Genomic DNA, 105,950 nt, shown 5'->3' on the forward strand with positions numbered 1-105,950 from the left:
GCTCTCTACGGCCGGATCTCGTAGACGAGGTTGAACGGGGTCTCCGCGGCTCTTCGGAACCGGGTGAAGCCCGCCTCGCGACTTAGCTCGCGGATCCTCGCCTCGCCCGCCTGCGCGCCCAGCGCGTAGCCGCCCGGCTGGGACAGCGCGTTGGGCACGCAGAGGAACGTGGACCCGCTGTAGTACAGCCGCCCCACGGGGGTGAAGTTGTCCTTCACCGAATCGGCGGCGTACGGCTCGACCAGCAGCCACGCGCCCTCCGGAGCCAGCGCTTCCCGCACCCGCCGGGCGGCCCCCAGCGGGTCGCCCATGTCGTGCAGGCAGTCGAACATCGTCACCAGGTCATAGTTGGTGCCGGTGAAGGTGTGCGCGGTAGCCACCTCGAAGTCGACCCGGTCGGCCACCCCGGCCTCGGCGGCATGCTCGCGGGCCAGCTCGATGGACTCGGCATGGTAGTCCGAGCCGACGACCGTGGTACGCGGGTACGACTGCGCGAGGAGGATCGAGGACGACCCGAGGCCGCAGCCGACGTCCGCGACCACGGTCCCCGCCTTCAGCTTCTCCTCAATGCCGTTCAGCGCCGGGATCCAGCTCGACACCAGCGCGGCCACGTAGGCCGGACGGTAGAACGCGTCGCACCCGACGAAGACGTCCTCCACGTGCTCGTGCCAGCCGAAGCCGGCGCCCGTTTGGAACGCCTCGGTGATGCGCGGCTCGGCGCGCAGCATGCCCAGCGCGATGAGGTACGCCGCCGGTATGTTCGGGCCGGCCGGATCGGCCAGGCAGTACGCCTGCTCCTCCGAGAGCGAGAACCGGCCCGTCGCCGCGTCGTAGCCGACGTACCCCCCGGCGGCCTGCCCACGCAGCCATTCGGTGAGGTAACGCGGGTGGCACCCGGTGCGCTCGGCGAACTCTTCGGGAGTCGCGGGCCCCTCGGCGAGGGCGCGATACAGGCCGAGCCGGTGACCGATCACGACGGAGCCCGCCGCTTCGGTCGCCCCCAGGTCGCTGACGGCCCTGCCCAGGAACTCCGTCACCTTGTTCTGGTCCATCTGTGGTCTCCTCCCCGCAAGAGGACCCGACAGGGGTGAGTCTGCCCTGGCCACAGGCGTGTTACCCCGTGCAGGGTGGGCGGTGTGTCAGGTGGTGATGGTGGCGACGGGATCGAGGCCGTAGGTGCGGGCGTAGCCGTTCTCGGTGCCGACGAGGAGGTCGACGACCTCGAAGTAGCGGTCCCAGAATGCGGTTTCGCGCAGTGCGTCGATCAGGAGCTGGTAGGCGTGGTGGTCTTCCGCTTCCCACACCCAGACGTCGGTGACGCGCGCGGAGTAGAACTCCGTGTCGTAGAAGCGTGACCGGACGCCGCTGGTCCTGGCCTCGATCGCGGGCAGGACCTGGGTGGTGAAGGTGTCCGCACGTTCCTGGACGGTCAGGGCGAGCCACTCGGGTGTGGTCTTGACGAGCATGAACGCCGTGACCGGCGGTCCGGTTTCCTCAGCGGGCATCAGGACGCCTCCAAAGGTGTAGGTGGTCTGTGTTCCGGCGACGGGTGGTGGGCCCTCAGGAGAGGACGGCGGGCTTGAGGGTCTGGGCGCACCACTGCTCGAAGCCGGTGGGGGAGGCGGTGTCCGGGGTGCGGGCGACGCCGGCGTCGAGGCCCTCGTCCTTGGCTCGCTTCATGGCGACGACGCCCTGGACGAATGCCTCGTTGAGGCCGTAGCCGACGAGGGTGGTGTACAGCTCGTCGAGCGGCTGGCGTTCGTAGCGGACGGGGCGGCCGAGCTGTGCGGTCATGATGCGGGCCAGGTCGTTGGGGGACAGGTCCTCCGGCCCGAGGACCGGGACGCTGTCGGTGCCGGTCCACGAGCGGTCCAGCAGCAGGCCGGCGGCGGCGGCCGCGATGTCGGCGACAGCGACGAGGGGGGCCTTGCGGTCGGCGTCGACGGTGTCGGTGAAGACGCCCTTGTCGCGGATCGAGCCGGACTCCTCCAGGAGGTTCTCGAAGAAGGACGGGCTGGCCAGGGCCCGGTAGGCAACACCGGTACCGGCGATGAGGTCGTCCATGGCGAGAGAGGCGGTGACCAGACCGGCGCGGTCGGCGACCGGGGTACCGCGCCCGAGCGCCGAGACCCCGACGACGTGGCCGACACCGTGGACAGCGAGCGCCTTCACGGCGGGGCGGGTGAAGCCGCTGTAGGCGTCGTGCGGCGCCAGGGAGGCGTCTGGGGGGACGAGCCAGAAGACGGCGTCCGCATCTTCGAAGGCCCGGTCGAGGACCTCGGTGTCCGCGTGCGAGCCGGTGATCACCTCGACACGTCCGCGCGCCGCGTCCGGAAGCCGGGCGGGGTCGCGCACGATCACGCGCAGTTCCTCCCCCGCGGCGGACTCCAGGAGCTTAGAAAGCAGGTGACGGCCGATGTTCCCGGTGGGAGCGGTAATAACGATCATGAAAACCTCGCAGGTGCCGGATCGGTACGACTCCCATCCTGCGGAGGACGGCTGTGTTGCCACAATGGGAACTTCAGCATGGAATCATTGACTGAAATGGAATGATGCTGGTGAACAGCCCAGAGCCGGTCATCGACGCCAATCTCGCCATCGCACTGGACGCCCTACTGGCCGAGCACAGCGTCACCCGCGCCGCCGCCCGCCTGCACACCTCGCCCGCCGCCATGAGCCGCACCCTCGCCCGCCTCCGTCGCATCCTCCAGGACCCCCTCCTGGTCCGGGCCGGACAGACCATGGTTCCCACTCCACGCGCCCAGTCCCTGCGCGACGAAGCCGCCGCAGTGGTACGCAGCCTCGGAGCACTGCTCAGCCCCGGCACAGGCGTCGACCCCGCCAGCCTGCGCAGCACCTTCACCCTCCAAGCCGCCGACCTGGTCGCCGCGGCACTGGCCCCCGGACTGCTGCGACTGGCCCAGCAGGAAGCGCCGGGGGTCTCGTTCCGGCTCCGGGCCGAAGAACTGGAGGCCGGAACCACCCTCCGCGACGGCCGGATCGACCTGGAGATCGGATCCATCGACCACGTAGACCCCGAAACCCAGGTCGAAGAACTGGTCAGCCTCCGCATGATGGCGGCCGTCCGGCCAGGCCACCCCCTCACCGAAAGACCCCTGACCCCGGCCCGGCTCGCCGCCGCCCAGCACGTCGCGGTCAGCCGCCGCGGCCGGTTCACCGGCCCCCTCGACACCGCCCTGGCCGAGCAGAACCTCCACCGGCGGGTCAGCGTCGTCCTCCCCAGCCACCTGGCCGCAATGACCCTCGCCACCCGCAGCGACATCGTCTGCCTCGTACCTGCCGCACTCTCCGGCGCCGCCCCCTCACCCCTCACCGACGACGCCACCGCCCTCGGACTGTGCCTCCTCGACATCCCCCTGGCACTGCCACCACTGACCATCGGCATGGCCTGGCACCCCCGGCACACAGCCGACGGAGCCCACCACTGGCTCCGCAACGCCATCCGCCGAACCCTCCGCACACCCGGAAGCCAAACCACATGATCTGACCCAGGCACCGGGACAGCCGCGACCAGGAGGCAACAAGATTCGAGCGAGGCGCTGACACCAACAGGTCCTGCACAGCAGAAGACCACCCGATCGAACCACCGAACACCATGGCCGGTGCGACACAATTCGGGCTGACCCAAGGAAGCCTTGCCGATACCAGTCAGACGCGAGGCGGACTTCGCCGGGCCGAGGACATGAGTCGGTTGGCGAGCTCCGCGACAAGGTCGCGGAGCTCGTCCGGTTGCTCGATGACGAACGGCCGGTCCAGCGAAGCGAGCACGCCCGGCAGCCAGTCAAGCCGTTCGGCGCGGATCTCGACACGGGACCACTGCCTGGTGTCCGAATCTGCGGCGCTCGCGGACGGTGACTCGTCAACGACCGCGACGCTGGCCGGGAGCCGGGTGCGGATCTGCTCGGCTGTCCCCTGGATCCGCAGAATCACCTCGTGTCGGTACGAAGCGGTGGCGAGCCCTGTCAGGACGCGCTTCGCCGGATCGAGTCCAACAGGCGGCTCAAACGATCCGGGCAGAGTTCTCGTACCGGTAATGCGATCCAGCCGGAACGTCCGGTCCTCGCCGACCGCGGGATCCGCACCCGTCACGTACCAGTTGCCCGAATGGGCGACGAGCCCGTAGGGGTGCAGCGTGCGTTCGCTGCGCCGGCCGTCGGCGGCGGTGTACCGGATCGAGATCGGCCGGTGATGGCGCACCGCGTCGGCGATCGAGAGCAGAACCCCGGTCTCCGGGGCGGTCGACTCGCCGGGCGGAGCCGTGAAGGCGAGGGAGTCGAGCACGGCGTCGAGTCTGCGGCCGAGCCGCTCTGGCAGCACCCGCCGGATCTTGGCCGCTGCCGTCTCGCTCGCCGTGCCGGTGGCCGTCATCAAGCCGGCCCGCCGACCCGCGACCAGGCCGAGCAGCACGGCGAGCGCTTCGTCATCGCTCAGCATGAGCGGCGGCATACGGTAACCGCGGGCGAGCCGGTAGCCGCCGTAGCGGCCACGCACGGACTCGACGGGCACGTCGAGGTCGATGAGGTGGTCGATGTAGCGCCGCACCGTACGCTCATCGACGTCGAGCCTGTCGGCGAGTTCGGCCAGGGTTCGAAGGCCTCCCGCTTGCAGGAGCTCCAGCAGGGCGAGCACGCGGGCAGTGGGTCGGGACATGTTCCTAAGCGTCCTGCAGATACTGGGCGGTTTCTGTCCAGTATTGCTCGTAGCGTGTGGTCAGAAGCACTGACCTACCTGGAGAGAACCGCCATGAACCTCGTCTCGATCCGCATCATCACCGGCGATGTCGCCCGCCTCGTCGGCTTTTACGAGCGCGCCACCGGAGTCCAGGCGAGCTGGTCCAACGATGACTTCGCCGAACTCAACACCGCCTCGGCCACCCTCGCGATCGGCAGCACCCGTACCGTGCCGCTGTTCGCGCCTGGCTGCGCCGATCCGGCCCAGAACCGCAGCGTCATCATCGAGTTCCTCGTCGACGACGTGGACAGCGTGTACGAGAAGCTGACCGGCTTCGTGGCGGACTTCGTCAACGAGCCCACGACGATGCCTTGGGGAAACCGTTCGCTCCTGTTGCGCGACCCCGACGGCAACCTCGTCAACTTCTTCACCCCCGTCACCCCGGCCGCCATCGAGAAATTCGCTCGCTGACGATCTGGGGCTCGATGCCGACAGGAGTCAGCGGGGCCATCCCCGAGCAGCGAGGTCGGCACCACTTTCGCTCGCGGCCGCTCAATCGTGACTCACCGAGACGAGCAGTCTCCAGCGCAAGACTCGTCCCGCCAGTAGGTATCTGCAGCCGAGATAGCGCTGTCCTGGTCCAGCGGTCCATCACGCGCCACGGACGGCGCCAGTGTCACATTCAGCCCAGCTACTCCGTCTATCGGCCATATCTACTCGATTTGATGGAGTAAATAATGGCATCGACACATGTTCTTGAGCCTGTGCGCAAGGCCACGCCGTCTCGTCGGCGGTGGGTGCGCTGGACGCTGGGCGTTATGGCGATTGCGCTGGCCGCGGTTCTCCTGATCGCTTACGTCTGGCAGCCGTCCGCTGATGGCGGCTATCGCTCGCGGTACCTGTCCCGTATCCACTCCATGTACGTCGAGACGCCGGTGGCGCGCTTCCGCTACACCAAGACGGGCAGCGGATCGCCGGTCGTCCTGATCGCGGGCGGGGCCCAGTGGCAGTACTCCTATCGTGACACGATCCCCGTCCTGGCCAGGGAGCACACGGTCTACGCCGTAGACATGCCCAGTCAGGGTTACACGACCGTCAAGGATGACTTCGCCTACGACCTGCCGGCCATGTCCGATGCGCTGGGCTCGTTCCTCGACGCCGTGGGCCTGCGCACCACCTCCCTGGTCGGCCACTCCTGGGGCGGCGCCTGGACGTTGTACTTCGCCGAACGCCATCCCTCTCGCGTCGACAGGCTGGTTCTCCTGGACGCGCCCGGGCTGGCCAAGGAACCCGCCTCGCAGACGGCGTTGTTCGCCCTTCCCGTCGTCGGTGAGCTGGCCGTCAAGCTGATGGGCCGCTCCGACTTCGAGAAGAGCCTGCGCACCGCTTTCGCCGACCAGGACCGGGTCAGCGGTGAGGTGGTGGATGAGACCTGGCACTGGATGTCCAGGCCCGAAAAGCGGGAGGCCTTCGTGAAGCTGGTCCGCCGCCAGGACTACACCGCTACCGATGCCGCGCTGGGCACGGTCCGGGCCGAGACGCTGGTCGTCTGGGGCGAAGCCGATGAGTGGCTGCCTGCCTCCTATGCCACCGAGTACGGCAAGCGCCTCCAGAACGCCACCGTCAAGATCATCCCAGGCGCCGGCCACAACGTCCACGAGGACAACCCCGAGATGGTCAACCCGCTACTGCGAACCTTCCTCACCGGTACCACCAGCTAAGCCTGTGGGCCGCGGTCACAACCCTCGTGCGTGCGATCTGCGGGCTGTGTTCATGCAGTCTTCTGCTTGAGCGTCTGCTCATGCGTAACGCGGTGCTGCCGGGTCGGCATCCCCAGTGTCGGGTTGGCGACGCTCCATGCGGCGCTCTTGCAGACCAGTTCCTTGTAGGCGGCGGCCAATCGGCCGCGCAGGACCGACTGCTTGGCGTGGTCGTCGGCTGTGACGAACTGGATCAGGCCCTCCTTGCGGCCCAGTGAGATGCACTGGTTGGCGTAGCCGATCGTCTTGTCCGGGACCTTCCGGCCGGTCAGGCGCGCCGCGATGACGTCGGCGGCCAGCCAGGCGGTGGGGATTCCCGAGGCGCACGACATCCGTAGCGGCTTGTCTCCGGCGCCCATCGCCATGGCCGCGTCGCCGACGGCGTACACATCGGGGTGTGAAACCGAGCGCATGGTCCGGTCGACCACGATCTGGCCGGTGCCGGAAACCTCCAGGAAGGTTGCCTTGGCGATCGGGTGGACCGCGAAGCCGGCGGTCCATACGGTGACCGCGGCGGGGATGATCCTGCCGTCGGCGGTGGTGACGTGGTCGGCTTCGACCCCGGTGATGGCGGTGTGTTCGTACGCGGTGATGCCGAGCTTGCCGAAGACCGTCCGTAGATGTTCGCGGCCCTTGGGGGAGAGCCAGTCGCCGAGGCTGCCGCTGGCGGCGAGGGCGACGTCGAGGTCCGGGCGGGCTTCGGCGATCTCGGTTGAGGCTTCCACGCCGGTGAGCCCGCCGCCGACCACCACCACGGTCTGTCCGGCATCGAGGCTCGCCAGGCGCTCGTGTAGCCCGAGTGCTCCGGAACGGCCGGCGATCTGGTGAGCGTGCTCGGCGGTTCCGGGTACGGCTTGGCTGTTCCAGCCGCTGCCGAGGGCGTACACGAGGGTGTCGTACTCCAGCTCTTCCGCACCGTTCGCGCCGGTGATGGCGACGGTCTTGCGGTCGACGTCGACGCCGGTGACCTTCGCGAGCCTCAGTTCGACGCCGGTGCCGGCGTAGATCTCGCTGAGTGGCCGGGGCCTGAGGTCCTGGCCGGTCGCCAGTTGGTGGTTGCGGACGCGTTCGACGAAGTCAGGCTCGGCGTTGACGAGGGTGATGGCGACGTCCTCGCGGCGCAGCCGCTTGGCGAGGCGGCCGGCGGCGCTGGCACCGGTGTATCCGGCTCCGAGAACGATGACGCGGTGCTTCATTTCGGGCTCCTGTCCGGTTCGGATTCGTCACTTGAACCGGATGGCCCGCCGTTTCCTGACAGGCGCGCGATGTGAGACACGTCACATGACGAGCAGGGGCTCCCCATGGCTTGCCGCCGCCCATTGCTCGGTCGCGCGTTCGAGCTTGTCGGGGTTTGCCTGGGTACGGCAGGCGGTGATGCCCTCGGCGGTGACCTCCAGGCACAGGATGGCGACGACCCGGCCCGCCACGACGGCCACAACGGCGGGCTCGCCATTGGCGGTCCAGGCGTATATCTCGGGCGAGCCGCCGACGACGGCGCGCTTGGCCTCGGCGGGCTTGAACAGGCCCCACATGAACTTCGCGACCGCGACGGCTCCCTCGAACGCCTTGGTGCGTGCCGGAACCTTCCCTCCGCCGTCGCCGATGGAGATGGCGTCCTTGGTGAGCAGGCGTACGAGCTCATCGGTCTGGCCACTGGTGGCGGCAGCGAGGAACTCCTCGACGATCCGCCGGGCGGCGGCTTCGTCGATCTCGGCGCGGGCCTTGCCGTACGCGACGTGCTTCTTGGCGCGGTGAAAGATCTGCTGGCTGGCTGCCTCGGTGATGGCAAGGATCTCGGCGATCTCCCGGTGCGGATAGTCGAACGCCTCCCGCAGCACGTACACGGCCCGTTCGTTGGGGGACAGGCGCTCCATGAGGGTGAGGACCGCGTACGAGACCGATTCGCGCTGCTCGGCGGTGTCGGCCGGGCCGAGCATCGGGTCGCCGGCGAGCAGCGGCTCGGGAAGCCATCGGCCCACGTAGGTCTCGCGGCGCGCCCGCGCGGAGGTGAGCTGGTTGAGGCACAGGTTGGTGAGCACCTTCGTCAGCCAAGCCTCGGGGACCTCGACGCGGTCGACGTCGGTGGCCTGCCAGCGCAGGAACGTCTCCTGCACGACGTCCTCCGCCTCGTCCGCGGAGCCGAGGAGACGGTAGGCGATGGCCCCCAGACGGGGCCTCGACAGCTCGAACCGGTCGACGTCATCCACCGTCAAAGGCATGACCCGATCCTAACGGTGTGGTGGTCACCCAGCCCGTCCACACCAGATGAGCCGCCGCTCTAGCCGCTCAACGAACGCTGAGGGGCGGGCGGTGCGCCCAGGTCGCCCAGCGCCAGAGCCACTCGATGGGGCCCTGGCGGTAGCGGCGCAGCCAGAGGGTGGACAGAAGCCACTGGGCGGTGAGGATGGCTCCCGCGGCCAGGAACGCCGTCTGCGAGGACTGGCCGATCGGCAGGCCGAGGAGTCGGCTGGCCGCCAGGACGAGGAGTGTGGCGGTCAGATAGTTGGTCAGTGCCATCCGGCCCAGTGGCGCGAAGAGAGCCTGCAGCACCGGTCGCAGCGGCGTTCGGAGCAGGACCAGCAGGGCACATACGTACACGCCGATGAACAGCAGCTCGGCCAGGCCGGAGGTGAAGGACGGCTGCGTCGTGTCCGCCTCGGTGTGCATGGCGGCCTGTACCCATAGGACACAGGCCACCGCCGCCGCGAAGCCCAAGCCCAGCAGGAGCGGACCTCGGATGGACCGGTCGATCTTTTCGACGACCCCGTAGCGGACCAGTGCCGAGCCCAGCAGGAACAGTCCGGCGATCAGCAGGGGCCCGCCCCCGTTGATCAGTGACACCGGGATGAGTGCGGCGGCGAGGCCGGCCACGGCCCATCGCGGCAGCCAGGTCGAGGGCAGCAGCACCAGCATGCCGACGATGGCGTACTTGGTCAGGATTTCGCCCGGCCACAGCAGCATGTGCACGAGGCCGATGGCGAGCATCGCCACGAGGCGGCGCAGCAGGACCAGCCGTGGGCGGGGGACTCGGTTCGCGGCGGAGCCCAGCAGCAGGGAGAACCCGATACCGAACAGCAGGGAGAAGGTCGGGAGCCCGAGCCAGGGGTCCCAGTCACCCATGGGCTTCGTCGCGACCGCGGTGCCGTGGTTGGCGATCAACTGGATGTTGGCGAGCAGGATCTCGCACAGCGTGAGCCCGCGCAGCACGTCGAGCGCGATGATCCGGGATCGACCGGAGGAGGGCGCAGCCGGACCCGTGGGATGAGATTGCGGGGGGAGATCTTCGCGTTGCATGGGGCCTCATCCTGCAAGGCCGCCCCGAGGAGGGCACGGGTCGAAAGCAGGATTCACGACGGGCAAGGGGGTACTTTCGGCCGGTTCATCTACACCTTCCACGAGGCAGGAAACGGGGAAGAAACAGGCTGCTGGCTTCAATGCCTCCCATGACTCGACACCGATCAGCGTCGACATGGTTCGACGACGAGAGCATGGATCGGCGTAAGTTCCTGCGGCGGGCCGGTCTGGCCGTCGGCGCCGGCGTGATGCTCCAGCAACTGGGGGCGCCCCGGACGAGCGCGCCGCTCTCCGTGGCCTTGAGTTCCGCGACATCGGGTATCGACCCCGACCAGCTTTTCAAGAGCGGCGAGTTCAAGCAGGCCGATCGGGGCTATGCGTACCTTCTGCGTAAGGATCCCGGCAACGCGCACGCCGTGGCGCAGCGCGGACGCATCGCGCTGCTGTCCAACCAGTTCGAAGACGCCGAGAGGTTCCTGACCAAGGCCATCGATCTGGCCCCTGGCGACAACTTCTCGAAGCGGCAACTGGCGGAATGCTTCGTCCGGCAGGACAAGGTCGCCCGCGCGGTTCCGCTGCTGCGGGGCACCGGCGATCCGAGTGACGCGGCATTCGCCACCCAGTACGCCGCCGTGTCCGGCACGCCGTATGAGCTGCGGGGCGCGCAGCAGACGCGCGTTCCCTTCGTGTGCGTCGATCCGCTGCCCTGCGTCAAAGGCGCGGTGAATGGGGGTGAGCAGAAGAACTTCCTCATCGACACGGGGGCGACGCTGGCCTTCTCCACGGAGATGGCGGAGCAGGCCGGTCTGCGCGCGGTGTCCACCAGCACGAGTCATCCCGCCGGGCAGACCCTCACGACATATCACGGCGTCATGGAGTCGTTTCGGCTGGGTGACATCGTGCTGCGCAATGTTCCGGTCGTCTGGTACGACCTGAGAATGCCGAACCTGCCGGACGGCTCTCGGCCCTCGGGCGTCATCGGGACCACGCTGCTTTATCACTTCCTGGCCACGATGGATTATGCGAAGCAGGCGCTCGTCCTGCGGCGGAAGACGGGAGCACAACTGCGGGAGTTTCAGCTGGAGGCCAGGCGTGCCGAGGCCGATCGGCTGCCGTTGTGGCTGGCGGGTGACCATGTCCCCTGCACGCTGGGCAGCCTCAACGATTACGGGCCACGGGTGGCCTCCCTCGACACGGGAGGCATGGGCATGGGCGTCATGACGACCGAGGAGAATGCGGAACGAGCCGGTATCGAGATCGACTACGAACACCCGACGCCAGGCGGCGGGATGACGAGCTACCCGATCACTCCGGCCAGGATAAGACTCGGCCGCAAGGTCGGCCGGAACATTCCCGGTGTCGTCGGCGGCTGGCCGTGGCTTGAGCTTTTCGGGTTCGAGACGATCGCCAACTTCACCCATGAGTTCTTCAAGCCCTACGCCATCACCTTCGACTACGCCGACATGAACTTCTATATCGCGAGCAGGTAGCGCGCGCCCTTCACGGAGTCCTCGGGTGGTGATCCCCCCGAGGGCTCCGTTCGCGTTTCCGGGCGTTGAAACGCTTCTCGGTGCTCGGTCCAAGTAGAGACGTGGGGGCGAACGACATACCTAAAAGCCACCCAACAAGGAGAGATATGCGCATCCGTCTACTGCTGGCCGTGCCCGTACTGGCCCTGGCCCTCACCGCGTGCGGTGCGAAGGCCGGTGAGGGGGACGTCGCCAGCGCGAGCGGCAGCACAGCCAGTCCCGCGGTGTCGAACTCGTCCTCGGCGTCGGCGTCCACCGACAGGCAGGCGGCGGGGCTCAAGTTCGCCCAGTGCATGCGCGAGCACGGTGTGGACATGCCCGACCCCGAGCCCAACGGCCCGGTCGCCATTCAGCAACGCCCGGGGGACGAGCAGAAAGTGCAGAAGGCCCAGGAAGCGTGCAAGCAGTTCATGCAGGCCGCGGTAGGCGAGAAGGGGAAAGGGCTCGATCCGCAGAAGCAGGATCTGCTGGTCAAGTTCGCCCAGTGCATGCGCCAGCACGGGATCGACATGCCGGACCCGAGCGCCGACGGGCGCATTGAGATCAATATCCCGGAGGGAACCCCGGAGCGGAAGGTCAAGGAAGCCCAGGAGGCGTGCAAGCAGTTCGCCGGCGACATCCCGCTCGCGAAATGAGGAAGGGCCTCGCGTTCGCCGCCGCCGCCGCTCTGCCCGCGGCGGTGGCGGCCTGGGCGGTGTTGGCCCTGATGGAGGGCGACGGCGGCACCGGTACGGCCTCGTCGGGAAGGCCGCCGGTCCCGGCCACCGCGGCGATCGTCAGGCAGGACCTGGTGAACACGAAGACCGTGGACGGCGCGCTCACCTACTCCGGCGAGCGCCTTCTGACCGGCGGTGCCGCCGGCACGGTCACGTGGGTGGCCGCGGAGGGCGCGGTGATTCGTCGTGGCCACCCGCTGCTCAAGGTCGACCGGAAGCCGCTCGTGCTGATGTACGGCAAGCTGCCGCTCTACCGGCGGCTGGAGCAGGGCGTCAGCGACGGCCCGGACGTCGAGCAACTGGAGCGCAATCTGAAGGCGCTCGGCTACGGCGACTACCTGACCGTGGACCAGCGCTTCACCTACGCGACCTACCTGGCGGTCAGGCAGTGGCAGGACGACCTGGGTCTACGGCGGACGGGGCAGGTGGACGCGGCGCAGGTCGTGTTCGTGCCCGCCCCGGTCCGGGTGACCGAGGCGAAGGTCGAGGTCGGCGGGCATACCGGCCCGGGTCAGGGGGTGCTCACGGTCAGCGGCATCCGGCGGCTGGTCCACGTGGATCTCGACACCGACTACCAGGAACTGGCCAGGAAGGGTGCCAAGGTCGGCGTCAAGCTGCCGGGCGGCGAGCGGATCACCGGGAAGATCACCTCGGTGGGTACGGTCGCCAAGTCCGCCCAGTCCGGGCAGGGGCAGGACAGCGGCGAGACGACCGTCGATGTCGACATCACGCTGAGCAGGACGCCACATACCAAGCTCGACCAGGCCCCGGTCGACGTCGAGCTGGAGAGCGAACGTCGCAAGGGCGTGCTCGCCGCGCCGGTCGAGGCATTGCTGGCGCTGCGCGAGGGCGGGTTCGGCGTTGAGGTCGTCGAGGGTTCCGCCACCAGGATCGTGCCGGTGCGGGTCGGCGCGTTCGGCAGCGGCAAGGTGGAGATCAGCGGCCCGGGCATCGCGGAGGGCACGAAGGTCGGGGTGCCCGCCCCATGAGCGTTCGGGAAATGAGCCTTGGGGAAATGAGCTTTCGGGAAATGAGCCTTGGGGAAATGAGCATCGTTGAGCTGCGGGGCGTGACCAAGGTCTACGGCGGACAGGTCGAGGCGCTTCGTGGTGTGGACCTGACGGTCGAGTACGGGGAACTGCTGGCCATCGTCGGTCCTTCCGGCTCCGGCAAGTCGACCATGCTCCAGTTGATCGGGACCCTGGACCGGCCGACGTCGGGGACGGTGCGCATCGCCGGCTACGACGTGGCCGAGCTGTCGGACCGGGAGTTGTCGGCGTTGCGCGCCCGTCAGCTGGGGTTCGTGTTCCAGCAGTTCCACCTGGCTGTCGGCGTGAGCGCGCTGGACAACGTGGCCGACGGCCTGCTCTACACCGGCACCGCGCTGCGCCAGCGCCGTGAGCGGGCCGAGGCCGCCCTGACCCGGGTCGGACTGGACCACCGGCTGGACCACACGCCGAACCAGCTGTCAGGCGGCGAGCAGCAGCGGGTCGCGGTCGCCAGGGCAGTGGTGGGTGATCCGCCGCTGTTACTGGCCGACGAGCCGACCGGCAACCTCGACTCGCACTCGGGGGCCGAGGTGCTGCGGGTGCTGAGCGACCTGCACGCCGCCGGGACCACGATCGCGATCATCACCCATGACACCGAGATCGCCGAGTGGTGCCCGCGGCAGGTCCGGGTCCGCGACGGCCAGATCATCGCCGACGACAGCCGGTGCCCTCCGGAAAGCGGCGCCCTCCGCCGCTCTCCCGAGGAGGCCGTGAAGGGAGCCCGCCCGTGACGCGCGAGGGTGTCGAGGGGAGTCCGCCTGCGACGCGCGAACCCGTCGAAGGGGGCCCGCCCGTGACGCGCGCGAGACTGTCCCCTTCCCGACTCAGCACCGTTGACGTGCTGCGGGTCGGGGCGGCTGGGTTGCGGGCCCGCCCCGCCCGGGTGGTCCTGTCCGCGCTCGGCATCGCCATCGGCATCGCCACCATGATCGCGGTGATCGGTATCTCGTCCTCGTCGCGGGAGCAGCTGCTGCGCCGGCTCGACCGGCTCGGCACCAACCTGCTCACCGCCGCGCCCGGCCGTACCCTGTTCGGCGACAAGGCCGAGCTGCCCGTTTCCGCGCTCAGCGCGGTCGAGCGCATCGGTCCCGTCAGCACGGCCTCGGCCACCGGGACGGTCGATGCCACCGTACGGCGCACGGACCACATCCCCGAGGCGGTGACCGGCGGCATCTCCGTCCAGGCGGCGAGCGCCGAGCTGCTGACCACGCTGGAGGGCGACGTCGCCAAAGGAACATGGCTGAACGCCGCCACCGAACGCGCACCCGCCGTCGTGCTCGGCTCGGCGGCCGCCAAGCGGCTTGGCCTCGGCCGGATCGGCGTGCGGGTGTGGATGGGCGACCAATGGTTCACCGTCATCGGCATTCTGGGGCCGATGCCGCTCGCCCCGGAGATCGAACGCTCGGTGCTCCTCGGGTTCCCCGCGGCTGAGACGTACCTGGGTTTCGACGGGCACCCCACGACGATCTACGAGCGTTCGGGCGAGGAGGCGGTGGCGGCCGTCAGGGCGGTGCTGCCGCGTACCGTCAACCCGGAGAACCCGGAGCAGGTCGAGGTCAGCAGACCGTCGGACGCGCTGGCGGCGCGGGCCGCCGCCGCGGACGCGTTCACCAGCCTGCTGCTCGGGCTCGGCGCGGTGGCACTGCTCGTCGGCGGGGTCGGCGTGGCGAACACGATGGTGATCTCGGTGCTGGAACGGCGCAAGGAGATCGGCCTGCGGCGCTCCCTGGGGGCCACCCGGGGGCAGGTGCGCATCCAGTTCCTGGCGGAATCCCTGCTGCTCTCCGCCCTCGGCGGCGTCGCCGGGTCGGTGCTGGGCGCCCTGGCCACGGCCGGGTACGCGGTGTCGCGGGGCTGGCCACCCGTCGTGCCGCCGTGGGCGATCGGCGGGGCGGTCGGCGCCACGCTCATCATCGGCACGATCGCCGGCCTCTATCCCGCCATGCGCGCCGCCCGCCTGTCCCCGACGATCGCCCTGGCCACCACCTGAGTACGTCCGTTCGGCAGGCGCCCTCGCGCCGGCTCGCAGGTACGCCCAACGCGACGGCCGCGGCAGGACCGCCCGAACCGGCGGTCAACTGGGGCTCCTGCCCTGCTTACTCCGACGAGGTGATCCGGTCGCGTGGGTATCCGCGACACCGAGCGATCTGACCTGCAGCCCTACGTGATGAGCGCGCGGGCGGACATGTCACATTTCCGCGCTTTGCCGTGTCTATACGGGGAGAGGTTCACGAGAACGGGGAGCGACATGTCCACAGTGCCTGACGCGGAGGTCGGCGTGAGGGTAGATCACGGATGAAGGAGCTCAAGACCATCCCGAAGGCCGTCTCAAGCCCCTCGAACTTCCTCGACGAGCGGCTCGGCGCGGCCAACTTCCTCAAGCGCAACATGCGCAAGATCTTCCCCGACCACTGGACGTTCCTGCTGGGGGAGATCGCGCTGTATGCGTTCGTTCTCCTGCTGCTGACCGGGACGTTCCTGACGTTCTGGTTCAAGCCCAGCATGGCGGAGATCGCCTACGACGGGTCGTACGCCCCGCTCAAAGGCGTCATGATGTCCCAGGCCTACGCGTCGTCGCTGGAGCTCAGCTTCGACGTCCGGGGTGGCCTCTTGCTCAGGCAGATGCATCACTGGGCGGCGCTGCTCTTCGTGGCGAGCACTCTTGTGCACGCGCTGCGGGTGTTCTTCAACGGCGCATACCGCAAGCCGCGCGAGCTCAACCATGTGATCGGCGTACTGCTGCTGACGCTGGCGCTCCTTGAGGGGCTGACCGGATACTCGCTGCCCGACGACCTGCTGTCCGGCGCCGGTCTGCGGATCACCGAGGGTGTGCTGGTCTCGCTGCCACTGGTCGGTACGTACGCGACGTTCTTCCTGTTCGGAGGGGAGTACCCGGGCGGGGATGTCATCTCCCGGTTCTATTCGCTGCACATCCTGCTCATCCCGGGCATCATCCTGGCGCTGGTCTCCGCTCACCTCGTGCTCATGTGGATGCAGAAGCACACCCAGATGGCCGGCAAGACTCAGACGAACCGAAACGTGGTGGGGGCGCCGTTCTATCCGGCGTTCATGGCCAAGGCGGGCGCGTACGTCCTGTTTACGTTCGCGGTGATCGCGGGGCTGGCGACGTTCGCCCAGATCAACCCGATCTGGCTGTTCGGGCCCTACACGCCCGCCGACGTGTCGGCGGGTTCGCAGCCCGACTTCTACATGGGCTTCCTCGAAGGCGCGCTGCGCATCATGGGGCCGTGGGAGATCAACCTGTTCGGCACGGACCATGCGGGCACACTGCCGCTCAACGTCATCATCCCGGCGCTGGCGCCGCTGGGCGTCGTCCTGACGGGTCTGGCGTTGTATCCGTTCCTGGAGCAGTGGGTGACGGGGGACAAGCGCGAGCACAACTTCGCCGAACGCCCGCGCGACAACCCGCACCGCACGGCGATCGGCATGACGGCCGTCGTGTTCTATGGCGTGCTCTGGCTCCTCGGTGCCAACGACGAGATCTCCGCCAATTTCCACATCAGCCTCAATGTAACGACGTACGCGGGCCGGGTGCTGATCTTCGTGGCGCCCGCGCTGGCGTATGTGATCACCTACCGGATGTGTCTGGGGCTCCAGCGCTACGACGCGGGCACCATTTCCCATGGCGTTGAATCGGGTGTGATCAAGCGGTTGCCCGGCGGTGGGTTCGTCGAGGCCCACGTGCCGGCGGCGGACGACATCGAGGCACACGTGCGGGGCAAGGAGCCGGTGCCGATGTTGGCGGTCGCCGAGCCCGACAGCGCGGGCATCCCGCCGAAGGGCATGCGCGGCCCTCTGGGCAGACTACGGGGCCGGATGTCGAAGGCGTACGGGGGCGAGAAGGTCCCCCTCGATGACGGTCACGGGCGTGGAGAGGTAGAGCTCGCGGGCGATGACCGTACGCTGACTCATTAGCTGAACTCCGCCGAGCAGGACAGAGGGCGGCGACAGCGTGACGGGCCCGCGATCACGACAGCGGGGTGGTCTCGGCGAAACGGATCTCGCTGAACAGCTTGAGCGTCACCGGCCGCAGTCGTGCCTCGCGAGGCCAGCGCATGCTCAAAGACGGAAACACCGTCTCCAGGACGATCTTCAGGTAGGGGCGGCCGGAACGGCCGACGGGAAGCTTGGCGCACAGAGCGGACACGCTCGTGAAGGTCTCCCGTCGGCCGAGCCGCAGCCGGGTCCGCCCGCTGAACTGGTTCGGGATCCCGGCGGCTTCGAGGCTCACCGACTCCCACAGCAGTTCGGCCGTCTCCTCCTCCCGCAGCCACGTCGGCCGGGTCGGCAGCGGCAGTCGCAGGGTGAATCCCGCCAGTAGCCCGGCCGGAGTCAGCCGAAAGGAACCCCGGAACCACGGCAGCTCGTCGAGGAGCCGAGGGCCGTTCAGGGTGCTCATCGACAGGCTCGCCGCGCTGGCTTCCATGGCGATCCGCCAGCTGGTGGGGTCGGTGTAAGGGACTTCCGGGATGGACACCAACGGGATTCATCTCCCCTGCGCGGACGCCTGGACTCACAGGCGGGTCGGGCGGCTACCTATAAGACACTCCAACCGCGGAAAATGTGACACTCACGGTCTCTCACGGTTGACGGTGCCCGCAGGCGTTAGATTGGGGGAATGTCCTTGACCCTCGATTTCGTCAGCACGATCAGGGCGGAGCGGTCCGGATTGGTCGACCGCCTGTCCGATGTCGAAGGCCTGACAACCTGGGTACGCGCGCACGCGGCCGACCTCGACGCCGATCCCGGCTTCACCGCCACGGAGGCACTGCGCGAGGAGACCGTACGCCTGCGCCAGGCCGTACGCGCGCTGTTCGCCAAGGCCGTGGCCCCGGAGCCGCCGAGCCGGGCGGACGCGGCGGCCCTGCCCGGCTTCGCGGAGTCGTTGGCCCTGGTCAACGCCGCCGCTCTGGCCGCCCCGCGAGCCCCGCAACTGTCCTGGAGCGGGGAGCCGGCCCTCGTCGTCGTGCCAGCCGTGCCGGCCGAGCCGTCGGCACGGGTCCGGGCCGCGCTCGCGACGGCGGCCGTCGAGTTCCTGGCGGGGCCTGAACGGGGGCAGTTGCGTACCTGCCAGGCCCCACGCTGCGTGCTCTATTTCGTGAAGGAACACCCACGTCAGGAGTGGTGCTCGACCGCCTGCGGCAACCGCGCCAGAGCGGCCAGGCACTATCGGGAGCACAAGAAGTAGTCCGCATCTAACGCTTGTGACGCCGGTTTGCCATTATATAGTTCTTTCTAACGGCCAATCGGTCGTTCATGCGTTAGATGATGAGGGAGTGTGGAATGTCGTCGTTCCAGACCGGGCACATCGGGCTCAACGTCACCGACCTCACCAAGTCCTTGGACTTCTACCAGCGCGTCTTCGGCTTCACCACGGCGGGCGAGCAACAGCACGAGGGGCGCCGCTACGCGTTCCTGGTCCAGGACGGCACGCTCATGCTGACCCTCTGGCAGCAGAGCGAGGGTCGCTTCGCCACCACGCGGCCGGGGCTCCACCACCTGTCGTTCCGGGTCGCCGACCTCGCGGCGGTGCGGAAGGCTGAGGCGGTCATCAGGGAGATCGGAGCCACCCTGCACCACGACGGCGTCGTGCCGCACGGCGAAGGCGCGTCCTCGGGAGGCGTGTTCTTCGAGGACCCCGATGGCATCCGCCTGGAGATCTTCGCCCCGGACGGCGCCGGCGACCGCCCCGCGCCCACCTCTGGCGCGCCGACCTGCGGGTTCTTCTAATGGGGCCGCATCCGGGCGAGGTCGTCGTCCAGCGGCGGGCGGGAGCGCGGGGCGGGGAGCTCGGCAGCTCGCGCACCCGCCCGGAGATCCCGGAGGTGGCGGCCGAGTTCCTGCGGCAGCAGCGCCTGCTGGTCGCCGGCGCGGCCGACAACCTGGGCCGGCTCTGGGCGAGCGTGCTGACCGGCCCCGCCGGTTTCGCCTCCGCCGAGGACGACCGCACGATCGTCGTACGCGCCCTGCCCGGCGCGCCCGACCCCCTGCACGGGCTGTTCACCGGGGAACGTGACCTCGGCCTGCTCGCCATCGAGCCCCACACGCGGCGCAGGATGCGCGTGAACGGCACGGCCGTACAGGCGGGCGAGGCGCTGGTGGTGTGGACGGAGCAGGTCTACTCGAACTGCCCCAAATACATCCAGACCCGCGAGCCCACGACCGCTCCGGGCGGCACCCCGGCCGGCCTCGGCGCCGGGACCACGCTGACAGCGCGTCATCAGGCGTGGATCGGCGCGGCGGACACGTTCTTCATCGCGACGGGCGCCGAGCAGCTCGGCGCGGACGTCTCGCACCGGGGCGGCAATCCAGGGTTCGTGAAGGTCACGGGGCCTGGGTCGCTGGTGTTCCCGGACTATGTCGGCAACTCGATGTACATGACGCTGGGGAACCTGGAGGTCAACCCGGCGGCCGGGCTGCTGTTCGTGGACTGGGAGCGCGGGGAGACGCTGCACCTGACCGGCCGGGCCCGGGTGGACTGGGATCCGGGGGACGTGCCGGGGGCGCAGCGGCTGGTGCGGTTCGAGGTGGAGAAGTGGGTACACCTCGCGGGTTCGGTCTCGGCGGGCTGGACCGCCCCGGGCTACCACCGCTTCAACCCGCCGGTCTAGAGCCGCTTCTCCCGTTTCGCCAGCTCTCCGGGGAGTAGTTCCAGCGCCCTCTGCCACGCCGGTGAGGAGTCGATGACGTGCGAGAACATCAAGCCGACCGTCTCAGTCCTGCTCTGCTCCTCGCCCCGTCGCGCCTCCCAGTCGGCGATGGCGGCGGCGAGCTCGTGCAGTCGCGGGTCGCTGCGATCCCAGTCGAACGCCTCGTCGCAGGCGAGATAGACGCGCTGGAAGTCGAGGTCGTCGAAGACGGCGTTCTTACCCGCCACCCACGCGGACACGTCCTGGGGGCTGAGAGCCACCGCGAGGATCCAGACATCACGCTCGATCCGCACCATTCGTTCGCTGACGCCGAGAGCGCGGAGCCGGTCGAGAATGTCGACGATCTCGGCAGGCAGGAACAGTCGTTCGCCCGCGGCGAGTTCGGCGATGCGGTGGCGGTGGCGGGTGAGGTCGCGGATCTTGTCCTCCAGCGCCTGGTCGATCCGGGCGATGGCCTTGGCGAACTCGTCGGGCTGGGCGTTGAGCAGCTCGTCGATGCGGGCCAGCGGCACGCCGGCCGCCGCCAGGGTCTTGATCCGGATCAGATCGACCACGGCCTGCGCGTCGTAGCGCCGGTAGCCGGAGGCGTCGCGCGCGGGCTCGGCGAGCAGGCCGTGCTGGTGGTAGTGGCGGACCGCCCGCACCGTCACGCCGACATGAGCGGCGAGCTGACCGATGGTGAGCATCGACGCCGTCCTTTCTGTCGGTTACTTGGCCGCCCGGTCGAGCAGGTCCCGGATCGCCTGGACGACGGCGTCCGGGCGGTCGGTGTGGACGGTGCTGTGCCTGGCATCATCGAGCGTACGATGCTCACCGCGCGGGACCGAGCCGGCCAGGGCATCGTAGAGACGGCGTTTGCCGTCGTTCAGGTCGCGCCGGGATTTCTTCGACATGAACAGCTTCAGGCCAGGATCTTCCCCGAGCGCGGTGAGCGCGATCAGCGGCACGTCGGGCAGGGGTCCGCCGTCCCGGAGCTCGTCGCGCAGCTGCGGCAGGTTGCTCCGCTCCTGTACGCCGATCCGCCACCACTCGGGGCTGACGTGGCGTTCGACGAGCAGGTCACGGAGCTCCGCGGGCCAGCCCGCGAGGATGCGCCGGTAGAAGCCGCGGGCGAGCCGGCTGATGAACCACAGCTGGAGCCGGCCGGGCTCCGGCTGACGGGTCCGCTCGAGGTGCAGGTGCTCGGGCATGTGAACGTCCCAGTCCTCGTAGAAGGACTCCACCAGGAGCAGGCCGGCCACCTCGCCGGGGAACAGCTGCGCGAAACGGCGGGCGTGGGCCGCGCCGAGGGAGTGCGCGACCAGCACATAGGGGGCGGGTACGCCGGCGGCCCGCAGCAGGTCCCGGAGCTCGGTGGCGGTCTCGGAGGCGGTACGCGGCAGCGGCATCCGGTCGCTCCAGCCCGTGCCGCCGCGGTCGTACAGGACTGACATGGTGAACTCGGCGACGCGGTCGTGGATGTTCAGGTAGTCCAGGCCGACGGCGCTGGCTCCCGGCAGGAACACCACGCTGGGGCCGCCGCTGCCCGAGCGGTGAAGGAAGAGGCGCCGTCCTGCGACGTCGTAGAGCTGTCCTACGGGGGGTGTCATGTGTCTTCTCCTCTGTATGGCGTACATAGGAGATGGTCCGACCCTGACGCAGGGTCAAGGTCAAGGCGTGCTTCCGGGATAATTTCCTCATGAGCAAGGCCGCGAAGCCCACCCTGAGCCAGGAGTACATCGCGGGTGTCGCGTTGTCGGTGATCGACTCCATGGGGCTCGGCAAGTTCTCCATGCGCAAGCTCGGTGCCGAGATCGGCGTCGACCCGATGGCGGTCTATTACTACTTCGACGATCAGGAGGCCCTGTTCGACGCCGTCGCCGAGCTGCTGTTCGACGAGTTCGGCGTCGACTCGCTGCCCTGGCGGGGCACGTGGCGCGCGCTGCTCGAACAGTCCTACCGGCGCATGCGGGACACGCTGGCCGCGCACCCGCATGCCGTGCCGGTGTTCGCGTCCCGGCCGATCAGGTCGGCCAAGGCCATCGCCACGGGCAACCGGACGCTCGCGTCCCTGCGGGAGGCCGGGTTCGCGCCCGAGGTCGCGCTGCAGATGACGCGCTCCCTGCGCGACTACACCATCGGCCACGCGATGGGCCTGGCCGCCGTCCAGCTGGGCGCGCGGCGGCGTAGCCGGAAGCCCGAGCCCGGGGCGCCCGGCTACAACCTGCTCGCTGAAAGCGCCGATGCCGTGGGCATCGACCAGCACTTCGACCTCGGCCTCACCGCGATGCTGGACGGCTTCGAACGGCTCAGTCCATGAGGACGATCTGGCGCAGCACCTCGCCGCCCTTGAGCGCGGCCACGGCGTCATTCAGGTCGGCCAGGCGGATCCGGGCGCTGATCATCGACTCCAGGTCGAGCTGGCCGGCCTTGTAGAGCTTGGCGAAGTAGGGGAAGTAGTGCCGCACGTCCGCTTCGCCGTACAGGCTGGAGAGCAGGTTCTTGCCCTCGAACAGCAGGCTGAACGCGGAGATCGACACCATGTCGTCCGCCGCGCCCGCGCCGACCACGATGACCTCGCCGCCCGCGCGGGTGACCTGCCACGCGCTCTGGATGGTGGCGGCCTTGCCGACCACCTCGAAGCCGTAGTCGAAGCCGCTGCCGGCGGTCAGCTCGTTCAGCGCCTCGGGGACCTGCTCGGGGGTGACGGCGTGGGTGGCGCCGACCTTCTTGGCCAGCTCGTGCTTGGACGCGAGGGGGTCGATCGCCAGGATCGTCCGGGCGCCGGAGATGCGCGCGCCCTGGATGACGGACAGGCCCACGCCGCCGCAGCCGATGACGGCGACGGTCGAGCCGGGCCGTACCTTGGCGGTGTTGATGGCGGCGCCCACACCGGTGGTGATGCCGCAGCCGATCAGCGCGGCCGCCTCCCACGAGATGTCCGCGTCGACCTTGATCGCGCCCTGCCAGGGGATGACGATCTCTTCGGCCCAGGTGCCGCACCCGGCCATCCCGAACGCCGTCTGGTCGCCGCCGAAGCGGAAGTTGCCCTTGGTGAACGCCTCGATCACGTACTTCATGCAGAGGTACGGCTGGCCGCCCAGGCACAGGTCGCAGTCCTGGCAGGACGGACGCCAGTTGATGATCACGTGATCGCCCGGCTGGACCGAGCTGACATGCTCGCCCACCTCGACCACCTCGCCCGCGCCCTCGTGACCCGGGACGAGCGGTACGGGCTGCGGCAGCACGCCGGACATGGCCGACAGGTCCGAATGGCAGACGCCCGTAGCCTTGATCCGCACCCGTACGTCGGTCGGTCCGACGGGGGTGAGGGTGACATCGTCGCGGATGTCGAGCTTGTCGTCGCCTACGGCGTGCAGAAGGGCGGCGCGCATGGGGGGGTTCCTCCTCCAGCTATTCCTCAAGGGAAAGAGCGGCTTTGGGGCAGGACCGGACCGCGTGACGGACGCGGTCCAGGAGTTCGGGCGGCGGTTCCGGGAGCAGGATGTGCAACTGGTCGTCATCATCCACGTCGAACACCTCGGGTGCGAGCCCCATGCACACGGCATTGGCTTCGCAGACCATTTCATCGACCTTGATCTTCATGTGAGCCTCCTGTGGTCCCATGAGACCACTTTGGTGCGCTCGACGACGTATGCAACCCGCTTTCGTCCGGTTTGTTCGACATAAGGCAGCAGGAGCTCGTCCGCCACGCCCGGGGTCATCCTGCGCGCGACCAGCAAGCCGATGGCCAGGACCTGCTCGGGCTCGTCAACCAGCTTGGCCTCGCCGTACAGCAGGACACCGCGCAGCTCGTTGTAGTCCTCGCCCGTCTCGACCAGGCAGCTCACCCGCGGGTCGCGCTCCAGGTTGCGGACCTTCTGCGCCTTGGCGTAGCTCCAGAAGGCGATCCGCCCCTCGTCGAGCCCGTAGAACATGGTCACCAGATGCGGCGTGCCGTCCGGGTTGATGGTCGCGAGCTGGAGCTTGCGGGCCCCTTCCAGGAAGGCCGTGACCTCGTCTCCGGACATCGCGATGCGAGCGCGCTGATTCACGTTGCCAAGTAGAACAGGTTGCAGAATGCCGGGCAAGGGGGCGCTGGAATGTTGTTCGGTTCTACTAGGGTGCATCCCTATGACGATGCCGCCTGAACTGCGATACGCAGCCAAGCATGCCAAGGGATTCATGCCGGAAGGGGAGGGCCTGGCCCTGTTCGAGGCGGCTTGCCAGTACGGCAAACTCGGGCCGATCTGCGAGATCGGCACCTACTGCGGCAAATCGGCCGTCTACCTCGGGGCGGCGGCCAGGCTTGCCGGGTCCGTGGTCGTCACCGTGGACCACCACCGCGGCTCGGAGGAGATCCAGCCGGGCTGGGCCCACCACGACCCGACGCTGGTCGATCCGCGGTTCGGCAAGATGGACTCGCTGCCGACGTTCCGCCAGACGATCGCCGCCGCCGGGCTGGAGGACGAGGTGATCGCCATAGTGGGCCGCTCGGAGCAGGTGGCCCGGCTCTGGAACACGCCTTTGGGCATGCTGTTCATCGACGGCGGCCATTCCGACGATCCGGTGACGCGCGACTACGAGGGCTGGGCGCCGCACGTCATGCCGGGCGGTGCGCTGGTCTTCCACGACATCTATCCGGACCCGGCCGGGGGCGGCCAGGCTCCCTACCGGATCTACCTGCGGGCGCTCGCCTCGGGCGCGTTCGCCGAGACCTCGGCCGAGGGCTCGCTACGCGTCCTAGAGCGGGTCGCTCCGGGGATCTAGCGCCGCCTCCCGCGTGCCCACGCTCTGCGGGTGTGGGCCCGCCAGGACTGGAAGTCCTCGTGGGTGTGCGGGTCGTGGCCGAGCTCGATGAGCGCCCCTTCGGCCCACGCGCCGGCCTCGTCGGGCTCCGCGCCCGCCAGGATCGGTGCGGCCTGCGCCACGTGGCCCGGCAGTGTCCCCGCCTGGAGCCCGGCCGACACGGCGAACGCGCACCCCTGGGCCAGATGGGCACGGAACCCGTCGGCTGCCGCGTGATCGGTCAGCCACCACAGCTCGTCGGCGTTGGCGCCACCGGTGTGCGTGGCCGCGAACCCGACACCACTCCACAGATCGCCCCGCCGGCCCGCTGGGAAGGAGGCGATCCTGGCGGCCACGTCGTCCGGCGAGGCGCACTCGTGATACCAGAGCAGGCGGCCCAGGCCCTGATCGAAGATCGCGCAGTGAGCCCTGGTGAGCAGATCGGGCATGGTCCGCTCGCCGACCATCCGGTCGGCCCGCGCCAGGCTCCACTGGAACCCGAACCCGTCCACGGCCAGCCAGCGGAACAGCGGGTGCGTCTGCCGGACGCCCCACATGGGCCGCAGGCGCAGCAGCGCGTAGCCGCGCCCGGCGCCCACGTGCACGGCGTGCGGGTGAAGTTGGGCGGGGCCGGCCAGTAGCTCGTGAAGGCGCCGGCCCCGGGTCATGGTGAGCAGATCGAGCACGGTGCAGGCGGCACCGGCCCCCTCATAGGCGAAGCTCCGCTGCTCAGGCGACATTTCATCGATCTTGCAGACTTCACGCGAAACAGCGGCGTTGAACCCGAAAAGGTATGACCGCTCGGCTCCTTCGACGACCACCCGGCAATGTCCCTGCCGTAGCCGGAACCTCCGCCGGGCCAGATCGGCTTCGGACCGCTCCCTCAGCAGCAGCTTCCGTAGTCCGTGAACCGGCGAAAGCGTCGGCTCAGTCCTGTCCTGCTCCAAGAACGCTGTTGTGCCCGTGTCGCCCACGCTTCCCCCGAAGACGCCTCGTACGGCCACTCACGAAGCTAGTAACCGCAATGGGGCGTTCAGCGGTGCCGCTCCGCATTTCCCGGCAAAGAACCCGCAAAAGCCCTTGCGCGTACAAGATCACGCACGGGCGGGGGTGCAGCCACACAGATGCGGGTCGGCGGGGGAGACGGAGACGGCGCTGATGTCACGGAAGATCCCCGCTCCCGGGGAGAAAGCGAACAACGCGTCCCCCGCGAGCACCGCCGCCGCGGCCGTATATCCGCTCCGTTCGTGTGGAAAGTGGCGGTTGTTGGCGAACTGCCACCCCGTCCAGTACGAGCCGTCCTCATGGCGCAGGTGCTGCATGTCGGCGAACAGCCGGGCGGCACGCTCGCGGTCGCCCAGCGCGTCGAGGGCCAGCGCCAGCTCGCACGTCTCCGCGCCCGTCACCCACGGCTGGTCCGAGACGCAGCGGATGCCCAGCCCCGGCACCACGAACGTGCTCCACTCCCGCTCCAGCAGCTCCTCCGCCGCCGGCCCCCGGACGGCGCCGCCGAGCACCGGGTAGTACCAGTCCATGGAGTAGCGGCTCTTGTCGGTGAACGCCTCCGGGTGCGCGGCCAGCACGTGGGCCAGGCGGTCGGCGGCCAGCTCCCAGTGCGGCTGCGGGTCACCGAGGTGGTCGGCGAGCAGGACGCCGCAGCGCAGGCCCTGGTGGATCGACGAGCAGCCGGTGAGCAGCGCGTAGGAGGAGGCCCGGCCCTGGGCGTCACGCTCCCAGACGATCTCGCCGCGCTCGGTCTGCAGCCCCACGACGTAGTCGAGCGCCCTCTTGACCATCGGCCACCTGAGCTCGGTGAACCGCTGGTCGCCCGTCACCAGGTGGTGGTGCCAAAGGCCGGCCGCGACGTAGGCGGCGTGGTTCGACTCGCCGCCCGGCTCGGTGGCGACGCCGTCGACCAGCTTCATCGCCCACGAGCCGTCGTCGCGCTGGTGCCGGGCCAGCCAGTCGTAGCCCCGCGTGACGGGGTCGCGCAGGCCGGCCACGGTCATCGCCATCAGGCACTCGACGTGGTTCCACACGTCCACGTGGCCTTCCGGCCAGGGCACGCCGCCGTCGTCCTGCTGGATCGCTGAGATGCTCAAGGCCGTCTGAACGGCCTCCTCGCGTGAGATCACGCGGCGGGCTTCCTGACGTAGAGCACCACGCTCTTGCCGATGAGCGGGTTGAGCAGGGATTCGGCCAGCCGGGTGAGCGGCGGGCGCTTCATGATGTCCCAGACCAGCAGTTCGTGGTACGCCTTGGCGAGGGGGTGGTCGTCGTTGTTGACGCCGACCGCGCACTTGATCCACCAGTACGGCGCGTGCAGCCCGTGGGCGTGGTGGTGGGGGCCGATGCGGAAGCCGGTGGACTTCAGCTTCGCCGACAGCTCAGCCAACGTATAAATCCGGACATGTCCGCCGGGGGCCGTGTGATAGTCCTCGTCCAGCGCCCAGCAGATCCGCTCGGGCAGGAAGCTCGGCACGGTGATCGCGGCCGTGCCGCCGGGCTTGAGCACCCGGAAGATCTCTCGCATCGCGGCCATGTCGTCGGGGATGTGCTCCAGCACCTCGGCCGCGATGACCCGGTCGAAGGAGCCGTCCTCGAACGGCATGTCCAGCGCCGTCCCCTGAACGGTCTCGCCACTGGCCTCCGGCGGCACCTCGCCCGCCTTGTCCATCGCCACGAACATGGCCGCCACGCTGTCCAGCTCGGACTGGTCCATGTCGAAGGCGACCACGTCCGCGCCCCGGCGCAGCACCTCGAACGCATGCCGGCCACCACCACAACCCAGGTCGAGCACGCGCACGCCGGGCCCGACCGGCAGCCGGGCGAAGTCCACCGTCAGCACTTATCGATCTCCTTGAAATCTCGAAGCTTCGGTCAGCGGGTACGGCGGGCCGCGATGGCCTCGCGGTACGCCTCGACGGTTTTCATGGCGACGACGCGCCAGGTGTAACGCTCCATGACCCGCTCGTATCCGGCCTTGCCCACCCGCTCGCGCTCCTCCGGAGAGTCGTGCAGGCGGCGCAGCACCGCGGCCAGCTCCTCGGCGTCGCCGGGCGCGACCTGGATCGCGGCGTCCCCCACCACCTCGGGCAGCGCGCCCGTACGGCTGGCGACCAGCGGGGTCGCGCAGGCCATGTGCTCCACGGCCGGCAGCGAGAACCCCTCGTACAACGACGGCACCACGGAGACCTCAGAGGTGGCGATGAGCTCGCCCAGCTCGTCGTCGGAGATGCCGTGCACGAAGCGGACCCGATCCTGCAGCGACAGCTCCTGCACGAGCTGCTCGGTGGGCCCGCCGGCGGTCGGCTTGCTGACCACGGTGAGGCTGACGTCGCGCTCGGTGGCCAGCTTGGCCACGGCCCGCAGCAGCGTGGCGACGCCCTTCATGGGGGAGTCGGCACTGGCCACCGCCACGATCGAGCCCTTTTTCTTCGGCTTGTCGGGGCGAGGGTGGAAATAGCGGGTGTCGACGCCGAGCGGGATCAGGCGCATGTTCGCCTGCGGGACGTTGAAGTCGCGGTGGATGTCGGCCAGCGACGATTCGCTGACGGTCAGGATCGGGCTCAGCCGGGGCGCCACCTTGGCCTGCATCTTCACGAACGCGTACCAGCGGCGCATGGTCAGCTTCTTGGCGCCGGTGGCGGCCTCCAGCTCGATGCGCCGGTCCACGCTGATCGGGTGGTGGATGGTGCCGACCACCGGGAACAGCTTCTGGATGCCGAGCAGGCCGTAGCCGAGCGTCTGGTTGTCCTGGACGACGTCGAAGTCGCCGACCCGCTTCTTCAGCTCGCGATGCGCCCGCAGCGTGAACGTCAGCGGCTCGGGGAACCCGGCGGTCCACATGGTGCCGACTTCCAGCCAGTCGATCCAGTCGCGGTACTCGTGCAGCTTCGGGGTCCTGAACGGGTCCTCGTCGCGGTAGAGGTCGAGGCTCGGCACCTTCTGGAGGATCACGCCCTCGTCCAGCTCCGGGTAGGGCTGGCCGGAGAACACCTCGACGTGATGCCCAAGGGCGACCAGCTCGCGGCTCAGGTGGCGGAGGTAGACACCCTGGCCGCCACAGGTCGGCTTGCTGCGGTAGGACAGCAGTGCGATCCGCAGCGTGTCGCTCACGGACACCCCTTTCTCGCCCGGTAAGCACCCAGAGATGGGCGTGTACCGTGAAGATGACCTTAGTCCGAGAAGGCTACCATTCGGTAGGTCATCTGGAATTGTTCACAACTGCCGCCAAAGGCCGTGCGAACTGCGATGTTGGCGCGACCGAGCGTGGTTCGGTGGAACGTGTTCTAGGAGTCTTGGGCGCTGCATCGAGGCGCTTAGCTGTACATTCCCGTCCAAACGGACGCGGTCGTGATAGTGGGAGGACCCCTTGGCCAGGCGCGCTCTGATCACCGGCATCACCGGCCAGGACGGTTCCTATTTGGCGGAGTACCTGCTCGGTCAGGGGTACGAGGTGTGGGGGCTGGCGCGTGGCCAGGCCAACCCGCGCGTGTCGCGGCTGCGCAAGCTGCTGGCCGACGTTCAGGTGGTCCGCGGTGACCTGCTCGACCAGGGGTCGCTGATCTCGGCGGTGGAACGGGTTCGGCCCGACGAGGTCTACAACCTGGGTGCCATCTCGTTCGTGCCCATGTCGTGGGAGCAGGCGGAGCTCACGGCCGAGGTGACGGGGATGGGCGTGCTGCGCATGCTGGAGGCCATCCGGGTGTGCTCGGGCGTGTCGCGTGGCGGCGCCGCCTCCGGCTCCGGCCAGATCCGCTTTTATCAGGCTTCGTCGTCGGAGATGTTCGGCCAGGTCAGCGAGACGCCCCAGACGGAGCGCACCGCCTTCCACCCGCGCTCGCCGTACGGCGTGGCCAAGGCGTACGGACACTTCCTCACGCAGAACTACCGTGAGTCCTACGGCATGTACGCGGTCTCCGGCATCCTGTTCAACCACGAGTCGCCCCGGCGTGGCGCCGAGTTCGTCACCCGCAAGGTCTCGCTCGGCGTGGCGCGGATCAAGCTCGGCCTCGACAACGAGCTCCGGCTCGGCAATCTGGAGGCCCGGCGGGACTGGGGTTTCGCGGGCGACTACGTACGGGCCATGCACCTCATGCTCCAGGCCGGCACGCCCGAGGACTACGTGATCGGCACCGGGCGCATGAAGTCGGTCCGCGAGCTGGTCGAGGCCGCCTTCAGCGCGGCCTCCCTGGACTGGGAGCAGTACGTCGTCACCGACCAGGCCCTGCATCGGCCGGCGGAGGTCGACCTGCTGTGCGCCGATCCGAAGAAGGCCCGGGTGCAGCTCGGCTGGGAGCCGACGATGCCGTTCGACGAACTGGTGGCGACGATGGTCGAGGCCGACCTCCGCCTGCTGTCGAACGGCGGCGACCCCGACCAGGACAGCTCCTGGCCCTGATCGACCCCGATGCGCGGTGCTCCTTCGAGCATGCCCTATTGACAAAATACTATTTTATGTAAAGGATGGTTTTTGCGATGAGAGATGTCCTGTACCTGGAACAGATCGAGCAGGCCGAGGCGCTGCTCAAGCCGCAGCGCGTCGAGGTGCTGCGGCAACTGGCCGAGCCGCGCACCTGCACAGAGGTCGCGGCCCGGCTCGGTCAGACGCCACAGCGCGTCTACTACCACGTCAAACGGCTGGTGGACGCGGGCCTGGTCGACCTGGTGTCGGAGCGGAAGGTGCGCGGTGTCCACGAGGGCATCTACCAGGCGGGCGCGCGTTCGTACTGGCTGTCACCCCGCCTGGTCGGCCGGATCGGTCTGCGCAGGACGCAGGACGAGCTGAGCCTGGGTTACCTGCTGGACCTGATGGAAGAGGTGCAGGCGGACATCGCGGGACTCGACAGGACCGCGACGGAGCTGCCGTCGATCGGGCTGTCGGGGGAGATCCACGTGCGCCCCGAGGACCGTCAGGAGTTCCTGAACGAGCTGCAGGGGATGCTGCAAGACCTGTTCACGAGGTACGGCGGAGCGGAAGGTGACGCCTTCAAGCTCGCCGTCGCCTGCTACCCCAAGGGAGACGAACATGAGTGAGCCCATGACTGTCCGCGCCCGTGTCCAGGCACCGGTGAAGGAGGTGCACCACGCGCTGACCGACGCCGCGACGATGCGACTCTGGCTGGCCGAGCACGCCGAGGTGGACCTGCCGGACCGCTACGCGTTCTGGGGCCGGTACACCCCCGAGGGCGACGCGCCGCACCAGCGGCTCCTGCACGTCGACGACCACACGGTGCGGTTCTCCTGGCTACTGGACGGCGCGGACACCACGGTCGAGTTCGGCTTGGAGGAGGAGAGCCCCGAGACGACCATCGTGTCCGTCTCGCAGACCCACTTCGACTTCCAGGAGGCGCTCGCCGAGACGACGATCCGCGGGGTGATCCAGACGTACTGGTGCCTCATGCTGGCGAACCTGGCCGAGCACTTCGAGGGCCGCCCGCTCACCCCGAAGCCCGACTTCACCTCCTCCGACCTGCGGGCGGAAGTGCTGATCGCCGCTTCCGCGGAGAAGGTCTTCGACTCGCTGATCGACTCGGAGTCGGTGACCCGCTGGTTCGGGTTCCCGATCGAGATCGAGCCGCACGTCGGCGGCCGCTTCGCCATGGGCGGGCTGGCGGACAACCCCAACCCTGCGAAGATCGTCGAGCTGGAGCCGGGGCGCCGGCTGTCCGTTGACTGGGGCGGCGTCGGGGTGAGCACCTGGGAGCTGGCGGAGTCCGGCGGCAAGACGCGGTTGACGATGGTGCAGAGCGGATTCGACCGCCCGCCGTACGCGGCCTGGCTCGGAACCGTGTCCGGTGTCTCCGAACTGCGCCGCTTCCACGAGGTGGCCAACTGGAGCCCCATCTGGGTGTCCTAGTCGTTCTCCTCCGCCAGGTGGGTCAGCACGGTCTCCGCGACGGCCCCCATGACGTCGATCTGCTCCGGAGTCAGCAGGCTGATGAAGTGGCGGCGCACCGACTCCACATGATCGGGGGCCGCCGCCTCGATGGCCCGCAGCCCCTCCTCGGTCAGCACGATCACGGCGCCGCGGCCGTCCGTCTCGCACTCCTCGCGGGTCACCAGGCCGCGTTGTTCCATCCGTGAGATGTGCCGCGACAGCCGGCTCTTCGACCACAGCATCCGCTCGGCCAGCTTGGTGAGCCGCCACCGGTGCCCCTCGGTCGACGACAGGTTCGACAGCACGTCGTAGTCGGGGGCTGACAGCCCCGAATCCCGCAGCAGATCACGGCTCACCTGGGCGTCCAGGAGCAGCCGCATCCGGCGGTAGCCGAGCCAGGCCCGGAACTCGGCGTCATCCAACCAGCGCGGGTCACCCATGGCGCTCAGATTAGTTGACGTGTAACCAACTTTGGTTCTAGGTTCCATGTAAACCAAATCTGGGAGGCGGGCGCGCATGTTCGGTGTGGGTATCTCGGCTTCGGCGGCTCCGGGCGCCGATCCGGTCGGGGACGCGCGGTTGGCCGAGGAGCTGGGGTTCGACTTCGTGTCGACGTCCGACCACCCGTGCGGCACGTCGCCGACGTACGAGATCTGGACGCTGCTCACCTGGATCGCCGCCGCCACCTCGCGGATCCGCGTCGCCACGCGGGTCCTCGGGGTGCCGTACCGGCCGCCCGCGATGGTGGCCAAGATGGCGGAGTCACTGCACCGGCTCTCCGGGGGGCGGTTGATCCTGGGGCTCGGCGGTGGTTATTCGGACGAGGAGTTCCGGGCCTTCGGGCTGGGGGTGCCGACGCCGCGGGAGAAGGTCGACGGCATGGTGGAAGCGATTCACATCATCCGAGGGCTGTGGTCGTCACCGTCGTTCAGCTATCAGGGCGACCGCTATCACACGCTCGACGCCGCGCTGGAGCCCAAGCCGGCCAGTCCGATCCCCATCTGGCTGGGCACCTACGGCAACCGGGCGCTGGCGGCCACGGGGGAGCTGGCGGACGGGTGGATCCCGTCGCTGGGGTTCGCGCCGCCTGAGGTGGCGATGGAGATGCGTGCGCGGATGCTGGCGGCTGCGGGTCGAGTGGGGCGGGAGGTGGAGTGCGTGTACAACGTGCCGGTTTTGGTGGGCGGGACCTCGGACGAGCCTTCGACGGTGGCGGGCTCGTCCGAGGAGGTGGTGGAGGGGTTGAGGGGGTTGGTCGGGCTGGGGTTCACCTCGTTGAACCTCATGCCTGTGGGGGCGGACTTCCGCGGGCAGCTGGAACGGCTGGCCACTGACGTCCTTCCGGCGTTGCGGGCGTCCGCGTCGTAGCCGCTGTGGCTGTCCACAGAACGCGGTTCGGCGCCCAACGCCGCCCCGTCTTTCCCTGATCCTGGACGGCGTGAACGAACCCCTCCCGGAGCCATCCCCTTCGTCCCGTTCCTCTCTGGCGGAGCGGGCCCGGCGCGTCACACAGTCGGTCCCCCAGGCGGTCGCGTGCCGTCGGACGGCCGCCCACGTCTGGGGCCTGCACGTGCTGAGCCTCGACGCCACCCAAGACGGCTGGCCGGTCGAGCTCATTGCCCCCGGCCACCTGGCGATCCCCGGCTGTGTCACCCACGTGACCACCCTGCCCGCCGACGACATCACGGAGCACAAGGGCGTCCGGCTCACCACCCAGGAGCGCACGGCCCTCGACTGCGTCCGCTGGCTTCCCCGCATGGAGGCCGTGGCCGCCCTGGACCAGTTCCTCCGTCGCGGCGTGGACCTGGAGGCCCTCTGGCACCTCTCCACTTCATGGCACCAACGTGACACGCTCAGCCTCGCCGACCGGGGCGCCGGGTCGCCCCGGGAGAGCTGGCTACGCGTCATCCTCGTGGACGGCGGCCTCCCCAGGCCCAGCACCCAGATCCGCGTCTCGCTGGCCGACGACCGTTTCGCCTACCTCGACCTCGGCTGGCCGGACTTCCAGGTGGCGGCCGAATACGACGGTCAGCAGCACCACACGTCGTCCGCGGACCAACTCCACGACGAGCGACGCCGCGCGGAGCTACGCGGTCTCGGCTGGCGGATCATCGCCGTCCGCCGAGACGTCTTCCCCGGCCAGACCGCCGACCTCCTCCATCAGGTGGCGGACACCCTCATCCAGCAGGGCTGGCAACCAGGCGCCCGCCAGACGGTCCGCATCCTCGCCCGCATCAGAGCCGCTCGCCGCCGCCGGCAACGCTGAAGGCGGGAACCGTACCCGGTTCCCGCCCTTCTTCGGCTTTCAGCGTGCGGTGGTGAACAGGAACGCGCTGTCCTGCACGGCCTCCACGCGGTGACTGCGTTCGGGCATGACCAGCAGATCGCCCGGCAGCCCGTCCCACGAGTCAGGCCCGGCGACAAGCCGCACCTGCCCGTGCAGCACCTGCACCGTGACCTCGCCAGGATGCTCGTGCTCGTGGATGTGCTCGCCCTGCCGCAACGCCATCACGGTCTGCCGCAACGAACGATCGTGTCCACCGTGGATGGTGGTGGCACTGCGGCCACTGTTCGCCTCACGGGCAAGCGTGAGGTGATCGCGGACGAGCGCGGTCAGCGGGACCTTGGTCATGACCGCGGTGCGCGGCGGTCTCGCCGAGCTTCCAGTTCCTCCGGGCTGACCGGGATCAGCATCGGCTGCCCCGGTGCGCAGAACATCGTCACCACGAACTGTGACTCCTCGTCGGCGAGGTGGTTGCCGTCCTGGTAGTGGATCACGTCCCCACCGGGCTCCCAGAACGTCTCCCCGGGCCGGACAACCCGCACGGGATCGCCCTCGAGCTCGAAGTTGACGGCCCCCTTGATCACGTACCCGTACGCGGGCCCGGAGTGGCGGTGAGGCGGCGCACCGGGGCTGTTCGGGGGCAGCGTGACCAGGATCGTCATCGCCTCCGCTCCCTCCGGCGCGGGCGGTGCCCCCGGTACGGTGCCGACCACGTCGAGCTTCGGCGGCGGGCCGCTCTTGTCGGGGTTGTCGAGGTGGTGAGTGTGATCGGTTTTCATGAGGCTTCCCCTCGCGGGTCAGTGGCCGGCTCGATCCGGCCGTTCACCAGCTCAGACAAGACAGCGCCCCAATGTGTGACAACGCCCTAAAAGCGACATCAGCGATGTCGCGCGACCTCCTCCACCCCGGGAAGCCCTTTGAGCGCGGCGGTGATCGGGGTGAGGTTGGACGGGTTGGCCAGTACCAGGTGGAAGCTCTCACCGGTGACTGACGCGATGGCCTTCGAGTTGGAGGTGCTGCCGACGAAGATATTCCGCCAGTTACTGACCGCGTGCGCTCGCGGCTCCAAGTAGATCTTCTTTACGCCTTCGACGTTTCGCAGCGCCTCGAAGATGGCGTCACGCTCAAGGTCTGTGGTCTGACCTCGGCCCTGGCAGGCCCCTTGGTCATTCCGAGGAGCACAGAGACGGACCTGGGCGTGGGCCTTGCCGAGCCAGAAGTCCGTTCGCCACTCATAGACCGAGGCGACCCCGGGCAGTTTCGCCAGCTTGTTGGCCTGCTTGGCGTTCACGACCTTGACCTTGGCATCGAAGTATTCGGGCATGTCGCTTTTGCGGCTGGCTGCGATCAGGGCCTTGTTGTCACTGAAGTCTTCGCGGAACTTCCGGTAGGACTCGTCCTGGTCCATGAACCGCACCCCGGAAACTCCAGGCAGCCGCTTGAGGAGCTTCTCGAGTCTCCTTTTCTGCTCCGCCGTCGTCGCCTTGCCGTGGCAGTTCGGCGTCGCGATGTGCTTCGAGCACAGAAACACCGAGAGGGTCCCGGACTTCGGCCACGGCCCCTTGGGCGGAGGCAGCGGCGAGTCCCCTTGCTCCATCACATCGTCGACGCCGTTCGCAACTGTCCCACCCAGCGTTTTCATCCCCGCAGGGACATCTGCCGCGGCCGCAGCCGCTCCGCTGGTCGCCAGCGCTGTCGTCAACGCCACAACCGCCCACCTAAGCCTCATGCCGGGACATGATCCTGATCAGACGTGACCTTGGTCAAACGCAATTTCCACCGGCATCAGAGGGCCAGCAGGGCCATGAAGGCCATGCTGGCCGCCATTCCGGCTGAGCACGCGTTCTGGTTGAGTGACCTTCGGTCCGCGCCCCGCTCGGTCAGGACGCGGATGAGCCGCGCGCAGGTCCAGGCCAGCCCGATGACCAGGGCCACCGTGGTCAGAGACCCGCCTCCATGCGCGTGCCCGGACGGAGCGACGGCGAGGGTAGGCCCCCTGAACGCTGTGAGCACCAGGAGGAGGGACATGACCACGAAGTCCTGGATGTGATGACCGGTCTCCGCGCGCCGGGACGGGGAGCCGCAGAGCCAGGCGGCGGTCAGCAACGCGAGCACCGTGACAGAGAGGAACATGCCGCCCAAGTGGCCGGTTGCCATGCCGAGCGCCATGACAACGTGCGGCCACCTCCTGGCAGGGCGCGCGGAGGGCAGCAGGGCCGGAGCGAGGGCCAGGACGCAGCCGACCGATACTGCCATCGTGTGGAGGAAGGCATGCATCGGGCGGCCGGTTTCTGCTTGTTATCCGAACTGGCCGGGCTGGTAGTCGCCGGCGGGCTGCTGGGTGATGACGTTCAGCCGGTTGAAGGCGTTGATGAGCGCGATGAGGCCCACCAGGGCGGCGAGCTGGTCCTCGTCGTAGTGCTTTGCGGCGTTCGCCCAGGCCTCGTCTGTGACGCCACCGGCCGCGTCGGCGATGCGGGTGCCCTGTTCCGTCAGCTCCAGGGCGGCGCGTTCGGCGTCGGTGAAGACCTTGGCCTCCCGCCAGGCCGCGACCAGGTTGAGGCGTACCGAGGTCTCCCCGGCGTGCGTGGCGTCCTTGGTGTGCATGTCGGTGCAGAAGCCGCAGCCGTTGATCTGACTGGCGCGGAGCTTCACCAGTTCCCGCGTCGCGGCCGGCAGCGTCGAGTCCACGATCACCCTGTCCGCCGAGACGATGTGCTTCATGACCTTGCCTGCGATCGGGTTGCCGAAGAGGTTCAAGCGGGCATCCACGATGTACTCCTTGCCGTTGTTGGTGGGGTTACATCCGTCTAGACAGGACAGCCCGGCAAGTTGTGACAGGAACGCCCCGCAGAGCAGACGCGGTGCGAGCCCGCGTCTACAAGCCGGCTGGCTCGCGATCACCCCGTGAGGACCAGCCGGTCGAACGTCTGATTGGCGATCACCCCATGACGACCGGTAGCTCCTTGATGCCGTTGATGAAGTTCGACCGCATTCGACAGTGACACGCTTGATGGCGAGACGATCAAGCGGATCGGGTTCGCAGGCGACGAGCTGAGCGCCTACGAATTCCACCATGTTGTACCAGTAGAGCCCTTATCTGGGAGTAGTGAGGGCTCTAAGGCATGTCCGGCTGCTCAGTCTGAGGGAAGCTCGAACTCCTGCAAGTGAACGCCGCCGGTGAAGGCTCGCCACTCGTCGGATGTGAAGATCAATGCCGCTCCATTAGGGTGCTTGCTGTCTCGCACGGCTACGCGCTGGCCGATGAAGGCGACCTCTACACACTGGCCGTTTGGGGCGCTAAGGCTGCTCTTGCGCCATTCAACACCAGACAAATCAATGGCTTCACCAGTCATCTCAGTACCTGCTTTCACTTTTGATCTGCAAGTATGTTGGCCAAAGTGTCCTGCGTCTCCGCAGGGCTGGCGGCAGCCTCTCGGAGTTGCTCCGGGAGATCATTCTGGAGCGGAGTTCCCGCCGGAGGCTCGATCGAACGCCGCTCAAAGTTGAGGGCCACATAAGAGTGCCCGGGTCGCCAGGAAGGCGACCGGGCACTCTTTGATATGGCCACTTCAACATAGAAACGGCCTAGTCAAAGCGCCTATGGCAAGTCGAACTCTTTCTTGCTCACGCCATCGAGGAACGCTTCCCACTCAACGTGGGTGAACACCAACGCGGGGGCGTCAGGGTTCTTGCTGTCACGGACGGCCACGATGCCAGGCAGGTTGCTGGCAACCTCCACGCAGGCACCACCCTGACCGTTGCTCTTGGAAGACTTTCGCCAAACGGCACGGGACAGGTCATCTTTCGACATCCCGCACCCCCTTCTCTGTGGTTGGTCTGCTACGCCCGGAGATCGCGCGCTACCTGCCGAATGAGTGCCGATGATTGATCAGCGGGCAGCGCCGATTCGCGCAGGTGGTCAAACATCACCGTATACCGATCTACTTCGTGCTGTTTCTCCAAATAGAGGGTACCGGTGCGGTATTCGATGTACACCACGCGCGGGTCTGCGGATTCGAAGGACAGGATATGGAACGCCCCGTCCATAGCAGGATGCGCGCCGACCGCGAAGGGCAGTACCTGCAGCGTCACGTTCTGCAGGTCTGCCACATCAAGCAACCGCTGAAGCTGGGCGTACATCACCTCGGAGCCGCCGACAACACGGCGAATCACCGCTTCATTCATCACCATGGACACATTCGGGGCACTTTCGCCAGTTAGAAGCTTCTGCCTCGTCAGCCGGACAGCAACTCTCTGCTCGATGTCCTCGCTCGGCACGTCGGGCAGAGAGGCTCGATGCACCGCTCGGATGTAATCCTCGGTCTGTAGCAGGCCCGGCACGAACTCGCTCTCATAGATCTGCAACGCGGATGCTGCCGATTCCAAACCCACGTAGACCTCGAACCACTCAGGGACTGCCGGTCCGTAGGCGTGCCACCAGCCACGCTGACGAGCCTCACGCGCCAACGCGAGCAGCGCGTCCCGCTCGGCAGGGTCGACTTCATAGATGCCCAACAGCGCTCGGGCGTCGCTGGGCTGGATCGCCCGACGAGCAGTCTCGAACCGGCTGAGCTTGGTTGGGTGCCAATCGAGCTGCTCGGCGACCTGTTCGAGACCTAGATTGCGATCTTCGCGTAGGCGACGCAGCTCGGCCGCAAGCTGACGTCGCCGCACGGTCGGACTGGGTGCTGGGCGCGCCATCGGGATCACCTTTCCAGTCTTCCACTCTCAGGCAAGCAAGCAACCAAGTTAGCAACTGCTATCTGGCACTTGCCAATCTGCAGCCTGTCGATAGACACTGGCCATCGTCGCACCATCGCATCCTCGCCATGGTTCGATCGGCGCGAAATCGAACGTCAGCCGTGCCCTAAAGACGCCCCCGCAAGGGAGGTTCCGCATGCGCAAATTCGACTACGGATAGGAGTGATTCATTCACTTAGCGCGATTGTCGTGGGATCTGTCGCAATTCGGGCTGTCGCTGGCGGTGGAGTATCCGTCGAGGGTTGAGCCGTTCATCACCATACGCAGGGCGCGGGGTCCGCTGTACGTGAGGGCCGCTTTGCGGGGTGAGCAGTGGATTTCCACGTGGGTTCATGGTCGGGGTCGGTGGGTGGATGCGTACGACGTGGACGCGGCTACGCGGGTCTGGGAGGTGGCGCGGTGGAGGAGCGGTTTCTTGGTGAGGTCGTGTTGCCGGGGGTGGCGTATTCGGTGGCGGTGGCTCGTCGCTGCGTCGGGGAGATGCTTTCGTCGGCAGGGTACCGAGACGTGGAGAATGCGCGATTGATCGTCAGCGAGTTGGTCACCAATGCGCTGATTCATACCGCTTCCGGACTGTATGGCGGGGTGATCACGGTGGAGGTCATCGCGGTTGATGCCGAGATCGTTCGCGTTGAGGTGACCGATGACGGGGCGGACACGGTTCCTCGATCGAGCGAGTCCGGCGATGACGACTGTCACGGGCGTGGTCTGTGGCTGGTCGAGCAGGTCTCGCTCAAGTGGGGCGTGCGGTTGCTGGGTGCGGGGCAGCGCGCGGTCTGGGCAGAGACGTTCACGGGTCAGGCGGTGCCTGGATGCGCTGGGGAAGGCGTGGCTGCGGGGGTCGCCACAGAAGGTGTGGTGACGAGGTGAGCTGGGTGCTCGGTCACTGGCGGTTTCCCCCTCAGTGCTCGGCGCTGCACGTGTCAGCCGTGCAGTCTCACTACGACCAACTGACGTGGCACCCTCCACGCCAGGGCGAGCCGGACGGTCGGGTTGTGAAGTGGACCTGCGACTGCACAGAGGTCTTTTACGAGCTGATCGTGGTCGGCGGTTGCGGTTCATTCGCCGGACAGCTTTCCGGAACGAGAGGACCGTCATTCATGAGAGTGATCGCTGGTCCCTCCACGTGGCACATGACATGTGGAGGGACCTGCTCTTCGGTCACGCCAGATGAAGTATGGGGCAGCGTCTACGGGCCGGCTGGCTCGCGATCACCCATGATGACCAGCCGACCAAACGTCTGGCTGGCCATCACCCCATGACGACCGGCAGCTCCTTGATGCCGTTGATGAAGTTCGACCGCAACCGTCGCGCCTCACCCGTCTGCCGCAGCCGTGGATACCGCCGGGCCAGCTGCTCGAACAGGATCCGCAGCTCCAGCTTCGCCAGGTGATTGCCCAGGCAGAAGTGCGCCCCGCCACCCCCGAACCCGATGTGCGGGTTCGGGTCGCGGCCGATGTCGAACACCTCGGCGTCGGGGAAGACGGAGGTGTCCCGGTTCGCCGACGAGTAGAAGACCACGACCTTGTCGCCCTCGCCGATCTGCTGCCCGCCCAGCACCGTGTCCGCCGTGGCCGTACGCCGGAACAGGTTCACCGGCGACACCCACCGGACGATCTCGTCGGACGCCGTCCCCGCCAGTCCCGGGTCCGCCACGAGCCGCTGCCACTGCTCGGGATGCTCGAAGAGCGCGAGCATCCCGCCGGAGGCCGCGTTGCGGGTGGTCTCGTTCCCGGCGACCACCAGCAAGAGGACGAACAGGTCGAACTCATCCTCCCCGAGCGTCTCGCCGCTCTTCTCGTCGGGCTGGATGAGCTTGGTGACGATGTCGTCGCGCGGGTTCGCCCTGCGCTGGGCGGCCAGTTGGTTGGCGTACGCGTACACCTCCATGGCCGCCGCGCCGCCCTCGTCCGGGGAGGAGGCGTAGTCGGGGTCCTGCGCGCCGATCATGCGGTTCGACCAGTTGAAGATCTTGTCCCGGTCGGTGACCGGGGCGCCGAGCAGTTCGCAGATCACGTAGAGCGGCAACGGGGCCGCCACTTCGGTGACGAAGTCGGCCTCGCCCGAGCACTTGTCGAGAAGGTCGTCGCAGATGTCGCGGATGTGCTGTTCGAGCGCTCCAATGGTGCGCGGTGTGAAGCCCCGGTTGACCAGCGACCGGCGCCGCGTGTGCTCCGGCGGGTCCTGGTTGAGCATCATCAGCCGCTGCAGCGCCCGCTGCTCCTCGGTGACCTCGTTGAAGAGCGCCAGCTTCCTCGACGAGGAGAACAGGTCCGAGTGCCGGGACACATGGACGACGTCCTCATACCGGGTGACGGCCCAGAAGTCGGGCTCGTCCACGTGCCGGTATACGGGCTCATTGGCGCGCAGCCAGCGTAGCTGCTCGTGTGGTGGGCCGGAGGTCGCGTAGTGGTCCTGGTCAACAAGGTTGATATGCACTCGAAGTCACCTCGGGCCTATGGGCTGATCAAGCGCTTGGTTAAGCACCTTATTGAAACGTGTTCTATTACGCCGCGCCGTCTCAGTCAATCGCCCGCCCCGCCATCATCCCGGCTCCACCCCATGTCGCAATTGTCCACTCAGTTCGTGATCATGCTAGCCCGCCCACCTGCCCCGGTTGTCGCCACCCGCCCGTTCCCGGTCCCGCGTCCCACTCCGGTCTCCTCCTGTTGGGTGGGCTCGACAAGGTCGTGCTGGTCAGCGTCGTACGGTCGGCACCTCGTCCTTGTGTGACAGCCGTCCGCCGGTGAAACACAGCCGGTACGCCGGCGACAGTGAGTTCGCACTGATCCGGTAGAAGCGGCACTCGTCGGTGCCCTGGGGATCCGCGGGTGCGCCTCTCGGCCGCCCGCCGTCGTCCACCTGGTAGGCCGGCAGCCGTGACTCCAGCGACGCCAGGCTCTGACCGACGCGCAGTTCGCCGTACACCCCGGCGTCCAGCACCGAGCGGTGCGCGGTGTAGAGGTCGTAGCCGGAGGTCAGAGGCAGCAGGGCGGCGGCCGCCGCGACCGGCATCCAGATCGCGTCGATCACGCTGCGCCGTATCTTGCGGCGGGCGAGCGCGAGCTCCCGCCGGGAGTCGGGCGGGGTGGCCGCGATTTCCGCGGTTCCCGTGGTGAGCGCGGCGGTCTCCGTGGTGAGCGCCGCAGCCCCGGCGGTAAGCGTGGCCTCCGCGGTGAGCGGCAGTCGCGCGGTGACGGCGAAGCCGCCGTCGGCGGGCCGCGCCCGCAGCGTGCCTCCGGCCAGCCGGACCCGTTCGTCCAGGCTCACCAGCCCGTAACCGCCGGATCCCGCCTCGGGCGGCCTCCGGCTGGGCCGCTGGTCCGGCCGGGCCCCCGCGTCGAATTCCGCCCCGGCCGGGGGCGCCGTGTTGACTACGCTGACCACCGCCTTCCCGGCCGCGGGATCCGAGTCCAGCCGTACGGTGACCGCGGCGCCCGGCGCGTGCTTGGCGGCGTTGGTGAGGGACTCCTGCACCACCCGGTAGGCCGCCCGGTCGGCCATCGGCGTCAGCCGCCCCACCTCGTCGTACAGCCGGACCGCCATCCCCGCGGCGGCGGCCCGATTGACCAGCGCGGCCACGGTGTCGCCTGAGGGCAGCACGGGCGCGGTCTCGCCGTCCTCGCGCAGCACCCCGATGATCTCGTGCAGCCGCTCGGTGGCCTTCGCGGCGGACGCGCGCAACTCGGCGGCGGCCTTGCGGGCGGGCTCGTCCAGCCCCGGATGGACCTGCAGCGCGGCGGCGCTCAGCGCGACCAGGCTCAGCTCGTGTCCCAGCGAGTCGTGCATGTCGCCGGCGATCCGGGAGCGCTCCACCAACCGCATCCGCTCGCCGATCAGGTCCCGCTCCCGCTCCAGCCGCTCGGCGAGCTCCCACCCGGTGCGGACGAGCTCGTCGTGCTGGCGGGCGTACCGTCCGGCCAGCCAGGGCAGCAGGATGATCGCCACCGCGGTGGTGACCAGCGACAGCCAGGTCGACAGCGTGGCGCCGGGGGTGAGGTTGGCCGCCGCCAGCCCGGCCAGGCAGACCCCGGCGAAGAACAGCAGTCCGGGACGCATGCCGGCGGTCCGCCGCCCCAGCAGGAACGCCAGCAGCAACTGGCTGATCATGAAGCTGTCGGTGTACAGCTCTGGCGTCACCGCCAGCGCCAGCGCCGCGGGCACGCCCGCCGCCACGACCGGCCGCCGCCGGCCCACGGCCACGGCGAGCGTCAGAAGCGGCACGGCGGCGATCCTCACCCAGGACAGCGGGAGACCGGGCGGTTGCCCCACCTCGGGCGACTCGTTCGCCAGGAACATCGGCAAGGTGATCGCCAGGCACAACAGCAGATCGCCGTCCCGGAACGCCTTCACGACCATGTCCCGGAGCCGATTCATGGCGATGAGGCTATGCGGTGCCGCGCGCCGCGACACCTGACGAAAGTCAGGGGTGCCCGTTGCCGATCGTTCATGACCGCGCTCACCCCCGGACTCCTACGGTCGAGTGATGATCGCTCTGACCGAACTGACCAAACGCTACGGCGACATCACCGCCGTCGACGGCCTCACCCTGGAGCTCACCCCCGGCACGGTCACCGGCTTCCTCGGCCCCAACGGCGCCGGGAAGTCCACCACGATGCGCATGATCATGGGTCTGGATTCCCCCACCTCGGGCACCGCCCTGATCGGCGGCCGCCGCTACGCGGAGCTCGACCGTCCGCTGCGCACGATCGGGGCCCTGCTGGACGCCAAGGCCGTTCACCCCGCCCGCAGCGGCCGGGACCATCTGCGTGCCATGGCCGCGAGCCAGCGCCTGCCCCTCTCCAGGGTCGAACAGGTCCTCGCCCTCACCGGGATGGCCGACGCGGGCCGCCGCCGCGCCGGGACGTACTCGCTGGGCATGAGCCAGCGGCTCGGCATCGCGGGCGCGCTGCTCGGCGATCCTCAGGTCCTGATGCTGGACGAACCCGTCAACGGCCTCGACCCCGACGGAGTTCGGTGGATCCGGACCCTGCTCAGATCGCTCGCGGCCGAGGGCCGCACGGTTTTCGTCTCCTCCCATCTGATGAGCGAGATGGAGCGCACCGCCGACCGGCTGATCGTCCTCGGCAAGGGCCGGCTGATCGCCGACGAGCCGATGGAGCGCCTGGTCGCGGGCTCGGAGGTGCGGGTTCGCGGACCGCGACTGCGACCCCTGGCCGACGTCCTGCCCGCCGCGCGCTGGACCGGCCCGGACGAGCTGACCGTCGCCGGTCAGACCACCGAGCAGATCGGCCGGCGGGCGTACGAGCTGGGGCTGCCGCTGTACGAGCTGCGGCCCGTCGAGTCCTCGCTGGAAGAGTCGTACATGCGGCTGACCGCCGACAGCACCGAGTTCGGAGCCCGAGCATGACCGCCCTGACGCCCGCGGCCGCCGCCGAGTGGCTGAAACTCCGCTCCATCCGCTCCACCTGGTGGTTCGCCGGGGGTGCCCTGCTGACGATGCTGCTGGTGGCGGTGATGGAGGCGGAGGACACGGCGGGCTTCCTGCGCAGGCAGGGCCAACCGGTCGAGCCGGTGTCCTCGGTCCTCGCGGCCGTGGAATGGGTGCAGCTCATTTTCGGGGCGTTCGGCATGCTGGCGGTGACCGGCGAGTACGCCACCCGCAGCATCGTGGTGACGCTGGCCTGCACGCCGTCCCGGACCCGGCTGCTGCTGGCCAAGACAGCCGTGGTGGGCGCCGCGACGCTCGCGGCCGGCGGGCTCATCGCCGCGCTCGGTGTGGCGTCCAGCGCGCCGCTGCTGCGGAAATACTGGGAATTCGACCTCGGGCAGGTGACCGGGCGGATCCTCGCCATCGCGGCGTACATGGCGCTCATCGCCGTGCTGGCCCTCGGACTCGGCACGCTGATCCGCAGATCGGCCGGGACCCTCACTGTGCTGTTCGCGCTGCTGTACGTGCTCCCGACCGGCCTGCAGGGGTTCGCCTCGTCGCTGAACGCCGAGTTCCTCAACACGGTCGCGGACTTCACGCCCGGCCCTGCCGGGGAGCGCTTCATGGCCGGCGATATGGCCTTTGGCCTCGTGCTCATCGCGTGGGCCGTCGCGGCGGTCGTCACGGGAGCGTGGGTGATGCGCGGGCGCGACGCCTGAGTGAACCGCCCCATCAGTCGTGCGGGACCAGCCCGGCCTCGTACGCCAGCACGGCCGCCTGGACACGGTTCCTCATGTCGAGGCGGCCCAGTATGGCGCTCACGTAGGCCTTGACCGTCCCCTCCACAAGGAACAGCCGTTCGCCGATCTCCGCGTTGGACAACCCGGCGCCGACCAGCGCCAGCACTTCCCGCTCGCGCGGCGTGAGCATCGTGATCCGCTCCTTGGCCGCCGACTGCCGGCTCATCCGGCCGCCGCTAACCTGCCGGATCACCCGGTGGGCGATCTGCGGCGAGAGGAACGCGGCGCCGCCGTGCGCGGCCCGTATCGCCGCCATCAACTCGTACGGATCTCCCGACTTGAGCAGGAAGCCGCTCGCCCCGCCGTCCAGTGCCTTGGTGATGTAGTCGTCCTCGGAGAACGTCGTCAGCATCACCACCGCGATCTCGGGGGCCGCCCGGCGCAGCTCCGCCGCCGCGCCCAGGCCGTCCAGCAGTGGCATCCGGATGTCGAGCAGGGCCACGTCCGGCCGGTAGGTGCGGGCGAGTTCGAGTGCCTCCCGTCCGTTGCCCGCCTCCGCCACGATCTCGATGTCCGGGGCGGCGGCGAGGACGGCTCGTACGCCCGCCCGGACCAGAGCCTCGTCGTCGGCGAGCAGCACCTTGATCACTCCTTCGAGGCTACCGCCTCGGCGCGCCCCGCGGTCAAAGAGCCGATCCCTTCGTCCGGGCTCCTCGCTCCGTCGGGTCCGTCAGTTGGTGTGTCGGTGCGTGAGTGCGGGGATTGCCGTAAACGATTCCGGCTGTTGAGGCAGGTCAGCCGATTCATCGGGTGTTTGGGGCTCTTTTGGGGAGATTTACCCGTTAAGCGAGGCATGTGGTGGAGGCGGATGGGGAAGGCTGCGGGGTGGATGTCCTCGGCTCCGCCTAGCGATTCGCGCTAGACATCCGAGGATCTACCCGTTGTACCAGTGGAAGGAGTCCGGCATGTGGACGGCATGCCATCCGATGTATGCGGCTAGTATGACAGAAATCTGTCAGGCATGTCAGCTCCTTACCCGCCATTGCAACCGTTTGTAGTGCGGCTTCGCCGTAAGACCGATTTCACGGATCCGATGTATCGGCGCGTGAAGGCTTGACAGGCCCCACCGAGGCCGACCAGCATCGGGGCTAGATACATCGGATGTATAACCTAAGGATGCGGTGTGAAGCTGCTGCGAGTAGGACCTGTCGGCCAGGAGCGCCCGGTGGTGATGGATGGCGCCGGCAACCTGCGCGACATCGGAGAGCCCGAGATCGATGGGGCTTTCCTCGCTTCCGGGGGAGTAGCGCGCGTCCGCGACGCGCTCGAGCGCGATGCGCTGCCGGTGATCGCGGCCGAGGGGCTGCGGGTCGGCGCTCCTGTCGCGCGGCCAGGCAAGATCGTTTGTATTGGCCTGAACTACAGCGACCACGCGGCCGAGTCCGGCGCGGAGGTTCCGTCGGAGCCGGTGGTCTTCATGAAGGCCGCCAACACCATGGTCGGCCCGTACGACGAGGTGCTCGTGCCGCGCAACAGCCTGAAGACCGACTGGGAGGTGGAGCTGGCCGTCATCATCGGTAAGCGGGCCCGCTACCTGGGCAGCCGGGAGGAGGCGCGCGAGGTCATCGCGGGGTACGCGGTGGCCAACGATGTCTCCGAGCGGGAGTTCCAGCTGGAGCGGGGTGGCCAGTGGGACAAGGGCAAGTCGTGCGAGACGTTCAATCCGCTCGGGCCGTGGCTGGTGACCGCCGACGAGGTGCCCGACCCGCAGAACCTGGCCATGCGGCTGTCGGTGAACGGTGAGGTGCGCCAGGACGGCGTCACGAAGAACATGATCTTCGACGTGGCGGAGATCGTCCGATATCTGAGCCAGTTCATGGTGCTCGATCCGGGTGACGTGATCAACACCGGCACGCCGGCCGGGGTGGCCATGGGGATGCCCGGCCAGCCCTACCTGCGGGCGGGTGACGTGATGGAGCTGGAGATCGAGGGGCTCGGCCGTCAGCGCCAGACGGTGGGCCAGGCATGACGACTCCCACCGAACCCAGCGGCTACCGGATCGTGGAGTTGGAGACGCACGACATCCGTTTCCCCACGTCCCGTGAGCTGGACGGCTCCGATGCCATGAACCCCGACCCCGACTACTCCGCCGCCTACGTGGTCCTCAAGACCGACGACGGCTACGCGGGGCACGGGTTCGCGTTCACCATCGGGCGCGGCAACGACGTGCAGACCGCGGCGATCAGCGCCCTCGAGTCCTACGTGATCGGCCGGGACGTCGAGGACCTGGGCGCCCTCTACAAGGAGATGGTCTACGACTCGCAGCTGCGCTGGCTGGGCCCCGAGAAGGGCGTCATGCACATGGCGATCTCCGCCGTGGTCAACGCGCTGTGGGACCTGAAGGCGAAGCGGGCGGGCAAGCCGCTCTGGCTGCTGCTGTCCGAGCTGACGCCCGAGCAGATCGTCGATCTCATCGACTTCCGGTACCTGAGCGACGTCCTGACGCCCGAACAAGCCCTAGCAATCCTAAAAAAGGCCGAAAAGGGGAAGGGGGAGCGGGTCGAACACATCAAGCGTGATGGGTACCCCGCCTACACCACCTCGCCGGGCTGGCTCGGGTACGACGACGACAAGCTGCGCAGGCTGTGCAAGGAGGCGCTCGACGCCGGCTTCGGCCAGATCAAGCTCAAGGTGGGCGCCGACCTCGACGACGACATCCGACGTTTCCGGGTGGCCCGCGAGGTGTGCGGGGCCGACTTCCCGATCGCGATCGACGCCAACCAGCGCTGGGACGTGCCCGCCGCCATCGACTGGGTGAACGCTCTCAAACCGTTCAACCCGCACTGGGTGGAGGAGCCGACCAGCCCCGACGACGTGCTGGGCCACGCCGCCATCGCCGAGGGCATCAAGCCGATCCCGGTGGCCACCGGCGAGCACGTGCAGAACCGGATCGTGTTCAAGCAGCTCCTGCAGGCGGGTGCGATCTCGTACCTGCAACTGGACTCTGCCCGGGTCGGCGGTGTTAACGAAAACATCGCGATCCTGCTGCTCGCGGCCAGGTTCGGCATCCCGGTCTGCCCGCACGCCGGCGGCGTCGGGCTGTGCGAGCTGGTGCAGCACCTGTCGATGTTCGACTACGTGGCGGTGAGCGGCACGATGGAGAACCGGGTGATCGAGTACGTCGACCACCTGCACGAGCACTTCGTCGACCCCGTGGTCATCGTGGACGGCCGTTACGCCGCCCCCAGCGCGCCGGGCTTCAGCGCGGCGATGCACCCCGAATCGATCGCCGCCCACACCTTCCCCGGCGGCGAAATCTGGAGGGACGCATGAGTCTCAAAGCGATCGTCACCGGCGGCGGCTCCGGCATCGGCCTGGCCACCGCCACGTTACTGGCCGAGCGCGGCATGAAGGTCGCCTGTCTCGACGTGAACCCGCCCGGCGACCCGTTCATCGGCATCAAGGTGGACGTCACGGACGACGCCGGCGTACGCGCGGCCGTGGCCGAGGCGGCCGAGCGGCTCGGCGGCATCGACGTGGTGGTCAACAACGCGGGCATCGGGGCGCAGGGCACCGTCGAGGACAACCCGGACAGCGAGTGGCAGAAGGCGTTCGACGTCAACGTCTTCGGCATGGTCCGCGTGACCCGGGCGGCGTTGCCGTACCTCCGGCAGTCGGAGCACGCGGCGGTGGTCAACACGTGCTCGATCGCGGCCACCGCGGGCCTGCCGAACCGGGCGCTCTACAGCGCCACCAAGGGCGCGGTCCTGTCGCTCACGCTGGCGATGGCGGCGGACCACGTACAGGAGGGCATCAGGGTCAACTGCGTCAACCCGGGCACCGCGGACACCCCGTGGGTCGGCAGGCTGCTCGACTCGGCCGACGACCCGGTGGCGGAGCGGAAGGCGCTCAACGCCAGGCAGCCGATGGGCCGCCTGGTCAGCGCGGAGGAGGTGGCCGCGGCGATCGCCTACCTGGCCGGGCCCGACGCCGGGGCCACGACCGGGACCTCGCTCGCGGTCGACGGAGGCATGCAGGGGCTCCGGCTGCGGCCGGTCAACTAAGCATTCGAGGGCCCGTCAGGCAAGGCAAGGCATTCGAGGAAGGTAACCCCCCACCATGAAGCTAGGTCCTTTAGCCGCAGGCGCGGCCCTCCTCGCGGTCATCACCGCGTGCGGTTCCGGAGCTCAGACGACAGGCGGAGGCGGCGGCGGAGGAGGCGGGAAGATCGGCATCGACCACCCGCGCGCCGACTCCGACTTCTGGAACTCCTACATCAAGTACGTCCCGCAGATGGCGAGCGAGCTCAAGGTCGACCTGATGCCCGCCACCAACTCGCAGAACGACGTGACCAAGCTGGTCAACAACGTTCAGGCGCTGATCGGCCAGGGGGCCAAGGCGATCGTCATGGCCCCCCAGGACACCGGCGCGATCGCCACGACCCTCCAGACGCTGGCGAACAAGAAGATCCCCGTCGTGACCGTCGACACCAGGCCGGACAAGGGTCAGGTCTACATGGTCGTACGCGCGGACAACCGGGCGTACGGGACGAAAGCCTGCGAGTTCCTCGGCGAGAAGCTCGGCGGGAAGGGCAAGGTCGTCCAGCTGATGGGCTCCCTGAGCTCGATCAACGGTCGGGACCGGGCCGAGGCGTTCCGCGAGTGCATGAAGACCAAGTTCCCCGGGATCACGGTCTTCGAGGAGCCGACCGAGTGGGAGGGCAGCAAGGCCGCGTCCATGCTGCAGACCAGGCTTGAGCAGAACCCCGACATCAAGGGGATCTACATGCATGCGGGTGGCGTGCACCTGGCCCCGACGCTGCAGGTGCTGAAGCAGAAGGGCCTGCTCGTCCCGCCGACCGACGCGAAGCACGTGTTCGTGGTGTCGAACGACGGCATTCCGCAGGAGTTCGAGGCGATCCGCAAGGGCGACATCGACGCCACGGTGTCACAGCCCGCCGACCTGTACGCGAAGTACGCCCTCTACTACGCGAAAGCGGCGATCGACGGCAAGACCTTCAAGCCGGGGCCGACCGACCACGACAGCACGATCATCCAGCTGCCGAACGGCCTGGAGGACCAGCTTCCCGCCCCGCTCGTCACGAAGGACAATGTGGACGACAAGAGCATTTGGGGCAACCAGGTCAAGTGATGAAAAATCACGTTGAAGCTCGAAATATCGTGAAGCGCTTCGGTCCGACCGTCGCGCTGAACGGCGCGGGCATCACGATCGCCGAGGGGGAGACCCACGCGCTCGTCGGCAGGAACGGCGCGGGAAAGTCCACCCTGGTGTCGATCCTCACCGGGCTCCAGCGGCCGGACGAGGGCGAGGTGCTGTTCTCGGGAGAGGCGGCGCCCGCCCTCGCCGACCGCGACGCCTGGCGGCAGCGGGTCGCCTGCGTGTACCAGAAGTCGACGATCATCCCGGCGCTGACCGTCGCCGAGAACCTGTTCATCAACCGCCAGACCGCCAACGGGCTGATCAATTGGCGGACACTCCGGGCAAAGGCCCGCGACCTGCTCAGCACGTACGAGGTGGACGTGGACGCGGAGGCGCTCGCGGGTGATCTCAACGTCGAACAGCGCCAGCTCGTGGAGATCGCCCGCGCGCTGTCGTTCGGCGCGCGGTTCATCATCCTCGACGAACCGACCGCCCGGCTGGACGGCCCGGCCATCGAGCGGCTGTTCGCCCGCATGCGGGCGCTGCGCGAGCAGGGCGTGACGATGATGTACATCTCCCACCACCTCGATGAGGTGTACGAGATCTGCCAGAGCGTCACGGTCTTCCGCGACGCCCGGCAGGTCATGACCAGACCGGTCGCCGCGCTGCCGCACGACGAACTGGTCGCGGCGATGACGGGCGAGGCCACGACGGTGTACGAGGCCAGGACCCGCGGCGCGGCGAACGCCACCGTAGTCCTGTCGGCCGAGAGCCTGTCGCTGGCCGGCCGCTTCCAGACGGTGGATCTGGCCGTCCGGGCGGGCGAGGTGGTCGGCCTGGCCGGATCCGGCAGCAGCGGCAAGGTCGGCCTGGCCGAGACCCTGGTCGGCCTGCACAAACCGGACTCGGGCACGGTCACGGTCAACGGCACCCGGGTCAGACCGGGCGACGTCCCGGCCGCGCTGGGCGCGGGCCTCGGCTTCGTGCCCGAGGACCGCAACCGCGAGGGTTTCGTCCCCCTGCTGTCGGTCGGGGAGAACGGCACGCTGCCGATCGCCCGCAAGCTCGGCAGGTACGGCGTCATCTCACCGGCGAGACGCAGGAGCAAGGCCGTACAGCTGATCAAGGAGCTCGACATCAAGACCGAGGGGCCCGACCAGCCCGTCGGCGACCTGTCAGGAGGGAACGCGCAGAAAGTGGTGTTCGCGCGGGCGCTCGTCGACAACCCGGCCGCGCTGGTGGTGATCAACCCGACCGCCGGCGTCGACGTCAAGGCCAAACAGGCCCTGCTCGGCGCCGTCGAGGACGCGGTCGAGCGGGGAGCCGGGGCCGTGCTGATCTCCGACGAGCTCGACGACCTTCGCATCTGCGATCGGGTGCTGGTGATGTTCCACGGCAGGGTCGTGAAGGACATGCCGCGTGGGTGGACCGACCACGAGCTCGTGGCCGTGATGGAAGGCATCGAAGAGTGACAACACTGACCGCGCCGCCCCCTCGGGTGCGCCTCGCCAGGTTCCGGGACCTGACGCTGGTGCCGGTGATCCTGATCCTGCTCGTCGTGGGCGCGTTCCTGGACCCGATCTTCCTGTCGGTCGGCAACCTGACGAACGTGCTCCAGCAGCAGGCGTCGATCTCGCTGCTGGTGCTGGCCGAGGCGCTGATCCTGATCGCCGGCAAGTTCGACCTGTCGCTGGAGTCGACGGTCGGCATGGCCCCGGCGATCGCGGTGATGCTGGTGATCCCGGCGTCGGCCGGTGGGTTCGGGCTCGGCCTGCCCGGGCCGTTGGTGATCCCGCTCTGCCTGCTGGTCGGGGCGGCGATCGGGGTGTTCAACGGGTTCCTGATCATCAAGTTTCAGCTGTCGGCGTTCATCGTCACGCTGGCCATGCTGATCATCGTGCACGGCCTGCAGCTGGGCCCCACCGAGGGCAAGACGCTGTTCGAGCTGCCCGAATCCATTCTCTACCTGGGCAGCGCCACCTGGTTCGGACTGCCCGCGGCGATCTGGATCGCGGCCGTGCTGTTCGCGGCGGGCATCGCCGGGCTCGGCTACTTACGGCTCGGCCGCGCGCTCTACGCGATCGGCGGCAACGCCGACGCGGCGCGGGCGGCGGGCATCCGGGTGGACCGGGTGCTCTGGGGCGTGTTCATCCTCGGTGGCACGTTGGCCGCGCTGGCCGGCGTCCTGGAGACCGGGCGGCTCGGCGCCATCGGCTCCAACCAGGGCGTGGGCTGGATCTTCATGGTGTTCGCCGCGGCCGTCATCGGCGGCGTCAGCATGGACGGCGGCAAGGGCACGATCCTCGGCGCGCTCACCGGCGTGCTGGTGATCGGCCTCGTCCAGAACATCCTGACGCTCAAGGGCGTGTCCGGCTTCTGGCAGCCGGTCGTCTATGGCTGCATCATTTTGATCGCTCTCATCATCAGCCGCATCGCCGGCGGAAAGGCCCAGGACTGATGGAACGGATCGCACTGCGTACCCGGCTAAAACCCGGTAACGAGGCGACATACGACCGGGAGCACGCGCGGATCCCCGCCGAGCTGGAAACGGTCATGCGGGCGAACGGTGTGCACTCCTGGCGGATCTTCCGCGACGGACTCGACCTGTTCCATTTCGTGGAGGTCGACGACTACGCCGCGCTGCAGGCGGCGCTCAAGGACGATCCCGCCGACCAGGCGTGGCAGATCCAGATGAACCGGCTGCTCGACGGCGACTTCGACAAGGGCGCCGGAACGCTGCCGCTGGTCTGGGAGATGACGTGACGACGGACGCTTTGAGGGACGGCGTGATCAAGCTGCCCAGCCACGGCTTCGGGGCGGCGCCGATCGCCGGGCTCTACCAGGCGGTCAGCGACGAGCAGGCGCGCGCGACCGTGGACGCCGCCTGGTCTCATGGCGTGCGCCTGTACGACACGGCCCCGCACTACGGGGTCGGCCTGTCGGAACGCCGTCTCGGCGCCGCGCTCGCCGGTCGCCAGGGCTACGTGCTCTCGACCAAGGTCGGCCGCCTGCTCGTCCCCTCCGGCGGGGGCGGCCGGGACGAGCAGGGCTTCGACGTACCGGCTGCCTTCGAGCGCGTCTGGGACTTCTCACGCGACGGCGTACGGAGATCGCTGGAGGAGTCCCTCGAACGCCTCGGCCTGGACCGCGTCGACATCGCCCTGATCCACGACCCGGACGACCACGTCGACCAGGCGCTCACCGAGGCGTACCCCGCCCTGGCCGAACTCCGCTCACAGGGCGTGATCGGCGCGGTCGGCATCGGCATGAACCAGTGGCAGGTGCCGTTGCGGTTCGTCCAGGAGACCGACATCGACGTGGTCATGCTGGCCGGCCGCTACACCCTGCTCGACCAGTCGGGGCTCCCACTGCTCGACGCCTGCGCCGACCAGGGCGTACGGGTGCTGGCGGCGGGCGTCTTCAACAGCGGCCTGCTGGCCACCTCCACTCCCTCGGGCACCTACGACTACGAGCCCGCCCCCGCCGAGATCCTCGGCCGCGCCAGACGGATCGCCAAGATCTGCGAGAGGTACGGGGTGGCGCTCCCGCAGGCGGCCATGGCCTTCCCGCTCCGGCATCCGGCGGTCGCGTCCATCGTCATCGGCGCCCGCTCACCGGAGGAGGTCGCGACGAACGCCACACTCTGGGATCGCCCGGTCCCCGACAACCTGTGGTCGGAACTGGAGGCCGAGGACCTTCTTCCACGATCGAGCTAATGCTGTGACCGCAGAGGTTCGTCGTGTTGAGGCAGTCGATTTCGGTGACGACGACCGTGGCCTCGTCGCCGACCCGACGGAGCCTCTGCGGGCGTCCCCCAGCGGATGCCCCTCTCGCAGCGGATTCGGACGCGCTCACGTCGTTCGGCTGCCAGGACATCCCGGTGGCGGGCGTTAGCGTTTCGGCAGCTCAGGTAGGCATGCAGGGCCTGGGTCCGCACTGATCTCTGCGGTGTCAGTCCTCGTAGGCGCAGATCGCGTAGACCACGAGGTTCCAGTACCTGCTGTCGGGCACCACCTCCGCCGCCTTGGCCTCGACCTTCTCGCGGCTCGGGACCAGATAGTCGAGGGTGATGTCGGTGATCGGGATGGATCCGATCTCGTCCTGGACGGCGAACCCGGTCCCCAGGACCACCTGCCTGTCACCGGCGCCGCCGCAGGCCACGTCGAGCTCCTTGCTGGGCAGGGTGGGGGCCGGGCTGTTCACGGTGGAGTCGCTGTAGATCCACAGCCCCGGTGGTGCGTCTTCCGCGCATATCGCGAACATCTCGAGCGTCCAATACGGTGCTGCCGATGAGGAGATCCACGTCGCGTGGCCGTGAACCGCGTTGAGCTGCGGCTTGATGTAGTCGACGACGGCCTTGCCGCCCGCTCCGTCCAGCCGGTAGCCGTTGCCGAGCAGAAACTCACCGGGGTCGCAGGTGACGGTCAGGGGGAGCAGCCCGTTCCGCGGGGCGGTCCGGCTGACAATCCTGGTCGCCTCGTCCGGGTCGCCGCAGACGGCCCACACGCGGATCATCCAGGAGGACGAGGTGCCCGCTCCGGTCTCTATCCCGAACGCGCTGACCGTGTACGTCGTCGGTACCACCTCGTCGATGACGACGTCGCCGCTCGGGCCCATGATCTCGGCTCCTGTGCCGAGCACGCGTGTGCCCGAAGGGCAGGTGACATCGGCGCCCTTGTTGCCCGAGGTGTTGCCGCTCGTGTCGAATACGACCTCGTAGTCGGGGATGTTGGCGGATGAGGCACTGGCCGGCACCGTCACGATGACGGCGGACAGTGTGAGAACCAGCGAGATGACGGTGACCCAGGTGCGTTTTGTCGCGATAGGCAAGAGAGCCTTCTCTGAGTAGTGGGCGCGTGGGGACCTCCCCGATCTTCGGGGAGCACGGTTCCCTGTCCTCGCAGAGTCGCTCCGCTGCCTCGCGCGGTCTGCGCACAATTACCGGTCGACCCGGTGCCCTTCGGCATTGTGCGTCTATGGTCCGCTATGCAGCCCGGTGCTGTGCGGCCCGCTTCCTGGCCCGATAGGGGATCCACCGGCCGACGTACCTGGCTCCGTGACCGCAGGCATCGACGAGCCCGGCAAGGGTGGTCGGCTCAGCCGCCGTAGGCGTAGTTGGCGATCCACAGCCCCGGGATCACCTCCACCTCGTCGAGGCCCGCGAACCCCAGCCGCTCGTACAGCCGCCGCGCCGGAGCGTTGTCCCGGCCGGTCGACACCACGATCCTGCGGCCATCCGCCCGGCTCATGACCTCCTCGACCAGCGCCCGCCCCACTCCCCGCCGATGCGCCCCGGGATCGACCACCAGCCGGTTGATGTCCACCTCATCCACCGTCTCCTCCCACGCGACGGCCCCGACCAGCAGCTCACCCTCGTCGAACGCCCCTGCCCACCGCAACGGCTGCGCCCGCAACTCCTCGAGTGTCTCACTCAACGGAGGAATACGATCATCACCGATGATCTTCGCCTCGATCGCGTAAGCAGCATGCTGAACAGCCAGCAACCGAGGCCCCACCGACTCACCATCAGGCGATATTTCGGAAATCCGCATCCCCTGAGTATCCACCTAACCGATCTCCCACAATGCACTCACCGGCATCGCTCGCATCCGGTCTCCGAACGAGTAGGTCTGATCGCCGGTGTAGAGCACGAGGCCCGCGACGAAGTCGTCCCCGAGTCGGTCAGCCAGATGCCTCAGCCCCCTGAAATCCTCACCTCGTACGGTTGACGCGGCCTTCACCTCGATCCCGATCACCTGGCCCTGCCGGTTCTCGAGAACCGCGTCGACTTTGATCTTGTCCTTGGTCCTGAAGTGGAACAGCTCCACTCTTTCCGACGACCACGTCAATTGGCGGGCGAGCTCCATCAGCACGAACCCCTCCAGCAAGGAGCCGAACAGGCTGCCCGGCCGGACCAGGCTGCGCGCGTCGGCGCCGACCAGGTTCGCGGCTATGCCGGAGTCGACGTAGGCGACTTTGGGTGTTCCGACGGCCCGATTGCTGACGTTCCTCGACCACGCGGGGATGCGCTTGATCAGGAACACCTCTTCCAACAGGGCGAGATGGCGGCGGACGGTGCTGGCCGAGATGCCGAGCTCGTTGCTCAGACCGGTGCCGACCAGGAGCTGGCCGGAGCGGGCCGCGACCAGCCGAATCAAGGCCCGCATTTCGGTGGTCCGTTCGATCTCCGCCAGTTGGCTGACATCGCGCGCGATCAGGTCGCCCACGTACGAGTCGAAGAAGTGTTGCCTGCGCTTGGCCGTCGGCCGAGCGACAGCCTCGGGGAAACCGCCTCTGACGAGTCGTTCGGCGTAGTCGCCTCGCGAAATGCCGGACGTGTGATGCAACTCGGCGCCTTCGGCGAAAACGGCGTCCACGAAACCATCGGGCGTGCCGTCGATCTCGCCCTGGGAGAAGGGCCAGAGCTCGATGGTCTGCATCCGTCCGGGAAGCGTGTCGGGCAATCCTCGTAGACCCAGTAGGCGGGACGAGCCGGTCAAAAGGTAACGGCCCGGCCTTGGGTCCCGGTCGACTTGCGACTTGATGGCGAGCAGCAGATCGGGCACGCGCTGGATCTCGTCGATGACCATCAGATCCGGGAATGCCACGAATCCCTCGGGATCGGCCGTGGCTGCCTGTCGGTTGATCACGGTGTCGAGGTCTCGCCACTCGGCGGTCCGGCCTTTGGCGACCACTCGTACCAGCGTGCTTTTGCCGCACTGACGAGCCCCGTTGATGAAGACGACTCGAGTGTCCGCCAGAGCCTCGGCCACAGCACGTTCGGCATGACGCGGAATGACGCCGTTCATCGCATTGCTGACCACGGCTTGAGCATCTCACGAACAGCCGCTGATGGCGCGCTGGTCGCCATGATCGTGACGTTCTGGTCGCCACTTCCATGACGCGTTGGTCGCTAATCTCATGGCGCGCTGGCCGCCATGATCGTGACGAATTGGTCGCCGGTCCCGTAGAGACCCCGCCAGGGCGCCACCGGTGCGGCATAGCCTCGGACCCGTTCGGTCCCTGAACGACGCAATCGGTTGCCGTCGCAATCCCCGGCCAATCCCGGATTCTGGGCAGGCCGGTAATGGGGCTGCTGAACCGGGGCAGCTTCTAGGTGCGCAGCGCGTTCCGACGACTGGAGGATTCATGATCGAATACGGCCAGCCCAACCCGGCGGCGGGCCCGCCGCTCGTCGCCGTCGAAGGGACGCCCCGTGAGATGGGGGCCGAGATCGGCCGCAGGACCAGCGATCTCGTCGAGCGGAGTCTGGCGACGTACCTGCGCAGGTTCCGCGACGACGCGGGGCTGTCGGACGCGGACGTGCTGCGCTGGGGCGCCACCTATCTCCGTGTGGCGCGCGATTACGACCGTACGATCGCGGAGATGCTGGAGGGTCTGGCCGAGGGCGCGGGCAGGCGCGTCGAGCACATCACGGCGCTCAACGCGCGCACCGAGCTGCTCTACGGCACCGGCTACCACGACGAGGGCTGTACCTCGTTGGCGGTGCTGCCGCAGTACACGCGCGACGACCACACCCTGCTCGCGCAGAACTGGGACTGGCACCCCGAGCAGGGACCCGTCACGTTCCTGCTGGCGACCCGCGACACCGAGGGCTTCTCGGTGCTCACGCTGGCCGAGGCGGGCATGCTGGCCAAGAGCGGGCTGAACTCCGCGGGCCTCGGGGTCTGCGCCAACCTGCTCGTCTCCGACCGGGACACCGGGGGCGAGGGCGTGCCGTACCACTATCTGCTGCGCGGGGTGCTGAACGCGCCACGGATGAGCACCGCGCTGCGCAGGACGCTGAACGTCACCCGCGTCTCCTCGGGGAACGTGCTCATCGCCGACGCCGGAGGCGAGGCGATCGATCTGGAGGTGGCGCCCGGCGTGTTCGGGCACCTGTTGCCGGAGGACGGCCTGCTGGCGCACTCCAACCACTTCCAGTGCCCGCTCCCACTGCACGACGAGAAGGTGGCGGCCTCGGCGTTGACGCTGCTGCGGCCCGCGCGGATCCGTCACCTGCTGGAGGACGCGGCCCGGGTACGGGCGCTGACCGTCGAGGACATCGTGGCCGCGCTGCGCGACCACTTCTCCTTCCCCGACGGGATCTGCCGCCACCGCGATCCGGCCGCCGCGGAGGCCGACCTGTCCACCACGGTGTACTCGATCGTGATGGACCTCGACGAGCGCGTCCTGTCCATCGCGACCGGCCCGCCGTGCGAGCACCGCTACGCGACCTGGCGCCTGGACGACGTCTTCACGCCGGACGCCATGCCCGCCCTGCACTTCACACCCGAGGAACCGGTCGGCGCCCTACGGGGGTGAAGATCGTCAGGCGGGGACGAAGATCCAGGACTTGGACTCTCCCGGCTCGTAGGGGGAGTCCAGGCGCTTGGCGACCACGCCGGGCAGTCCCTGCTCGCGGGCCGCCTGCCGTACCGGCTTGGCCTGGCCCGGCCATGCGGGGGCGGTCTGCCAGCGGGCGGTCGCCAGCCCGAGCGCCTCGAGGGCCGCGCGGCGGGCCGTGTACGGCAGCGCGACCAGTGAGTGACCGTCGTCGTAGAGGAGGTCGTAGCAGACCAGGACCTCCGCGCCCGCCAGCGTGACGACCTCGCCGTCCAGCACCGCCGCGCGGCTGCCGAACGACGCCGCGAGCGGGCGCAGCCACGGATACCGCCGCGCTGCCTCCGTACGCCCGCCGTCGATCGGCACCAGCACGCGTTCCCCGCCCCAGGCGAACTCGAACGCGTGGCCGTCCGCGTCGCGCGGCAGCCGGGTCCGTTCGACCGGGAGCATCGGGTCGAGCGGGGGCAGGGGGTCGCGGGAGGGCGGGTCCATGCGGTGGATCATCCAGTTCTTGCCGTCCGTCCGGAACAGCACGAACCGCCCCGAGGCCCGCGAGCCTCGCAGCACGACCTTGACCTCGCGGTCGGACCACTTCTCCGTCTCGTACGTGCCGCGGTCCCAGACCGTCATCGTGCCGCCGCCGTACTCGCCCTTGGGGATCTCGCCGTGGAAGTCGAGGTACTCCATCGGGTGGTCCTCGGTGTGCACGGCCAGGTGGTTGGTGCTCGGATCGGCGGGCAGCCCCTTGGGGACCGCCCACGAGACGAGCACGCCGTCGCGCTCCAGCCGCAGGTCCCAGTGCAGGGAGCGGGCGTGGTGCTCCTGGATCACGAACGCCGCGCCGTCGCCCGGCTCGGGGGCCGCGCCGGGGACGGGCTCGGGGGTATGGCTGGCGTCGCGTTTACTGCGATATTTCTCCAGTTTGTCGGGCACGCAGGGTTTCTACCCCTAGTCGAGGGCCTTGCGCAGCCAGGATTCCACTCCCGCGATGTGCACCGTGGCCCAGGAGCGCGCCACGTCGGGCTGGCGGGTGGCGATGGCCTCGTAGATCGCGGTGTGCTGCTCCCGCGTCTTCTCCATCGCGCCCTCCTGGGTCAGCCCGCGCCAGATCCGCGCCCGGGTCGTCGGCCCGGACAGGCTCTCGATGAACGAGCAGAGCACGCTGTTGCCCGAACCCCGCGCGATCCGGTGGTGGAAGTCGAGGTCGTTGGCCACGAGCTCCTCCACCGTGGGCGCGGCGGGCAGCGACTCCAGGATCACCCGGAGTTCGTCGACCTCCGCGTCGGTCATCTGCTCGGTCGCCATCGCCGTCGCCGCGGGCTCCAGGATGCGGCGTACCTCGAAGAACTGGATCACCGTGTCGTCACGGTGCAGGTCGAGTACGAAGGACATGGTGTCGAGCAGCAGGCGCGGCTCGAGGCTGGTGACGTAGGTGCCGTCGCCCTGACGTACGTCGAGGACGTTGATCAGCGCCAGCGCGCGTACGGCCTCACGGAGCGAGTTGCGCGACAGGCCGAGCCGCTCGGCCAGGTCGGCCTCTTTCGGCAGCCGGTCGCCGGGCGTGAGCTCGCCCGAGAGAATCATTTGCTTGATCTTGTCGATGGCCGCGTCGGTGACCGCCACGCTTTTCTCCCTAGACATCGGATGTCTAGGATTCTAGGGCCTGGAAGCGCACCGTATCGACTCCGGGGACGCGGCGGATCGCGCCACGCGCCTCCAGCGTGCGCAGGTGCGCCGCGGCCTCGCCCGCGGCCATGCCGCGAAGTACGGGGGACAGGTCGTCCCAGGGCCGGTTCCAGGTCATCATCGCGGCGGTCTCCCAGATGGTCAGCGGTTCCGCGCGCTCGGACAGAAGGGCGCCGAGCCGCTGGAGCTTCTCCTCGTGATGGTGGCGGATCTCGGCGGCGCGCGCGGCTACATCTGGAAATATCCACTCATGGGCGGGCAGCGCGTCCAGCGGGCCCAACTCGCCGACGCGGTCCAGGGACTCCAGGAAATCACCCAAAGGATCAACATCATCCCGGTCATAGGGATAAATCCCGACGTGGGGGGTGATGTCGGGGAGGACGTGGTCGCCGGTGAAGAGGCGGTCGGCGTCCTCCAGGTGCAGGCAGATGTGGCCGGGGGTGTGGCCCGGTGTGTGCACGGCCCGCAGCTTGCGGCCCGGCAGGTCGACCAGGTCGCCGTCGCGTAGCTCGCGGTCGGGCAGTGCGGGCGTGTCCGGGCGGCCGGCCGTCGCGACCGCCACGTCGTCCTGCCCGGCGCCCGCCCGCCGGAGCATCTCGGCCTGGAAGTCACGGTGCTCGCCGTCGGCGAAGCTGTGCATGAGCCTGACCAGCGCGGCGTCCGCTTCGTGCATCGCGATCCAGGCGCCGGACTCCGCCCTGACCTGTCCGGCCAGCCCGGCGTGGTCGGGGTGGAAGTGGGTGACGACCACGCCTCGGACCGCGGTCACGTCGAGGCCGAGCGTCCGCAGGCCGCCGCTGAGGGCCGCCCAGGCGTCCGGGTGGTTCCAGCCGGCGTCGACCAGCACGGGGCCCTTGGGGGAGTCGACGGCGTAGACGAGTGTGTAGCCGAGCGGGTTGCCGGGGATCGGCACGGGCACGCTCCACACCCCGCCGCCGAGGTCCTGCGGGCGCTGCTCGGCGTACGGCCTGCGCCGGGTCGTCTTCATCCAGTGTCCCCCGTTGAGCGTGCTGGTTCTCGGTCGAGTGTGCGGGAAAGGAACGTGAGATCGGTACCGGATTTCAACCGGGGTGGGTCACGTGATGCGCTCGAGGATCGTGGCCGTGGCCAGTGCGCCGCCCGCGCACATCGTGACCAGCGCGGTCGTCGAGTCGGAGCGCTCCAGCTCGTGCAGCGCCGTCGTGAGCAGCCGTGCCCCCGTGGCGCCCACGGGGTGGCCGAGTGCGATCGCGCCGCCGTTCACGTTGACGCGGTCGAAGTCGGGCTCGTGCACGCTCGCCCACGACAGCACGACCGACGCGAACGCCTCGTTCACCTCGAACCTGTCGATGTCGCCGATCGCCATCCCGGCCGTCGCGAGCACCTTCGCCGTCGCGTCCACCGGCCCGTCGAGGTGGAAGTACGGCTCCGCGCCGACGAGGGCCTGGGCCAGGATCCGCGCCCGGGGCCGCAGGCCGTGTCGCGCGGCCGTCTCCTCGCCCATCACCAGCACCGCGGCGGCGCCGTCGGAGATCTGCGACGAGGTGCCCGCGGTGTGCCTGCCGTTCTCGCCCAGCACCGGCTTGAGCCTGGCGAGCCCGTCGACGGTGGTCTCGCGTAAGCCCTGGTCCCTGCGTACCTGCCCGACGGGCACGATCTCCCGCTCGAACCGCCCGTCGGCCCACGCCTTGGCGGCCAGTTGCTGCGAGCGCGCCCCGAACCAGTCGAGCCGCTCGCGGGTCAGCCCGCGCCGCTCCGCGATCCGCTCGGCCGCGGTGAACTGGTCGGGCAGGTCGATGTTCCAGTCGTCGGGCTTCGGCCTGGCGGGCAGGACGTTGCTGCCGAGCGGCGCCCGGCTCATCACCTCGACCCCGCACCCGATGCCCACGTCGATCACGCCGGCCTGGATCATCGCCGCCGCCAGGTGCACGGCCTGCTGTGACGATCCGCACTGCGCGTCGACCGTGGTCACCCCCGCCTGGTACGGCAGGCCCGCGTACAGCCAGGAGTGCCGCCCCACATGCCCGCCCTGCTCGCCCGCCTGGGTCACGCACCCGGCGAAGACCTGCTCGACGATCGCCGGGTCGATCCCGGACCGCTCGATCAGGCCGTTGAGCGCGGTGGCCAGCACCTGCTGCGGTTTGAGCTCGGCCAGCCAGCCGCCGCGCTTGCCGATGGGGGTGCGGACGGCCTCGACGATCACCGGTGTGCCCACAGTCGCCTCCAGAACGATGCTCCGGTCGTGACTGTAACGCGTTCTAGTTTCCGGTGGAAGTCCCGCTCAGTGTGTGAGGCAGCCCGAAGGTGTCGAAGAGGCCGAGGTCGAAGAACATCGCGACATGGCTGACCCGCGAGCCGGTGAAGGTGAGCACCGGCAGCCCGAACGCCTCGTAGACGTCGCCGCGCCGCAGGTACATCCCGAACGCCGGCTGCCCGTTCGCCTCGATCGGCACCAGCCGCAGGTCACCGGGCTGCTTCGCGGGGCAGTTGGTCGCGATGAGCCGGCCGATGTTGTCGGCACCCTGATACCAGCCGGTGAACGGCGGCATCTCCCAGACCGCGTCCTTCGTGAACAGCTCCACGATGCCCGCCACGTCGTAGTTCTGGAACGCCGCCACATAGCGGTCGAGCTGGGCCCGCTGCTCGGCCGTCAACGGCTCGACCGGGTCGTCGAGGCTCGGCGACACCTCGTCGAGCTGGGCCCGGGCGCGCTGCAGGCTGCTGTTGACGGCGACGGTCGTGGTGTCGAGCACCTCGGCCACCTCCGCGGCCCGCCACTTGAGCACGTCGCGCAGGATCAGCACCGCCCGCTGCCGGGGCGGCAGGTGCTGCAGCGCGGCGACGAGCGCGAGCCGGATGCTGTCACGCGAGGTGACGATGGCGGCGGGGTCACCGGCCCCGGCGCCGACCATCCCGTCGGGTATGGGCTCCAGCCACGGCACCTCGTCCCCCTCGACCAGGGGGCCGGTCGCCTCGGACGCCGGCGCGCCGAGCCCGGTCGGCAGCGGCCTCCTGCTCCGGCTGTCGAGCGCCGTCAGGCAGGCCGTCGTGGCGATGCGATAGAGCCAGGTACGCAGCGACGAACGCCCCTCGAACCCGTCGTAAGCGCGCCACGCGCGCAGGTAGGTCTCCTGGACGAGGTCCTCGGCGTCGTGCACCGAGCCCAGCATGCGGTAGCAGTGCGCCAGCAACTCACGCCGCAGCGGATCAGCCTGCCGGAGGAAGTCCTCGTTTGACGGCCTCTCAGTCATACCCCCTGTATAGCTCCCGCCACCGACAGACTGATGAATTCCCGGAGGCCGGCCCGGTTACTGTCGTACGGAGAGGACGATCTTCCCCGTCGTACGGCCGGACTCGCCCAGCTCGTGGGCCTTGGCCGCGTCCGCCAGCGGCAGCACGGCGGCCAGTTCGGCCCGCAGTTTCCCGGCCTTCGCCAGTGCGGCCAGCGCCTTCATCGCGGCGTGGTCGGGCTCGACGAGCATGGCCGCCGACCGGATGCCCCGCTCGGCCGCCTGCGCGTGCAGGCCCGCGTCCAGGAGCGAGAGAGTCAGCGAGACGATCGTGCCGCCCTCGCGCAGGGTACGCAGCGAGCGCGGGCCGTAGTCGCCGCCGATGGTATCGATCACCACGTCGACGTCGCGGACGACCTCGGCGAAGTCCTCGTCGCGGTAGTCGACCAGTTCGTCGGCGCCGAGGTCGCGGAGCAGGTCGTGCTTGGCGGCGCTGGCCGTGCCGATGACGTACGCGCCGCGTGCCTTGGCGATCTGGACGGCGAAGTGCCCCACACCGCCCGCCGCGGCGTGCACGAGCACCCGCTGGCCCTCCGTCAGCCGTGCGGTGTCCACCAGCGCCTGCCAGGCGGTCAGCGCGGCGAGGGGGATCGCGGCCGCCTGGGTGTGGTCGAGGTTCGCGGGCTTGGGGGCGAAATGTCGGGCGGGGGCGCTCACGTACTCGGCGTAGGCGCCGTTGCCGTACGGGTAGCGGAGCATGCCGAAGACCTCGTCGCCGGGCTGGTAAATGGTCGTGCCCAGGCCCACCTGCTCGACGACGCCGGAGACGTCCCAGCCGAGCACGAACGGCACCCCCAGATGACCGCCGCCGGCCCGGGTCTTCCAGTCTGCGGGGTTGACCCCGGCCGCGTGCACCCGCACGAGTACCTCGGTCGGCCCCGGCGTGGGCCTGTCCAACTCGACTGTCTTCAGCACTTCTGGTCCGCCCAAGGCGTCCTGGCTTATCGCGCGCATCTTCATGCCACCAAGCCTGCTGCGCCTGGGTACCGGTCTGCGAGTGGCCCAGTGGCCAAGATGTGTAAAGATCGGGCCATGCATCGTGTGGTCGTACTGGCGCTGGCGAACGTGATCCCGTTCGAGCTGAGCGTGCCGTCCAGGATCTTCGGTACGGCACGGGGCCCGGGAGACGAGCCGCTCTACGAGGTGATCACCTGCACGCTCGACGGCGGCCCCGTCGCCACGGCCGCCGACTACGCGATCGCCGTCGAACACGACGCGAGCGCCCTGGCCACCGCCGACACCGTCGTCATCGCCGCCGCCGCCGGCTTCGCGGACATCACCGGCCCGGAGTCGCTGCCTCCCGGACTGCTCGACGCCCTCGCCCTGGTACGTCCGGGCACCCGGGTCGTGTCGATCTGCATCGCCACCTTCGTCCTGGCGGCCGCGGGTCTCCTCGACGGCCGCCCGGCCACCACCCACTGGCGGCATGCCGAGCGCTTCGCCCGCCTCTTCCCGGGGGTGCGGATGGACTCCGACGTGCTGTTCGTGGACGACGGCGACGTACTCACCTCGGCGGGCGCGTCAGCGGGCGTGGACCTCTGTCTGCATCTGGTACGGCGCGACCACGGCAGCGAGATAGCCAACCAGGTGGCCCGCCACTGCATCGTCCCCCCGTGGCGGGACGGCGGCCAAGCCCAGTACATCGAACGCCCGGTCCCCGAACCATCGGCCACCGGCACCGCCCCCACCAGAGCCTGGGCCCTCCAACACCTGTCCACCCCTCTCCAACTGGCCGACCTGGCCGAACACGCGGGCATGAGCCGACGCACCTTCACCCGGCACTTCCGCCACGAGGTAGGCCAGAGCCCCGGCCAATGGCTGACCCAGCAACGCATCGAACTGGCCAGACACCTCCTGGAAACCACGGACCTGCCGGTGGACCGGGTGGCGGAGCGGTCGGGTTTCGGCACGGCGGCCTCGATGAGACAACACCTGCACACGTCGCTGGGAGTGTCCCCGCACACGTATCGCCGCACCTTCAGGGCTGTGGTCTGACGCGGCCAGGCGGTGCCGTAAAAAATAGAGGTGTTTTGAGCCGTACGGCGGGCGGTGCTGAGGAATCAGGGGCCAGGCCGTACGGCGGGCGGAGCCGTGAAACTACGGCGCAGAGAGATCATTCACCAGCCTGGCGGCGGCGATTTCGATGCGGCGCTGGATCTGCTCGTACGTGCGGCGGCCACGCAGCATCTCCAGGAGCTCCTGCACCCACACGCTGGACAGCGACCCCGCCAGGTCGAGCTGCACCTCGCTGGCCCGATCCCGCGTGAGACCGGCCGAGACCCGCAGCAGCAGTCCCGTCATCCGATCGCCGAACGGGGTCTCCACCTCGGCCATGATCAGCGACCGGATCAGCGCGTCGGCCAGCTCGGGCTCGCGCATGAGGCCACGGGTGGCCCGCATCAGCACGTCGACCGCGCGGCCGGCCGGGGTGGAGGCGCTCGGCGGACGGCGTTCGATGCTGCTCTCCAGCAGGTCGATCTCCTCGCCGACGACCGCCACGACCAGGTCCATCTTGGACGGGAAGTAGCGGTAGAGGGTGCCGAGCGCGACGCCCGCCCGCTCGGCGACCGTGCGCATCTGCATCGCCTCGACGCCGCCGCGCGAGGCGAGGGCGGCGGCGGCCTGGACGATGCGCTTGCGGCGCTGGTGCTGGCTACGCGTACGGACGCTGTGACCGCCGGATGTGGAATGGCTCTCCATGATCCCCTCGGTGTCGCTGGGGGGCGCGGCGGACGACGGCTGCGGGGTACGCATGAGAACACGTTATCTGATTTCTCGATAACTCGGCTTGTTACCCACGAGTCACAAAGAACCTGTATAGACGCATGTCTGAGCCGCTACAGGCATATATCCGGAGTTGTTGTGATGTGTCGCCTATGGACAGAGATTAGAATCTGTTCTAGTTTGCGGAACTGTTGACCGGGCGCTTGCTAGGAGGGTCGATGGCCGCGGACACGCTCGCCGCACTGTTGCTGGCCCGGGCCGGCGACGATCGTCCGGGGCTGGTCTTCGAGGATCGCGTCTGGTCGTGGCGCGCGCACGTGGCCGCCTGCCGCACCGCCGCCGCCTGGCTGAACGCCCGCGTCTTCGACGGACCGCCGCACGTGGGGGTGCTCTGCGACAACGTGCCGGAGATGGTGTTCCTGCTGGGCGGGGCCGCGCTCTCGGGGCGGGTGCTGGTGGCGCTGAACCCCACCCGCTCGGTGGAAGAGTTGACCCGCGACGCCCGCGCCACCGACGTCGGCCTGCTGCTGTGGGACGGCCCCTACGAGGCGATGGCGCACTCCGTGGCCGACGCCCTGGGAGTGGCATCGGCGCCCATCCCGGACTGGGGCTCGGCGCTCACGACGGGCCCGGACGTACGCGACCCGGATCCGGACCTGGACGTACGCGACCCGGATCCGGACCTGGACGCGCACGCGCCGGACGTACGCGATCCGGACACGCACGCGCCGGATCCCGGTGCGCTGGTCATGCTGATCTTCACCTCCGGCACGTCCGGCCGGCCGCGGGCGGTGCGGATCACGCACCGGAAGATCGCCGTCCCCGGCGTGTCGCTCGCCGCGATGCTCGCCCCCACTGACGCCGTCTACTGCGCGATGCCGCTCTTCCACTCCGGCGCCGTCATGGCGGCCTACGCGCCGGCCGTGGCGTCGGGGGCCGCGCTGGTGCTGCGGCGGAGGTTCTCCGCGTCGGGTCTGCTGCCGGACATCAGACGCTACGGCTGTACGTACCTCCACTACGTCGGCAAAGCGCTCTCCTATGTCCTGGCCACCCCCCGGCAGCCGGACGACGCGGACAACCCCCTGAGGCTCGCCTTCGGCAACGAGGGGAGCGCCACGGCGACCAGGCGGTTCGGGGAGCGGTTCGGCTGCCATGTGATCGACGCGTTCGGGTCGACGGAGACGGCCATCTCGCTCAGCCCGGATCCGACCGGCCCGCCCGGCTGTCTCGGCAGGCTGCCGCTGGGCATCGAGATCCGCAGCCCGCTGACCGGCCTGCCGTGCACGCCGGGCCGCGTCGAGGACGGGCGGCTGCTCAACCCCGACGAAGCGGTCGGCGAGTTGGTGAACACCGGCGGCCTCGGCCTGTTCGACGGCTACTACAACGACCCGGACGCCGACGCCGAGCGCATGCGGGAGGGCGCGTTCTGGTCGGGCGACCTGGCATACGCGGACGCCGACGGCTACGTGTTCTTCGCCGGGCGGGGCACCGAGCGGCTCCGCGTGGACGGCGAGAACCTAGCGGTGGCCCCGATCGAGGCGGTCCTGCGGGAGTTCGCGGGCGTGATCGAGGCGGCCGTCTACCCGGTGCCGGACGCGGCGGCCGGAGACCAGGTCATGGCGGCGCTCGTCATGGAGGCGCCGTTCGACCCCGCCGCGTTCGCCGGTTTCCTCGCCTCTCGCCGCGACCTGGGGGCCAAGTCGTTCCCCCGGTACGTACGCATCTCCGATGGTCTGCCGCAGACCTCCTCGCACAAGGTCGTCAAGCGGGTCCTGGTGAAGGAGGGCTGGCGGACGGCCGACCCGGTCTGGTGGCGTCCGACCGGCGCGGAGATCCGCTTACTGGAGGACGAGGACGTCGCGGCGATCGAGCGGGAGTTCGCCCGGCACGGCCGGCAACACCTTTTGGAGAAATAGTGGATTTCAATCTGGATGACACTCAACAGGACCTGCGCATCCTGGCCGCCGACCTCCTGGGCAAGGAGGCGACCTCGGAGCGGCTGGAGGCGCACGAGAAGAGCGGCCTGCCATACGACGAGCGGCTCTGGCAGGCGCTGTCCCAGGCGGAGCTGATGAGCGTGTGCGTGCCGGAGGACGCGGGCGGCGCCGGGCTCGGGCCCGTCGAACTGGCCGTGGTGCTCCGCGAGGTCGGCGCGCGGGCCGCACCGGTGCCCGCGCTGGCGACGCTGGTCAGCACGCTGGCGCTGGCTCGATACGGGCAGACAGTGGGCACGTCTCCGGAACCGGAGCAGCAGTCGGCTGACAGCGTCGGCACGGTGGCACTCCGTGAACCAGGCAGGGCACTGGCGGACCCGCCCCTGACCACCGCCGAGCGGGACGGCGACGGCTGGGTGCTGACCGGGCGCAAGGTCGGGGTCCCGTACGGGAGCGAGGCCGCGTACGTGCTGGTCACCGCCGATGAAGGCGTGTTCGTGGCCACCGGCTCATGGACGGCGCAGCCGGAGTTCGCCTCCAACGGCGAGGCGCTGGCCACTGTCGTGTTCGACCGGACTCCGGCCGAGCGGCTGGCCGGTCCGGAGGCGGTCGCCGGTCTGCGGCAGCTCTTCACGGCGGCCGTCGCGGCCCAGGCCAGTGGCGTGCTGGCCGGCGCTCTCAAACTGACCACCGAGTACATCAAGAGCAGGAAGCAGTTCGGCCGGGCCTTGGCCGAGTTCCAGGCGGTCACCGTGCAGATCGCCGACGTCTACATCGCCACGCGCGCGCTCGACGTGGCCGTGTGGTCGGGCGCCTGGCTGCTCGCCAACGACCTGCCGGCCGAGGAGGACCTGGCCGTGGCCGCGTTCCACGTCAGCGAGGCGTTCACGGCGCTCTACACCTGCCAGCACCTGCACGGCGGCCTGGGCCTCGACGTGACGTACCCGCTGCACCGCTACTTCGCGCACGCCAAGCACCTGACGCACCTGCTCGGCGGCGCCGACGCCCAGCTCGACCTGATCGGAGCGCTCGTCTGATGCTGATCGACCTGACCCCCGACCAGCGCAGGCTCCGCGACGAGCTGCGCGAGTACTTCCAGAACTGCCTCACCCAGGAGGACCGCCGCAAGATCGCCGAGGACCCGTTCGGCACCGCCTACATGGAGCACTGCCGCAGGCTCGGCCGCGACCGCAAGCTCGGCCTCGGCTGGCCGAAGGAGTACGGCGGCGGCGGTTTCGGCCCGCTCGAACAGCAGATCTTCGCCAACGAGATCGCGCGAGCGGGCGTCCCGTATCCGCTCATCACGCTGCAGACGGTCGGGCCGACCCTGATGCAGTACGGCACGCCGGAGCAGAAGGAGAAGTTCCTGCCGAGCATCCTGGCAGGGGAGTGCCACTTCGCGATCGGCTACAGCGAGCCCGAGGCCGGCACGGACCTGGCCTCGCTCCGGACCACGGCGGTGCTCGACGGCGACCACTACGTCGTCAACGGCCAGAAGATCTTCACCAGCGGCGCCCACTACGCCCAGTACATCTGGCTGGCCACCCGCACCAACCCCGATGCCAAGAAGCACAAGGGCATCACGATGATGATCGCCTCGACCGACGACCCGGGCTTCTCCTGGACGCCGATCGTCACCATGGACGGCCGCCACCACACGAACTCCACCTACTACGCCGACGTCCGCGTCCCGGCGAACATGGTCGTGGGCGAGGTGGACAAGGGCTGGGACCTGATCGTCAACCAGCTCAACCACGAACGCGTCACGCTCGGCCCCGCCGGGAACCTCGGCCAGACCTACGACCGCTTCCTGGCCTGGGCGCGCCGTACCGGGCTGGTGGAGCAGCCGGACGTACGGCGGGCGCTGGGCAGGGTGCGGGCCTACTTCCGCACGAACGAGCTGCTCAACTGGCAGGTCGCGGCGAACATGGACCTCGGCTGGCTGGGCGCGCCCGACGCGTCGGCCACCAAGATCTACGCCTCGGAGCGGGTACAGGAGGTCGGCCGGCTCATCGCCGACATCCTGGCCCGCTACGCGGATCCGTCGGACCCGGAGACGGCCGAGCTCCTGGAGCGCTTCGACCACGGGGTGAAGGGCGCGGTGGTGCTGACGTTCGGCGGCGGGGTGAACGAGGTGCAACGCGAGCTGATCGCGATGCTCGGCCTGAGCCTCCCGAGGCCGCCCCGATGACGGACGCCAAGCCGATGGACGCCCGGACAAGCACCGCCCAGCCGACGGCTGACCCGACAACCACCGACCAGCCGACCGGCGCCCCGAGCGCGGACAGGGAGCTGCGCGAGCTGGCGGACAAGCAGGCCGCCCTCGGGGAGGTGCGCGGTGCCGCCGCCCCGGACCCGATCAACGTGCCCATGATCAGGCATTGGCTGGACGCCCTCGGCGACACGAACCCGGCCTACCTCGAAAAAGGCCTCGCCCCACCCGCGATGATCCAGGTCTGGACCATGCAGGGCCTCCGCCGGGAGGCCAAGGACCGCTCGCCGGTCGACGACATGATCACCGCCCTGAACGCCCACGGCTACACGGGCGTGGTGGCGACGAACTGCGAGCAGACCTATCACCGGTACGCCCGGCTGGGCGAGCGCCTGACCCCGTCAACCCGCTTCACCAGCCTCGTGGGCCCGAAGCGAACGGCACTCGGCGAGGGCTACTTCGCCACCTGGAACGTCACCTGGTACGGCGAAGCAGACGACCCAGTGGCCGAGATGCTGTTCCGAATCCTGAAATTTCGCCCACGCACCGCCGCGCAGCAGCAGCCGCCGCCTGCCGCCGCACCCTCCCCAGAGGCGAGCCGCAAGCCGTACCCGCTGCGTCCCGCCGTCAACGACGACACGGCCTTCTTCTGGGAAGGCGTCCAGCAGGGCGAGCTGCGCATCCAGCGCTGCGCCGACTGCGGCGAGCTACGCCACCCGCCAGGTCCGATATGTCCCGCCTGCCGCTCCACCAACCGCACCCACACCGTGGCGAGCGGCGAGGGCACCGTCTACAGCTATGTCGTGCACCACCATCCCCCGGTCCCGGGACGAGAGACGCCGTTTGTGGTGGCAGTGGTGGAGCTGCCAGAAGGGGTGAGGATTGTGGGGAACATCGTGGACTGCCCGCCCGACGCCGTGGGTATCGGCATGGCATTGCGTACGACATATCGTGCTTTGGACGACGAACTTGTTCTTCCTATGTGGGCGCCATGGGAGTCGTGATGCGGACGCTGACCGAAGACCAGGTCGAGATCGGTTCGGTGCTTCCCGAGCTGTCGATCGACCTCACGCCCACAGTGGTCGTCTCCACCGCCCTCGCCACCATGGACTACACCCCGGTCCACCACGACGTCGAGGGCGCCCGCGCGCAGGGCTCCAAGGACATCTTCCTCAACATCCTGACCACGATGGGGCTGGTGGAACGGTACGTCACGGACTGGGCGGGCCCTGAGGCGATCATCAGGCGCATCAAGGTCAAGCTCGGCGTCCCGGCGTACGCGGGCGACCGGCTGAGCTTCAACGGCACGATCGTCTCGCGGGAGGCGGGGGAGTTCACGGTCGAGGTGCGGGGCAAGGTCAGCCTCGGCGACCACGCCACCGGCACGATCACCCTCACCCTCCCCTCGGCCCCCTGACCTCGCGGGCGGTCCTGCCAACGCAACGGCGGCACGAGACCTGATCACCTCAACGAAGGAGCGGTAAGTGCTCAAGTCCCAAGCCGCCATCGCGGGCATCGGCGCCACCGAGTTCAGCAAGCGGTCCGGCCGGTCGGAGCTGCGGCTGGCCGCCGAGGCCGTGTTCGCCGCGCTCGACGACGCCGGGGTGGCGCCGGGCGACGTGGACGGGATGGTGACCTTCACCCAGGACACCAACCAGGAGATCGCCGTCGCCCGCGAGATCGGCGCCGGTGAGCTCACCTACTTCTCGCGGGTCGAGTACGGCGGCGGCGCGGCGTGCGGCACGGTGGCGCAGGCCGCCATGGCCGTCGCGACCGGAGCGGCGAGCACCGTCGTCTGCTACCGGGCGTTCAACGAGCGGTCCGGCCGCAGGTTCGGGCAGCCCGACGCGCGCCTGGGCGGGCAGCCGACCTCGCAGGGGCTGGAGATGAGCTGGCACGTGCCGTTCGGGCTGATGACGCCCGCAGGGTGGGTGGCGATGTTCGCCCAGCGGTACATGCACACCTACGGCGCCACATCAGAGGACTTCGGCCGGGTGGCCGTCGCCATGCGCAGGCACGCCGCCACGAACCCCGCCGCCTGGTTCCACGGCCGGCCCATCACGCTGGCGGAGCACCAGGCGTCCAAGTGGATCGTGGAGCCGCTGCACCTGCTCGACTGCTGTCAGGAGAGCGACGGGGCCGTGGCCCTGGTGGTCACGACCACCGAACGGGCCCGCGACCTGCGCCGCTCCCCGGCCGTGATCACGGCCGCCGCGCAGGGCGCGGGCGTGGGGCAGATGATGATGACCAGCTACTACCGTGATGACATGAGCGGCCTGCCCGAGATGGGAGTCGTCGGGCGACGCTTATGGGAAATGTCCGGCCTGAGCCCGCAGGACATCCAGACAGCCATCCTGTACGACCACTTCACCCCGTTCGTCCTGGCCCAACTGGAGGAGCTCGGATTCTGCGGTCGGGGAGAGGCCCCCGGCTATCTCCAGGACGGCGGCATCGAGCTCGGCGGCCGCCTGCCCGTCAACCCGAACGGCGGCCAGCTCGGCGAGGCCTACATCCACGGCATGAACGGCATCGCCGAAGCCGTACGCCAGGTCAGAGGCACCTCCGCCAATCAGGTGGGCGGCGTACGCAACGTTCTGGTGACGGCCGGCACCGGCGTCCCGACCAGCGGCCTGATCCTCTCGGCCGACTGACCGGGCGCCCCGAAGGTCACGGGCCGATGATGAGCGGCACCGCGAAGAACACGATCATCGCGATGATGACGCAGACCAGGAACCCGACCAGCTCCCAGGCCCAGTCGTAGTGCTTGTCCCGGCCGGGCCGTACCCGGGCTTCCGGTACGGCCGGTATGTCCGGGACGTCGTCGGGCAGGTCGTCCACGATGGGCAGGTCGTCCACGGTGGGCGGGAACATCAGCGGGGCCGGCATCCGATAGACGGGCTCCTTGGCGGCGGACCTCGGGACGAAGAGAGCGCCCGGCTCCCTGGCCGGGCCCTTGTGCACGAGGATGTCGCCGATGGCGGGCAACTCCTGGGTCACCGCGTCGTCGTCCAGCACGTCCCCCGGAATGGACGCCGAGAGCGGGAACGGCGGCCTCGTTACGGGCTCGCCGACCGGCTTACCGGAGACTGGCTCAGCGGGCTGCGGCAGACGGAACGGCCCGTCGTGCACCGGCTTCGCGCCAGAGGACCCGCCTCCGGGCGGCCACGCACCAAAAAGCGGATCCAGGGACGGCTTCGCGCCAGAAGACGCGTCCTGGGACGGCTTCGCGCCAGCGTCCTGGGACGGCTTCGCGCCCGAGGGCGTCTCTTCGGGCGGCCACGCACCGAAGAGCGGGTCCTTGGACAGCCTCGCGCCTGCGGGCGCATCTTTGGCCGGTCGCGCGCCGAAGAGCAGGTCCTGGGGCCGCTTGGCGCTGGCGGACGCGTCCTGTGCCCCTTTCGCGTCAGTAGACGCATCCTGGGATGGCTTCGCGCTGGAGGGCAGGTCTTTGGGCGGGCGCGCGCCGAAAAGGGCCTCCCAGGCTGACCGTGCGCTCGCCGGCCGGGGCGTGAAGAACCGCTGCCTCGCGGGAGCCTGGTCCGCGCCGAGCGGCGCCTGATCGGGACCGGGCGGAACGCGGCCAGGCCCCTCCAGCCGCCACCCGAGCCCGGAAAGCGCCTCGTCAGGCCCGAACCGGAGTTTCGGCATCGGTGCAGTGGGCGCCTCGTGTTCCGGCACCCGGGACGGCGACGGCGGCGTCAGCAGCTCCGTCGGGAAGATCCCCGTGCTGGTAGCCGGATCCGCCTCGCTCAACGGTAGCGGCCACGTCGGCGGCCCCGGCCAGAGCGGCTTGACGAACATCGGCGCCGCCGTACGACCGCGCCTGCCCTGGGACGCGAAGCGCGAGTGGAGATGCTCGGGCGGCGGCGGCCACGGCAGCCGCCCCAGCACGTCGCGCAGCGGCGCGACGCCGAGCGCCCCGTAGACGTCGGCCACCGGCTTGGACACGCGGGGACCGACGTAGGCCAGCGCGGTGTCGAGCGCCTGCCGGTAGCGGAGCGCGGCGCTGGTGGCCAGCTCCTCCGCCGTGTCGGGCGCCACGTCGAGCACCCAGGCCAGCTCGTGGAGATCCAGCCCGCACACCTCGCCCAGCACGAGCACCTCGCGCTGGTGCGGGCGTAACTCCCGCAGCGCCCGCTCCACCAGCGCGGACGCCGGGTCGATCAGCGGGTCGACCACCGAAGGCGCGTAGACGACGTCGCGGCGGTGGATCTCGCGCCGGGCGAACGCGAACAGCGCGGCGCGCGGCGGCGGCGTCGCCGGGACGCTGGAGAGGACGGACACCAGGGCGTCGGCTGCGGAACCGTGGTCCCCGAGCTGGTCAGCGCAGTACGCGAACAGCCCGGCGGCGTAACGGTCGTAGAGCTCCGCGATCAGTTCCGCCTGGGAGGGGTGATCGGTGAGCGAGTGTGTCACGGGGCCGGATCCTCTTGCTGAAATGCGGACGCTTGAGGGTGGGGGGTGCGGCGTCGATGTCTTTGGTGGTAATCATGCCAACTTACCCAGGTAAAGCGCACTACCAGCACCGTATTTCGCATGAAACTTGCAGCTACCTGAAGCGTTTCAGATGGGACTGAGGGGACAGAGCGGTCAGGATCGCCGTAGTCTTGTCGCTCTGAGAGATCATGCGGCGGCTGTAGCAGGGGGGAGCTGCGGTCCCCGCCACGAACGCGAGAGGTCGCGCGTGATCACATTTGACGACGTCACCAAACGCTACCCGGACGGCACGGTCGCCGTTGATCACCTGAGCCTTGAGGCGCCGACGGGTGAAATCACCGTGTTCGTCGGCCCCTCGGGGTGCGGGAAGACGACGTCCCTACGAATGATCAACCGGATGATCGATGCCTCAGAAGGGCAGATCCTCCTTGACGGCGTGCCCGTGCAGGGCATCGATCCGCCGACGTTGCGGCGTGGGATCGGGTACGTCATCCAGCAGGCGGGGCTCTTCCCGCACCGGAAGATCGTTGACAATATCGCCACCGTCCCCTATTTGCTCGGCTGGGACCGCAAGAAGGCCCGGGATCGGGCCATGGAGCTGCTGGAACGCGTGGGGCTCGACCCGGTCATGGGCGAGCGTTACCCGTTCCAGCTGTCCGGCGGTCAGCAGCAGCGTGTCGGCGTGGCCAGGGCGCTCGCGGCGGATCCGCCGGTGCTGCTCATGGACGAGCCGTTCAGCGCGGTCGACCCGATCGTGCGCACCAGCCTCCAGGACGAACTGCTCAGGCTGCAGTCGGAGCTGAACAAGACCATCGTCTTCGTCACCCACGACATCGACGAGGCCATCAAGCTCGGCGACCGGGTCGCCGTCCTGCGTGTGGGCGGCAAGCTGGCGCAGCTCGCCGATCCCAAGACGCTGCTCTCGGAGCCCGCCGACGACTTCGTCCGCGAGTTCCTCGGTCATGACCGGGGCATCAGGCGCCTGCAGTTCATCTCGACGCAGGGCCTGCGCCTGCGCTCCGACCTGACCGTGCCCGAAGGGTTCGAGGGCCCGACGGACGAGCCGTGGCTGCTGGTCGTCACCGCTGATGACCGGCCGGTCGGCTGGATCTCGCGCGAGCGGCCCGGCGAGCTGGAGTCGTACGGGATGTTCGTGCTCGGCCGTGACTCGATGCGCTCGACGCTCGACGCGGCGCTGCTGTCCCCGTCGGGCTGCGCGGTGGCCGTGGACGAGGACGGCAAGGTCGTCGGCGTGGCCACCAGAGAGGCGCTCGACGAGGCTCTGGCGGAGGCGGCCGATGGCTGACGGCCCCCCTTCCGTATGGGAGTGGATCGCGCGCAACTGGGACACCGGACGGGTCGACAGCATCAAGAACCTGCTCGGCGACCACCTGGTCATGTCCCTGGTGCCGATCGTCGTCGCGCTGGTCCTGGCGCTGCCGCTGGGGCTGGCCTGCGTACGGTGGCGCTGGCTCTTCCAGCCGACGTCCGGCGTGATGAACATCTTCTACGCGCTCCCCTCGCTGCCGGTCTTCATGCTGCTCATCCAGATCACCGGCCTGTCGAAGACGACCGTGATCGTGCCGCTGACCCTCTATGCCTGCGCCGTGCTCATCCCGTCCGTGGTGGACGGGCTCGGCGCGGTGCCCGAGCACGTGCGGCAGTCGGCCGTCGCGATGGGGTTCACGCCGCTGCGCCGCCTGGTGCAGGTCGAGCTGCCGATCGCCACGCCCGTCGTGCTCGCCGGGCTCCGGGTGGTCGCCGTCTCCAGCATCAGCCTCGTGAGTGTCGGCGCGCTGATCGGGCAGGGCGGTCTGGGGATGCTGTTCACCAGGGCCTACCAGAACCCGTTCGTGCCGCCCGCGCTCGTCGGCATCGTGCTGATCGTGCTGCTGGCCCTGGTCGCCGACGGCCTCCTGGTGCTCGCGCAGCGGCTGCTGACCCCCTGGGTCAGGGCTAGGAGGTCCGCGTGAACTGGCTGCTGGAGTTCTTCGGCAAGGCCGAGAACTGGTCGGGACCGGCGGGCATCCCCACGCGGCTGCTCGAACACCTGGAATTCTCGCTCATGGCGCTGGCCTTGGCCGTGCTGATCGCGATCCCGCTCGGCCTGCTGATCGGGCACACCGGCAAGGGCGGCCTCGGCGTGGTCGTCACGGCCAACCTGGCCAGGGCGCTGCCTACGCTGGGGCTGCTGGTGCTGTTCGTGCTGCTGCTCGGCACCGCGTCGATCCTGCCGGTGATCATCCCGCTGGTCCTGCTGGCCATACCGCCGATCCTGGTCAACACCTTCGAGGGCATCAGAGGCGTGGACCCGGAGCTCCGTGACGCCGCCTACGGGATGGGGCTGCGCGGCGGGCAGGTGCTCGGGCGGGTGCTGGTGCCCGTGGCGCTGCCGCTGATCCTGCTGGGACTCCGGCTGTCGGCCATCCAGGTGGTGGCCACCACGACGATCGCGGCCTACACCGGGCTGGGCGGGCTCGGCCGATTCGTGATCGACGGATTCGCCACGCAGGATTACGCGAGCGTGGTCGGGGGTTCAGTACTGATTGTGTTGTTCGCGCTTGTCGTGCAGGTGCTGTTCACCGTCGTTCGGCGGGTGACGGTCTCCCCAGGGGTGAGTCAGCGGGTCAAGGTCCGCTAATCTCTCTAATACCTGCCGCTTAGGAAGGAAATAAGAATGAAACGCATGTTCAGCACTGCGGCGGTGCTGCTGTCGGCGACGCTCGCGTTGGCCGCGTGTGGGGGCGGCGGCAGTGGAGGCAACCCGCTCAACACCACGAGCGCGGCGCCCAGCGGCTCGGCGTCCGCCAGTGGCGGGGGCAAGGTGATCATCGGTTCCGCCAACTTCGACGAGAACACGCTGCTCGCCTCCATTTACGCCCAGGCATTGGAGGCCAAGGGCGTACAGGTCGAGGAGAAGCCCGGCATCGGCACCCGTGAGGTCATCTACGACCAGGTCAAGAGCGGCGGGCTGACCATAGTGCCCGAGTACAACGGCAACCTGCTGGCCTTCGTCGACAAGGCGACCAAGGCGAAGACCACCGAGGAGGTCAACGCGGAGCTCAAGACGAAGCTGCCGCCCGAGCTGGAGGTCCTCGACTCCTCGCCCGCCGAGGACAAGGACACCCTGACGATCACCAAGGACGAGCAGACCAAGGGGTCGCTCAACTCCATGGAAGACCTGGCCAAGGTCTCCAAGACCTGGGTCATCGGCGCTCCGCCCGAGTTCAAGCAGCGCTGGGAGAAGGAGCTGAAGTCGGTCTACGGGATCGAGTTCAAGGACTGGAAGGCCACCGGCGCCACCACGGCCGACGCCATCAAGGACGGCACGGTCCAGGTCGGCAACGTGTTCAGCACGGACCCGAAGATCGCCGCGAACAACCTCGTCTCGCTCCAGGACACGAAGAACCTCTTCGCCGCCCAGAACGTGACGCCGCTGGTCAACAAGGCGGCCATGAACGACACGATCACCACCACGCTCAACGCCATCTCGGGCAAGCTCTCGACGCAGTCGCTGCTCGACATGATGCAGAAGATCGCCGTCAACAAGGACGAGCCCGCCACGGTGGCCAAGGAATGGCTGACCTCCAACGGCCTCGGCTGACCCGCCCGGCGAGGGTCCCCGGACTCCGGGGGCTCTCGCCGTGAGCGAGTTCACCGAGGCGATGGCGCAGCTCGCGGCGGGCGTGGCGGTGGTCACCGTGCGCGACGACCGCGACGACCTGGGCGCCACGGTATCGGCGCTGATGTCCGTCTCACTGGAGCCGCCGCTGGTGCTGGTGAGCCTGCGCGGCGACGGCTACCTCTGCGAGGTGCTGCTGCGCCAGGACCGCTGGGCGGCCTCGCTCCTGTCGGCCGGGCAGGCCGCGATCGCCAGCCGATTCGCCGCCGCCGGCCGGCCCAGCGCCCGCCACCTGGTGGCGGGCATCGCGCACCACCGCGGCGCCCACTCGGACGCGATCGTCGTCGAGAACGGCGTCGCGGCCCTGGAGGCGGAGACCACCCAGGTGGTCCCCGCCGGGGATCACACGCTGTTCATCGCGCGCGTGCTCGCGGTGCCGTACGTCACGTCCTCTGTCCAGCCGCTGGTACGACTCCGCGGCCGCTACCGCCCGATGGGCTCCTGACCGGAAGGATCACTGAATCCTGTACCACGCGGGGAGGGACAGCGGCCCGGCGGCCGGGAAGCCCAGCTCGGCGGAGAGCCGGGCGAACGGCCCCCAGGCTTCCAGGCGGACCCGGGTCAGCGCGGCGGCCTTGTCCTCGCTCGACTCCGGTCCGCGCAGCCGCTCCAGCGGGTTGAGCCGCGGATAGACGCGCACGGGTGCCTCCGCGCCCAGGCCCGCGCGCTTCCTGGCCATGCCGAGCGCGTCTTCGAGGCCGCCCAGCTCGTCCACCAGGCCGCAGGACCGCGCGTCGGAACCGGTCCAGACCCGGCCGCGGGCCAGCTCGTGGGCGCGGTCGCGGGTCAGGCCGCGACCCTCGGCGACCTTGCCCACGAAGTCATCGTAGATACGGTCGAGCCAGGCGTTGACCCGCTCCCACTGCTCGGGGGACCAGGCGCGCGTCGCGGAGAACATGCCGGCGTTGGTGCCCTCGGCCACCAGCTCGGAGTTGACGCCGACCTTCTCCAGCAGCTCGCGCATCACCGGCTTGCCGGCGAACACCCCGATGGAGCCGGTCAGCGTGCCGGGCTGGGCGACGATCACGTCGGCGGCCATCGAGACGAAGTAGCCGCCGGACGCGGCCACGTCGCCCATCGACACGATCACCGGCTTGACCTTTCGCGCCAGCACGACCTCGCGCCAGACCGTGTCCGAGGCGACGTACGAGCCGCCGGGGCTGTCCACCCGGAACACGATCGCCTTGACGTGCTCGTCGCGCCGGGCGGCCCGCAGCGCGGCGCTCACCGTGTCGGAGCCCATCGCGCCGCCGCCGCCGAGCGGACTGCGCCCGCTGCGGCCGGACCTGATCTGCCCGTGGCCGTGGACGAGCGCGATGCCGTCGGCCGTCGGGTGCGGCAGCTTGCGCACGGCCGCGGCCCTGGCGTACCGGGAGACGTACTGCAGGTGCGGGTCGCCGCCCGCGGCCTGCCTGACCTCGTCGTACACCTCGTCGCGGTAGGCCAGACCGTCGACCAGACCGGCCTCCAGCGCCTCGGCGCCGATGAAGGGCCCGCGGTCGACGAGCTCGCGCACCTTGGCCGGGTCGAGCCGGCGGCCCTCGGCGATGCCCGCGGTGACCTGCTCGATGACCGACTCGACGATGCGGGTCATCGACTCGCGGTGCGGCTCGGTCATGTGGTCCTGGGTGAACATGTTGGCCGCGGTCTTGTACTCGTGCCGCTGGCCGCCCTCGTAGCCGATGCCCAGCTTGGCCAGGCTGCCCTTGACGAAGCGCTGCTCCAACGCCACGCCCGTCAAGCCCACGTCACCGCTCGGCTGCAGGTAGATCCGCTCGAACGCGGTGGCCAGGTAGTAGGGCACGGTGGCGTTGCCGAACTCCCCGAACGTCTCGGCGAACGCGACGGTCAGCTTGCCCGAGGCGCGGAAGTGGGCCACCGCCTGGCGCAGCTCCTGCACCATCGCCAGACCGAGCGGATTGCCGCCGATCTTCACGACCAGCGCCTTGACCCTGGAGTCCTGCCTGGCCCGCTTGAGCCCCGACAGCACATCGGACAGTCGCGTCTTGCGCATGGACAGCACGGCGGAGAGCGGGTCCGCCGGCGGTCCTTCAGTGAGCCCTTCGGTGAGATCGAGCTCCAGCACCAGCGGGGCGGTGCGCCGCTGGCGATACCTGTCAACCGTGTCCAAGATCGCCTTGCCTGCGTCCATAAAAGCCACCCTAAGCGGCAGGAGTCGGTCATGGGTTACCCAACTCCTGCCGATGGCCGGACGTGGTCAGCGCCCGTGACGCGGCGCGGCCTCAGACGCCGGGCCGGGCCGGCCCGATGGCCTTGGCGAGGTTGATCCGCTCGGTGTTCACCTGGGAGAAGGAGGCACTGTACGGAATGTCCATGCCGGTGCTCTGCAGCCGCCGCGCGATCTCCTCGACGCTCATGGTGGGAAAGGCCTGCCTCATCACCGCGAACCCGCCGGTCACGTGCGGCGCGGCCATCGAGGTGCCGCTCAGCTCGGCCCAGGTGTCGTCGGGCACCGATGAGTTGATCTTGACTCCGGGCGCGAACACGTCCAGCATCGTGCCGCGGTTGGAGAACCAGGCGATCTGGTCGGTGTCGTCCGTGGCGCCCACCGTGATGGCGCTGGAGACGCAGGCCGGAGAGGCGACGCCGTCGTGGCCGGAGTTGCCCGCCGCCACCACGGGCGCGACACCGAGCGCCCGCAGGGCGTCGAACTGCGCCTTGTGCGCGCCGGCCCGCGGATCGTCGTCGCACGGGTGGGTGAAGATGCCGCCGCCGAAGCTCAGGTTGACCGCGGCGATGCGCAGTCTCTTCGCCGCCTTCTCGACGTACTCCAGTCCGAGCTTCTGGTCCGAGGTGTAGCTCAGGAAGCACGGAGCCGAACGGGCTCCCGCCGCCGAGCAGGCCGCGGCGCTGTTGATGCGGGTGAAGACCTGGATCGGCAGGATGGCCGCACCCGGCGCCACGCCGTTGGACGGAGCGCCCCGCACCATCGCGCCCGCCGCGATGCCCGCCACGTGCGAGCCGTGGCGGCACTGGTTGAGCCCGTCCGTGATGCACAGCGGGGTCTCGGCGTTCGCCGCGCCGCGGCCCGTCTGGCTGGGCTGCCCGTTCGGGCAGAGCGAGACGGCCTCGGCGCTCGGGTTCGCGGAGGAGAAGCAGGCCTCGTCCGCGATCCGGCCGGCGAAGAACGGATGGTCCTCGTCGATGCCGGTGTCGAGGACGGCGACCGTGGTGCCCTTGCCGGTCCAGCCCGCCGCGTTGGCCTGGTCGGAGCCGATCACCTTGGTGCTCTCGTCCAGGAACGCCGAGCTCAGCTCGTCCTTGTAGACGGATTTGACGCGGGGGTCGTTCCTGAGCCTGTCCAGGCACACGCCGTCGAGTTCGGCCACGAAGAAGTTCGGCGACTTCGCCGTCTCGATGATCCGCGCCGTTTCGGAGGCCGCGATGATGTCCCGGGCGACGGCCTCGGCGTCCTGGCCGGGATGCAGCTCGACGATCGAGCGGACGCGCAGCGTCGTCTTCATCTCCTCGACGAGCGCCGGGCTGATGAGCGGGCCACCGGCGCCGAGGCTGTCCGCGTGGCCCGCCTGGGCCGCGACGAGCGCGGCCGAGATCGTGGCGAGCGCGAGCATGCCGGTCAGCAGCGGTCGTAGCTTCACTGGTTCCTCCGTGGTGGGGTGAGCCGTATTGCCTGCTCAGTCCCCACGCACGTGAACCGTGATGTCGTTGTTTCCCAAGTGACGCATGTAAGCCAGTGAAACCTTTGCGCTACTTCGGCAGGACGCTCTTGGCCGCTTTCTTCAGCGCGGTGGTCGTGGACTTCGCGGAAAGCCGCACCTTCTCGGCGGACTTCAAGGTCGCGGTCCCGTTCGTTCCGTTGGCCCAGTTCAGCCAGCCCGTCAGCAGGGCGGCGTCCAGCTTCTCCCTGTTCGTCTTTTTGGCCTTCAGCACCCGGTACGCGGTGCCCAGGGATGACGCCTTGGTCAGCTCGGGGAAGACCGTGCTGGCCTTCTGCACCAGCTTCAGATAGCAGGTGAGCGTGGCGTCGGAGAGCTTGCCGCTGCTCCGGTGCACCTCCACGGCCCACTCCTTGGCCGTCAGGCGGGTGCCGGTCGTACCGCGCGTACAGACCGTGGCGGGAGCCGTGGGGGTGACGGTCACCGTCACGGTCACGGTGAGGGTCGGCACCGGGACCGGTGTCGTCGTGCTCGTCGCCGACGGCTCGGGCGACGGCGAGGGGCCGCTGCTGTCCGACGGGTCGGGCTCGGGGTCGGGGTCGGACGGGTCGGGGTCCTCGGGGGCCGGCGCCGGAGTCTGCGTGATGGGCGGCTGCGGGGTGCTGCCGGTCAGCGCGGCGAGCACGTCCAGGCGCGGCGTGGTGACCTGGGTCTCGCCGACCTGATAGACGTACGGGCGGCCGGCCGACTTGAGCTTGGTGATCAGGTCGGGCATCGAGGTCTGCGGGGACTGCGCCTTCAGCAGCGCCAGCGCGCCCGCCACGTGCGGAGTCGCCATCGAGGTGCCGCTGTAGACGGCCGTCTGGTCGTCGGGCACCGACGACTCGATGTCCACGCCCGGTGCGAACAGGTCCACCCCGGCTCCCCGGTTGGAGAAGTCGGCGATCGCGTCACTGTCGTCGTTCGCGCCCACGGCCACCGCGGAGCTGATGCAGGCGGGGAAGGAGGTGCCCTCGAAGTACTCGTTGCCGGCCGCGACCACGGTCGCGATGCCCTTGGCCAGCAGGGCGTCGATCTTCGGCTTGAAGATCGCGCCCTCCTCGCTGTCGTCGCACGAGGTCTCGGACAGCCCGCCGCCCAGGCTCAGGTTCACCGCGGCGATCGGCTGCGTCGAAGCGGCCACGTAGTCCAGGGCCAGCCGCAGCGACGACTCGTACGCCAGCAGGCACGACGCCTCGCCGCAGACCGACTCGTCGTCGACCCGGCTGAACACCTGCACCGCGACGATCCCCGCGCCGGGCGCGACGCCGCTGTCGCCCGCCGCGATGCCCGCGACGTGGGTGCCGTGCTCGCACAGGTTCACGCCGTTCGCCAGGCACTTGGCCGTCATGGCGTTGGCCGCGCCCTTGCCGGTCTGCGAGGTCTGGCCGTTCGGGCAGAGCGACTGCACGCCCGTGTCCACCGCGGAGAAGCACGCCTCGTCCACGATCCGGTTACCGAAGTTCGGGTGGTCCTCGTCGATGCCGGTGTCGAGCACGGCCACCGCCTGACCGGTGCCGGTGAAGCCCTGGGCGTGCGCCTGGTCGGCGCCGATCTGGACGAGGTTGTTGGCCGCCGTCGGGGGATAGGCGCGATCGCGGTGGATCGAGGTGATGCGCGAGTCCTCGGCGAGCGCGGCGAGCTCCTCGGCGGTGCCCTGGACCACGATGAACGGCTGGCTCTCCGGCCGAAGGACGACGTCCACGCTGTCGGCCGCCGCCTGGCTGGCGACGGGTGCGTTCTGCCCCGGGTCGGCCAGCTCGACGATGGCGCGCACGGTGCCGCCATCGAGAGCCAGACCGTCTTCGAGCTTCTCCTGGGACGCGCTCGGCGAGGGGGTCGCCGTAGGCGTCGGGTCGTCGGCGAAGGCCGGAGCAGCGGGCACCAAGGCCAGCAGGATCGCGCACACTACTAAGGGGCGAAGTCGCACGATCTTGGAGTTTAGGCGGATTTATCCGGCGCGCACAGGGGTGGCGCGCCTTTCTCAGCGAACTGGCATCAACTTCCCAGCCCGTCGTGACGCAGCCACACGGCGCCCAGCGGCGGCACCCGCAGCGTGGCGGAGTACGGCAGGCCATGCCAGGGCTCCTCGACGGCCTGGACCGAGCCCATGTTGCCGACCCCGCTGCCCCAGTATTCGTAGGCGTCGGTGTTGACGGTCTCCGCCCACTGCCCGCCGTACGGCAGGCCGAGCTGGTAGGTCTCGTACGGCCCGCCGCTGAAGTTGGCCACGCACGCCACCGCGGACCCATCGGTCGCATAGCGGACGAACGAGAACGTGTTACCCCGCGCGTCGTCGGCGTCGATCCAGCGGAAGCCCTCGGGGGACGCGTCCTGCTCCCACAGGGCCGGGTTCTCGCGATAGAGCCGGTTCAGGTCGCGGACCAGCCGCTGTACGCCCGCGTGCCCGTCGAACTCCAGCACCCACCAGTCGAGCCCGCGCTCCTCCGACCACTCCGAGCCCTGGCCGAACTCGCCGCCCATGAACAGCAGCTGCTTGCCCGGATGCGCCCACATGAACGCGAGCAGGGCCCTGAGCTGGGCGAACCGCTGCCATTCGTCGCCCGGCATCTTGCCCAGCAGCGAGCCCTTGCCGTGCACGACCTCGTCGTGGGAGAGCGGCAGCACGAAGTTCTCGGAGTAGGCGTACATGAGCGAAAAAGTCATCTGATGGTGGTGGTACTGGCGAAATATCGGCTCATGTCGTAGATAGCTGAGCGTGTCGTGCATCCAGCCCATGTTCCACTTGAAGCCGAATCCGAGGCCGCCCAGGTGCACGGGCCGCGACACACCCGGCCACGCCGTCGACTCCTCGGCCACGGTCGTGATGCCCGGAGCCTCCCGGTAGCAGACGGAGTTCATCTCCTTGAGGAACTCCACCGCGTCGAGGTTCTCCCTGCCGCCGTAGACGTTCGGCGTCCACTCGCCCTCGCGCCGCGAGTAGTCGAGATAGAGCATCGAGGCGACCGCGTCGACCCGCAGCCCGTCGATGTGGAACTCCTTCATCCAGTAGAGCGCGTTGGCGACCAGGAAGTTACGCACCTCGCGGCGGCCGAAGTCGAAGACGTAGGTCCCCCAATCGGGGTGCTCGCCGCGGGCCGGGTCGGCGTGCTCGTACAGCGGGGTGCCGTCGAAGCGGGCCAGCGCCCAGTCGTCCATCGGGAAGTGCGCGGGCACCCAGTCGAGCAGCACCCCGATCCCGGCCTGGTGCATCCGGTCCACCAGGTGGCGGAACTCGTCGGGCGACCCGAACCTCGCCGTCGGGGCGTAGTAGGAGGTCACCTGGTAGCCCCACGACCCGCCGAACGGGTGCTCGGCCACCGGCAGCAGCTCCACATGCGTGAAGCCCATGTCGTGGACGTAGTCGACGAGCTGGTCGGCCAGCTCCACGTAGGACAGGCCGGGCCGCCACGACCCCAGGTGCACCTCATAGACGCTCGCGGGGCCCCGCTGCGCGTCCTTCTCGGCGCGCTCGGTCATCCATGCGGCGTCGTCCCAGGTGTAGGCCGACTTCTCGACCACGGAGGCGGTCTGCGGCGGCACCTCGGTCCGCCTGGCCATCGGGTCGGCCTTGTCCCGCCACACGCCGTCGGCGCCGAGGATGTGGAACTTGTACCGCTCACCGGGCCCGATATCGGGAATGAACAGCTCCCACACGCCGGAGCGCCCCAACGAGCGCATCGGGTAGGCGGTGCCGTCCCAGTGGTTGAAGTCGCCGACGACCCTGACGCCACGCGCGTTCGGCGCCCAGACGGCGAACGCGGTGCCGTCGACGTCCTCGTGCCGCATCACGCGCGAGCCGAGCACCTCCCACAGCCGCTCGTGCCGCCCCTCGCCGATCAGGTGCAGGTCCACCTCCCCCAGCGTGGGCCAGTGACGGTAGGGATCACGCGCCTGGTACGGCTCGGCGCCTGCGTACTGGACGCTGAAGGCGTAGGGGGGCACCTTGTCGAGCCCCTTGACCGTGACCTCGAACACCCCATGGGCCTGGTGTTTCAGATCGTGGGCCGTTCCGTCGTCCATCACCACGCGCACCCGCTCAGCGAGCGGGCGCAGCGTGCGGAACGTGACACCCCCCTCGACGGGATGCGCTCCCAGCACGGAATGCGGATCGTGGTGCGCTCCGCCCGCGAGTCGGTCGAGCTCTGTCCTCATCGGCATGCTCCCACCTTGCCCTACGTCAACCCTCCAACCCAGGCCACTGCCCGCAATCACGGAGACAATCACCGAAAGTGCGGAATCTTGGGTTTATCGAGAGAAGCCGCCAGGGCGAAATGCCGCTTTGCGCTGGGTAGCGGATGGTCTGCGCCGACCACGCCTGCGTGCCCGGCGACGGCGACGAACAGGGCGAGCGCGAGTTGGAGAAACACCATCACTCCTGTGTGTACGGGAACGCCCACGAAGAGTAATGGTGAATCATTACCTTGACTGCCAAACCTGGATATTTGCAGGTCAGGAATGGTCTGTCGTGGCGGCCCGCGACCATCGCAGATCGAGCGCCACCCGGACCGCGGCCGCGATCCGATCGACGTCGCCGCGTTCCGCATCGGGCAGCGGCGCGCCCACCGACGCCCTGAGCGCGCCGGCCGTGTCCAGCAGCCGGGCCGCCTCCTCGTGCCGACCGCCGAGCGCCTGGGCTCCCGCCAGTCCTTCCATCGCGAGCGCGATCGCGCGTGGATCGCCCACCCGCCGCGCAACCGCCAGCCCCTCCCGCTGCCACTCCAGCGCGGCCGCCGCGTCCCCGCGCAGCTCGGCGACGAACCCCAGCTCGGCCAGGATCAACGCCGCCCCCGGCTCACCCGCCACCTGACGCACCCAGCGCAACCAACGGCGCAGCAGCCCTTCCGCCTCGTCGAGCCGTCCCTGCCGCCGCGCCACCAAGGCCAGCCCGACCTCGGCGAACTCCTCCAACGGCACATCCGACCTGGCGACGGCCAGCCGCCTGGCCCGCTCGTGCAGCTCCCGAGCCCCGTCGAGGTCACCGGTCAGCAGCGCCACCCGGCCCAGCCTGGACAGGGCACCCGACACCTCGCTCCACAGCCCGAGCTCCTCGGCGATGCGCAGCCCGTCGCGTCGCAGCTCCGCGGCCTGCTCGTAGTCGCCGGTGATCTCGGCCAGCGTGCCGAGGTTCTCGGCGGCCCGCATCACGCCCCACCGGTCGCCCACCTCGCGGAACAGCTCCAGCCCCCGCTCTCCGTCCCGCCTCAGCGCCGCCAGATCACCGCGCAGCAGCGCCCGCCTGGCCCGCAGACTCAGCGCCGCCGCCGTGCCCCACCGGTCGTCCGCGGCGAGGAAGGACTCCATGGCGCTGTCCAGGTAGGCGTCGGTGGCCGCCGGGTCGTCGTAGCCGTACAGCGTGAAGGCCAGGAACCACTGCGCCCTGGCCCGGCGCGCCGGATCCGCGATGTCGGCCAGTCGTTCCAGGTCGGGAGCCCGCCCCTGCCCCGCCAGCATCCGCAGCCCGGCCAGCCAGATACGGGCCTGCGCGTCGTCGGCGACGGCCAGCACCGCCTCAAGTGCCCGCTGCCCCTCACCGAGCCTGCCACGCAGCACCCAGTACCAGGCCAGCGCATTCACCAGCCGGACGGCGTCTTGCGGGGCGGTGAGGCGGAGTGAGGTCTCGATCGCGGTGCGCAGGTTGGCGGCGTCGGCGTCGAGGAGCGCGAGCCACCGCGGTTGCTCGGGTCCGCGTAGGCCGGGCTCGGCGCGTTCCGCCAGGTCGGCGTAGTGGCGGGCGTGCCGCAGCCGGACCGTCACCGTCTCGTCCGCCTCGGACAGCCGTTCCAGGCAGTACGCGGCCACCGACTCCAGCAGCCGGTACCTGCCGCCCGGCACCCGTACCACCAGCGACCTGTCCACCAACCTGGCCAGCAGGTCGAGCACGTCCAGGCCGGGTTCGGCGCAGACCGCCTCGGCGGCTTCGAGCGTGCACCCGTCGGCGTGCACGGCCAGCCGCCGCAGCACCAGCCGCTCGCCCTCGGTCAGCAGCTCCCAGCTCCAGTCGATCATCGCCCGAAGCGTCCGCTGCCTCGCGGGCGCGCCCCGATGCCCCGTGGCCAGCACCCGGAACCGGTCGTCGAGCCGGGCGGCGAGCTGGCGCGGGGTGAGCGCGCGCAGCCGGGTGGCGGCCAGCTCCAGCGCGAGCGGGATCCCGTCGAGCCGCGCGCAGATCTCCGCCACGCCGTCGTCACCCGCCTCGATGCCCGCCCGCGCCGCGAGCAGCTCCGCGGCGGCCTCCGGCCCGAGCGGCGGCACACTCCACAGCACCTCACCGGGGACACGCAGCGACTCCTGGCTGGTCGCCAGCACGCGCAGCTCGGGCGCGGCCCGCAACAGCCGCTCGGCCAGCTCGGCGACCTGTTCGACCACGTGCTCGCAGTTGTCGAGGACGAGCAGCGTCGCGCGGGTACGCAGCGCGGCGGCGAGCCGGTCGACCGCCGACCCAGGCAGATCGTCCCTGACGCCCAGCACCGACGCCACCGCCTCAGCCACCACACCCGGCTCAGCGGGCGGTGTGATCGCCGCCAGCTCGACCAGCCACACCCCTCCGGGAAACGACCGACCGGGCTCGGCCGCGGCCTCCAGGGCAAGCCGGGTCTTACCCACCCCACCCGGCCCGCTCAACGTAACGAGCCGCCCGCCCCGCAGCAGCGCCCGCACCTCGGCCACCTCCACGCCCCGCCCGATCAGCCCGGTGAGCGACGCGGGCAGATTCGTCCCCGGCGGCCCGCCAACCGGTCCGGCCACCCCGGCACGCGGCAGGCCCACAGCCGGTCCAGTCGCCTCGGAGTGCGGCAGCCCCGCGTCCGGCGCGGCCGGGCCCGCAAGTGGCGCGGGTCGTTCGCCATGCGGGAGGTCCCCGGCCGGTCCGGGCGGCTCGGAGTGCGGCAGATCCGTGTCCGGCGCGGCCGGGCCGAGGGGTGGTGGACCGGAGGGCGGGGGAGTGGGGCGGGGTGGGGCGAGGGTGGGGTCCTGGCGGAGGATTGCCGTGTGCAGGGCCGTCAGTTCGGGCGCGGGGTCGATGCCCAGCTGGTCCGCCAGCAGTTCGCGCAGCTGTCCGTACCCGGCCAGCGCCTCGCTCTGCCGCCCGGCCCGGTACAGCGCCCGCAGATGCGCGGCCCGCAGCCGTTCGCGTAGCGGGTGCGCGGCCACCAGGCCGGCCAGCTCGGCCGCCAGGGCCCCGTGGTCGCCCAGGTCCAGCCGGGTCTCGGCCAGCTCCTCCAGAGCCACCAGGCGCTGTTCCTCCAGCCGGGCCGCGGCCGCCTGGGCGAAGTCGCCGAACTCGGCGTACGGAGTCCCCCGCCACAGGCCCAGCGCCTCGGTGAGCAGCGCCTGCCGTACCAGCGGATCGTCGCTCCGCCCGGCGCGGGCGAGAAGGGACTGGAACAGGTCAGCGTCCACCGCCTCCGGGGACACCGCGAGCAGGTACCCCGGCGGCCGGAAGACCACCAGCGAGCGGTCGCCGAGCGCCCGGCGCAGCTGGGAGACCTTGACCCGGAGCGCGGCGAGCGCGTCGCCGGGCGGCCGGTCGCCCCACAGGTCGTCGATGAGCCGGTCGGTGGAGACCGGCCGGCCGCGGTGCGCCAGCAGGTCGGCGAGCAGCGCGCGGACCTTGGCTTCGGGCACCTGGACCGGCTGCCCGTCCGGCGTCCACACCGAGAGGGGGCCCAGCACCCCGAATCTCATCAACCCCCCGTAATCCAGTCCGAATCCGACCATAACCCCCGGCCAGCAGTGTGGAAGCCGTCAACGGAAAGGACTGCTCAGCATGCGTATCTCTATTCTCGGCCTGGGGCTCATGGGTCAGGCATTGGCCCGGACGCTGGTGAAGGCCGGTCACAGCGTCACCGTGTGGAACCGTACGGACGGCAAGGCAGATGGTTTGGGCGCCACCAGCGTGGCGACCCCGGCGGAGGCGGTCGAGGCCAGTCCGCTGGTGATCGTCTGCGTGCTCGACTACGCGGCCGTACGGGAGATCCTCGGCTCGGTCCAGTTGGACGACCGCGTCCTGCTGAACCTCACCAACGGCCGGCCCGCCGAGGCCAGGGAGCTGGCGGAGTGGGTGGCCGCGCGCGGCGGCGACTACCTGGACGGCGGCATCATGGCCGTGCCCCAGATGATCGGCACGCCCGGCGCGCTGATCCTCTACAGCGGTTCGCAGCCCGCCTTCGAGCGGTACGAGCAGGCGCTGGGCGCGCTGGCCAGGCCGCGCTACCTGGGTGCGGACGCGGGGCTCGCGCCGCTGTACGACCTGGCCATGCTCACCGGCATGTACGGCCAGATCGCCGGGTTCCTGGAGGCGGCGGCGCTGATCGCCTCGGAGAAGCGGCCAGTGGCGGAGTTCACCTCGGAGCTGCTGGTGCCGTGGCTGACCGCGATGGCCACGATGCAGCCCCGGTTGGCGGCCGACATCGAGGCGGGCGACTACGCCACCGACGTTTCCAACCTGGAGGTCAACCGGGTCGGCATGGTCAACCTGCTCCGCGCCTTCGAGGAGCAGGGGGTGAAGCCGGATCTGCTGCTCCCCATGAAGGACATCCTTGACAGGCGGGTGGCGGCCGGCCACGGTGCCCAGGGCCTGGCGGGCCTGATCGAAGAGTTGCGTTAGCGGCGGAAGGCGGCCATCGGGATGCTGATCCACGAGGGCCGGTTGCGGGCCTCGTACACCACCTCGTACACCGCCTTCGACAGCTCGAACGCCCGCAGCAGGGCCGCGTCCGCCGAGGTGATCACCCCGCCGCCCTCGGCGTAGCCCTCCAGGAAGGCGTGCCGGTTGCGGTCGGCCCACTCGGCGGCCCGCGGCTCCAGCGACTCGGGCTCCGAGTGGTCGGCCAGCAGGTGCCTGGCCGCGTAGTCGAACGAGCGGAGCATCCCGGCCACGTCACGCAGCGGGGACGACAGCGCCCGGCGTTCGGCCAGGGGCTGGCCCGGCTCGCCCTCGAAGTCGAGCACCACCCAGCCGATCGGGGTACGCATCACCTGGCCGAGGTGGTAGTCGCCGTGCACCCGTTGTACGGGCACCTCGACGGTCAGTTCCTCCACCTGGTGATAGGCGTCCTCCAGCGCGTGGACGTGCTCGCGCAGCTCCGGCACCTCGCCCACGGCCCGGCCCAGCCGCCGCCGGAAGCCCTCGGCCATCCGCTTGACCTCGTGCACCTCGATCACGTCCGTGGGGAAGGCGCCGGCCAGCTCCCGGTGGACGTGGGCGGTGGCCTCGCCGAGCCGGTGCGCCTCGGCGGCGAAGTCGCCGCCGACGTCGGCCGCCGAGAGCTCGGGCATCGAGGCGTACAGGTCGCGCACGCTGGCCAGAGCCAGGTCCCAGCCGTCGTTGGCGGTGGACAGGTACTCCTGCATGATGGCGAGCGTCGTGGGTGTGCCGTCGAGGTCGGTCTCGATCCAGCCGTACGGCTTGGCGATGTGCGGGGATTCGCGGACGGCCAGCGCGGTGATGATCTCCAGCTCCGGGTTCACGCCGGGGATCAGGCGGCGGAAGAACTTGCAGATGTAGGCGTCCCCGTACACGAGCGAGGTGTTGGACTGCTCGGCGCCGAGCACCAGGCTGCGCGGTGAGGTGTCGATCGTGACGCCGGGCAGGTGCCGGAAGCGCACGGCGTCCCAGCCGGAGCCCTGGGCCATGCACTCCAGGACCCAGTGGGTCAGGGCCTGGTCGTGGACGGCGTCGTAGACGTACCACTCGTGATGGCCGGGGCCGTCATCGAAGGCGTAGTGGCCGTGCGTGCCGATCAACGCGTGTTTCAGCCGGTCGGGCAGCTCGGTGCGCATACCGAGCATGATCTGGTAGCGGTCTCGCGAGGCGCCCTGCCACACCGACACGATCAGGTGGCGTAGTCCCGGGTCGTCGGCGTAGATCACTACGTCCGACTCGATCGACAAGGAGTCGATCGCGCGCCCCTTGCCGCCGAACCATCGTTGGCGACTGATCCATGCGGCAAGGAGCTCGTCAAGCACGTCTTACTCCTCCTGGGTGATTGCCGGTGGGAGTGTGAACCAGTAGAAACCATGCCCGGGAAGCGTCAAAAGATACGGAAGTTCGCCAATTGCCGGAAATGGTACCCCACCCATCGTCTCAACAGGTGAGACGCCGACGAATCTGCGCAGGTCAAGCTCGACCGGCTGGGGGAAGCGCGAGAGGTTGTTGACGCAGAGCATCCGGTCGTCGCCCAGCTCTCGGACGAACGCGAGCACGCTCGGGTTGGAAGAGTTGAGCTCGATGAACTCACCCAGGCCGAACACCGGGTGCCGCTTACGGATCTCGATCATGCGCTTGGTCCAGTGCAGCAGCGAACCGTTGTTCTTCTGGTGCGCCTCGACGTTGAGTCCCTGGTAGCCGTAGATCGGGTCCATGATGACCGGCAGGTAGAGCCGCCCGGGGTCGCAGTCGGAGAATCCGGCGTTGCGGTCGGGGTCCCACTGCATGGGCGTGCGTACGCCGTCGCGGTCGCCGAGCCAGATGTTGTCGCCCATGCCGATCTCGTCGCCGTAGTAGAGCACCGGCGAGCCGGGCAGCGACAGGAGCAGCGCGGTGAACAGCTCGATCTGGTTGCGGTCGTTCTCCAGCAGGGGCGCCAGGCGCCGCCGGATGCCGACGTTGGCCCGCATCCGCGGGTCCTTGGCGTACTCGGTGTACATGTAGTCACGTTCCTCGTCCGTGACCATCTCGAGCGTCAGCTCATCATGGTTCCGGAGGAAGATCCCCCACTGGCAATGTTCCGGAATCTTCGGCGTTTGGGCCAAAATTTCGGAAATGGGGTAGCGCGATTCCCGGCGTACGGCCATGAAGATGCGCGGCATCAGCGGGAAGTGGAACGCCATGTGGCACTCGTCGCCGCCGCCCACTGGATCGCCGAAGTACTCGACCACGTCCGACGGCCACTGGTTGGCCTCGGCGAGCAGCACCCGGTCGTTGTAGAGCCGGTCGACCTCCTTGCGGATCCGCTTGAGGTACTGGTGCGTGCGCGGCAGGTTCTCGCAGTTGGTGCCCTCCTCCTCGAAGAGGTACGGCACGGCGTCCAGGCGGAACCCGTCGATGCCCAGGTCGAGCCAGAAGCGGAGCACCTCCAGCATCGCGTCCTGCACGGCCGGGTTCTCGTAGTTGAGGTCCGGCTGGTGGTGGAAGAAGCGGTGCCAGTAGTACTGGCCGCGGACCTGGTCATAGGTCCAGTTGGACGTCTCGGTGTCGATGAAGATGATCCGGGCGTCGGGGTAGGCGTTGTCGTTGTCCGACCAGACGTAGAAGTCGCCGAACGGCCCTTCCGGATCGTGGCGGGCGGCCTGGAACCAGGGGTGGGCGTCGCTGGTGTGGTTCATCACCAGGTCGGCGATGACGCGCATGCCACGTTTGTGGGCCTCGTCGACCAGCTTCACGAAGTCTCCCAGGTCGCCGAACTCCGGCAGGATCTTCATGAAGTCGGCGATGTCGTAGCCGCCGTCGCGCAGCGGTGACTCGTACAGCGGCAACAGCCACAGACAGTCGACGCCGAGCCACTGCAGGTAGTCGAGCTTGCCGATCAGACCTTTGATGTCACCGGTGCCGTCGCCGTTGGAGTCGGCGAAGCCCCGGATCAGGACCTCGTAGAAGACCGCGCGCTTGTACCAGTAAGGATCGTGCGGCTTCTCGTCGTCGAAGGGATTGGGAATGGGTGTGGAGCTCATGAGCACTCCCTCGTGCTCATGAAGGAGGCGCTTTCACACACGTTGAAGACTCCCCGCTGAATTCTGTTCTACCGTGGCGCGGCTCGTACGGTGAAGATGTGGACAGGCTGGATGTGGGGATCGAGGCGAACGTAGTTGTTCTGCCGCCAACGATACGACTCGCCCGAAAGCTCGTCGTCCACCACGAACTCGGCATTCCAGTCGAGACCGATCGCCGGCATGTCCAGCTCGACCGTGGCCTCGTGGGTGTGGTGTGGGTCGAGGTTGATGACCGCCAGAACGACGTCGCCCAGCCCGTGCCGTCGTGTGGCCGGGTCGTAGGCGCCCGGCAGCCGCTTGGAGAAGCACACGATGTCCGGTTGGTCGACCTGGTGGAACCGTAGATTACGCAACTCCTGCAGCGCCGGATGGGCTCTTCGGAACAAATTCAGGTGAGTGATGAAAGGCGCCAGGCTCCACCCTGCCCGCTCAGCCGCCGCCCAGTCGCGAGGTCTGTACTGATATTTCTCACTATCTAGGTATTCCTCACTACCCGGACGGACAGGGACATTCTCCCCCAGCTCGTACCCCGAGTAGACGCCCCAGGTGGGCGAGGCGAGCGCCGCCAGCGCGGCCCGGATGCGGAAAGCCGGGTTACCGCCGTGCTGTAGGTATTCGTGAAGAATGTCCGGAGTGTTGACGAACACGTTGGGCCGCAGGAAGTGCGAGGTCTCCCCGGCCAGCTCGGAGAGGTACGTCTCCACGTCGTGCTTGGAGTTCTTCCACGTGAAGTACGTGTAGGACTGGTGGTAGCCCACCTTGGCCAGCGTCTGCAGCATCGCCGGCCGGGTGAACGCCTCGGCCAGGAAGATCACGTCAGGGTCGGTCGTGTGGATGTCGGCCAGCAGCCGCTCCCAGAACCCCACCGGCTTGGTGTGCGGGTTGTCCACCCGGAAGATCCGCACGCCGTGGTCCATCCAGTGGCGCAGGACCCGCTTCACCTCGGTGTAGATGCCGACGGGGTCCTTGTCGAAGTTGACCGGGTAGATGTCCTGGTACTTCTTCGGCGGGTTCTCGGCGTAGGCGATCGTGCCGTCGGCCCTGATCGTGAACCACTCCGGATGCTCCTTGACCCACGGATGATCGGGGGAGCACTGCAGGGCGAAGTCGAGCGCGACCTCCATGCCCAGCTCGCGGGTACGGGCGGTGAACTCGTCGAAGTCCTCGATCGTCCCCAGGTCGGGGTGGATCGCGTCGTGGCCGCCGTCCTCCGAGCCGATCGCCCAGGGCGAGCCCGGCTCGTCGGGCTCGGGGCTCAGCGTGTTGTTGCGCCCCTTGCGGAAGGTGTGGCCGATGGGGTGGATCGGCGGCAGGTAGACGACGTCGAAGCCCATCTTGGCGATCGCGGGCAGGCGCTTGGCCGCGGTCTGGAAATTTCCGGACTTGGAGATGCCCAGGTCGCTGACGACCGCGCCCTCGGACCTGGGGAAGAACTCGTACCACGAGCCGTACAGGGCCCTGCGCCGGTCCACCCTGATCTTCCGCGGCCGCGCCCTGGTCACCAGGGCGCGCAACGGATGCGCCTCCAGCAGCGCCGCCGTCTCCGGCAACTGCGCGATGGACAGCCGGGCCCGCGGGTCGAGCTGCTCGTCGCGGAGCGTGGCGGCGATGCCCAGCAGCGCGGCGCGGTGCCCGCACGCGCTGTCACCGTTGCCGTTCCCGTTCCCGTTCCCGTTTCCATTGCCGGGGGCGGGACAATCGGCCTGCCGTACGGCCCTGGCCGCCCGCTCGAACAGCCGGGCGCCCTCCTCGCACATGAGGTCGGTGTCCATGCCACGCGGGATCTTGATCTCCGCGTCGTGCAGCCACGTGGCGAAGGGGTCGCTCCACGCCTCAACCCGGAACAGCCAGTCACCCTCGGTCGGCAGGCACACGCTGATGCCCCACCTGTCGGTGCCCGGCGCGAGCTCGCGCATCGGTCTCAGGCGACCGCGCTGCCCATCGGGCGCGGTGAGCACCACGCCCGCGGCCACGGCGTCGTGGCCCTCTCGGAACACGGTCGCCGAGACCTGGAAGGTCTCGCCGGCGACCGCCTTGGCGGGCCACTGCCCGCAGTCGACGACGGGGGAGATGTCCGTGATGGGAATTCGTCCGATCATCGCATTTCAAGGTTGCGACGGCACGCTCGGTACCGCCGGAGGCTTCCGTGGTAGGAACGATCCTTGCATGTAAATTGTGGGCAGCAGTGGAGGACCTCCCGAGTGTCCCCAGGAGAACCAACATTGGGGGAAGTTGCCCAAATAGTTCCTCTTCATGCTTCTTCTCGGAAGGGGTTTGAACGGCCTTGCTGGAGGTGAGGGACTCAGAGGTCCCTCCTAGCCCATAGGGTTCGAAAACGTGAGAGCAATCCGCCGGTTCACCGTCCGCACCGTCCTGCCCACGGAGCTGGCCTCCCTCGGCGAGCTCGTGCACAATCTGCGTTGGTCATGGCATCCGGAGACGACCGACCTCTTCGCCGAGGTCGACCCCCGCCTCTGGGAGCAGGTAGGCCACGACCCGGTCGCCCTGCTGGGCGCCGTCGACCACGCCAGGCTTGCCGAGTTGGCCGCTGACCGCCGCTTCCTACGGCGTCTCGCCGACGCCGCCGACGACCTGCGCGAATACATGACCGCGCCGCGCTGGTACCAGACACTGCCCGACGCCGCGCACGCCATCGCCTACTTCTCCCCGGAGTACGGCATAGCCGCCGCCCTCCCGCAGTATTCGGGCGGCCTGGGCATCCTGGCCGGAGACCACCTCAAGACCGCCAGCGACCTCGGGGTGCCGATCCTCGCGGTCGGCCTGCTGTATCGCCACGGCTACTTCACCCAGTCGCTCTCGCCAGAGGGCTGGCAGCTGGAGCACTATCCGTCGCTCGACGCGGGCGGCCTGCCGCTGACCCTCCTGAAGGAGGAGGACGGCACACCCGTCAAGATCCGCATCTCCCTGCCCGACGATCGGGTGCTGCACGCGCAGCTCTGGGTGGCGCAGGTGGGCCGGGTGCCGCTGCTGCTGCTCGACTCCGACGTGGCCGACAACGACATCGCGGCCCGCGACGTCACCGACCGCCTCTACGGCGGCGGTACCGACCACCGGCTCATGCAGGAGCTGCTCCTGGGCGTCGGCGGCGTACGGGCGATCCGCGCGTACTGCCGCATCACCGGGCACGCCGACCCCGAGGTGTTCCACACCAACGAGGGCCACGCCGGTTTCCTCGGCCTCGAACGCATCCGCGAGTTGACCGAGTCCCGCCTGTCCTTCGACGAGGCGCTGGAGGCCGTACGCGCGGGCACGGTCTTCACCACGCACACGCCGGTGCCCGCGGGCATCGACCGGTTCCCCGTCGACATGATCGAGCGCCAGTTCGGCGGCGGCAACGCCTGGCCGACCGTGCCCGTCGAGCGCATCCTCGCGCTCGGCGCCGAGGAGCAGCCCGGCCGGTTCAACATGGCGATCATGGGCATGCGGCTGGCCCAGCGGGTCAACGGCGTGTCCGAGCTGCACGGCGCGGTCAGCCGCGAGATGTTCAAGGGACTGTGGCCCGGCTTCGACCTCGACGAGGTGCCGATCGGCTCCATCACCAACGGCGTCCACGCGCCCACCTGGGTCGGTCGCGAGCTCATGGAGCTGGCCGGTCGTGAGCTGCCCTCGCTGATCGAGCGGGCGCGTGGCTGGGAAGGCGTCCAGAAGGTCCCGGACGCAGACCTGTGGGACATCAGAGGCACGCTCCGGCGGCGCCTCGTCGAAGGGGCCAGGGTCAGGCTGCGCCAGGCGTGGCGCGACCGCGGCGCCTCCGACGCCGAGCTCGGCTGGATCGACGACGCGCTCGACCCCGACGTGCTGACGATCGGGTTCGCCAGGCGCGTACCGTCCTACAAGCGGCTCACGCTCATGCTGCGCGATGCCGAGCGGCTGACAGACCTGCTGCTCGACAGCGACAAGCCGGTCCAGATCCTGATCGCGGGCAAGGCCCACCCCGCCGACGAGGGCGGCAAGAAGCTGATCCAGCAGATCGTCAAGTTCGCCGACCGGGCCGATGTGCGGCACCGCATCGTGTTCCTGCCCGACTACGACATGGCGCTCGGCCAGCTGCTCGTCCAGGGCTGCGACGTGTGGCTGAACAACCCGCTCCGGCCGCTGGAGGCCTCCGGCACCTCGGGCATGAAGTCGGCGCTGAACGGCGGGCTCAACCTGTCGATCCGCGACGGCTGGTGGGACGAGTGGTACGACGGCACCAACGGCTGGGCCATCCCCACCGCCGACGGGGTGACCGACCAGGACCGGCGCGACGAGCTGGAGGCCGCCGCCCTCTACGACCTGATCGAGCACGAGGTGGCCGACCGCTTCTACGACCGGGCCGGTGACGGGCTGCCGCGCCGCTGGCTGGAGATGGTCAAGCACACGCTCACCTCGCTCGGCCCCAAGGTGCTCGCGGGCCGGATGCTCCGCGACTACGTGGTCGGGCTGTACCTCCCCGCCGCGCTGTCGGCCCGCGCGCTGTCGGCCGACTCCTACGCCGCGGCCAAGGGGTTCGCCGCCTGGCGGGTGCGTGTCGCACGGGCCTGGCCGGGAGTCCGGGTCGAACACGTGGAGGTGTCGGGCATCGGTGACGCCCCGGAGGTCGGGGCGGCGCTCGAACTGCACGCCACGGTCGCGCTCGGCGACCTGGAGCCGGGCGACGTCCTGGTCGAGGCCGCCTACGGCCGGGTGGGGCCGCACGACGAGCTGGTCCACCCCGCGTACATGGCGCTGCGGACCGACGGTTCCGACGACGACGGCCGGGCCCACTACGCGGGCGTGATCCCGCTGGACCGCACCGGCCCGTTCGGCTACACGGTCCGGGTGGTCCCGCATCACGCGCTGGCCGCCTCCCGTGCCGAGCTCGGTCTCATCGCCGTTCCCGAGGAACCCGCCGGCATGACCAACGGCGTGTTCCGGTGAACGGTCCGGCTGGATCGCGCAATAGGGAAAATGCTCGGGGAGCGTCATAATCGGGACCGTGGTGGACGACAGCGGGAACGGCCTGCGGGCAGACACTCTGGTGGCGACGGTCCGAGGTGTGCTTCCGTCCTTGACCCCGGCCGCGCAGACGGTCGCCCGGCTCATCCTGGAAGACCCGGCGACGGTGGCTCGGAGCACGATCACCGAGCTGTCCGCCGCCTCGGGCACCAGCGAGGCGACGATCGTCCGCACGGCCAGGCTCCTGGGCTTCGCCGGCTACCCGCAGCTACGCCTCGCCCTGGCAGCGGCGGCCGCCCAGCCCGACCGGCTGGTGCCCGGCGACCTGGCGCCCGACGACCCGCTGTCGGAGGTCATCCAGAAGGTGGCCAGGGCCGAGTCGGAGGCGATCAACGACACGGTCGCCCAGCTCACCTCGGAGCGCCTCGGCCTGGTCGTCGACGCCATCGTCGGCGCCAGGCGGATCGACGCCTACGGCGTGAGCGCCTCCGGGCTGGTGGCCGAGGACGTGGCCCAGAAACTGCTGCGCATCGGGCTGTCCAGCCACGCCTTCCAGGACGTCCACCTGGCGCTGGTCAGCGCCGTGCTGCTCAAGCCCGGCGACGTGGCGATCGGCATCAGCACGTCGGGCGAGACGCCCGACGTGCTCGAACCGCTGTCGCGAGCGCGGGAGGCCGGCGCGACGACCGTCGCCATCACCAACAACCCGCGCTCGTCGATCGCGGAGCTGGCCGAACACGTGCTGATCTCGGCCGGGCGCGAGACGGAGTTCCGTCCCGGCGCCCTGGCCAGCCGGATCAGCCAGCTCCTCGTCGTCGACTGCGTGTTCGTCGGCGTCGCCCAGCGCACCTTCGACTCCTCTCAGGAGGCGTTGCAGAGCACCAGGCGCGCCGTCAAGGAGTTCACCAGGCGAGCGACACCCGTACGTCGTCAGCCTTGACGAACATCACCCGGTGCCCGAACTGGATCTGCAGGTACTTCGTCTTGCCCTTGACCACCTTGTGGCTCGCCTCGTCGAAGGTGACCGCCCGGTAGTACTCGTTGGCCGCCTCTCCTGCCAGCGTGTACTTCTCGCCGGCCGAGAACTTGTACTGCAGCGGGGTGACCGCCTGGTACGGGATGTCGGCCGGGTAGGCCTCCTGCTCCGGGTACGCCCTGCCGAACACCGGGACGGTCGCCAGACCCGGCTTCGGCGTGACCACCAGGCCCGCGGACGGGACGGCGGTCGGCTTCGAGGCCGGGTTGTAGAACCAGCCCTTCTGGCCGAGGTACCAGATCGCGGTCCAGTCGCCCTGGCGTTCCGCCACGGCGAACCGCTGGCCGGTGCTCGCCCTGGCGCTGTGGTCGTACACGCTGTAGAGCGAGTCGTTGGTGCCGGTCGGGTGCTTGCCGATGTCCTTGATCAGCGGTGCGTCGTCGCGCGGCTCGGTACGCAGCCACACGGTGCCGGCGCTGAGGGGCGGGCAGGCGTTCTCGGGGTTCTTGCGGTCGCAGCCGTAGAAGTACGGCTTATTGGTGGCGAAGTCGGGCCTGATCATGATCGAGCCCGCCTTGGGGCCGCCGAACCCATGCAGCGGTGCGCCGATCAGGTCGAAGTAGTGCTTCCAGTCCCAGAACGGGCCCGGGTCCTCGTGCATGCCCCGCACCGTGGTCGGCAGCGTGCCCGGCACGTTGTCGTGGCCCAGGATGTGCGCCCGGTCGAGCGGGATGTCGTACCGGAGCGCCAGGTAGCGTACGAGCTTGGCGGACGAGCGGTACATCGCCTCGGTGTACCAGGTGCTGCCCTCGGCCAGGAAGCCCTCGTGCTCGATGCCGATGGACTTGGCGTTGATGTACCAGTTGCCGGCCTGCCAGGCGACGTCCTTGCCCTTGATGTGCTGGGCGATGTGACCGTCGGTGGAGCGCACGGAGTACTGCCAGCTCGCGCCGTAGTTGACGTCCTGGTTCAGCCCGATCGACGGGCCGAAGTAGCCCTCCATGTCATGGATGACGATGTACTTGATCTTCTGGCTGACGGGCCGGTTCGCCAGGTCGTAGTGCCCGTAGCCGCCGTTCGGCTTCTGCGCGTAGGCCGAGGGGATCCACTCGCAGGAGATCGACCTCGGGCACTCGACGCCGTCGCGGCGCGGCGGCCTGAGGCCGAGCTTCTCCAGCCACTTCTCGATCCGGTCCAGGCCGGGGATGGGCGTGAGCTTGACCTGCTGCCCGTCGTCGGTGACCCGCTCGGCGCCGTCCTCGATCGTGCTGTAGACCTCGTCGGCGAAGACCTTGGCCGCCTCGGACTCGTCGGCGCCCGAGTACTTGGCGACCGCGCCGTACCACTCGCCCGGGTCGGCGCTCAGTGGCGCGCCGATCGACTTCTGGTAGTCGGCCAGCAGCGCCGCGCCGCCCCTGATGTTCGCGGCGGCGTCTGTCCGCAGCGCCTCGTGGCTCTGACCGGTCAGCTCGGCGGCCTTGTCCATGGTCTTGAGCGAGGCCGGGATCTCCGTGGGCGCGACCGTCGTCGCTACCGGGGCCAGCGGCCTGCCGTCGTCGCCGCGCGCGTCCTCCTCGCCCTCGCCGTGGTGGTTGGACCCGGTGAAGGCGGCCGCGTCGGTCAGGTGCATGGGGCCGAACCCGGCGTCGTTGCTGGGCTGCCCGGCGTGGGCGTCCCAGCGCGACTCAAGATAGGAGACACCGAGCAGCACGCTCTCCGGAACCTGGAACTCCTTGGCCGCCGCGGCGAACGCCGCCTGCCGGTCGGGGGGTTCCTCGGCAGTGGTGCCGGCCGCCGGTGTCATGTTGACTAATGGCAGGAGGGCGACCACCGCGATCGCCAGCGCTCTGCGCATCTACTGCTCCTCGACTGGGGGAATGACGGAGTCAGCGTTTCAACATTTTCCTTCTCTGGCGAGAGCTTTGCGAAGATATTTTTCAGCAGTTAACGCCCTATGGTGGGGCGGGTGACGTCGATCGTGACCGGTGCGGCCGGATTCATCGGCCGTGCGCTGACGTCGGCCCTGCTGTCGTCCGGCTCACCGGTCGTCGCCATCGACCGCCGGCCGGTCGAGGAGCGGCCGGGGCTCACCGTGATCACGGCCGATCTCTTGGACGTTTCTGATGTTTTTTCCGACGCCGATGCGGTCTATCACCTGGCCGGGTGTGCGGGTGTGCGTGACGCCGCTCCTGGGATCGGGTGGCGGCGTCAGCGGGACAATGTGCTGGCGGGCGCGCGGGTGCTGGCGCTGACGCCGCCTGGCGTCCCGCTCCTGGTCACGTCGTCGAGTTCCGTGTACGGCGGAGCGTTGCGCGGCCGGTCCGGCGGGGAATCGGATCCGGGTGGTGGGGTGTCGCGCGGCCGGTCCGGCGCGCAGTTCGGCGCCGTTCGCCCCAGCGCGGAGTCGGATCCGCTTCGTCCCATTGGCGGCTATGCCATGAGCAAGGTCGCGCTGGAGCGACTCTGTCGTGACCGTCCCGGCGTCACGATCGTCCGGCCGTTCACCGTCGCCGGGGAGGGGCAGCGGCCCGACATGGCGCTGTCGGTATGGCTGCGCGCCGCCCAGGAGGGCCGCCCGCTGCGCGTGCTCGGCTCGCTCGACCGTACCCGCGACATCACCGACGTACGGCAGGCCGCCCGCGCGATGATCGAGCTCATCGGCGTCCCCGGCATCGTGAACCTCGGCACGGGCCACGGCCAGACCCTCCGGTCCATGGCGGAGGCGGTGGCCACGGTGACCGGGGCCTCGCTCACCTTCGACGTCGTACCCGCGCCGCCTGACGAGCCCGGCGACTCGCTGGCCGACACCCGCCGCCTCCACTCGCTGCTCGGCTGGACCCCGCGTACCGACCTGCTGGACCTGGTCCGCCGTCAGCAGCTTGTAGTGTCCTGAGCATGGGTGAGTTCGTACACGTAGAAGTGGCCGACCAGATCGCCACGATCAGACTTGACCGTCCCAAGATGAACGCCCTCAACAGCCAGACGCAGCGAGAGCTCGGCGAAGCGGCCCGAGCCGTCGACGCCGACCCCGAAGCGCACGCCGTCGTCGTCTACGGCGGCGAGCGGGTCTTCGCGGCCGGGGTCGACATCAAAGAGATGGTCGTCATGTCCTATGCCGACATGGCTGCCCACTCCCGCGCGCTCCAGGGCTGCTTCACCGCGGTCGCCGCCATCGGCAAGCCCGTCATCGCAGCCGTCACCGGTTACGCCCTGGGCGGCGGCTGCGAGCTGGCCCTGTGCGCGGACTTCCGGGTGGCGGGGGAGTCGGCCAAGCTGGGGCAGCCGGAGATCCAGCTCGGCCTCATCCCCGGTGCGGGCGGCAGCCAGCGCCTTCCCCGCCTGATCGGGCCCGCCCGGGCCAAGGACCTGATCTACTCCGGTCGGCACGTGGCGGCCGCGGAGGCGCTGGCGATCGGGCTGGTGGATCGGGTGGTGCCTGACGCCGAGGTGTATGCGGCGGCGCTGGCCTGGGCGGGAACCTTCACGGGTGGGCCGGCTGTGGCGCTGCGGGCTGCCAAGCAGGCGGTGGATCAGGGGTTGGAGGTTGATCTGGATACGGGGTTGGAGATCGAGCGGCTGCAGTTCTCCGGGCTTTTCGCCACGGATGACGCGAAGATCGGGATGACGGCTTTCGCGGACAAGGCCCAGCCGAAGTTCACGGGACGCTGACGGGCGGGCTCGCCAACACGAGTGTCGGCCGGGCGCTGACGGGCAGGCTCGCCTCCACGAGTGTCGGCCGGCGACGCCCGAACTCACTGCGGGCCCCGCGATCTTCCTGCGGGCCCGCGATCGAAGGTCGGTGTCGGTCGCCCCGTGCTCGGGGTGACCGGCGCTTTTATTCGGCGCTGAGAGTGACCGTCGCTTTCGCCCGGCGCCCGAGATGACGGCTGCCTTCACTCGGCGCTGGGGGTGGCCGCTACCTTCACTCGCGGCTCGGGATGTCCGGCGCCGTCACCGGTGCCCCCCAATGACGACGGTCGTGAGCGCTCGGGGCTGGAGGGTCACGGTCCCGCCGGTGACCGGGCTCGCGGCGAGGGAGTTGGCGTTGTCCGTCACGTACGCGGTGACCCGCCCGTACACACCCTTCCACGTCACGGCGGCGGTGCCGGTGTTGAGCACCTCGACCACCTGAGAGCCGTCGGCGTTGCGAAACGCTGAAACTTTCAGCGCCGGATCGCCCGCCACCGCATCCACCCGCACCGCGCCCGGCCGAATGAACCGGCTGTAAGCCGCCAACGCCCACAGCCGCTTGGACACGTGATACGTACCCGCGGCCTCGTCGATCTGGAGCAGCGCCCGGGTGGCGCCGCGCGAGGCGCCCAGCCAGTAGACGTAGCCGCTGACGTTGCCGAGCGTGAGCGCGTCATGAACCGCCTGCGCGATCGTGAACCCGTCGTAACCGCTGCCGTCGTCCCAGCTCTCGTTCCAGGTGGAGCCGTTGGGGTTCCACTCAGACATCCAGGCATTTCCGCTGGTCGGCAGCGGTCCGTCCACCGGGCTGGCGTACGTGTGGCCGGTGTGCGTCTTCACCCAGCGGCGAGCCTGGGGGTCGGCCTCGATCGCGGCGGTGTACGCCTTCGCCTCGGTCCAGCCGAACGAGTCGCAGCAGGCCACCTTGAGCCCCTTGACGTCCTTGGCGATCGGGCCGAGCACCTTGACGAACTCGGCGGCCTGCTGCGGGGTGAACCGCATCGAGGCGTACGTCGCCGTCCAGTCGGGCTCGTTGGTGAAGCCGAGGTCCGTGATCCTGATGCCCTCCCGGGCATAGAACTTCGCGTATTGCACCAGGTAACGGGCGTAGGCCTGCTGCCACTCCGGCTTCAGCGTGCCGCCGTTCTTGTCGTCGCCGTTGTCCTTCATGTACGCGGGCGCGCTCCAGGCGTCGGCGAAGAACCGCTGGACGCCGTACCCCTTGGCCGCCTTCGCCACCCAGACCTGGCTGTTGTCCTCGCCGTCCCAGACGTACTTGGGCGGTGCGTCCGGCCCGCCCGGGTCCTCGGGCTGGATCGAGACCATCTGGTCGTACGGGCTGCCCACGGGAGCGGAGCCGATGCCGAGCCGCAGAATGCTGAGCCCGGCACCCTTGTCGCGGTTGAACCACAGGTCGAGAATCTCCCGCTGCTGCTCTTCGCTGAGCGCCCGGACCAGCTCGTTGCGCCGGAACGCCTGGGAGATCCCGAACCCGTCGATCCCCTGGTGCCGGACACGGTCGTGCACGGTGATCGCGGGAGGATCCACCTGGTACGGGGCCTGCAGGGTAGGCAGACCGAGCAGGGTGACCGCGACAACGCCTCGTAACATACCGCCTCCGAAACTTTCGGAACCACCGCGATAATTTCGCTCCCGGAAACGTAAACACGTACGAGCCCTTCGTCAACCACCCGCCCACCCACTAAGGGCTCGCCATCGGCGCTTCGCGCCCTGGAAGCTCGGCGCCCTTCTTTAGGCGCTCACGCGCACCGCAAGGCCCTCCGCTCCGCTCCGGACGTTCTTCTGGGGGCGCCTCCGGCGCACAATGGGCTTCGCCATGGGCGCTTCGCGCTCGGGACTCAGACGTTTCTTCCAGTCGGGCCAAGGGCCCGACCCCTGAAGGCCCTCGCTCCGCTCGGACGCCCACCTGAGCGCGGGCTCCGCCCGCGCACGCTTCGCCACTGGTTAGCTGGGTCTGCCGAGAAGATGTCCTGTGACAGGAGATCGTCCTCAGGGCTGGGCTCTGACCTGGTGTGAGGAATCTTGAATGGCGAACTGATGGAGCCCAGAGGCGTTGGGCTGCCCAAGAAGCCGAGAGTTTCGCCAGTGGATCTTGCTCAATCTTGTTTGTCGTAGGGTGCCGATGCGTTTCCAAACAGCACAGCTAGCGGCCGGGTTTTTCCCAGGTCAGCGAGTACCGGCGGAGCACGTGCCGGCGATAGCGCATGCCAGGCAGTAGTAGTCGCGCCGCGGCCCGCACTTGTCCGTAGCTCATCTGTGGGTCGGTGGCCGGCATTCCCTCCGGGCCGTGCGCGCGGCGCAGTACCTTGGTGATCCGCACGACGGGAGCAGCCGCGATCGTCACTGCCCACTCCGCCGGGGTCGTCTCGCGGGCCAGGCCGACTACCACCAGCGTGCCGCCGGGGCGCAGCATCTGGCGCATGCGGGTCAGGGCCGACTCGAAGTCCATGTGATGGATCGCAGATACCGAGCAGATGAAGTCGTAGCCTGCAGCGGGGAGGTCGGCGGTAAGGAAGTCACCCTCGAAGAAGGTGAGATCCGGGTGGCCGGAAGCGAGTTCACGGGCGCGGGCGATCATCTGTGGCGAGTTGTCGATGCCGGTGACGCGCTTTGCCCGCTCGGTCAGCTTCCGCGCGAGGAGGCCGTCCCCGCAGCCGACGTCCAGCGCATCGCCGCATCCCTCGGGGACGGCGCGGAGGATGCCCGGGTGCCGGGCGACATTGGTGTTCCAGTAGGGCTTCGGGTCGGCCTGGCGCATCGGATCATCGTAGGGGCGTAGTGGCAGCAACCGAGCTTGATCGCTGGCTGGGCACTGCGGTGGTAAGCGCGTGGCCCGCACCGGGGAGAGCAACCAGGGCCACGGCGAGGTATCGGTAACAGCCTGAGTGTCCGTTTCTCGGAGTGACTGTTCCGGGGGCAAGGGGGCCTGGAGAGGCGTCCGGGGA

100 protein-coding genes and 1 pseudogene are annotated in these 105,950 nt (G+C 69.2%); 48 read left to right on the plus strand and 53 right to left on the minus strand.

Annotated features, from left to right (window positions below; genetic code table 11):
* Positions 1–5: 5 nt before the first annotated feature.
* From AB0B91_RS49760 to AB0B91_RS49770, 3 genes are all read right to left on the minus strand, one after another.
* Complete coding sequence (locus tag AB0B91_RS49760) at positions 6–1,052, minus strand: class I SAM-dependent methyltransferase (RefSeq protein ID WP_358336904.1); 1,047 nt, start codon at positions 1,050–1,052, stop codon at positions 6–8.
* Between the two features lie 87 nt (positions 1,053–1,139).
* On the minus strand, positions 1,140–1,505 hold the full coding sequence (locus AB0B91_RS49765) for a darcynin family protein (RefSeq protein ID WP_358336907.1): 366 nt from the start codon (positions 1,503–1,505) through the stop codon (positions 1,140–1,142).
* A gap of 55 nt (positions 1,506–1,560) precedes the next feature.
* Positions 1,561–2,448: an NAD(P)H-binding protein gene (locus AB0B91_RS49770; protein WP_358336910.1), complete on the minus strand. Its 888-nt coding sequence runs from the start codon at positions 2,446–2,448 to the stop codon at positions 1,561–1,563.
* Between the two features lie 110 nt (positions 2,449–2,558).
* Between AB0B91_RS49770 and AB0B91_RS49775 the strand changes: the two genes are divergently transcribed.
* Positions 2,559–3,503, plus strand: coding sequence for a LysR family transcriptional regulator (locus AB0B91_RS49775; protein ID WP_358336913.1), 945 nt, complete (start codon positions 2,559–2,561; stop codon positions 3,501–3,503).
* Between the two features lie 166 nt (positions 3,504–3,669).
* On the opposite strand, the gene AB0B91_RS49780 is transcribed toward AB0B91_RS49775, so the two are convergent.
* Positions 3,670–4,671, minus strand: a complete 1,002-nt coding sequence (locus AB0B91_RS49780) for a YafY family protein (protein ID WP_358336916.1) — start codon at positions 4,669–4,671, stop codon at positions 3,670–3,672.
* A 54-nt stretch (positions 4,672–4,725) separates the two neighbouring features.
* On the opposite strand from AB0B91_RS49780, the gene AB0B91_RS49785 reads away from it, so the two are divergent.
* Both AB0B91_RS49785 and AB0B91_RS49790 read left to right on the plus strand, forming a co-directional pair.
* Complete coding sequence (locus tag AB0B91_RS49785; RefSeq protein ID WP_358336918.1) at positions 4,726–5,163, plus strand: VOC family protein; 438 nt, start codon at positions 4,726–4,728, stop codon at positions 5,161–5,163.
* A 347-nt stretch (positions 5,164–5,510) separates the two neighbouring features.
* The gene (locus AB0B91_RS49790) at positions 5,511–6,413 is read left to right on the plus strand and encodes an alpha/beta hydrolase (RefSeq protein ID WP_358336921.1); all 903 of its coding nucleotides are present in this window, start codon (positions 5,511–5,513) and stop codon (positions 6,411–6,413) included.
* Positions 6,414–6,463: 50 nt separating this feature from the next.
* Here AB0B91_RS49790 and AB0B91_RS49795 read toward each other — a convergent pair whose 3' ends face one another.
* The 3 genes from AB0B91_RS49795 to AB0B91_RS49805 form a co-directional block, all read right to left on the minus strand.
* A complete protein-coding gene (locus AB0B91_RS49795) occupies positions 6,464–7,648 on the minus strand; it encodes an FAD-dependent oxidoreductase (protein WP_358336924.1) in 1,185 nt (394 codons plus the stop codon).
* An 81-nt stretch (positions 7,649–7,729) separates the two neighbouring features.
* Entirely contained in the window at positions 7,730–8,671 is a 942-nt protein-coding gene (sigJ, locus tag AB0B91_RS49800) for an RNA polymerase sigma factor SigJ (RefSeq protein WP_358336927.1), read from the minus strand.
* Between the two features lie 67 nt (positions 8,672–8,738).
* Entirely contained in the window at positions 8,739–9,746 is a 1,008-nt protein-coding gene (locus tag AB0B91_RS49805) for a DUF418 domain-containing protein (RefSeq protein WP_358336930.1), read from the minus strand.
* A 194-nt stretch (positions 9,747–9,940) separates the two neighbouring features.
* Between AB0B91_RS49805 and AB0B91_RS49810 the strand changes: the two genes are divergently transcribed.
* The 6 genes from AB0B91_RS49810 (at position 9,941) to AB0B91_RS49835 (ending at position 16,976) form a co-directional block, all read left to right on the plus strand.
* Positions 9,941–11,236, plus strand: a complete 1,296-nt coding sequence (locus AB0B91_RS49810) for an aspartyl protease family protein (protein WP_358336933.1) — start codon at positions 9,941–9,943, stop codon at positions 11,234–11,236.
* A gap of 146 nt (positions 11,237–11,382) precedes the next feature.
* Positions 11,383–11,910, plus strand: coding sequence for a hypothetical protein (locus AB0B91_RS49815; RefSeq protein ID WP_358336936.1), 528 nt, complete (start codon positions 11,383–11,385; stop codon positions 11,908–11,910).
* On the plus strand, positions 11,907–12,980 hold the full coding sequence (locus AB0B91_RS49820) for a peptidoglycan-binding protein (protein ID WP_358336939.1): 1,074 nt from the start codon (positions 11,907–11,909) through the stop codon (positions 12,978–12,980). Before AB0B91_RS49815 ends, AB0B91_RS49820 begins: the two co-directional genes overlap by 4 nt.
* Before the next feature lie 56 nt (positions 12,981–13,036).
* The gene (locus AB0B91_RS49825; protein WP_358336942.1) at positions 13,037–13,771 is read left to right on the plus strand and encodes an ABC transporter ATP-binding protein; all 735 of its coding nucleotides are present in this window, start codon (positions 13,037–13,039) and stop codon (positions 13,769–13,771) included.
* Positions 13,772–13,833: 62 nt separating this feature from the next.
* Positions 13,834–15,030 carry an ABC transporter permease gene (locus tag AB0B91_RS49830; RefSeq protein WP_358336945.1) on the plus strand — a complete coding sequence of 399 codons (1,197 nt, stop codon included), beginning with the start codon at positions 13,834–13,836 and terminating at the stop codon, positions 15,028–15,030.
* A gap of 305 nt (positions 15,031–15,335) precedes the next feature.
* On the plus strand, positions 15,336–16,976 hold the full coding sequence (locus AB0B91_RS49835) for a ubiquinol-cytochrome c reductase cytochrome b subunit (protein WP_358336948.1): 1,641 nt from the start codon (positions 15,336–15,338) through the stop codon (positions 16,974–16,976).
* Between the two features lie 52 nt (positions 16,977–17,028).
* On the opposite strand, the gene AB0B91_RS49840 is transcribed toward AB0B91_RS49835, so the two are convergent.
* Complete coding sequence (locus AB0B91_RS49840; RefSeq protein ID WP_358336951.1) at positions 17,029–17,538, minus strand: hypothetical protein; 510 nt, start codon at positions 17,536–17,538, stop codon at positions 17,029–17,031.
* 141 nt (positions 17,539–17,679) lie between these two features.
* Here AB0B91_RS49840 and AB0B91_RS49845 point away from each other — a divergent pair, with 141 nt between their 5' ends.
* From AB0B91_RS49845 to AB0B91_RS49855, 3 genes are all read left to right on the plus strand, one after another.
* Positions 17,680–18,249: an ABATE domain-containing protein gene (locus AB0B91_RS49845; RefSeq protein WP_358336955.1), complete on the plus strand. Its 570-nt coding sequence runs from the start codon at positions 17,680–17,682 to the stop codon at positions 18,247–18,249.
* A gap of 95 nt (positions 18,250–18,344) precedes the next feature.
* Positions 18,345–18,791: a VOC family protein gene (locus AB0B91_RS49850; RefSeq protein ID WP_358336958.1), complete on the plus strand. Its 447-nt coding sequence runs from the start codon at positions 18,345–18,347 to the stop codon at positions 18,789–18,791.
* A complete protein-coding gene (locus AB0B91_RS49855; protein WP_358336961.1) occupies positions 18,791–19,672 on the plus strand; it encodes a pyridoxamine 5'-phosphate oxidase family protein in 882 nt (293 codons plus the stop codon). Before AB0B91_RS49850 ends, AB0B91_RS49855 begins: the two co-directional genes overlap by 1 nt.
* On the opposite strand, the gene AB0B91_RS49860 is transcribed toward AB0B91_RS49855, so the two are convergent.
* Complete coding sequence (locus tag AB0B91_RS49860) at positions 19,669–20,397, minus strand: MerR family transcriptional regulator (RefSeq protein ID WP_358336964.1); 729 nt, start codon at positions 20,395–20,397, stop codon at positions 19,669–19,671. The genes AB0B91_RS49855 and AB0B91_RS49860 overlap by 4 nt on opposite strands.
* Before the next feature lie 21 nt (positions 20,398–20,418).
* Positions 20,419–21,300, minus strand: coding sequence for an alpha/beta hydrolase (locus tag AB0B91_RS49865; RefSeq protein ID WP_358336967.1), 882 nt, complete (start codon positions 21,298–21,300; stop codon positions 20,419–20,421).
* A gap of 89 nt (positions 21,301–21,389) precedes the next feature.
* Here AB0B91_RS49865 and AB0B91_RS49870 point away from each other — a divergent pair, with 89 nt between their 5' ends.
* Positions 21,390–22,010, plus strand: a complete 621-nt coding sequence (locus tag AB0B91_RS49870) for a TetR/AcrR family transcriptional regulator C-terminal domain-containing protein (protein WP_358336969.1) — start codon at positions 21,390–21,392, stop codon at positions 22,008–22,010.
* Here AB0B91_RS49870 and AB0B91_RS49875 read toward each other — a convergent pair.
* Genes AB0B91_RS49875 through AB0B91_RS49885 form a run of 3 tightly spaced genes read right to left on the minus strand, consistent with a single transcriptional unit; the run spans position 22,000 to position 23,745 of the window.
* Entirely contained in the window at positions 22,000–23,085 is a 1,086-nt protein-coding gene (locus AB0B91_RS49875; protein ID WP_358336973.1) for a Zn-dependent alcohol dehydrogenase, read from the minus strand. The genes AB0B91_RS49870 and AB0B91_RS49875 overlap by 11 nt on opposite strands.
* 19 nt (positions 23,086–23,104) lie before the next feature.
* A complete protein-coding gene (locus AB0B91_RS49880; RefSeq protein WP_219533778.1) occupies positions 23,105–23,296 on the minus strand; it encodes a ferredoxin in 192 nt (63 codons plus the stop codon).
* Positions 23,293–23,745: a pyridoxamine 5'-phosphate oxidase family protein gene (locus AB0B91_RS49885; protein WP_358336976.1), complete on the minus strand. Its 453-nt coding sequence runs from the start codon at positions 23,743–23,745 to the stop codon at positions 23,293–23,295. The genes AB0B91_RS49880 and AB0B91_RS49885 overlap by 4 nt, the downstream gene beginning before the upstream one ends.
* Before the next feature lie 85 nt (positions 23,746–23,830).
* On the opposite strand from AB0B91_RS49885, the gene AB0B91_RS49890 reads away from it, so the two are divergent.
* A complete protein-coding gene (locus AB0B91_RS49890) occupies positions 23,831–24,460 on the plus strand; it encodes a class I SAM-dependent methyltransferase (RefSeq protein ID WP_358337191.1) in 630 nt (209 codons plus the stop codon).
* On the opposite strand, the gene AB0B91_RS49895 is transcribed toward AB0B91_RS49890, so the two are convergent.
* The 4 genes from AB0B91_RS49895 to AB0B91_RS49910 all read right to left on the minus strand — a co-directional run bounded on the left by AB0B91_RS49895 (position 24,457) and on the right by AB0B91_RS49910 (position 28,603).
* Positions 24,457–25,482 carry a DUF1702 family protein gene (locus AB0B91_RS49895; protein WP_358336979.1) on the minus strand — a complete coding sequence of 342 codons (1,026 nt, stop codon included), beginning with the start codon at positions 25,480–25,482 and terminating at the stop codon, positions 24,457–24,459. The two genes, AB0B91_RS49890 and AB0B91_RS49895, sit on opposite strands and share 4 nt — an antisense overlap.
* A 90-nt stretch (positions 25,483–25,572) precedes the next feature.
* Complete coding sequence (locus tag AB0B91_RS49900; RefSeq protein ID WP_358336982.1) at positions 25,573–26,613, minus strand: prenyltransferase; 1,041 nt, start codon at positions 26,611–26,613, stop codon at positions 25,573–25,575.
* Complete coding sequence (locus AB0B91_RS49905) at positions 26,610–27,326, minus strand: class I SAM-dependent methyltransferase (protein ID WP_219533774.1); 717 nt, start codon at positions 27,324–27,326, stop codon at positions 26,610–26,612. Before AB0B91_RS49905 ends, AB0B91_RS49900 begins: the two co-directional genes overlap by 4 nt.
* A gap of 32 nt (positions 27,327–27,358) precedes the next feature.
* Positions 27,359–28,603: a glycosyltransferase family 4 protein gene (locus AB0B91_RS49910; RefSeq protein ID WP_358336985.1), complete on the minus strand. Its 1,245-nt coding sequence runs from the start codon at positions 28,601–28,603 to the stop codon at positions 27,359–27,361.
* Positions 28,604–28,853: 250 nt separating this feature from the next.
* Between AB0B91_RS49910 and AB0B91_RS49915 the strand changes: the two genes are divergently transcribed.
* The 3 genes from AB0B91_RS49915 to AB0B91_RS49925 all read left to right on the plus strand — a co-directional run bounded on the left by AB0B91_RS49915 (position 28,854) and on the right by AB0B91_RS49925 (position 31,340).
* The gene (locus tag AB0B91_RS49915) at positions 28,854–29,882 is read left to right on the plus strand and encodes a GDP-mannose 4,6-dehydratase (RefSeq protein WP_358336988.1); all 1,029 of its coding nucleotides are present in this window, start codon (positions 28,854–28,856) and stop codon (positions 29,880–29,882) included.
* A gap of 77 nt (positions 29,883–29,959) precedes the next feature.
* On the plus strand, positions 29,960–30,517 hold the full coding sequence (locus AB0B91_RS49920; RefSeq protein ID WP_358336991.1) for a helix-turn-helix domain-containing protein: 558 nt from the start codon (positions 29,960–29,962) through the stop codon (positions 30,515–30,517).
* Positions 30,510–31,340, plus strand: a complete 831-nt coding sequence (locus AB0B91_RS49925) for an SRPBCC family protein (protein ID WP_358336994.1) — start codon at positions 30,510–30,512, stop codon at positions 31,338–31,340. The genes AB0B91_RS49920 and AB0B91_RS49925 overlap by 8 nt, the downstream gene beginning before the upstream one ends.
* On the opposite strand, the gene AB0B91_RS49930 is transcribed toward AB0B91_RS49925, so the two are convergent.
* Positions 31,337–31,801 (minus strand): MarR family transcriptional regulator, encoded by a 465-nt coding sequence (locus AB0B91_RS49930; protein WP_358336997.1) that lies wholly within the window; start codon positions 31,799–31,801, stop codon positions 31,337–31,339. The genes AB0B91_RS49925 and AB0B91_RS49930 overlap by 4 nt on opposite strands.
* 76 nt (positions 31,802–31,877) lie before the next feature.
* Between AB0B91_RS49930 and AB0B91_RS49935 the strand changes: the two genes are divergently transcribed.
* Both AB0B91_RS49935 and AB0B91_RS49940 read left to right on the plus strand, forming a co-directional pair.
* Entirely contained in the window at positions 31,878–32,729 is an 852-nt protein-coding gene (locus AB0B91_RS49935; protein ID WP_358337001.1) for an LLM class flavin-dependent oxidoreductase, read from the plus strand.
* A 70-nt stretch (positions 32,730–32,799) separates the two neighbouring features.
* A complete protein-coding gene (locus AB0B91_RS49940; protein ID WP_358337004.1) occupies positions 32,800–33,627 on the plus strand; it encodes a hypothetical protein in 828 nt (275 codons plus the stop codon).
* Positions 33,628–33,666: 39 nt separating this feature from the next.
* Here AB0B91_RS49940 and AB0B91_RS49945 read toward each other — a convergent pair whose 3' ends face one another.
* The 8 genes from AB0B91_RS49945 to AB0B91_RS49980 all read right to left on the minus strand — a co-directional run bounded on the left by AB0B91_RS49945 (position 33,667) and on the right by AB0B91_RS49980 (position 38,349).
* Entirely contained in the window at positions 33,667–33,993 is a 327-nt protein-coding gene (locus tag AB0B91_RS49945; RefSeq protein WP_358337007.1) for a LuxR family transcriptional regulator, read from the minus strand.
* The gene (locus tag AB0B91_RS49950) at positions 33,990–34,424 is read right to left on the minus strand and encodes a cupin domain-containing protein (RefSeq protein ID WP_219533765.1); all 435 of its coding nucleotides are present in this window, start codon (positions 34,422–34,424) and stop codon (positions 33,990–33,992) included. The genes AB0B91_RS49945 and AB0B91_RS49950 overlap by 4 nt, the downstream gene beginning before the upstream one ends.
* Positions 34,425–34,522: 98 nt before the next feature.
* On the minus strand, positions 34,523–35,353 hold the full coding sequence (locus AB0B91_RS49955; RefSeq protein WP_358337011.1) for a permease-like cell division protein FtsX: 831 nt from the start codon (positions 35,351–35,353) through the stop codon (positions 34,523–34,525).
* Positions 35,354–35,430: 77 nt separating this feature from the next.
* On the minus strand, positions 35,431–35,901 hold the full coding sequence (locus AB0B91_RS49960) for a hypothetical protein (RefSeq protein WP_358337014.1): 471 nt from the start codon (positions 35,899–35,901) through the stop codon (positions 35,431–35,433).
* Positions 35,902–35,943: 42 nt separating this feature from the next.
* Entirely contained in the window at positions 35,944–36,417 is a 474-nt protein-coding gene (locus AB0B91_RS49965) for a carboxymuconolactone decarboxylase family protein (RefSeq protein ID WP_358337017.1), read from the minus strand.
* Between the two features lie 365 nt (positions 36,418–36,782).
* Positions 36,783–37,001 carry a DUF397 domain-containing protein gene (locus AB0B91_RS49970; protein WP_358337020.1) on the minus strand — a complete coding sequence of 73 codons (219 nt, stop codon included), beginning with the start codon at positions 36,999–37,001 and terminating at the stop codon, positions 36,783–36,785.
* Positions 37,002–37,246: 245 nt separating this feature from the next.
* Positions 37,247–37,459 carry a DUF397 domain-containing protein gene (locus AB0B91_RS49975; protein ID WP_358337023.1) on the minus strand — a complete coding sequence of 71 codons (213 nt, stop codon included), beginning with the start codon at positions 37,457–37,459 and terminating at the stop codon, positions 37,247–37,249.
* A 29-nt stretch (positions 37,460–37,488) separates the two neighbouring features.
* Positions 37,489–38,349, minus strand: a complete 861-nt coding sequence (locus tag AB0B91_RS49980; protein WP_358337026.1) for a helix-turn-helix transcriptional regulator — start codon at positions 38,347–38,349, stop codon at positions 37,489–37,491.
* 459 nt (positions 38,350–38,808) lie between these two features.
* On the opposite strand from AB0B91_RS49980, the gene AB0B91_RS49985 reads away from it, so the two are divergent.
* Positions 38,809–39,279 (plus strand): ATP-binding protein, encoded by a 471-nt coding sequence (locus AB0B91_RS49985; protein WP_358337029.1) that lies wholly within the window; start codon positions 38,809–38,811, stop codon positions 39,277–39,279.
* Between the two features lie 381 nt (positions 39,280–39,660).
* Here the strand turns inward: AB0B91_RS49985 and AB0B91_RS49990 are convergent, their stop codons facing one another.
* Both AB0B91_RS49990 and AB0B91_RS49995 read right to left on the minus strand, forming a co-directional pair.
* Positions 39,661–40,848 carry a cytochrome P450 gene (locus tag AB0B91_RS49990; protein WP_358337032.1) on the minus strand — a complete coding sequence of 396 codons (1,188 nt, stop codon included), beginning with the start codon at positions 40,846–40,848 and terminating at the stop codon, positions 39,661–39,663.
* A 258-nt stretch (positions 40,849–41,106) separates the two neighbouring features.
* Positions 41,107–42,786 (minus strand): histidine kinase, encoded by a 1,680-nt coding sequence (locus AB0B91_RS49995; RefSeq protein WP_358337035.1) that lies wholly within the window; start codon positions 42,784–42,786, stop codon positions 41,107–41,109.
* 109 nt (positions 42,787–42,895) lie between these two features.
* Here AB0B91_RS49995 and AB0B91_RS50000 point away from each other — a divergent pair, with 109 nt between their 5' ends.
* Positions 42,896–43,780, plus strand: coding sequence for an ATP-binding cassette domain-containing protein (locus AB0B91_RS50000; RefSeq protein WP_358337038.1), 885 nt, complete (start codon positions 42,896–42,898; stop codon positions 43,778–43,780).
* On the plus strand, positions 43,777–44,520 hold the full coding sequence (locus AB0B91_RS50005) for a hypothetical protein (protein WP_358337041.1): 744 nt from the start codon (positions 43,777–43,779) through the stop codon (positions 44,518–44,520). The genes AB0B91_RS50000 and AB0B91_RS50005 overlap by 4 nt, the downstream gene beginning before the upstream one ends.
* 13 nt (positions 44,521–44,533) lie before the next feature.
* On the opposite strand, the gene AB0B91_RS50010 is transcribed toward AB0B91_RS50005, so the two are convergent.
* Positions 44,534–45,190 (minus strand): response regulator transcription factor, encoded by a 657-nt coding sequence (locus tag AB0B91_RS50010; protein WP_358337044.1) that lies wholly within the window; start codon positions 45,188–45,190, stop codon positions 44,534–44,536.
* 534 nt (positions 45,191–45,724) lie between these two features.
* On the opposite strand from AB0B91_RS50010, the gene AB0B91_RS50015 reads away from it, so the two are divergent.
* The 8 genes from AB0B91_RS50015 to AB0B91_RS50050 are packed head-to-tail and all read left to right on the plus strand — an operon-like array spanning position 45,725 to position 53,417.
* Complete coding sequence (locus AB0B91_RS50015; RefSeq protein ID WP_358337047.1) at positions 45,725–46,570, plus strand: fumarylacetoacetate hydrolase family protein; 846 nt, start codon at positions 45,725–45,727, stop codon at positions 46,568–46,570.
* Positions 46,567–47,874 (plus strand): L-fuconate dehydratase, encoded by a 1,308-nt coding sequence (locus AB0B91_RS50020; RefSeq protein WP_358337050.1) that lies wholly within the window; start codon positions 46,567–46,569, stop codon positions 47,872–47,874. Before AB0B91_RS50015 ends, AB0B91_RS50020 begins: the two co-directional genes overlap by 4 nt.
* The gene (locus AB0B91_RS50025) at positions 47,871–48,605 is read left to right on the plus strand and encodes an SDR family oxidoreductase (RefSeq protein WP_358337053.1); all 735 of its coding nucleotides are present in this window, start codon (positions 47,871–47,873) and stop codon (positions 48,603–48,605) included. The genes AB0B91_RS50020 and AB0B91_RS50025 overlap by 4 nt, the downstream gene beginning before the upstream one ends.
* Before the next feature lie 55 nt (positions 48,606–48,660).
* Positions 48,661–49,692, plus strand: a complete 1,032-nt coding sequence (locus AB0B91_RS50030; protein ID WP_358337056.1) for a sugar ABC transporter substrate-binding protein — start codon at positions 48,661–48,663, stop codon at positions 49,690–49,692.
* Between the two features lie 29 nt (positions 49,693–49,721).
* Complete coding sequence (locus AB0B91_RS50035; RefSeq protein ID WP_358337060.1) at positions 49,722–51,173, plus strand: sugar ABC transporter ATP-binding protein; 1,452 nt, start codon at positions 49,722–49,724, stop codon at positions 51,171–51,173.
* Positions 51,170–52,159 carry an ABC transporter permease gene (locus AB0B91_RS50040; protein ID WP_358337063.1) on the plus strand — a complete coding sequence of 330 codons (990 nt, stop codon included), beginning with the start codon at positions 51,170–51,172 and terminating at the stop codon, positions 52,157–52,159. Before AB0B91_RS50035 ends, AB0B91_RS50040 begins: the two co-directional genes overlap by 4 nt.
* Positions 52,159–52,464 (plus strand): L-rhamnose mutarotase, encoded by a 306-nt coding sequence (locus AB0B91_RS50045; RefSeq protein ID WP_358337066.1) that lies wholly within the window; start codon positions 52,159–52,161, stop codon positions 52,462–52,464. The genes AB0B91_RS50040 and AB0B91_RS50045 overlap by 1 nt, the downstream gene beginning before the upstream one ends.
* On the plus strand, positions 52,461–53,417 hold the full coding sequence (locus AB0B91_RS50050; RefSeq protein WP_358337069.1) for an aldo/keto reductase: 957 nt from the start codon (positions 52,461–52,463) through the stop codon (positions 53,415–53,417). The genes AB0B91_RS50045 and AB0B91_RS50050 overlap by 4 nt, the downstream gene beginning before the upstream one ends.
* Positions 53,418–53,512: 95 nt before the next feature.
* Here AB0B91_RS50050 and AB0B91_RS50055 read toward each other — a convergent pair.
* The 4 genes and pseudogenes from AB0B91_RS50055 to AB0B91_RS50070 form a co-directional block, all read right to left on the minus strand.
* A pseudogene (locus AB0B91_RS50055) lies at positions 53,513–53,641 on the minus strand (IS630 family transposase); the annotation flags it as partial.
* Between the two features lie 11 nt (positions 53,642–53,652).
* On the minus strand, positions 53,653–54,531 hold the full coding sequence (locus AB0B91_RS50060; RefSeq protein WP_358337072.1) for a hypothetical protein: 879 nt from the start codon (positions 54,529–54,531) through the stop codon (positions 53,653–53,655).
* 266 nt (positions 54,532–54,797) lie between these two features.
* Positions 54,798–55,136, minus strand: coding sequence for a GNAT family N-acetyltransferase (locus AB0B91_RS50065; protein ID WP_358337075.1), 339 nt, complete (start codon positions 55,134–55,136; stop codon positions 54,798–54,800).
* 132 nt (positions 55,137–55,268) lie between these two features.
* Positions 55,269–56,525 carry an ATP-binding protein gene (locus AB0B91_RS50070; RefSeq protein ID WP_358337078.1) on the minus strand — a complete coding sequence of 419 codons (1,257 nt, stop codon included), beginning with the start codon at positions 56,523–56,525 and terminating at the stop codon, positions 55,269–55,271.
* Positions 56,526–56,850: 325 nt separating this feature from the next.
* Between AB0B91_RS50070 and AB0B91_RS50075 the strand changes: the two genes are divergently transcribed.
* Positions 56,851–58,026 carry a C45 family peptidase gene (locus AB0B91_RS50075; RefSeq protein WP_358337081.1) on the plus strand — a complete coding sequence of 392 codons (1,176 nt, stop codon included), beginning with the start codon at positions 56,851–56,853 and terminating at the stop codon, positions 58,024–58,026.
* Between the two features lie 6 nt (positions 58,027–58,032).
* On the opposite strand, the gene AB0B91_RS50080 is transcribed toward AB0B91_RS50075, so the two are convergent.
* The 6 genes from AB0B91_RS50080 to AB0B91_RS50105 form a co-directional block, all read right to left on the minus strand.
* Positions 58,033–58,980, minus strand: coding sequence for a DNA polymerase ligase N-terminal domain-containing protein (locus tag AB0B91_RS50080; protein WP_358337084.1), 948 nt, complete (start codon positions 58,978–58,980; stop codon positions 58,033–58,035).
* A 15-nt stretch (positions 58,981–58,995) separates the two neighbouring features.
* Positions 58,996–59,670 (minus strand): FadR/GntR family transcriptional regulator, encoded by a 675-nt coding sequence (locus AB0B91_RS50085; protein ID WP_358337087.1) that lies wholly within the window; start codon positions 59,668–59,670, stop codon positions 58,996–58,998.
* 25 nt (positions 59,671–59,695) lie between these two features.
* Entirely contained in the window at positions 59,696–60,721 is a 1,026-nt protein-coding gene (locus tag AB0B91_RS50090; protein ID WP_358337090.1) for an MBL fold metallo-hydrolase, read from the minus strand.
* A gap of 87 nt (positions 60,722–60,808) precedes the next feature.
* On the minus strand, positions 60,809–61,927 hold the full coding sequence (locus AB0B91_RS50095) for a steroid 3-ketoacyl-CoA thiolase (protein WP_358337093.1): 1,119 nt from the start codon (positions 61,925–61,927) through the stop codon (positions 60,809–60,811).
* Positions 61,928–61,970: 43 nt separating this feature from the next.
* On the minus strand, positions 61,971–62,963 hold the full coding sequence (locus AB0B91_RS50100) for a sigma-70 family RNA polymerase sigma factor (protein WP_358337096.1): 993 nt from the start codon (positions 62,961–62,963) through the stop codon (positions 61,971–61,973).
* Positions 62,964–63,020: 57 nt separating this feature from the next.
* On the minus strand, positions 63,021–63,956 hold the full coding sequence (locus AB0B91_RS50105) for an NADP-dependent oxidoreductase (protein WP_358337194.1): 936 nt from the start codon (positions 63,954–63,956) through the stop codon (positions 63,021–63,023).
* Positions 63,957–64,034: 78 nt separating this feature from the next.
* Here AB0B91_RS50105 and AB0B91_RS50110 point away from each other — a divergent pair, with 78 nt between their 5' ends.
* A complete protein-coding gene (locus AB0B91_RS50110; RefSeq protein WP_358337099.1) occupies positions 64,035–64,997 on the plus strand; it encodes a helix-turn-helix domain-containing protein in 963 nt (320 codons plus the stop codon).
* Positions 64,998–65,099: 102 nt separating this feature from the next.
* On the opposite strand, the gene AB0B91_RS50115 is transcribed toward AB0B91_RS50110, so the two are convergent.
* Positions 65,100–65,702: a TetR family transcriptional regulator gene (locus AB0B91_RS50115; protein WP_358032310.1), complete on the minus strand. Its 603-nt coding sequence runs from the start codon at positions 65,700–65,702 to the stop codon at positions 65,100–65,102.
* Positions 65,703–65,944: 242 nt separating this feature from the next.
* Here AB0B91_RS50115 and AB0B91_RS50120 point away from each other — a divergent pair, with 242 nt between their 5' ends.
* The 6 genes from AB0B91_RS50120 to AB0B91_RS50145 all read left to right on the plus strand — a co-directional run bounded on the left by AB0B91_RS50120 (position 65,945) and on the right by AB0B91_RS50145 (position 72,523).
* On the plus strand, positions 65,945–67,642 hold the full coding sequence (locus tag AB0B91_RS50120) for an AMP-binding protein (protein WP_358337102.1): 1,698 nt from the start codon (positions 65,945–65,947) through the stop codon (positions 67,640–67,642).
* A complete protein-coding gene (locus AB0B91_RS50125; protein WP_358337105.1) occupies positions 67,642–68,697 on the plus strand; it encodes an acyl-CoA dehydrogenase family protein in 1,056 nt (351 codons plus the stop codon). The genes AB0B91_RS50120 and AB0B91_RS50125 overlap by 1 nt, the downstream gene beginning before the upstream one ends.
* On the plus strand, positions 68,697–69,851 hold the full coding sequence (locus AB0B91_RS50130) for an acyl-CoA dehydrogenase family protein (protein WP_358337108.1): 1,155 nt from the start codon (positions 68,697–68,699) through the stop codon (positions 69,849–69,851). Before AB0B91_RS50125 ends, AB0B91_RS50130 begins: the two co-directional genes overlap by 1 nt.
* Positions 69,848–70,876 (plus strand): bifunctional MaoC family dehydratase N-terminal/OB-fold nucleic acid binding domain-containing protein, encoded by a 1,029-nt coding sequence (locus AB0B91_RS50135; RefSeq protein ID WP_358337111.1) that lies wholly within the window; start codon positions 69,848–69,850, stop codon positions 70,874–70,876. Before AB0B91_RS50130 ends, AB0B91_RS50135 begins: the two co-directional genes overlap by 4 nt.
* On the plus strand, positions 70,876–71,289 hold the full coding sequence (locus AB0B91_RS50140; protein ID WP_358337114.1) for a MaoC family dehydratase: 414 nt from the start codon (positions 70,876–70,878) through the stop codon (positions 71,287–71,289). Before AB0B91_RS50135 ends, AB0B91_RS50140 begins: the two co-directional genes overlap by 1 nt.
* A 67-nt stretch (positions 71,290–71,356) precedes the next feature.
* Positions 71,357–72,523 carry a lipid-transfer protein gene (locus AB0B91_RS50145; RefSeq protein ID WP_358337117.1) on the plus strand — a complete coding sequence of 389 codons (1,167 nt, stop codon included), beginning with the start codon at positions 71,357–71,359 and terminating at the stop codon, positions 72,521–72,523.
* A gap of 16 nt (positions 72,524–72,539) precedes the next feature.
* Here the strand turns inward: AB0B91_RS50145 and AB0B91_RS50150 are convergent, their stop codons facing one another.
* Positions 72,540–74,288 (minus strand): hypothetical protein, encoded by a 1,749-nt coding sequence (locus AB0B91_RS50150; RefSeq protein WP_358337120.1) that lies wholly within the window; start codon positions 74,286–74,288, stop codon positions 72,540–72,542.
* A 268-nt stretch (positions 74,289–74,556) separates the two neighbouring features.
* On the opposite strand from AB0B91_RS50150, the gene AB0B91_RS50155 reads away from it, so the two are divergent.
* From AB0B91_RS50155 to AB0B91_RS50175, 5 genes are read left to right on the plus strand one after another with little or no spacing between them, the layout of a single operon-like run.
* Positions 74,557–75,615 carry an ATP-binding cassette domain-containing protein gene (locus tag AB0B91_RS50155; protein ID WP_358337122.1) on the plus strand — a complete coding sequence of 353 codons (1,059 nt, stop codon included), beginning with the start codon at positions 74,557–74,559 and terminating at the stop codon, positions 75,613–75,615.
* A complete protein-coding gene (locus AB0B91_RS50160) occupies positions 75,608–76,282 on the plus strand; it encodes an ABC transporter permease (RefSeq protein ID WP_358337125.1) in 675 nt (224 codons plus the stop codon). The genes AB0B91_RS50155 and AB0B91_RS50160 overlap by 8 nt, the downstream gene beginning before the upstream one ends.
* Entirely contained in the window at positions 76,279–76,950 is a 672-nt protein-coding gene (locus AB0B91_RS50165) for an ABC transporter permease subunit (RefSeq protein WP_358337128.1), read from the plus strand. The genes AB0B91_RS50160 and AB0B91_RS50165 overlap by 4 nt, the downstream gene beginning before the upstream one ends.
* Positions 76,951–76,986: 36 nt before the next feature.
* Complete coding sequence (locus tag AB0B91_RS50170; RefSeq protein WP_358337131.1) at positions 76,987–77,913, plus strand: ABC transporter substrate-binding protein; 927 nt, start codon at positions 76,987–76,989, stop codon at positions 77,911–77,913.
* Between the two features lie 40 nt (positions 77,914–77,953).
* The gene (locus tag AB0B91_RS50175; protein WP_358337134.1) at positions 77,954–78,436 is read left to right on the plus strand and encodes a flavin reductase family protein; all 483 of its coding nucleotides are present in this window, start codon (positions 77,954–77,956) and stop codon (positions 78,434–78,436) included.
* Positions 78,437–78,445: 9 nt separating this feature from the next.
* Here the strand turns inward: AB0B91_RS50175 and sppA are convergent, their stop codons facing one another.
* The 6 genes from sppA to AB0B91_RS50205 form a co-directional block, all read right to left on the minus strand.
* The gene (gene sppA, locus AB0B91_RS50180) at positions 78,446–80,143 is read right to left on the minus strand and encodes a signal peptide peptidase SppA (protein ID WP_358337137.1); all 1,698 of its coding nucleotides are present in this window, start codon (positions 80,141–80,143) and stop codon (positions 78,446–78,448) included.
* A gap of 91 nt (positions 80,144–80,234) precedes the next feature.
* Positions 80,235–81,611, minus strand: coding sequence for a S8 family serine peptidase (locus AB0B91_RS50185; RefSeq protein ID WP_358337139.1), 1,377 nt, complete (start codon positions 81,609–81,611; stop codon positions 80,235–80,237).
* A gap of 109 nt (positions 81,612–81,720) precedes the next feature.
* Positions 81,721–83,598, minus strand: coding sequence for a S8 family serine peptidase (locus tag AB0B91_RS50190; RefSeq protein WP_358337142.1), 1,878 nt, complete (start codon positions 83,596–83,598; stop codon positions 81,721–81,723).
* 68 nt (positions 83,599–83,666) lie between these two features.
* A complete protein-coding gene (glgB, locus tag AB0B91_RS50195) occupies positions 83,667–85,823 on the minus strand; it encodes a 1,4-alpha-glucan branching protein GlgB (protein ID WP_358337198.1) in 2,157 nt (718 codons plus the stop codon).
* Positions 85,824–85,891: 68 nt separating this feature from the next.
* Complete coding sequence (locus tag AB0B91_RS50200; RefSeq protein ID WP_358337144.1) at positions 85,892–86,041, minus strand: hypothetical protein; 150 nt, start codon at positions 86,039–86,041, stop codon at positions 85,892–85,894.
* 79 nt (positions 86,042–86,120) lie between these two features.
* Positions 86,121–89,354 (minus strand): BTAD domain-containing putative transcriptional regulator, encoded by a 3,234-nt coding sequence (locus AB0B91_RS50205; protein ID WP_358337147.1) that lies wholly within the window; start codon positions 89,352–89,354, stop codon positions 86,121–86,123.
* Between the two features lie 82 nt (positions 89,355–89,436).
* Here AB0B91_RS50205 and AB0B91_RS50210 point away from each other — a divergent pair, with 82 nt between their 5' ends.
* Entirely contained in the window at positions 89,437–90,276 is an 840-nt protein-coding gene (locus tag AB0B91_RS50210) for an NAD(P)-binding domain-containing protein (RefSeq protein WP_358337150.1), read from the plus strand.
* Here AB0B91_RS50210 and AB0B91_RS50215 read toward each other — a convergent pair.
* The 3 genes from AB0B91_RS50215 to AB0B91_RS50225 all read right to left on the minus strand — a co-directional run bounded on the left by AB0B91_RS50215 (position 90,273) and on the right by AB0B91_RS50225 (position 95,479).
* Positions 90,273–91,637 carry an aminoglycoside phosphotransferase gene (locus AB0B91_RS50215; protein WP_358337153.1) on the minus strand — a complete coding sequence of 455 codons (1,365 nt, stop codon included), beginning with the start codon at positions 91,635–91,637 and terminating at the stop codon, positions 90,273–90,275. The two genes, AB0B91_RS50210 and AB0B91_RS50215, sit on opposite strands and share 4 nt — an antisense overlap.
* A gap of 3 nt (positions 91,638–91,640) precedes the next feature.
* A complete protein-coding gene (gene treS, locus AB0B91_RS50220) occupies positions 91,641–93,341 on the minus strand; it encodes a maltose alpha-D-glucosyltransferase (protein WP_358337156.1) in 1,701 nt (566 codons plus the stop codon).
* Positions 93,342–93,409: 68 nt separating this feature from the next.
* On the minus strand, positions 93,410–95,479 hold the full coding sequence (locus tag AB0B91_RS50225) for an alpha-1,4-glucan--maltose-1-phosphate maltosyltransferase (protein WP_358337158.1): 2,070 nt from the start codon (positions 95,477–95,479) through the stop codon (positions 93,410–93,412).
* Between the two features lie 238 nt (positions 95,480–95,717).
* Between AB0B91_RS50225 and glgP the strand changes: the two genes are divergently transcribed.
* Positions 95,718–98,300: an alpha-glucan family phosphorylase gene (glgP, locus tag AB0B91_RS50230; protein ID WP_358337161.1), complete on the plus strand. Its 2,583-nt coding sequence runs from the start codon at positions 95,718–95,720 to the stop codon at positions 98,298–98,300.
* A 58-nt stretch (positions 98,301–98,358) separates the two neighbouring features.
* A complete protein-coding gene (locus tag AB0B91_RS50235) occupies positions 98,359–99,258 on the plus strand; it encodes a MurR/RpiR family transcriptional regulator (protein ID WP_308127249.1) in 900 nt (299 codons plus the stop codon).
* On the opposite strand, the gene AB0B91_RS50240 is transcribed toward AB0B91_RS50235, so the two are convergent.
* Positions 99,221–101,149, minus strand: coding sequence for an N-acetylmuramoyl-L-alanine amidase (locus tag AB0B91_RS50240; protein ID WP_358337164.1), 1,929 nt, complete (start codon positions 101,147–101,149; stop codon positions 99,221–99,223). The two genes, AB0B91_RS50235 and AB0B91_RS50240, sit on opposite strands and share 38 nt — an antisense overlap.
* A 111-nt stretch (positions 101,150–101,260) precedes the next feature.
* Here AB0B91_RS50240 and AB0B91_RS50245 point away from each other — a divergent pair, with 111 nt between their 5' ends.
* Together AB0B91_RS50245 and AB0B91_RS50250 are read left to right on the plus strand one after the other, a co-directional pair.
* Positions 101,261–102,187, plus strand: coding sequence for an NAD(P)-dependent oxidoreductase (locus tag AB0B91_RS50245; RefSeq protein WP_358337167.1), 927 nt, complete (start codon positions 101,261–101,263; stop codon positions 102,185–102,187).
* A gap of 2 nt (positions 102,188–102,189) precedes the next feature.
* Complete coding sequence (locus tag AB0B91_RS50250; RefSeq protein WP_358337170.1) at positions 102,190–102,963, plus strand: enoyl-CoA hydratase-related protein; 774 nt, start codon at positions 102,190–102,192, stop codon at positions 102,961–102,963.
* A gap of 282 nt (positions 102,964–103,245) precedes the next feature.
* Here AB0B91_RS50250 and AB0B91_RS50255 read toward each other — a convergent pair whose 3' ends face one another.
* Both AB0B91_RS50255 and AB0B91_RS50260 read right to left on the minus strand, forming a co-directional pair.
* Complete coding sequence (locus AB0B91_RS50255; RefSeq protein WP_358337173.1) at positions 103,246–104,595, minus strand: glycoside hydrolase; 1,350 nt, start codon at positions 104,593–104,595, stop codon at positions 103,246–103,248.
* A gap of 553 nt (positions 104,596–105,148) precedes the next feature.
* On the minus strand, positions 105,149–105,763 hold the full coding sequence (locus AB0B91_RS50260) for a class I SAM-dependent methyltransferase (protein WP_358337176.1): 615 nt from the start codon (positions 105,761–105,763) through the stop codon (positions 105,149–105,151).
* Positions 105,764–105,950: the final 187 nt, after the last annotated feature.

Source organism: Nonomuraea sp. NPDC049141 (assembly GCF_040648415.1).
In the GTDB taxonomy this organism is placed as follows: domain Bacteria; phylum Actinomycetota; class Actinomycetes; order Streptosporangiales; family Streptosporangiaceae; genus Nonomuraea.

Bases quoted from the DNA above. Each gene is read 5' to 3' on its own strand.
- AB0B91_RS49845 (WP_358336955.1), top strand. From the start codon at position 17,680: ATGTCCTTGACCCTCGATTTCGTCAGCACGATCAGGGCGGAGCGGTCC.
- AB0B91_RS50030 (WP_358337056.1), top strand. From the start codon at position 48,661: ATGAAGCTAGGTCCTTTAGCCGCAGGCGCGGCCCTCCTCGCGGTCATC.
- sppA (WP_358337137.1), bottom strand. From the start codon at position 80,143: ATGGACGCAGGCAAGGCGATCTTGGACACGGTTGACAGGTATCGCCAG.
- AB0B91_RS50005 (WP_358337041.1), top strand. From the start codon at position 43,777: ATGACCGCCCTGACGCCCGCGGCCGCCGCCGAGTGGCTGAAACTCCGC.
- glgB (WP_358337198.1), bottom strand. From the start codon at position 85,823: ATGAGGACAGAGCTCGACCGACTCGCGGGCGGAGCGCACCACGATCCG.
- AB0B91_RS49855 (WP_358336961.1), top strand. From the start codon at position 18,791: ATGGGGCCGCATCCGGGCGAGGTCGTCGTCCAGCGGCGGGCGGGAGCG.
- AB0B91_RS50130 (WP_358337108.1), top strand. From the start codon at position 68,697: ATGCTGATCGACCTGACCCCCGACCAGCGCAGGCTCCGCGACGAGCTG.
- AB0B91_RS49980 (WP_358337026.1), bottom strand. From the start codon at position 38,349: ATGGCGCGCCCAGCACCCAGTCCGACCGTGCGGCGACGTCAGCTTGCG.
- AB0B91_RS49770 (WP_358336910.1), bottom strand. From the start codon at position 2,448: ATGATCGTTATTACCGCTCCCACCGGGAACATCGGCCGTCACCTGCTT.
- AB0B91_RS50170 (WP_358337131.1), top strand. From the start codon at position 76,987: ATGAAACGCATGTTCAGCACTGCGGCGGTGCTGCTGTCGGCGACGCTC.
- AB0B91_RS50025 (WP_358337053.1), top strand. From the start codon at position 47,871: ATGAGTCTCAAAGCGATCGTCACCGGCGGCGGCTCCGGCATCGGCCTG.
- AB0B91_RS50260 (WP_358337176.1), bottom strand. From the start codon at position 105,763: ATGCGCCAGGCCGACCCGAAGCCCTACTGGAACACCAATGTCGCCCGG.
- sigJ (WP_358336927.1), bottom strand. From the start codon at position 8,671: ATGCCTTTGACGGTGGATGACGTCGACCGGTTCGAGCTGTCGAGGCCC.
- AB0B91_RS50045 (WP_358337066.1), top strand. From the start codon at position 52,159: ATGGAACGGATCGCACTGCGTACCCGGCTAAAACCCGGTAACGAGGCG.
- AB0B91_RS49760 (WP_358336904.1), bottom strand. From the start codon at position 1,052: ATGGACCAGAACAAGGTGACGGAGTTCCTGGGCAGGGCCGTCAGCGAC.
- AB0B91_RS49805 (WP_358336930.1), bottom strand. From the start codon at position 9,746: ATGCAACGCGAAGATCTCCCCCCGCAATCTCATCCCACGGGTCCGGCT.
- AB0B91_RS50090 (WP_358337090.1), bottom strand. From the start codon at position 60,721: ATGAAGACGACCCGGCGCAGGCCGTACGCCGAGCAGCGCCCGCAGGAC.
- AB0B91_RS49795 (WP_358336924.1), bottom strand. From the start codon at position 7,648: ATGAAGCACCGCGTCATCGTTCTCGGAGCCGGATACACCGGTGCCAGC.
- AB0B91_RS49880 (WP_219533778.1), bottom strand. From the start codon at position 23,296: ATGAAGATCAAGGTCGATGAAATGGTCTGCGAAGCCAATGCCGTGTGC.
- AB0B91_RS49870 (WP_358336969.1), top strand. From the start codon at position 21,390: ATGAGCAAGGCCGCGAAGCCCACCCTGAGCCAGGAGTACATCGCGGGT.
- AB0B91_RS49890 (WP_358337191.1), top strand. From the start codon at position 23,831: ATGCCGCCTGAACTGCGATACGCAGCCAAGCATGCCAAGGGATTCATG.
- AB0B91_RS49860 (WP_358336964.1), bottom strand. From the start codon at position 20,397: ATGCTCACCATCGGTCAGCTCGCCGCTCATGTCGGCGTGACGGTGCGG.
- AB0B91_RS49970 (WP_358337020.1), bottom strand. From the start codon at position 37,001: ATGACTGGTGAAGCCATTGATTTGTCTGGTGTTGAATGGCGCAAGAGC.
- AB0B91_RS50000 (WP_358337038.1), top strand. From the start codon at position 42,896: ATGATCGCTCTGACCGAACTGACCAAACGCTACGGCGACATCACCGCC.
- AB0B91_RS49930 (WP_358336997.1), bottom strand. From the start codon at position 31,801: ATGGGTGACCCGCGCTGGTTGGATGACGCCGAGTTCCGGGCCTGGCTC.
- AB0B91_RS50205 (WP_358337147.1), bottom strand. From the start codon at position 89,354: ATGAGATTCGGGGTGCTGGGCCCCCTCTCGGTGTGGACGCCGGACGGG.
- AB0B91_RS50225 (WP_358337158.1), bottom strand. From the start codon at position 95,479: ATGATCGGACGAATTCCCATCACGGACATCTCCCCCGTCGTCGACTGC.
- AB0B91_RS49815 (WP_358336936.1), top strand. From the start codon at position 11,383: ATGCGCATCCGTCTACTGCTGGCCGTGCCCGTACTGGCCCTGGCCCTC.
- AB0B91_RS50110 (WP_358337099.1), top strand. From the start codon at position 64,035: ATGCATCGTGTGGTCGTACTGGCGCTGGCGAACGTGATCCCGTTCGAG.
- AB0B91_RS50120 (WP_358337102.1), top strand. From the start codon at position 65,945: ATGGCCGCGGACACGCTCGCCGCACTGTTGCTGGCCCGGGCCGGCGAC.
- AB0B91_RS49950 (WP_219533765.1), bottom strand. From the start codon at position 34,424: ATGAAAACCGATCACACTCACCACCTCGACAACCCCGACAAGAGCGGC.
- AB0B91_RS50255 (WP_358337173.1), bottom strand. From the start codon at position 104,595: ATGTTACGAGGCGTTGTCGCGGTCACCCTGCTCGGTCTGCCTACCCTG.
- AB0B91_RS49820 (WP_358336939.1), top strand. From the start codon at position 11,907: ATGAGGAAGGGCCTCGCGTTCGCCGCCGCCGCCGCTCTGCCCGCGGCG.
- AB0B91_RS49790 (WP_358336921.1), top strand. From the start codon at position 5,511: ATGGCGATTGCGCTGGCCGCGGTTCTCCTGATCGCTTACGTCTGGCAG.
- AB0B91_RS49960 (WP_358337014.1), bottom strand. From the start codon at position 35,901: ATGGCAGTATCGGTCGGCTGCGTCCTGGCCCTCGCTCCGGCCCTGCTG.
- AB0B91_RS49975 (WP_358337023.1), bottom strand. From the start codon at position 37,459: ATGTCGAAAGATGACCTGTCCCGTGCCGTTTGGCGAAAGTCTTCCAAG.
- AB0B91_RS49825 (WP_358336942.1), top strand. From the start codon at position 13,037: ATGAGCATCGTTGAGCTGCGGGGCGTGACCAAGGTCTACGGCGGACAG.
- AB0B91_RS49765 (WP_358336907.1), bottom strand. From the start codon at position 1,505: ATGCCCGCTGAGGAAACCGGACCGCCGGTCACGGCGTTCATGCTCGTC.
- treS (WP_358337156.1), bottom strand. From the start codon at position 93,341: ATGAGCTCCACACCCATTCCCAATCCCTTCGACGACGAGAAGCCGCAC.
- AB0B91_RS49945 (WP_358337007.1), bottom strand. From the start codon at position 33,993: ATGACCAAGGTCCCGCTGACCGCGCTCGTCCGCGATCACCTCACGCTT.
- AB0B91_RS50240 (WP_358337164.1), bottom strand. From the start codon at position 101,149: ATGCGCAGAGCGCTGGCGATCGCGGTGGTCGCCCTCCTGCCATTAGTC.
- AB0B91_RS49850 (WP_358336958.1), top strand. From the start codon at position 18,345: ATGTCGTCGTTCCAGACCGGGCACATCGGGCTCAACGTCACCGACCTC.
- AB0B91_RS49780 (WP_358336916.1), bottom strand. From the start codon at position 4,671: ATGTCCCGACCCACTGCCCGCGTGCTCGCCCTGCTGGAGCTCCTGCAA.
- AB0B91_RS49865 (WP_358336967.1), bottom strand. From the start codon at position 21,300: ATGACACCCCCCGTAGGACAGCTCTACGACGTCGCAGGACGGCGCCTC.
- AB0B91_RS50200 (WP_358337144.1), bottom strand. From the start codon at position 86,041: ATGGTGTTTCTCCAACTCGCGCTCGCCCTGTTCGTCGCCGTCGCCGGG.
- AB0B91_RS50105 (WP_358337194.1), bottom strand. From the start codon at position 63,956: ATGCGCGCGATAAGCCAGGACGCCTTGGGCGGACCAGAAGTGCTGAAG.
- AB0B91_RS50250 (WP_358337170.1), top strand. From the start codon at position 102,190: ATGGGTGAGTTCGTACACGTAGAAGTGGCCGACCAGATCGCCACGATC.
- AB0B91_RS50140 (WP_358337114.1), top strand. From the start codon at position 70,876: ATGCGGACGCTGACCGAAGACCAGGTCGAGATCGGTTCGGTGCTTCCC.
- AB0B91_RS50100 (WP_358337096.1), bottom strand. From the start codon at position 62,963: ATGACTGAGAGGCCGTCAAACGAGGACTTCCTCCGGCAGGCTGATCCG.
- AB0B91_RS49835 (WP_358336948.1), top strand. From the start codon at position 15,336: ATGAAGGAGCTCAAGACCATCCCGAAGGCCGTCTCAAGCCCCTCGAAC.
- AB0B91_RS50160 (WP_358337125.1), top strand. From the start codon at position 75,608: ATGGCTGACGGCCCCCCTTCCGTATGGGAGTGGATCGCGCGCAACTGG.
- AB0B91_RS49935 (WP_358337001.1), top strand. From the start codon at position 31,878: ATGTTCGGTGTGGGTATCTCGGCTTCGGCGGCTCCGGGCGCCGATCCG.
- AB0B91_RS50210 (WP_358337150.1), top strand. From the start codon at position 89,437: ATGCGTATCTCTATTCTCGGCCTGGGGCTCATGGGTCAGGCATTGGCC.
- AB0B91_RS49810 (WP_358336933.1), top strand. From the start codon at position 9,941: ATGGATCGGCGTAAGTTCCTGCGGCGGGCCGGTCTGGCCGTCGGCGCC.
- AB0B91_RS50075 (WP_358337081.1), top strand. From the start codon at position 56,851: ATGATCGAATACGGCCAGCCCAACCCGGCGGCGGGCCCGCCGCTCGTC.
- AB0B91_RS50135 (WP_358337111.1), top strand. From the start codon at position 69,848: ATGACGGACGCCAAGCCGATGGACGCCCGGACAAGCACCGCCCAGCCG.
- AB0B91_RS50020 (WP_358337050.1), top strand. From the start codon at position 46,567: ATGACGACTCCCACCGAACCCAGCGGCTACCGGATCGTGGAGTTGGAG.
- AB0B91_RS49995 (WP_358337035.1), bottom strand. From the start codon at position 42,786: ATGAATCGGCTCCGGGACATGGTCGTGAAGGCGTTCCGGGACGGCGAT.
- AB0B91_RS49875 (WP_358336973.1), bottom strand. From the start codon at position 23,085: ATGCGCGCCGCCCTTCTGCACGCCGTAGGCGACGACAAGCTCGACATC.
- AB0B91_RS49925 (WP_358336994.1), top strand. From the start codon at position 30,510: ATGAGTGAGCCCATGACTGTCCGCGCCCGTGTCCAGGCACCGGTGAAG.
- AB0B91_RS49920 (WP_358336991.1), top strand. From the start codon at position 29,960: ATGAGAGATGTCCTGTACCTGGAACAGATCGAGCAGGCCGAGGCGCTG.
- AB0B91_RS50115 (WP_358032310.1), bottom strand. From the start codon at position 65,702: ATGGAGAGCCATTCCACATCCGGCGGTCACAGCGTCCGTACGCGTAGC.